A 113997-nucleotide genomic window follows, 5' to 3' on the forward strand; every position below is an offset into this window, starting at 1 on the left:
AACATATCATTACCATTGAAGACCCGATTGAATTTGTTCACAGAAGTAAAAAGTCTTTGATCAAACAACGGGAAGTGGGAATGCATACCCGAAAATTTGATAACGCATTAAAAGCAGCTTTGCGGGAAGACCCAGATTTGATTCTGGTGGGTGAAATGCGGGATAAAGAAACAGTGAACACAGCTTTGAAAGCCGCACAAACAGGTCACTTGGTTATGGGAACGCTGCACACTAATAGCGCTGTGAAAACTATTGAACGTATTCTCAATCTCTACAATGGAGATGAACAAGATGCGATGCGGGTTGCACTTGCCGAGTCTTTAGTGGCAGTAATTGCTCAAGGTTTGTGCCGTACCACTGATGGTAAGCGTGCTGCCTTCCACGATGTTCTCATCAATACTGATGCTGTGAAAGACTGGGTTAAAGAAGGGAAGTATGATGCAATTACAGAGTTGATGAAGCAAGCAAGTTTTGATGGCATGGTTACCATGAACCAGTCCCTGCTTAATCTTTACTCTGAAGGTCGCATTACGGAAGAAACTGCCCTAGAAATGTCACCAACACCAAACGAAATGGCTCAATTCCTCCGTGGTAGAGTTTAAAAAAAGGGAATAGGGAGTAGGGAATAGGGAGTAGGGATTGCTGCTGTCTTCCCCCACTCCCCATTCCCCACTCACCACTCCCTTTTTCACACCCTTGACTTCAGACAAACCAACTTACCCCACCCTGTTTAAAGGTATTGCGCTGTTTACTCCGGGAGGAGATTTAATTTATTGCATCGACCCTAGCAAACAAGGTCGATGGCATTTGCATTTGTGCGCTACTTTGCAGGAAATTTTGGATTTACCAGAACCTCCGCATTTCTTAGTGCCTTGTTATACAGCGACGGTTGATCGCTGGTTAGATCCGCGCACTCAGAAAATACAAGTTTTTGCCGAAGCTTACCCAACAGTGATGCAGCATCAAGCCGTACTAAATGCTATTTTTAGTACGGGAGAACTGGCGTGGCAACCGACTCCTTGGGCAGAAGGGTTGTGCGATCGCATGGTTTTGTCAGCGTATCGTTCCACATTTCCTCAGCTTTGGGAAGATCACGACTTAGTTGTGCGCCTAGAGCTTTCCGATCCAGTCCCTTCCTACTATCAACCAGTCGTCTCCGCCGAAAAACAATCAAAGACACAAGGCTACGTCCTCCGCCTGTTTGTAGCTGGACACAGTGCAGCAACAGAGCGCATTTTGCAAAATTTACACGAACTTTTAGAACAATATCTGGGCTATCCCTACACCTTAAAAGTTATTGATGTTTTAACGAATCCAGAACAAGCAGAAGCGGATCAAGTTTCTGCAACTCCCACCCTCGTCAAAGTTTGGCCTCAGCCCATTCGCCGGATCGCTGGAGATTTGGATAATGTAGAAAAAATCTTACAAATGTTAGGCACTGTAGAAAATTTTTAGGTTCTAATTGGGAGGGGAAAAAGAGAATACTCCTCCTCGACCTAACAGGCAAGTTATAACCAATTGCCAATAAGAATAAATGGTGCGGAATCACGCACAAACCAGGCAAAGGTTGGATGGGTACGATCAAAAAGGAGGTCGTGAGCGAGTTGAGGTAATAATCCCTCATAACTGTTAAGAAAAAGAGTCAAACCAAGAGTAAGATTCAAAGTGCAAGTTATAAAACTTCAGTAATTCTCAGTCAGTCACTTAGCAAGCAGCAGAGTTTAATCAATTTGTTTTCATGTGCTCGAACTTTCCACTCTCATTAATCACACAATCATTTTAAGTACTTTTGCAATCCAGCTAGGGCATAGCTGAAGTTTGCACCTTTTAAGTTAGCACCAGTAAAATCAGCGCTTCTGAAAGCGATCGCTCTGTACATAAGGGTGAATCGTTTTTCTAAGCTTCATCATTTGTACTAGTTACCATTGCCACCAAGATTCCTAAAATTTTATCTACAGGTGGAAACAAATATATGGTAGGATCAATGGTGACTGCATTATTTGTTAGACTCAAAAAAGTCCACTGTGTTGCTGTGGTAACTACACCAAAAACTTGTTGCATATCTTTATTAAACTTATTGGCAGCCACCATTTCAGCAATACATTGAGGTAAGCCTAAAGCTAGATCTGACTTTTTGGCTTCAACTACGGTTATTACGGGTTTAACGATTGTAATACTTATCGGACTTTTTGATATTAAGAAGTCGCACACACCGTTTAAACCATTTGATTTGTCTACATTAAACGTTTCTCCTGAAAATACGTTAATAGGGGTACTGGAAATTTCTTGCAGTTCTGTTAATATGGGACTGATGACTCGTTCGCTTTTTTCTTTTTCACTTCTCAATTCTAGAACAACTCTTGTTGCGTTTCTTCTGAGAATTTCATTAAGTAAATTGCTGGGTTGTATTGGGGGAGCATCTGAAAATAACTGTGGTGTTTCTTGAATTAACTTTAGATGAAATTGATTGATTACATTGGGTAAATCGTTGAAGTCTGAGTAAGCCATAATTTTTGTTTGATTCTGAAGAGTATTTTTGGTTTACTGAACGTATATAGCATTCCTATTTCCTATTTTAATCGAACTTAGGCAAAGCCCCTTTGGACAAATATAGCGCTTTTCAATTGGGTGCAATACATAAAAAAGTTATGGAACCGCAGCCTGTAGCAGCCCGTGGCAGATAAATCTGTACTTCATTCTAGTAAGAATTACCGCCAGTTGCTTTTCCCCTGGCGTTGGTAGTAATGCTGCTACCGTGACGCAGTATTAAGTTACGCGATCGCACTCTAATATTACCCTGACCGCCTGTAGTATCGGAACTGAGAGTTGCCCCATTGTCTGAGCAACTGCCCGTAACCTTCGTAGCCCGATATCCATTGTCCCACTGGCTCTCGCTGCAAAATGCTTTCTGTATTATCCAGTAGCAATAAACACCGACGTGACCGCAGATATTGCATCAGTTTGGAGATTTGTCATGTTATCAAATAGCGCTAAAACGTAGTAAATCTTGGTCAATCGTAGTAAAACTGTATTCATAACCGTCAGAGCGGTGAATTAGTTTAATGTAGTGTCGATCTACAGCAATCCGATGATCGCTAATTAGCACTTCTACCCCTTTTTGAGTTGGAGTTTTAATTCTAGCTCGATAAATTCCCGCTTTAATGTGTTTCCGATCTTTCAGCAAATTGCAAATCACATAGTCACCAGCTGTCGCATGAGTATATTTCTGATTTTTGGCTACTAGCTTAACTTCTTTTTTACCAGTAATGGGATTCTTTTTAATGCTGGCTATGGCGGGAAAGCCTTTAGCATTCATTCTTTGTACTTGTCTTGTACCGTGTCCTTTGCAAGTAACGCAGAATAAACAGTTCTACGCTCTCGTCATGGTGAAGTCAATAAATCGAATGACTCCGATTTATTACGAATTGCTCCGTTTTGTGTACTTCTCGAGCGAGCGTGGTGCGAATGATGGGATCTTCCCCATAAAGCGGCATGAGAAACTTCAATTTCTTCCATCAATAACTAACGGTGTGTTTACTCTAACGCTGAACAATGGTGAAGTACTTAATGGGGAAGCATTGCTGATTGCAACTGGGCGCACACCGAATACTCAGGCATTAAATACTGCGGTGACAGGCGTTGAATTAGATGCACAAGGATTTGTTAAAATCGACGATTGGTTTCAAACGACTCATTCTGGAATTTATGCGATCGGAGACGTTGCCAAGCAGCCTGCTTTTACCCATGTTTCTTGGGAAGACTATCGTCGCTTGAAAGCCATTCTTTGTGGCGAACACCGGACACGCAACGATCGGGTGTTAGGCTATGCCGTTTACACTGAGCCGCAAGTGGGTCGGGTAGGGATGACGCTAGAGCAGGCTCACAAACAGGGCATTACTGCCCGCGAAGTCACTCTGCCAATGGCTCACATCGCCCGTAGCATTGAGTGGGGGCACGATTTGGGTTTCTACCGCATGGTCATCAACACACACACAAATTTGATTTTAGGAGCAACGCTGGTTGGGTACGAAACGGCTGAACTCGTGCATGTCTTTTTGTCACTTATGGAAGCTAAAACAACATGGCAGGTACTCGAACAATCGGTTCACATTCACCCAACTTACGGTGAGGCATTACCTAGTCTCGCAAGACTACTTGTTGGAGATGATATGCCAACCTGTCCTAATATGTAAGAAAGAAGTAACCCATAACTACTAACTTGAGTATGGGCGATCGTGCCGAAATATCCGCAAGGGATAGCTTTTTTCATATTGGACCATCCAAGTAGGACAAAGAACTAATCAAGTTTTGCATACTCATACGGAGGCATCGATCCGCAATTTTGGTATGGTTTGGCCGATTGGTCAGCCAAGTGGTGGTTTGCTGGATCGAGCGTTGCGATCGCGTGAAATTTGGGTAGAGGTTGCCTCGAAAGCCGGATTTCATTTGGATCGGTGCGGCTCGCTGCACTTGGCATACAGACAGGATGAAATGGATGTCCTGCAAGAGTTTGTGGAGACTCGACGGGACGACAAGTACTCAATTGCCTTGCTTACACCGAATCAGGTGGCTGAAAAAAGCAGTGCAGCGGCTGCAAGAGGAGTTTGCCACTGAACTGGCAACTTTGCGGGGACGGGTAGATGTTTTGGAAGCTCACAATGCTACCTTAGAATCACAGCAGTTTTCTACGACCACCAAGCTTAACGCTGAAGTCATCTGGTAATGTTAGCACATCAACTGATTCAGTTCAACTAGGAGCCAGTTTCCGAGTGACTCCTAAAGTGGTTGTCTCTGGTTGGTTTGACTATATGTTTGCTGATTCCGAAGTGAGTGACGATGACGCAAGAGTCTTGAATTTTGCAGCCAACGTTGTTTTCCCAGATTTGGGTAAGAAAGGTAACATAGGTGCCTTGGTTTTTGGAATTCCACCTAAAGTCGTAAGCAATAGCATTAGTGCTAATGAGGATAGAGATACATCATTTCATATCGAAGCGTTGTACCGTCACCAACTCACCAGCAATATTGCTATCACCTCTGGTGGGATTGTAATTACCAATCCCGAACACAACAGTAGCAACGATACTATTTTTGTCGGAGTTGTGCGAACTACCTTTAAGTTTTAATTAATTACTTCCTTCCCGCTCGAAGAATACCTATTTAAATGAACCGCAAAGACGCAAAGAGCGCGAAGAAAGAAAAGAAGATCGGTAATCTTATGGCGGGAAGGGAGTAGTTCGTAGACTTGATTTTAGTTAGAGTATTGAATTAAACACACAATCAAAATCTGAGGATAATCGCTCTCTTGTAAAATTGGGACAGAAGTGCTATGTTCATAAGCCTGCAAATCTAAATTCCAATCGCACAAGTAGCTGAGGTGTTGGTGACAGAGTAGCAATTAGTATCCAGCAATCCGATAACTAAGTAGATAACGAAGAAGCACCAGAAGCATGAAATCACTTTCTTTTTTTGAAAAAGCTGAAAATTTACCTAAAAATGAGCTGATCTCGGCTGAGGTAATCAAAAATTTCATAGCAGAAAAATATGAAATAACTTTTCCATTTGAATGTGTGTTAATAGGAGAAGAAGGAGAACGAGGATATAACGATCATTACCTAATAAAAGGAGAAAATTTTCGTTATGTCTTTCGAGTGTATCTGAATGGTAAGTACTATGCTCCAGAATTGGAAAATTTTCAGTTTGAATTAGATTTGTTGGAGTTTGTGTTTTCTCAAGGTGTTCCCGTATCATACCCCATTACTCAAAAGCAAGGAGGAACTATGTCGGTGATACAAACAAATGTTGGATTGAGAGCTTGTGCTCTTTTTTCTTATGCTGAAGGGAAGCCTATTGAGGAAGACACAGATCCTACACCGACTCAATGTTTTGAACTAGGTAAAGCCATAGCATCCTTTCATTTAGCGGCAGATTCATTTCAAAGTCAACACCATAGAAATCATCTTAATGAAGATTATTTAGTAAAACTGCCGCTAAGATTTATTGAAGCCAATTGGTCTGAAGAACAAAAAGCAGAATTACCAGAATTAGCTATGGTAGATGAGTTATTACAGCATTTTGTGCAACTTAAAAAAGAATCAAATAATTATGGCATCATACACGGTGATATAAATACAGGCAATTTCCATTTTACAGATGACAATCAAATCACACTTTTTGACTTTGATTACTGTGCCTATGGATGGAGATCTTACGATTTGGTTCTTGCTGAGGAACTAAATGAGGAAGTACGTAAATCACTTTTAGACGGCTATCAATCTGTACGTAGTTTGTCTGTTGATGAATTAGAAAGTATAAGCCTCTTGTACCACTTAAGGGAGATATGGGATTGGGGCGATGAGTTAGCAATTGATCTAGTAAGATAGCTTCAATTCGATTGCTACTTATGACCTAAGCAAGGAGAATCTAAAAACTTACGTTTTATGATGATAGGTGATCTAAATCAAGAGGATCGCTCTCAACATAGTCTTTCGCGGTCATGTCTTCAAGAGACACTACCAAACCTTCTACTGATTGGAAGCGTTCAGATTCAGGGAGTAATTGCAACCATTTTTCAAGAAGTTGATCCCATTTTAGTTCCCCAAATTGAACCTGTTCTTCATTACGAATAAACCAAAACATCAATTGGACTTTAGGCGCATTCCAAGAAGGTGCTGCACGTACTCTAATTTCACGTAGGGTACGAAGAGCTTCGCCTTCAGCACTTTCTTTATCATGTTTATCTTGCATCCGGGTTTGAAGCTTTTTAGCAAATCTTCCAAAATCATCAGGAAAAGCAAATCGAACTCGCTTTCGCGCCAATGCTTGTACCAGTGCTCTAATCTCTTCATCGCTTCGGCATCCCACCTTACGCTCCCATTGTGTAACAACAGCCTTTTCTACTGTCATCACCCGATCAAGATCGGCAACGAGATTAAGCTCTGCAACCCCTGGAATATAGGCGAACTGAGGTCGTCTACTTTTTTGAATCTCATACAAAAGTTGCTCATTAACCTCTACAAGAGGTACTACCTCTACGAATGGACGATCCGCACTGGAACGCACAATATCGCATGTCTGTGTAACTACAACAAAACCCTTGACTTCGGATTCTACAAGGTCAGTGTTTTCTTGTGCAACATCAGCAGAATCTGATGTTAGAGGACGTTGAGGATTAAAGCGTTGAATAAACCAATATTCCCCAAGCACGCAATCACCCTGACACCACTCCTTGAGAGTGTCATCTACTTCTCGAATCCAAACATCACGCTCATTGCCCACTACTGTTTCTTTGGCTCCTTGCTGCTCTGGCAGATCTGGATCGTCCACGTTCAAGGTGGACAGGCTCTTGAAGAGCATCAACTAAATCAGATGGATTCTGCGGCATACGTGACATACGCGCACTTTCAGACAGGGGAACTAATTGTGGTGTCTTAGATGTACTCCCAGGTCCAAGATTCTGCTTAACCTCTTCGTGTTTACCTGCTATTAGTAAATCCAAAAGAGGTCTACCATCACTACCGGGTTTCAACAAGAGACTGCGATTGAGACTTGCGCTCCCTCGATCAATGTATTGAATCGTGCCTAAAATTCGATTTAGATTTTCCTCATTAAAACGAGATAACGGTTGTCCACTTGCCCAGAAATGAAGACTTCTGCGCGAAACATTAAAGAGCTTAGCGAGTTGATCCCACGTCAATCCACTCAACTTCCTCAGATCGTTAAGAGCTTTCTGCGTTACTTCTGTAGAACTGGTTGATGGTAAAGTAATCCCACTTGTTGTCGTTGTGAAAGCAGCTAACAAATCCAGATCAACAGTCACTCTAGAAGTATTTGTACTATAACGAACCATGAAAATTCTAGGGGCGATAAATTGATGATTATTTAAATGACCCATAGCTCCGAGCGCAGAAGTGCTTAATAACTGTTCGGACTTTCTACCCAAAAGACTACTCATAATTTACCTCCGAATCGTCGCAAAAAATCATCTTCCACTGCCCATCGGAAGAAAGTATAAATTCTCTCAGCAAAATACTGTGCTTCGCTCATCAACGCTTCAATACTAAAGTCCCGATTTTTTAAAAGGGACATATCTAGATCGAGTATCCAACTGGGTTCAGCAATAGGTTCAATTGCATCTGGATCAAAAGTTACACCAGATGGCATAATTCCCCACCTTGCAATAATTTGTTCACCGCCCTCTGGAATGACAAACAAAGATTCATTAATAGTTTGATGAATATATTCTCTAAACTCAGCAGCTATAATACCAGCTATCTCAGGTTTCACAATTGATGATATATCTTTCAAATTTTGACCAACAAGTCTATCGATATATCGCAAGCCAAATCGTTCAATAATCCCAGGATTAAAACTTTCATTGAGTGCTATAAGCACACTCTTTAAACGCTCTAGAAAATCACTACGACTTGAGTAATCAGTTGTCTCAAGTGCTATAAAGTTAGGTGCTAGTGAAACTCTCCAACTATCTGTTGTGTTCACAAACCGCCAAGTCACTTGAGGTGTAGTTTGCACAACACCTTGAGAACCAAAAACTAAGCCCTGAGTTTGTTCGGGTTTAAGGATAGGATATTTTTCTCGAATTGCTTCTTGAAATGAACCCACAAAATCTTTTTTCTCAATTGAAAGAATGGGTGGAAAGCGTACCTGTGCAATCACTCGAACAAGAGGTGCATTTTCTAGTGGCACTTCTGGGGGTGGTTGTGCAATGAGTGGGTTGATATTAACCACTTTCTACATCCTTTGTGGAGCTTGAGCGCGAAATTGAGCATAGTCAGAGACGAGAGATATTGCCTATCGTTCCCTATAACTATACTAAAGCAATAATGTGAAGTACAGTGTGAAGTTTAACATGAATTTCCATTGCGAGGAATATCAATCAGTTTAGATAATAGAACCATACCTGTTATCGGCTCCATTACATAACCAAGATGTGGTGGCTGTAGCATTTCAAGAGGTTGGGCGATCGCTAACTCTTGCAAGTCGGAACTCATCTGCTGCACATGCCTCAACTGTTGTCGCTGCAATTCCCGTCGAGTGCTAGAGTGAATGTTGGGTAGCTGTCGCCCTCTATTAAGATCTAAATAGCCCTATACTTCCTTTCTTATGACTACAATCACTGCGAAACGCTTTACGATATCTGAATATGAACATCTAGCAGAACTCGGATTTTTTGGGGAAGATGACCGAGTTGAACTCATTAATGGAGAAATTATCCAAATGGTTTCTAAAGGTAAACCGCATTCTGTTTGTAGCACCCGATTATTTCGAGAGTTCTTCAAGCTTATTGGAGAAAGAGCAACATTACGAGGACAAGAACCGATTTTGGTTCCTAACTACACCCAACCTGAACCAGATTTAGTTATTGTACAAAATCAAGATGATGATTATCTTAGATCTCATCCCAATCCATGCAATGTCTTACTTTTAATTGAAATTTCTGATTCTTCCTTAAAATATGACAAAGAAGTTAAATTACCAACTTATGCTCAAGGAGGTATTTCAGATTATTGGATATTTAATCTTATAGATAATTGTTTAGAATGCTACAGTACACCTTACCAAGATTTACAAGGTAAGTTTGGCTATAGAAAAAAGCTAGTTTTTCTACCTAATGAAACTGTCAATCTTCCCTACTTTTCCGATTTAATTCTGGATTTATCTAAAGTATTTCCTGCAACACAACATTAGAATTAACTATATGGAGGTATGAAATGAGCCGTCAACCATTGCTTGATTTGACGCGTTCATATACTTTTAGGAATTATTTTGAATTAGGATTTCCTGTTGATGATTTAGTAGCCGAATTTGGTTATTCTTTTGATCGCAAGTTCCTCGCTTTACCAAAATACTCTGGAACTCTAGACCGAATATCTGATTTGAAACAACGTATTGAAGAAGTATTACCTTACGTAGATTTAGAAAATGAAGCAACTCGTCGGGAAATGCTTATCGCACCGACCATAACAGATTTAATTCATTATTCTCGCGCTAAATTGCGAATTGAATATAGTATTAAAGTTAACAATCAACTCCAAGGAAATTTAGATTATTACTTACGTTCTTCAACTAATTTAATTGTTATTGAAGCTAAACAAGCCGACTTAAATCGGGGATTTACACAATTAGCAACAGAAATGATAGCGCTTGACCAATGGATAGATTCAAATCAAACCGAAATAATTGGAGCAGTCACAACAGGCAATATTTGGCAATTTGGAATTTTATATCGGCAACAAAAACTCATTGAAGAAGGAATTAATCTTTACCGAGTCACGGAGGAATTGGAAGATGTTGTCAGAATTTTACTAGCTGCACTAATGTAACTTTTAATCAAAATTAAAGCTTTTCTACGATGATTGCTGAAAGCAGTCCTGTAGCAATCATATTAAGATTTAACTCGAAGAATATCTATATTAAATGAATCGCAAAGACTCGTTCGCGTTCGCGAAGCGTTTGCCTTGCACATAGCTTACCGACGAAGGAGGCATAGTACACGAAGAAAGAAAAGAAGAAGATCGGGAATCTTGTGGCGGGTTGCAATCCCAGTTTCCTGAGATTGCAGCACGGTTTGATGTGGAACAGAATTTGATTTTTTGGGGAATGCGAGCACTACTTACTAGAATTTAGAGAGGGATTAAAGATTTGTTTACTCTAAGAAATTTGGCAGAGGACTGACACTACCGTTACGACCAACAGCAGGAATCTCTAATAAAGTACCATCTGTGGCTTTCCCAGTGCCATCGTCAGTGACATAGGTTTCATTCCCTGGATGCCCATTTGTGACAAATAATTGTGGGTGATCGAAAGGTGCTTTCTGATAGCGGACTCGTTCATCCGTCAGTCCTTTTAAGAAAGCAACTAATGACTCTTTTTCCTCTTCAGTCAGATTGAGTGGTGGTAGATTTCCAGAATCTGTTCCCCGGAAATCTCCTCCCCGATTGTAGAAATCAATGACTTCTCGCAAAGTCCGCTGTCCACCATTGTGGAAGTAAGGAGCGGTGAGTTCTACATTGCGAAGTCCGGGAGATTTAAACGCCCCATCTGCAATAACGGAAGTGATTGCGCGATTGGGAGCTTCACCGAAAATTTGCTGAAATTTCCCTTGTTCTGCTAACCGTGCTTCTGATAGTGAATTTCCAAAGGGGTCATTAGCACCCGCACCAAGGTCTTCAAAAGGAGGTCTGACACCGATTCTAAAGAAGCCAGTATCTTCGATCCGACCATCTGGTGCTCTTGAAAGCCTTCCATTTGTTGATACGTTACTAACTGAGGCGTTAGTAAATTCCGCTCCATTGTGGCAGAAAATGCACAAACCCTTTGAGCGAAAAACCTCTAACCCTGCTTTTTGTTGAGCAGTTAATGCACTGTTGTTCCCTTGTTGAAACCGGTCATAAGGAGCATCGTCAGAGATAAGTGTAGATTCGTACATTTGTACCGCTAGTCCAAAGAGGAGCGGGAAGTTATACTCCGTTAACGTGTATTCCTGAGTCGTTAAGTTGCGATCTGGCTTTCTGACAACTGTGGGCTTACCATCAGCACCGACTTGAATCATGTCTTTTTTGGAATTCCACCACTCATCTTTAAAAGCTGCTTGAATCATCTCGGTGTAAGTTCTTGTCCGCAAGCCCGGTAGAGAGCCTCTACTTTCGTCACCTAAAACACTATCATTAGGGTCTACAAGCTGCTTTCCTAGCGGTCTTAAGGGAAGTAACCTCTTACCGAGTCTTCTAGGGAATTTACCACTTTTATCATTGATGATATGTAGCAGTCCCCGTCTGTTAAATGATCCAAGTTTGTCACCAATTTCCGCAGATGTACGACCATCAGCAGACATTTCAAAGCTGCTAATTATTGGTCCTACTGCTTGCGATGCCAAACTTGAATTCTTAAGTCTGACTGTGACTGCTTCCAAATCTTTTTTGTTGTTGACTTTGTAGACCTTAGCATCAGGGTCTCTTAAACCAAAAGGATTAACCCCATTGAAGATATCTTGAGCTCTTCCATCCCAAAAGTTTCGGAAGTTGAACACTGCATTAATAACAGTTGGTGTATTGCGTGGTTCTACCCTACGGACATTTGTATTTCCTACAGTAAATCCGTCTGGATCGGGTTTGTACTCTACTTTGTCTTCTGCACTACCGGGAACAGCATCAACAAACTTGGAGTAAAAGACACCTTGAGAAGATGTGACATCATTAGTGTCAGCCAAAACAGTGGAATCGGATTTATTTGGGTCTTGTAGCTTATGGAATGGATAGTCTTCTGGTTTTAACTGATAGTTCATTCCACCCAATTCAACCTTTGTATCTGGGTTGGGGGTTTGGAGGTCTAAGTTACTCACGCGTAACAATCCAGGACTCAGCTGGTTTTTAGACCTGCTATCTGCTCCAGCGTGAAAGTGACAACTCGCACAAGCTGTTATCCCATCGCTACCAATTTGCATATCCCAGAACAAAGTTTTCCCCAGTTTAATTGCAGCTACCTTATTCTTGACAAAGTCTCCTAGATTGTCGGGTTCTGGAACCTTCACAGTTGTGAGTGCAGGAGGTGCTGGTGGTGGTTGAAACTGTGCTGATGCAGTATGTCCAGCTAAGACTGTCGCTGTAATGATTACAGCGATGGTCATGCCTTTTTTCATTCGACGTGGTAACTTTAATGAAATTTGTCCAAGCTTGACTGTAATAGTAGTCACTAACAGAGAAAGAGCTTGTATTTTTTCCAATAAGCTCAATACTATTTGGTGAAAAAATTGAGCAGTCGCATTCCTAACTCGTTCCCATCGGAAATTTTTTTGTTCTGAAGTTTCTAATTCTGGTAAGGAACTAAATTTCTTATTCCAACCATTGTTCATCTATTCATGGTCCTTTTGGATTTAGATTGGTAAAAATGCTCAACACAATAAAGCAGATTTACTGGCTGTCCCATCAGCAATTTAATTTCACTGATGAAATCTCACTGTGACGAAGCCAATTCATCTGAATATGCAATGGTTTTCAGTACAAAAACCAAGTTGTACTTTTTCACTACAAGCTGTGACCTATCATCGTGTTACCAGCAATCAACACAATAACAAGTCGAACTCTTCCAAATTTAGGAAAAGTTCACTGCTTAGTGATTTTTCAATAGCAGATGTAATGCCTCAGGTTTACTGTTTGTTCATTTAAAAACCTCGTGGGAGTGTAGAAACCGTGTAGCTGTTTTCTCACGGAGGAAACACGACTCAAGCAGTTGAAACTGCTGTCACTCTCCAAGAACTGTAAGCACAAAACTTACAGTCACAAGACAAGTACTGTTTTAGTCTTGGATTAGGAAGTTGGTGAATCGCTAGGAATGCAAGCCCCTGAATAGAATTCGAGAGTCAGTGACACAGATGTGTAAATCTACTCGGAATTTGTGTTCAGTATGCCATAAAATTACGTATAAAGACTGAAAGTTTACAAAAACTTGTCAGAAAAAAAACAGTCAGTTTATTCTTCCTGCGCTCCTACAGCTTTTAAAATCCTTACAATACTATAATTATCGCTACCTCGTGACGCTGCCCATATTAAAGATATGATATAGATGACAGTAGAACTACAAAAATGAATCTTGAGGCAAGCATCCTGCCTACGTGATAATAGCAGCAGCCGACACTTTACCCTTCCCCAAAATAAAATCAAGGAGACACTCGCCAAATCTTAATAGTTTGATCCACTCTGCACTGGTTAAGGTTTTACCATCCGGACTAAAGGCGATAGAGGTAAAGTAACAACGTTTGAATGTCCGCTCAAAGTTTTCAGCAGACTGAAGTTATCAATGACAGAGTTTGCAGGGGGGCTATTTTCTGTTTTTTATTCCTTATCTTCGATTTCTAAAGGAACCGCGTCTAACTCAGCTTCTAACTGTTCAATAGTTGGTAAACTTCCCTGTAATTTTTCAGGTAAAACATCCCGTAATTTATAAGTTGAAACTCCAATAGGTCTATTCATATTTTGTAATGAATATTCAACCACTGTTTTATCTTTTGATTTACATAAGATAATTCCAATAGTAGGTTGGTCATCAGGGTGTCGTAATATATTGTCAACCGCCGAAACATAAAAACTCATCTTACCTGAAAATTCTGGTTTAACTTCCTTCATTTTTAGGTCAATAACTACATAACAACGCAATTTTACATGATAAAATAGTAAGTCAATATAAAAATCTTCATCACCTACTTTGAGGTGATATTGACTGCCCATAAAAGCAAATCCAACTCCTAATTCTAGGAGGAACTCTCTTATATGCTCTAATAAACCCCTTTCTAAATCTCTTTCTTGAGCATCTTTTGCTAAAGTCAAGAAATCAAAATTGTAAGGGTCTTTTAATAATTCCCGCGCTAAATCTGATTGAGGGGAAGGTAGAGTAAAATTAAAATTTGTCGTTTTTTCAGCTTCAAATTGTCGCTCATAAAGCTTTGTATCGATGTGATGCCATAAAACAGAACGACTCCAACCATGCTCAAGGGTTTTGTGAACATACCAAAACCTTGCTTTTAAATCTTTTACCTTTTCCAATAACAAAATATTGTGACCCCAAGGAATTTCTGCCACAGCTTGTGGCAGAATTATTCCATCCACACCTGGTATAACGTTTTTCGACAGTTTTTGCACTTAAATCTTCGTCTATTTACATCTAGTATTACTTCTTTATCTCCCATTGGTAAATCTTTGACTAAATATTTTTGATTTTGATGTAGACGATCTGACCTTGTACCACAATTTGGACAAACAGCACTTTTTCCCTTTTTATGTACTGATATAAATAAGGTTTGACCGTCTTGCAGGCTTGATTCTACTACTAATTCGGGTAAATTTAAGAGTTGGGTCATTATTCTTTTCAGAATTAGCTTGACTCAAAAATATTAGCAAATATATTAATATTTTAGCACGCTAAATACGCAAGAACCAATTTTGTTTAAAACTGGGGAGTACGAGCAGTCGAAAATTCTTTTTCAAGAAGCCCTAGATTATGCACAGTCAATAGATTGGAGACGTGCCATTTTCTGTACGCAAAATTGGTTAGCTGATATTGCCATCAAACAAGGGAGACTGCATGAAGCAGAACGACTCCTAATAGAAGGACTGCGGGTGGCTGAAGCTAATAGAGACAAAAGTCGCACTGCGTTTTGTCAACGCTCGTTATCTAGTTTGACAAAGGCGCAAGGAAATTTAGTTGAGGCTCGTAGTTGGGCGATCGCCGCGTTGAAGAATTTCGAGAGTTTAGGTATGTTACCTGAAGTAGAGGAAACAGAAATTTTACTCCAAGCATTAAATGCAGGAGTTTTGGATAATAGCCAACAGCCTTAATTCGGCTATACAGTCATTTTTAGTTTATTTACCTGCACCTACTTACTTCCGCCTCTATTGGTTGATTCATTTTAAATCCTTGCATGGTAATGGTTTGATCGTTTAGCGCGGTGCTTCCGGTCAGTTCCGGAATTGCCGTCTTATGTGTCATCATACATCTAATGACACAAATTGCACAAGTTGTATCATACTATTGTTAGCTCACAAAGCGTATCATGAAGTAGAGAGATGAACACGGATAACACAATGAGTGGAAGGGTCAATGTAGTACTGCCAGACGAAGTTTACGAACTTGTCAAAAGCTTGGCAACAGGTGAACGGCGTTCTCAAAGCCAAATGACAGCAATTTTGGTTGAGGAAGCACTGCAAGCCAGAAACTTGCTGCAAAAATCTTCTACGTCTACAGAAAAAAATGATAAGGGGAATGCAGCATGACTCAAAACCAGCCAGATGACGGTATAGAGCGTGTTGAGGGAAGATTTGATGCCGTCGCCGAGTCTAGGTACTGGCTACCTGCAGCGTCAGAGCAGCATTGCAAAAGAATAAGTAGAAGGAGGGGGATACGATTAGTTAAAGTTGTTAATACCAAGATAGAACCGTTGCCAATAATTTGTATTTTTGAGGGCTACCCAGATGACTGAAACAACTACCCAGATACCAGTTAGTGAATTGATTCCCATGCTGACAGCTATAAGCGATCGCAATTGGGAACGATTTAAGGAAGTTGAAAAACAATTCGTTACACAACACGGTATAGAAGCTTGGGAAGATTTTTTCGCTTTTCGACTAAAGCCAGCATTAGATCGGAAATCCGATAAATGGTTGCTTGTTCAGTGGTGCAGCAAAGGTATTGTTTCAGTTAGGGATGTGAGGGAAGATGATTAACCACAGCATTCTTCTCATAAGGGTATGTCGAATGCCCAGTTTTTAAAGAAACTGGGTTGGTATACTAATGAATTTGATATTGACAAACCACTTTTAGTTCTGTGAAACGGTATTTGTGGAAGAATCTTGCTCAATACTGTAAATTAAAAGGGAAAATTGCCCTCTATCCTGCGGATTAGCAGTAGTGACAACCAGTTTATAATTATCATTACGAGGTAATTTCACGTTAACAGTTGCTCGACGCTCTACCTTACCTTCATTGATAATATTGCCATCACTATCAACAAGTAATAAGTAGGGATCGAAGTCAAAACGATCTAACTGAATGGTAATATTCTGATTTGCCTTCCCAGAAAACACATAGCTGCGGCAAGGAGAACCATCTTTTAAGCAAGCAGGTGTGCTTTTATCTAATTTATCTTCTTGTACTAAAAGTGGGTTTGTTGCTCGTAAACGATAGGTTCCTGTTTCTTTAGAATTCAAAGCATTAGCAATCAGCTATAGGGGCGTATTGCAATACGCCCCTACAAAACGCGATAAACTGACTCAAATTGTTGGTGGATGTTCTCCCATCTTCATCCACATCCGACGTACACGCATTAATTGCGAACGATTCATCTTTAAAGCAGAAATTGTTGCTCTACCCACTGATGTGAGTCCAATTATTTCTGTTCCATCCTCATTCCAAGCAAAATGGTCTATCCATAATTGCTTCTGCGGATGAAACAACGAGACTTCTTGCTGAGTCATTGGATCGGTGGCTGTTTGGCGTGATGCTTTGTAGCGATTGCAAGACGGACAAGCCAAGCAGAGATTGTCAAAGCTAGTTTCTCCACCCGCAGACCGGGGAATGATATGCTCGAACTCAAATATAGTAACTGTTAGGGATTCAGCACTACGGCAATAAGCACAACAATTGACAAAATGGTTCCGAATGCGTCTTTGTAATTCAATAGGAATATAAATGCTCACGCCACTTCCGATGTTTTATCAAAATGCTTTAAGGTGTACTTAGCTCTGGTTTTGAGAATGTTCAGTTGATCGACCTGTGCTAACAGATGGTCTAAAGTAGCAGTTTCATCAGCTGATAGTTTATTTTCTGCATTCCGAACTAGTAAATCGTCTAATTGAACTTGAGCTTTTAAAGACAATGTACTTTCTGCTAAAGCTTGCAGTTCATCCAAACTTAAGCCAGTTAAAATTTCCGCATCTGCCGTTGATAAGTTTGTCAACTCTCGGTATGTTGGCAAATCTAACAGTACACCAACTCGCTCTCCTTGTTCATTAATAATGTATTGGATTGATTTAGACATAGGTTACTCTTGGGATATCTTTGATATTATGGTAACTTATGAACACTAATGGTACTTTGGGTCTGAAATTATAATTTCCAAGTTTTCTACTTTTTATTCCTGTGCTCCTACAGCTTTTAAAATCCGTACAACACTGTGACATCCGTTAAACTCTGCTAACATCAAAGCTGTGTAACCACCCTGATTTTTTATATTTACATCTGCTCCAGCTTGCAGCAACAATTGCACGGCGCGATCGCCACCTCGTGACGCCGCCCACATTAAAGCTGTTGCTTTGGCTGAATCTTGCAAGTTAACATCTGCTCCTTTATCTATAAGCTGCTCTATAACACCAATGCGATCGCATGGCAGCGCCGCCGTACCCGGCTTATCGCGTTCTGCTGCTTTTATCAAGGCAGTTTTGCCATCATCTGCTTTTATATTGGCATTTGCACCGTGACCGAGCAAAACTTTTACTGTTTCCGTATGTCCTTGGGTGGCTGCTAGTGTCAACGGAAACTCACCCAAATTTTTCTCATTGCTATCTGCTCCCTGTTGAAGGAGTAACTCAACAATTGGACTGTAACCCTGCAATGCTGCTATCAGCAAAGGTGTATCACCTAAGTGATTTCTGATTCGTACATTTGCACCGCGATCGAGTAAAACTTTGACTACGTCGGTATAACCTTCTACGACAGCAAGATGCAGGGCTGTTTCACCATCCTTGTCTTGAGCATTAACATCAGCTTGACAAGCAAGTATTTCTGCTGCGATCGCACTGTGTCCGGCGGCGGCGGCAGCGGACAAAGCAGTTCCACCATCCTCATTTTGTGCCTTGACATCAACCCCTGCACTTAATAATGTTTGAACGACGTGCAAATGCCCTAAATCCGCCGCTACCATCAAAGCGGTGTCTCCTTCTTCATTTTTAATATTGACATCTGCGCCATTTTCTACTAGTGCTTGTACAACTGCAGAGTGTCCTTGCTTAACTGCTAGATTAAAGGCTGTATCCTCATCCTTATCTTTGATATTCGCCAGAGCACCAGCAGCAAGTAAGACGTACACAATCTGAACATGACCTTTCAGTGCTGCTACCATGAGGGCTGTGCTGCCATCTTCATTAGTCGTATTAACATCACACCCTCTGGATACTAAAAGCTTCACGATGTCAAGCTGATTGGCGCTAGCTGCTAACATCAAAGCAGTTAAACCGTAGCGCTTCCTTTGGATGTTAATGTTTGCTCCCGCATCTAGAAGCAAGCGCACGATCTCGGTATATCCTAAACTAGCAGCAAACATTAAAGGCGTTGTGCCATCGCTGCTGCCTGTATCCACTTGCACACCAGCGTTAAGCAATGCTCGCACCCGTTTGATATCGCCATTTTTTGCAGCCAACAGCAAGGTATCGTTAGTCATTTGTTAGTTGTTAGTTGTTAGTTGTTAGTGGTTAGTTGTTGTAGCAATTATTAACTGCTGTACGGGCGCAAGGCCGCCGCGCCCCTACTGACCACTGTACGGGCGCAAGGCCGCCGCGCTCCTACTAACCACTGTACGGGCGCAAGGCCGCCGCGCCCCTACTAACTACTTACCACTCCCCCACTCCCCATTGGCTACAGCGTTATGATAACTTTTATTAAGATTTAATTATTGGGAGAACACAATGAATATGGAGCTTTCGCCGTCGGTTAAGTATTGGTCAAATTTTTTCCACCCAATAATGATGTGGGCGCTACTGCTCCTATCTTTATATGCAGCATATTTGGGGCTACAAGTTCAGCGTACCAGAAATGCTCAGGGTGAAGAAAAAAAAGAATTAATTAAAGGTAGATACAACATTAAACACCATCAAATTGGGTCTATACTCCTAGCCTTAATGGTGACAGGTGCTGTTGGTGGTATGGCTGTTACATATATCAATAACGGTAAGCTGTTTGTCGGACCTCACCTGCTAGCAGGGCTTGGGATGACCAGTTTAATTGCCTTTTCGGCTGCTCTATCTCCCTATATGCAAAAAGGAGCCAACTGGGCGCGTGCAACTCATATTTTATTGAATTTTGCACTTCTAGGTCTTTTTGCTTGGCAGGCTATTACTGGGGTGCAAATCGTTCAAAAGATTCTCACCCAAGCATAGTAACCAGTGAGCAGTGACCAGTGACCAGTGACCAGTCACTAGTTACTCGTCACTGTAAAGATTTGTGAAAATCTTCTTGAACTTTGTGAGTTAAGCGCCGGGAAACTTGGCGAACAATTTGGTTGAGAAGGCGATCGCCTGTGGATTGAATGATGGATTTGGGTAATCGCTGAATAAACTTTGGAAAGTGAATATAAACAGCTAGATGCAGATCCCATTCTACTCGCGTGATTTTACCAACGTTAGGATCGGAATCGCTGGGATCGCTTTCTAGTAACTGGAGCGACGACTTATAGTCCACATCGTAACCGGGAGCTTGGTAATTAGGAATTGGAATGGTACGAATGCGATAAATTCCTTCGTCTGGAGGCAATAATTCCAAACCAATTTTTGGCTCTACGTCATACCCAAAAGCGCCAAAGCGACCAATAGTCAGAGCATAGCCGTTGTTACCCAAAGACTCTACCTTCATAGGTTCAGCACAACGAGAAAACCATAAGGCATGGTTATCTAAATATTCAGCAACAGTCTTAGAAGGAGCAGGCATTTCCATACAATCTCTGTAACTGCCATAGAACCTCCTTGGCGTTCCGATAGTTGCTTCTAGGGTTGTTTCCTCAGACGCTTCTAAGGTTGATGGTATAGAAAATACCGCTTCATTTTTGTCAAAGGACTGATATTCCGAATTGTTTGAAATCATATAACCATTCTTTATATGCTGAACAATCTAGCTAAATTAATACTTCCCAAATTCAGTGGAATGTTTCGCACTAAATCACTATTTTTACTTAAATCTCAAGAATCTGTCATCAAGAATCCCTAGAATAGAGAACAGGATTGTAAAAGTACAAGTTTCCCAGAATACGATGAAAGCATTTGTAGCAGGGGCAACAGGTGAAACGGGTCGTCGGATAGTGCAAGAACTGATAGCGCGGAATATTCCCGTTCGTGCTTTAGTCAGAGATATTGCGAAAGCAAGAAGTATTTTACCGACAGAAGTGGAGTTGGTACAAGGTGATGTGTTACACCCAGAAAACTTGTCTACTGCTTTGGGCGATAGCACAGTGCTGTTATGCGCCACAGGGGCGTCGCCAAGTTTCGACCCCACTGGACCTTATAAGGTGGACTATGAAGGCACTAAAAATTTGGTAGAAGTGTCGAAAGCCAAGGGAATTGAGCATTTTGTTTTGGTTTCTTCGTTGTGTACTTCACAGTTTTTCCATCCACTAAATTTGTTCTGGCTGATTTTAGTTTGGAAAAAGCAAGCTGAGGAATACCTCCAAAAAAGCGGTCTGACCTATACGATTGTCCGACCCGGTGGTTTAAAGAACGAGGATAACTCTCATCGTATTGTTATGCAAAGCGCTGATACATTGTTTGACGGTAGCATTCCCCGCCAGAAAGTTGCCCAAGTTTGTGTTGAGTCGCTTTTTGAGGTAGCCGCGAAAAATAAAATTGTGGAGATTGTTGCAAGTGTTGACGCGCCTGCAAAAAGCTTCAGTGAATTATTTGCCAACGTGGCTTAACAGTGACCAGTGACCAGTGACCAGTGACCAGTGACCAGTGACCAGTGACCAGTGACCAGTGACCAGTGACCAGTGACCAGTTAACGATGACAGGCGAGACGCCTGTCCCACGCTACTAACAACTAACCACTAACAACTAACCACTAACCACTAACTAGTTAACGAACTTTTACTGAAACACCACGTCTGATATTGTTGTTATATTTTGATTGACAATAGCAGGCAAGTTGAAGGAGTTTGACTCTGAAAAGTCTAGAACAACAGAAAGGCGGCGTTGAACAACTCATAGGACCGATAGTCGCTCTTCTTGGCTTTATATGTTTGATACAGTGGTATGTGTTTGGCAGCTTGCGATCGCAGCCCGATCCAGTATTTAGCCAAAGGCAGCCGATCTTAGTCATGAAAGGGGGCGATCCCTATATTCGCGCCCTCATGCGAACTATTTCAGCAAGTGAAGCGAGTGGCAATCGTCCTTATTCGCTTTTGTATGGAGGACAACAAGTTAACAATCTCAGCCGCCATCCTGAGATATGTGTCACTATCGTGACAGGTCCAAACAAAGGCAACTGTTCTACAGCTGCTGGTAGATATCAAGTTATAAATACAACCTGGAATAGAATTGCATCTCGCTATCACCCAAACCCCAATCGGTTGATGTTTTGGTCTCCTTATAGTTTTGAAGCAGAATATCAAGATATTGTCGTTTATCGTTGGCTTAGTGATTCCCGCGTTTGGGGAACTGACATATCTCAACAACTTCGTCAAGGAAGGCTAAAAGACGTTTTGCGTCGATTATCTCCTACTTGGACTAGCTTGGGTTATGGTATTGAAACAAACTCTGTGAGTCGGTCTTTGCCAAGAATTTATCAAAAAATGTTGCAAGAAGAATTGACGATTCAGTGATCAGTGACCAGTGACCAGTGACCAGTCAGCTACCATGCGTCCTATTAATAAGGATGAAGCATTGGAGTAGCCTAGATAGAGTTTTAGATGCAGCAGCTTCCATTGCGGAATTTTAAGCAGGTAGGCTTAAAGTGCAATAGGAATTAAAAAGTTAATTACATAAGGGGAGGAAATAATGTTGACAGGAACAGAACTGTTAGCTCTCTGGGGGGTGCAGGCTACTGTCGGGTTCCTATTTAAAGAGGTATTTGTCAAACTATCGCAAGACGCCATACAGGATGCTTTTAAAGAGTACCTTAAAGATTTTTTTAAAGGTATTTTTAAAGAAGGACTAGATTTAGCTAAAACAAGAGCTTTAATAGTGGCTTACGGGAAAGCTAATAAATTATTTGTTGAATTATGGCAAGCTGAGCTTGAAGAAACAGGAATTGGCGAGTCGGAAATTCAGCAAAATTATAGTGATGCAATAGATAAATTCATTCGCGCTCAACCAGTGAGAGCAGCCCTTGGTAAACCTTTGCAAACAGCACTAGGTATAACATTATCAGATGATACTTCTGCTCTTGATGCTGAATTAACAAACATTTGGAATGAACTCAATTTATTCGATTTACCTTCGACATTTCAATGGCAAAATGTAGCCAATAAGTATACCAGAAGAGTCAAAGCTCTAGCTGCGGATTCAGATGAATTACGTCCACTATTAAATTCAGAAACTCAAGAAGAGATTAAGGAGAGAATTCAGCAAAATGCTCCTATCGCACCTGATTTTAAATTTAGTCGTTATCAGCAGGGTTTAAGAGACGCTTTTAGTAATCTAAAACTGGATTACCTACATACTAGCGGTTATAAATACACCTTGCAATTATGGAATATATTTCAGCCAACAAATGTGCAGGAACAGAATGTTTCACAACCAACTATATGCTCAATTTTGGATATACTAAACAAGCAGCAAATTTATAAATATACAGTTATCTTAGGTAATCCAGGATCTGGTAAGTCTACTTTAGTGCAGTATAAAGCTTTGGAATGGGCAAGAACTTTAGGAAGCAATCTGTCAATCCAAGAATTGCCATTATTGATTGAATTACGCAATTACGTTGAGAATCGAGAAAAGAATTCTTGTAAAGATTTTTTGGATTATTTCCATAGCGCAACTGGGGTCGTTGGTGGAAATCTTAATCAAGGAGAACTCCATGAATGGCTGAGTAACAATCAAACCATCGTTATGTTTGATGGTTTGGATGAGGTGCTGGATAATAGGGAACGAGAAAATATCATAATTGACGTTATTAACTTTACTAAAACATATCCGTGATCGCGTGTTATAGTCACCTCTCGCGTCATTGGTTATGAACCGCAAGGTTATCGATTTCGCCATGCTAATTTTCGGGAGTTCATGCTGCAAGATTTAGATACAGAGCAAATTTGTGCATTTGTCCAGCAATGGCATAAATTAGCTTTTGAGGATCGAATTGAAGGAGAGAAAAAACGTCAGCGCCTACAAAATTCGCTTAGCTCCCGCGCTTTTCAAGAACTGGCTGGGAATCCCTTGCTACTTACCATGATGGCAATTCTGAATCGACATCAAGAACTACCAAGGGATAAATCCACTCTGTATGAACAAGCCTCAGAAGTGCTATTACATCGTTGGGACTATGAAAGAAACTTACCAGCATCCAGCGAATTAGATTCTGGAGTCAATAAGTATATTGATTATCAAGATAAACGAGAAATGTTGCGTCTGGTAGCTCACCCGATGCAAGCATCTAGCAACACTCTGGCTAATAAAATCGGTAAGGAAGATTTGGAAGCGACTTTAGTTGAGTATCTGCAAGATAAATTTCCTCCTGACAAAGCTAGAATGGCAGCCAGAGATTTGCGGAAAATTCTCACAACTCGCAGCTTTATTTTATGCTTTTTTGGGGGCAGATGGATTGGATGAAATCTTTGAACCCACTAAACGCGAAGAGGTTGTTATAGATATTATTAATTTTACTAAAACCTATCCTGACGTGCGAGTTATGGTAACGTCTCGTGTCATTGGCTATAAACCGCAACTCTTGCGCGAGGCTAAGTTTCGTCATTTCATGCTACAAGATTTGGAGTTGGAACAAATTGAGGATTTTCTCAAAAGATGGCATGATTTAGCTTTTGGTAACAGCCATGATAAAGAACGAAAAAGGGAGCGCTTGCGTGCAGCGATTGACGCATATGCTCCTATTAGGGAACTGGCTGGTAATCCCTTGCTTCTAACAATGATGGCAATTCTCAATCGCAATCAAGAATTGCCAAGATACCGTGCTGAACTTTACAAAAAAGCTTCACGAGTCCTTCTAGAACAATGGGATGTCGAAAGATCGTTAGTCGATAAGACTGTTTCTGTTGATTATAAAGATAAACAGGCGATGTTGCGTCAGGTTGCTTACTATATGCAAACCAATAAAAAAGGGGCGGCTGGTAACTTGATTAACGCAGAAAATTTAGAAAGTATTCTCACTAGTTATTTGCAAAAGAGAAAGGTAAATGATTCCACTAATGTTGCAAATTTAATTATTCAACAACTCCGGGAACGCAACTTTATTTTATGCTTCCTGGGTGCAGAGTACTATGCTTTTGTGCATCGAACTTTTTTAGAATATTTCTGTGCGACGGAGTATGTTTGGCAATTTGAGGAAGAACGAAGTATTACGCTCAAGGAACTAAAGACAGACATTTTTAGCAAATACTGGCAAGATGAATCTTGGCATGAAGTTCTTCGCCTCATTGCGGGAATGCTGAGTGCCAAATTTATAGGTGAGATTATTGACGAGCTCATAGAAAAAAATGGTGAAGCACAAAAATTCAGTAACTTATTTCTAGCTGCTCAGTGTTTTGCAGAAGTCAAAGATAGCGAAAGCATCTCGTCAACTGCTACTCGATTACTTGAGCAGATCAAAAAATTAACCAAGTACGATCTCCATTACTATTACGGACAATTCGATTTTGAAGAGACAAGCCTAGTCTCTAAAATTCGCACCCAAGCCGTTGCAACTGTTGCAACAACTTGGAAAGATCATCCAGAGACATTCTTCTGGCTCAAAACTCGCGCCACAAGTGATGAAGATTCCGATGTGCGAACAGCCGCAGTGCAACAGTTAGCCACAGCATTCAAAGATGACCCTGAGACATTATCCTGGCTCAAAACTCGCGCCACAAGTGATGAAGATTCCGATGTGCGAACAGCCGCAGTGCAACAGTTAGCCACAGCATTCAAAGATGACCCTGAGACATTATCCTGGCTCAAAACTCGCGCCACAAGTGATGAAGATTCCGATGTGCGAACAGCCGCAGTGCAACAGTTAGCCACAGCATTCAAAGATGACCCTGAGACATTATCCTGGCTCAAAACTCGCGCCATAAGTGATGAAGATTCCGATGTGCGAACAGCCGCAGTGCAACAATTAGCAAAAGCATTCAAAGATGACCCTGAGACATTAACCATTCTCAAAACTCGCGCCACAAGTGATGAACATTACAGTGTGCGAAGAGCCGCAGTGCAACAGTTAGCCAGAACAAAAGCATTCAAAGATGACCCTGAGACATTAACCATTCTCAAAACTCGCGCCACAAGTGATGAACATTACAGTGTGCGAACAGCCGCAGTGCAACAGTTAGCCACAGCATTCAAAGATGACCCTGAGACATTAACCATTCTCAAAACTTGCGCCACAAGTGATGAAGATTCCGATGTGCGAACAGCCGCAGTGCAACAGTTAGCCAGAGCATTCAAAGATGACCCTGAGACATTAACCATTCTCAAAACTCGCGCCACAAGTGATGAAGATTACAGTGTGCGAAGAGCCGCAGTGCAACAGTTAGCCAGAACATTCAAAGATGACCCTGAGACATTAACCATTCTCAAAACTCGCGCCACAAGTGATAAATATTACAGTGTGCGAACAGCCGCAGTGGAACAGTTAGCCAGAGCATTCAAAGATGACCCTGAGACATTAACCATTCTCAAAACTCGCGCCACAAGTGATAAATATTACAGTGTGCGAACAGCCGCACTGCAACAGTTAGCGCACGGATTCAAAGATGACCCTGAGACATTAACCATTCTCAAAACTCGCGCCACAAGTGATAAATATTACAGTGTGCGAACAGCCGCACTACAACAGTTAGCGCACGGATGGAAAGATGAACTAGGAATGTTTGGATTTTTGTGCAATATTGCTGTCAATGACCCCTTTAAGCGTAACAACGACTTTGAAGACAACCCCCGGCAAATAGCACTTATGGCAATTATCCAACAACATCCCGATCGCTCCCGGATTATGCCAGTGTTAAAGAATAGGGCAAAAAAAGATCGAGATCCGAAAGTGCGAGACTTTGCCAAAAAAGAATTGAGGAAACGGGGAGTAAAAATCAGATGGTACGAGTCTTTATTGTACTTTTTCCGTAATCTGAACTTCTCTCGGTTCATCCGTGACAGGTTAAAGTAAAGTCAAATTTGTCAGCCTTCTAGTGGGCTGTCGCTTCTAGAAAAAATTTATTAACACTTTCAACAAAAGCCAAAGTATTTTCAAAATGAATATTATGTCCTACGTTATCAATTATTTCTAATTGACATGATTTACAAATCTCAGTCATTTTTGTATTGATATCTACAAATTTTTCATCATATTCACCGACTAGTAAAAGCAAAGGAACTGTATTGTATTGCAGTTGTTCCCATAACGAAGGTTGTTGTCCAGTCCCCATGAAACGTAATGACTTAGCCAATTCAATTGGATTATTTTGCAATCGGCTTTCTATCAAAATTTCAAAATGAGGATGCTTTTTAATCAAGCCAAAAATCCCTTGATTGTACCAGTTTGAAAGGTAAGTGACAAAGTCATTTCTGTCAACGCTTCTTTCTAATTTTCTGGCAATTTGTTCATCACGCTTTATTCTCTCTTCTCGTTCAGCAATTGTTGCTAAACTAGGAGAAGCTGACTCCAAAACAACTTTTGAAAAACGCTGTGGAAAATGGAGGGTGAGATATAAAGATAGCCTTCCACCCATTGAATAACCCACTAAAAAGCATTGAGAAATTTTGAGTTCGTCTAGTAAATGGATCAAAGCCATGGCAGTGTTTGCCATTGTATAGCGATCGCTGTCACCAAATACCCGTGTTTTCCCATGTCCGGGAAGATCGACTGTGAGACAGTAAAATTCGGTCGATAGTAATGTTATTGCTTCGTCAAATTCATGACTGTTACCCATGAATCCGTGTAAAAACAAAATTACTGGTTTATTGGAAGAACCAGTAAAGGTGTAGTGAAATTGATAATTTTGTGGATTCATGGGTAGAGCAGGAATGGAGCAGATCTTAATTTTAGGATTTAGCTCAGGCGATTGGAAATCGCGGCTAGACAGACAAAACCCGCCTGCGCGGGTTGTGGAGATGATCGCGGCGTGAGCAAAATTCCACCGAATCTATGGGATTTTTTCGCCCAGGCGATTGGAAATCGCGGCTAGACAGACAAAACCCGCCTGCGCGGGTTGTGGAGATGATCGCGGCGTGAGCAAAATTCCACCGAGCTATGGGATTTTTTCGCCAAGGCGATTGGAAATCGCGGCTAGACAGACAAAACCCGCCTGCGCGGGTTGCGGAGATGATCGAGGAGTGAGCAAAATTCCATCGAGCTATGGGATTTTTTCGCCAAGGCGATTGGAAATCGCGGCTATACGGACAAAACCCGCCTGCGCGGGTTGCGGAGATGATCGGGGAGTGAGCAAAATTCCACCGAGCTATTGAATCTTATACTAAATCTGGAATTAAATACCTCCTTAGTGTTTAGTCCGCGTAGGCGGACTTCGTTTGTGTAACCGCGATTTCCAATCGCCAAGGCTAAAAAAGGGCTATAACAACTCCCAATCAGAAATTATTGATTTTTGCTGATGATGAAGAGGCTGATTTCTAATATAGTTAGCTACGTTATCTACACCATTATGACTAACAGTAAATACTCCATAACCACCTTGCCACTTAAAAAATTCACCTGGTTTGATGTCATGAGTTACAAAATGAGATGAGCTACCTTTAATTTGTTTTATTAATTGAGCTATATTTAGAGTAGTAGGAAACCCTACTAGTAAGTGAATATGATCTTCAATACCTCCAATGGCAATTACCGTGCATTCTAGTTGAGTGCATTCCTTAATAATTACTGCATAAATTTGTTTCTGAATATCCGGTGTAATTAGGGGCAATCTATCCCAGGTTGACCAGACGCAATGTAAATATAACTGGGTAAAATTTGAACGCATTTCTTTGACAAGATTTTTTTCCAAACTTATTTGATAGATGCCTGAAAATAAAAAATCGTATCTACACAAACAAAATATCTGATAATCTCCTTTATTAAGGAGAATGTATAGATTTTATAAATTAGCATTGAAGCTATTCTATTGTGATTAATTTTAGATGTTATGAAACCCGTATATACGCGGAAATAAAAAACTATTTATTACTTAAGAAATAATCTGTGCCAATAGAATTATATTCAGCGAAGTTTTACAATACTAAATCCGTTTTTATAACCCGACAAAGATGGTCGTCAACAACCCGCGCAGGCGGGTTTCGCCTGTATAGCAGCGATTTCCAATCGCCCGGTATTCAACCCAACCCGACAAAGATGGTCGTCAACAACCCGCGCAGGCGGGTTTCGCCTGTATAGCAGCGATTTCCAATCGCCCGGTATTCAACCCAACCCGACAAAGATGGTCGTCAACAACCCGCGCAGGCGGGTTTTGCCTGTATAGCCGCGATTTCCAATCGCCCGGTATTCAACCCAACCCCACAAATGATAGTCTTCAAGGCAAAAACCGATCTAAGGCCGCCTTAAGTTGTTCAAGTTCATCTTCAATATTGCCCTCTTTTGCCGCTCTAGCAATACAATCTGTTAAATGTTCATCTAAAACAATTCTCGCTACCCGATCCAACGCTCCTCTGACAGCAGCAATTTGCAATAATACATCAGGACAAGGGCTACTTTGCTGCACCATTGTCTTAATGCCCCGAATGTGTCCTTCTATACGCGATAGCCGATTGACAATTCGCCGTAAAGACTCTTCACTATGAACGTGTGAATGAACCGAATCTTCGTGCTTGTGATGGTGTTGCGTATTCTCGCGATCGCTATTGTCACAAAGTAAATCCTCTTCCTGTTGGGAAACTGGTGAGGATTTTTTGGGTAATCGAGTCGATCCGTTCATGGTTTTGCTTAAGAGAGTGCAGCCAGTCAATTAAATCCTAACCCAGACAAAAGAAATGGGGATGAGGGGTATGAGGGGAAGTGGGGGAAACTTGGAGCGGAAAACAACCGTCAATGGACAGTGATTGTTATCAAACTGTAAAAATAGGTGTTAGAGACTATTTTCTCATCTAGCAACAATTTAGGCTAAAACTTTAGGTTGTGGTTATGCGATTTTCCCACTTTCCCCGGTCAATACGTCAACTCACTACTCACGTGTTAGCAATTGTTTTGGGAGTTGTGTTAACTGTTAGCTCTTTGCGCGTGTTACCCTCCCAAGCAGAACCAGCACCCATTTCTCCAACCGCCGCTCCACCACAACTCATCGCTCAACGCGAGTCACCAGCAACGGCTGCTATTAGTAGCAGTAGCTTTGTGACAGCAGCAGTGAATCGTGTCGGAACAGCCGTTGTGAGAATTGATACCGAACGTACTATTTCTCGTCGCGTTCCCGATCCCTTCTTTGACGATCCCTTTTTCCGCCGATTTTTTGGTGACTCTTTTCCACGACAAATGCCCCCCGAACAAATGCGCGGTTTGGGTTCGGGTTTTATCATCGATAAAAGTGGACTAGTTGTCACTAATGCCCATGTGGTAGATAAGGCTGATAAGGTAACAGTCCGCCTCAAAGATGGTCGCACTTTTGAAGGTAAGGTACAAGGTGCTGATGAAGTTACCGATTTGGCAGTTGTTAAAATCAATGCTGGTGGAGATTTACCAGTTGCTCCTTTAGGTTCTTCATCTAATGTACAAGTGGGAGACTGGGCGATCGCGTTAGGAAATCCCTTAGGATTAGATAACACTGTGACTTTAGGGATTATCAGTACCCTCAGACGTTCTAGCGCTCAAGTTGGAATTGGTAACAAGCGCTTGGATTTTATTCAAACTGATGCAGCCATTAACCCCGGTAATTCTGGGGGACCACTGCTCAATGGTCAAGGTGAAGTTATTGGTATCAATACAGCCATCCGTGGCGATGCTATGGGTATTGGATTTGCTATTCCCATTGATAAAGCCAAAGCGATCGCTGCCAAACTGCAACGAGGGGAAAAGGTCGATCACCCATTCATCGGCATACAAATGGAGGATTTAACTCCTGAAGTGGCAAGGCGAATCAACTCCGATCCTAATTCTCCCATTCAAATTCCAGAAATTAATGGTATTTTTGTCGCTCGTGTTGTACCAAACTCTCCTGCTGCTGCTGCAGGTATTCGTCCGGGAGACGTAATTATTGAAGTTGATAAACAGCGAGTGAGTAAGGGGGAACAGTTGCTCGATATCGTAGAAACTAGTCGGGTTGGTCAGACATTACAGTTAAAAGTACAAAGAGGTAACCAAACACAGCAAGTCTCAGTACGCACGGCTCAATTGAGAGATGCTTCGTAGGTTGGGTTGAGGCACGAAACCCAACATCCATCAGCATATGTTGGGTTGCTTGAAGGCAAGGTGCGGCATAGCCCACCCTACGCCTTCCCTACCCCCTACCCCCTCGCTAAAAACTGACGCAAACTCAACAAACTCAAAGTTTGGCCCAAAGAAAGCGGTAAGATTGTCACTCCTTCTATGCGAGATTGAACCCAGCCTTCTCCCCAGTACCATTCGTGAAACCCGTCTATTCCCTGACTTAGTAGCAATCGCAGGCAATTAGAACCCGCCACATCCACACGATGGTGAATCGCAATCAGTCCGGTACGAGTAACAAACTCAAACCCAGATTTTAGCTCTTCTGGCATTCCAGAGGAAAAACCACCATGAGGTAGCCATTTTTCTAGTTCTGTTGGTCGCAATATACTGTTACGAATTGCGATCGCTGGTGCTTCTATTTCTATCCGTAGTTGACTTTTCTGAAAATTACCTAACATTTTTTAGAAATTCATAATTTACAATTTGCAATTCAGTCATTCACAAGAACACTCCCTACTCCCCAATCTTAGAGGATGTTTAAGTTAAGTTTTGTTATACTAGGGTAACGATCTCGCCCGTGCATAACAATGGCCGGGTGTGTCAGTCAAACATTATTGGTAAGGATTTTCATGGCCGATCAATTAATTCGCGCTACAGCAGCTGATGGCGGCATTCGTGCAGTAGGCGCTATTACCACACGTTTGACAGAAGAAGCAAGAGCGAAACACAAACTTTCCTATGTAGCAACAGCTGCCCTAGGTCGGACTATGGCTGCCGGTCTTTTAATGGCTTCTAGTATGAAGCGTTCTGGCTCAAGAGTCAATGTCCGAGTCAAAGGTGATGGACCCTTGGGTGGTATATTGATAGATGCAGGGCTAGATGGAACGGTACGCGGTTATGTAGACAACCCAGATGTGGAACTGCCTCCAAACAGCAAAGGTAAGTTGGATGTTGGTGGCGCAGTTGGTAAGGGGTTTCTTTATGTTGTGCGCGATGTTGGGTATGGATATCCTTACTCAAGCACGGTGGAACTTGTTTCTGGTGAAATTGGCGACGATGTGGCTCATTATTTGATGACTTCCGAACAAACACCTTCAGCTGTTGTGTTGGGTGTTTTTGTAGAAGCTAGTGGAGTGACTGCGGCGGGCGGTTTACTGGTACAAGTATTGCCCAAAGCAGCTAGAGATGAAGCGCTTGTGGAAAAGTTAGAGTCACGGGTTGCTGCTTTAAGAGGGTTTACACCTTTGCTGCAAGCTGGTAAGTCTTTGACAGAAATTTTTCAAGACTTATTGGGAGACATGGGATTAGTTGTATTTCCCGAAAGACAAATGCTGCGCTTCCACTGTGGTTGCTCTTTTGACCGAGTGCTAGGAGCACTTAAGATGTTGGGACAGGCAGAACTGGAAGACATGATGGTCAAAGATAATGGTGCTGAAGCCACTTGTCATTTTTGCGGGACAGTGTACAACGCAAGTCGAGATGATTTGGCTCAACTTATTGTAGACTTGCAAGCAGAATCTTCTGTTGGAAGATAAAGTATAAAAAAGTACTGTTTAATTGTGAAAAGTCATGGTATATGTGGATAATATGGATATAGTATAACTTTCTGATAGTGAGAAAGTTACTATGGCAACAGCAGAGGTTTGGCGCTATAACAGTCGCTATTCGTTTATTTTTGGTGTGAGCAATGACAGCAGAGCGGGATATGCCAGAAAGTTGGTTGCCGGGTCGAGCAAGAGAGCCAGATGATATGACAGAATTATCCCCGGAGAAACAATATAACAGCAATGACGCGTCTGGTGTACCAGCTACTGGTTCTAACTCCAAGTCTGTGAAACGCCCAAAAGACATTCATTCGTCAGAAAAGTCGCCTTCAGATAGTCAGCCCAACAAACCCACTCCACCCAGTGGTTATGGAAAATTGCCAAAATGGACAAAAAGTTGGGTACTGTGGACACTATTATTAGCAATGGTTCCCGGTGCCATCGCTTTCATGGCAACAGCAATGCTGTTAAAGTTGCCTTCAGCGCCCAACTGTCCCTCGATTTTCTGGCCACTGGCAAGTGCGTCAGTGCGGTTGCATTGCGCTCAGTTAGCAGCTTCCAAACAGACAGTAAAAGACCTTCTGCAAGCGATTGACCTCGTAAAGCAATTGCCACCAAATCATCCACTGCGAACCGAAATCGATCGCTACATGGAAGATTGGTCAAAGGACATCTTAGAACTAGCTGACCAGAATTTTCAGTTAGGAAGGCTAGAAAAAGCGATTGAGACGGCGCGAAAAGTGCCAAATGATGTTTCCGCTTATAAAGTGGTGGAAGAACAAATTACCAAATGGCAAACAATTTGGTCAAAAGCAGAAGGAATTTATCAGGACTCAGAAGCGCAATTGCGCGAGCAAAACTGGCATCAATCATTTATGCTGGCTGCTAAGTTGCTGCGAGTGGATAATAAGTATTGGTCAACGACTAAGTATGATGAACTCAATCGTCTGATTGTCAGTGCGCGAGAAGATGGTGATAAGTTAGCAAAAGCCAAGGGTCTAGCAGACACTAGATCGGTAGAGAATATACTCAAAGCGATTAAGCTGACAGAATCTATTGAGAAAGACAGTTACGTTTATCAGAAAGCTCAAGCAACCCTTAGGGAATTTGGACGCAAAATACTAGCGATCGCACAAACAAAATTAGATCGGCGCGATGCAGATGCAGCAATTGAACTCGTACAGAAAGTTCCGGTTGTGACAGGGTTAAAGTTAGAGGTCGAGGACTTTATCGCGATCGCAGAAGCGCAAAAAAGTGCTTGGACGGGGACTGTTTTTGGTTTGGAAGCAGCGATTTCCCAAGCCCAGCAAATAGACATTTCCCGACCAGTGTATGAAAAAGCACAAAAATTTATTGCTCTTTGGCAGTTAGAGATTGAAGATGTTGCCCGTTTGGAAAAAGCAAGAACGCTAGCAACCCAAGGAAGTGTGAGCGATTTATCAGCAGCTATTGCTGAAGCACAGCTGATTCCAGCCAGCAATCCCCGCGCCCAGGAAGCAAGACAAGATATTGGTCGTTGGGTTGCCCAAGTACAAATCATAGAAGACAGACCATACTTGGATCGTGCCGATCAAATCTCCTTGTTTGATGATGTGAATTCATTACAGGCTGCGATCGCCGAAGCAAGTCAAGTTCGTAGAGGACGTGCGCTTTACCGAGAAGCAAGAAGAAAAATTGCCACATGGACGGAGAAAATTCAACGGACTGAAGATCAGCCCTACTTAGACAGAGCCAGAGCACTTGCTAGTAGCGGCGATTTACCCTCAGCCATTGAAACAGCAAGACAAATTAGCCAAGGGCGAGCGCTTTCACAAGAAGCACAAGCATCCATAGATGAATGGCGAGGTCAACTCCGCGCCAGAGAAAACTGGAAAAGAGCAAGAGAAACAGCACTTGTTGGCACTCCAGAAGCATTAGCAGAAGCAATTCGGGTAGCCAATAGAGTGCCAGAGGGAAGCTCATTATGGAGCGATGTCAGTATAGCTGTTGACCAATGGAGTCAGCAATTGTTAGATATAGCTCGCGCTCAAGGAGAATCTGACATGGCTAAGGGTATTGAAACAGCTCGATTAATTCCACGAGGGACTTCTGCCTATAGTGCAGCACGAGACCAAATTAGAGCTTGGGAAGAATTTCTCAATCCTCCCGCGCCACAAATTGAACCACAGGTAACACCAGAAGCAACTCCTACAGAGGAACCGACTAGTGAGCAACCGACAACGGTCGAAGGTCAGTAGTATACTTAATAGGGGAGTAGGGAGTAGGGAGTGGGGAGTAGGGAAGAGGGGTTTTCTTGCGCTCAGCTAACTTGAGAGCCTCGTTATGCATGAAAGAAACTTTCTTTCCCCCACTCCCTACTCACCACTCCCCACTCCCCTGTTTCTTGAAAGTAATTCTTTAAGATGTCAATGAAACGTGTTGGTATAATCGGTGGCGGGCAATTGGCATGGATGATGGGAAGTGCCACAAGAACGTTAGGAGTGGAATTACTGATTCAAACTCCTGGCACAAACGATCCTGCAGTATCTGTAGCTAAAGATATTATTTTTGCTCCAATCGATGACGCTAACGCTACGGCAAAGCTCGCTCAAAAGTGTGATGTCATTACTTTTGAGAATGAGTTTGTTAACATAGATGCTTTATCAAAGCTAGCAGAGCAAGGAGTTTGTTTTCGTCCCAGATTGGAGGCTTTAAGCCCTCTTTTGGATAAATATCACCAACGGTGCTATCTACGAGACTTGGGTTTACCCGTTCCGAAGTTTGTTGATATTCCTGAAGAAGAGAGGGAGAGGAGAGGAGAGGGAGAGGGGGGGAGAAGTGCAGCCTTAGTCTCCAATGCCCAGCTAAGTTTTCCAGTTGTTTTGAAAGCTCGCCGTCACGGTTATGATGGTCAGGGGACATTTATCATAAAAGAACAATCTGATTTAGATCGGAAACTAGATTCAGATTCAAAAAATATCTCAGGTTTTTTATTAGAAGAATACGTTCCTTTTGAACGAGAACTAGCAATCATCGCCGCACGTTCTACGAATGGTGAGATAATGACTTACCCGGTTGTGGAAACCCAACAGGAAGAACAGGTTTGTCGTCGAGTCATTGCACCAGCCGATATTCCAGAACAAGTCGCTTTGGAAATCGAGGATATTGCTCGTATTTTACTCAACAGCTTGCAAACTGTGGGAGTTTTTGGAATTGAGTTATTTCTTAGGGCGGATGGCAAAGTACTAGTTAATGAATTGGCACCCCGTACCCACAATTCCGGGCATTTTTCTCTGGATGCTTGTAAAACTTCGCAATTTGAGCAGCATTTAAGAGCAGTTTGTGGTTTACCTCTGGGCAACACAGCGATGGTTTGCCCCAGTGCTGTGATGATTAATCTTCTGGGATATGAAAATGCTCAGAGCGACTATCTGGACAAACGCCAGCAAATAGAGCAAATTCCCCAATCACACGTCCACTGGTACGGAAAGAATGAATCTCGTCCGGGTCGCAAGCTCGGACACGTTACCGTTTTGCTGGATTCGCAAAACCGCGATCGCACAATGGCGATCGCCCGTAATATAGAATCCATCTGGTATTCCAAGTAAGCCTGCAAGAAATTTTCAACGGAAGAATACACAATATTTTTTTAAAAGCTATAATGAATTTGTTGCACTGTGACGTTGGTGACTGCCATAAAGTTTTTTGATCTATGCCTTAAAAATAAGGGAATCAAGGAATTCTCGTGGCAGTAGACCGGGCAAAGCACCCGGAAACTTTAAACGAGAGAACTCGGTACCCACCTGGTTTATCCAGGTCATAAACTTAGGTAAAACGGCGTCGTGGTGACACAAAATTACAAGCTCCCAAGGTCAAATGAGACTTGGGAGCTTTTAATTGTGTGTTAGTGGTTAGTGGTTAGTAGTTAGTAGAGGTGCAAGGTATTGCGTCCGCACATAATAACTGATTTGCAGTAAAATATTTTACTTGCCAACAACCAACAACTAACAACTAATTGTTAAAATCGCAAGAACTGGGTTAAATTAAGGTAAAAGCTGTAAGAAATTGTTAAAACTCATAGATACCGTGTTTTCAGCTTCGGTTTTGAAACTAGAAAATAGTTTAACTTTGATTCATCAAGAAATTCCTACTACCCCTGTAGTAGTGGCAGATATTTGGGTACGTGCTGGTGCTAACGTTGAGCCAGAACCATTATTTGGTATGGCTCACTTTTTGGAACACATGATCTTTAAAGGAACCGCAACGCTACCTCCAGGGGTATTCGACCAGAAGATTGAAAATCAAGGTGGGGTGACTAATGCGGCGACAAGTCATGACTACGCTCATTACTCGCTGACTACAGCTTCTTCGTACCTCAAACAGACCCTACCCTATTTAGGAGAGTTGCTGCTGAATGCAGCAATACCAGAGGATGAATTTGTTCGCGAACGGGATGTTGTTTTTGAGGAAATTCGGCAATCCTACGACGATCCCGACTGGATAGGGTTTCAGTCTCTGATTTCAAGTATTTACCAACAACATCCCTACGGACGTTCGGTGTTGGGTGGCGAGGAAGAATTGATGCAAACCTCTCCAGAGATTGTGCGCTGTTTTCACCGCAATCACTACCAACCAGAAAATATGACGGTGGTGATCGTGGGAGGGATAGCCCAAGAACAAGCCATAGAAATAGTCAACGACACTTTTGTTGATTTTGCCGATCGCTGTTGCGACTGTCCGGAAAGCCCAAAAGAAGTTGTAGAACCAATCATAGCTGGAATTCGCCGTGAAGAGTTGCATCTGCCGCGATTAGAGCAAGCACGCTTATTAATGGGGTGGACGGGACCTGGAGTAGATAAACTCCGAACCTCCTATGGTTTAGATTTACTCTCAGTACTTTTAGCAGAAGGTAGAACTTCTCGACTGGTTCGCGACTTGCGAGAAGAGCAGCAGTTGGTACAAGGTATTTGCAGTCATTTTTCGTTACAACGGGATGCGAGTTTATTTACCATTACAGCTTGGTTAGAGCCAGAAAATTTAGAACGGGTGGAATCTTTAATTCGCTTGCACTTAAACGATCTTCAAACAAACGGGATAAGCGAGCAAGAACTCATCCGAGGTCAGAGGTTGTTGTGTAACGACTATGCTTTTTCTACGGAATCCCCCAATCAACTAGCAGGGCTTTATGGTTACTACAACACCATCGCCCAAGCTGAATTAGCTGTGACTTATCCCCAGCAAATAAAATCTTATAGCACTCAAGAACTGCAAAAATTAGCACGAGAATACCTTTCTCCAAACCATTACGCAGTTACTGTATTGAAACCTTGTGACCAGTGACCAGTGACCAGTGACCAGTGACCAATCTACTCACAACTAACCATTAACCATAATGAAAAAAACGTCTATCCATCGCACTGTGTTAAACAATGGCATTGTGGTTTTGGTGGCAGAAAATCCAGTCGCAGATATTATAGCAGCACGGATTTTTATTCGTGCTGGTAGTTGTTACGAAACAAAAGAGCAAGCAGGCTTGACGCATTTGCTTTCTTCTGTTCTGACTAAAGGATGTGATGGACTCTCAAGTTTGGCGATCGCAGAAAAAGTAGAATCTGTAGGAGCAAGCTTGAGTGCAGATACTACGGCTGATTACTTCCTGTTGTCTTTAAAAACAGTTACATCAGATTTTGCAGAGATCCTGACATTAGCAGGGCAAATTCTGCGCCAACCGACATTTCCAGAAATGGAAGTGGAACTAGAACAGCGTATTGCTTTACAGGATATTCGTTCGCAGCAAGAGCAGCCATTTACAATTGCTTTTGACCAGTTGAGAAATGCGATGTACGCAGAGCATCCCTATGCAAGATCGGCATTGGGAGATGAAACAACTATGAGCCGCTTGACTCGTGGGGATTTAGAGCAGTACTATCAAACCCATTTTCGTCCAGATAATATCGTTATTAGCATTGCTGGGCATATTAGTGTAAGTGATACAGTGGCTCTTGTAGAGAAAGTGTTTGGGGATTGGCAAGTTCCAACTCACCACCAGCTACCAGTGCTTTATGTACCAGATCTGGACGTGAAACCCCAGATGACAATTACACCCCAGCAAACACAACAATCAATTGTGATGCTAGGTTACTTAGGATCGTCAGTGAGTTCAGTTGACTATGCAGTATTGAAATTGCTATCCACTTATTTAGGAAATGGTCTTTCCAGTCGCTTATTTGTTGAACTGAGAGAAAAGCGAGGTTTAGCTTACGAGGTATCAGCATTTTACCCAACTAGGATTTTTCCAGCATCATTTGTTGTATATATGGGAACGGCACCAGAAAACACTAAAATAGCCCTTACTGGTTTGCAAAAAGAAGTTGATTTACTATCTGCAAACCAGTTAGAGGAAGAAGCACTTCAGTCAGCTAAGAACAAGATATTGGGACAGTACGCTTTGGGTAAACAAACCAATGCCCAAATTGCTCAAATTTATGGTTGGTATGAAATTTTAGGGCTTGGAGTTGATTTCGACTGGGAATTTCAACAAGCAATTGCATCTGTCAGTGCTTTAAATGCGATGGAAACGGCTCATCAATATTTACGGGAACCTTTTGTGTCTCTTGTCGGTCAACAAGAAGCGGTTTATGGTGCAATTGCGTAAGCTCATCTTATCTCCAATCTAAAATCCAGGCATCCAAAATCCAAAATGGTATAAAATTGCTTAACCAGTTGCATTCTACAGTAGTGACCGATAAGTGTATTACCAATGAGATATCCCAGGGGCAACGTTCATGACAAACATCATCAAGGTAAGTATCTTAACAGACTTAGGTTTCCCTAGTCTTCCCGTAAATGCTTGTAGAATCCAGCAAAAGCAAAGGTCAAAATCCAGATGGGGGATAGAAATACTCCTGTGTCTTTCTGCACCTCTACTCCTTGGTTTTTCTTCGACAGTATCATTTGCAGCACCAACACAAACAATTGCTCAAGCATCACCAAGAGTGGGAGTGAACCGTCCCAATCTCAAAGTTGGTAGCCAAGGAGACCCTGTCTCAGAACTGCAAGCCGCTTTAAAACTTTTGGGTTTTTACACTGGTACAGTAGATGGAGTTTATAGTGAAAGGACTGCGATCGCTGTTTCTCGATTCCAGGAAGCTGCAGGCTTAAGTCCAAATGGTGTTGTTGATACCAACACTTGGCAAAGACTTTTTCCAAGTGAAGCGATCGCATCCTCCCCTGCAACTTCAAGTTCCGAAAGCTTCCCAATTCCATCCCAAGCTTCAAGAGATAATAACAGCACAGTTGTTATTCCCAGTACCGAGCCAAGAACAATACCCATCACGAATCGCAGTGATAATTTAAACCCCGAACCAAGACCAACAACCACCAATAGAGCTAGTAATTTAAAACCTGAACCAAAACCAACAACACGAGTAGCAACGAGTAGTTCCGACAAACCCGCAGCCAGAAAAACACCATCGACTCGTTCTAACCCATCCACCACTTCTCGACAAGCAACTCGAAGCCAACAATCCACCCGTACTGGATCGTCTGCTCGACAAACAACTCGAACTCAACAAACCACTAGTTCTGGATCATCTAGAAAAACTCAGCAAACGGCTTCTCTTCAGTATACCTCAGAAGGGCTGCCAATTTTACGGCCGGGGATGCGCGGTTCTGAAGTCACTCGGTTACAACGACGACTGCAAAGACTTGGCTACCTAGAAGAAGGTTCTATTGATGGCGACTTTGGTCCCGCAACAGAGGCAGCTGTTGTATCTTTACAAAAACGCTATGGTTTAGAAGCTGATGGTATTGTTGGAGGAGGAACTTGGGACATTCTCAATCGACGACGGAGACAATAAGAGCATTAGGCATTGGGCATTGACTTCTTCCCTACTCCCTACTCCCTACTCCCTACTCCCTACTCCCTACTTTAAGTGCCTATGGAGCCTGCTTACACCCAAGACTATCGACATTTTGAACAGCACGTCGCCAAACTTCTCCATAAAGCAGGTTGGGTAGTGGAAACTGCCAAAAAAAACCAACCTGTTTATGATTTAGTTGTCAAGAAAAGAAATTTAGTTGTTGCTGTACAAGTAAAATGGTTGAGAAATAACGTAGCAGCACCACAGTTATTAAAATTTTCGGAATTCCTTGACTCTAACGAAGGCAAAAAGTTTAATTTTGGTTTGTTTATAACCACAAAAGGTTATAGTGGACCTGCAATGGCATTAATTAGATCCTGGGGCAAGGATAGTAAAATCCGTTGTGGAGTTGCACAGGAAACTAGAATTGTTGGAATTGATGGAATTGTACCAGAAAAGAAAGATAATGACGGCGAAGGCGATCTTAAACAGAATAAAGTTTACTTTGGGATCTTTACTTGTAAGGGTGGGGTTGGTAAGACAACTATAGCAGGACATTTGGCAGGAGCCTTTGCTCTACAAGGGTTTAATGTTGCACTAGTTGATTTAGATCCAGAACAAAATTTGCAAAAATTAGTGGGGGATGGGGTTTTTGTTCCCAATCCTAGAGGCGTTGGTACAACAATTGAAGTCTTTGATGGCAGAGATTGGCATGAAGACGCTGCTCGTGATAGCAGAATAGTCATTTGTGATTGCTCTCCTGCATTGGAAAGGAATCCCAAGGAGTTAGTTGAAAAGTTTCACTATTGCATTATCCCAACAACTTTAAATCCACTTGGCTTAAATAAGCATGGGAAAGTTATTCGAGATACTGTTATAGAAATACGTCAAATCAATAAAAAAAGTCATTTATTTGTACTAGTAAATAACTTTAGAAAACCAACATCCAAGCAACTTAATCTCTTAAAAGAGGTATATTTCAATACTTATAATGAAATTAGTCAAACAGATGATAAGTTTCACTGTATAGATCCAGAAGATGCTTGTATCCGCGCTAGCGACCAACTCTACTACTGGGGAATACATATTCTGGAAAATCCGGATAGTCCTTCAAGCCGATTAGCATTTGATTTAATCGGAGGAAAATCTTATCCGCGTGATGATTTTATTAACTTAGCAGATTACATTGAAAGAAAAGCTGGGATTGGATTTCTTCGGAATGATGCTAGATGAAATTTTTATACAAAATTTTAAGCAGTCGGTAGGGCGATGTCCACCAAATCCGACTTTTGTATGGCATAGCCCTATCTATGTATATCTCAAAAATCTCATCAAATTCCTATTTACGGATTCACTGTTAAACAGTAAACTTTACTCTACAGGTGTTCGAGTCAATATTTGACTGGAGTCTGTTAGGTCTCAATCTCAAATTGCAAGATACAGGCATTAGTATCAAGCTTGCATTTTTGCCATACGTCTTCGATTACTTCGGCCAAGGTGATGGTAGTATCACAACAACAACCTTTGGGGGTATGAGGCTGGAACTGGCGATCGTATGCCACATAATTGAAATGCTTGGGGAAACTATCAAAGCTGAAAGCTTAGGAGAGGTACAGGAAGCAACTTTTACTGTGACACTTCCTCGTTATGCTGACTCCAACTTTAATAAATCGGGAGGGGGCGTTTATGCAAGACGTACTGGCTTTGCAAGGTATCCAAGTGCTTGTCGTGGATGATGACACAGACAATTTGGAGTTGATTACCTTTATTCTGGAACAATCTGGTGCTGTTGTGACTTCTGTGTCTTCTGCAGAAGAAGCGTTGCAGTTTCTCTATCAAACCAAGCCCGATATCCTAATTGCTGATGTTGGAATGCCTCGAATGGATGGATATACTTTATTGCGTCAGGTGAGAGCATTGCCACCAGAACAAGGAGGACAAGTTCCAGCGATCGCACTGACTGCTTACGCAGGGGAGATCGATCGGCAGAAAGCATTGGCGGCGGGATTTCAGTTGCATATTCCCAAACCAATTGAGCCAGAAACCTTAGTGGATGCGATCGCTCAAATCATCAGTGACCAGTGACCAGTGACCAGTGACCAGCGCTCGACGAGCGGTTATGTATACTGTAGAAGCTCCTAAGTTTATTAGTGGAAAAATAGAAATTAATTTATTTAAGTATGAAAATTTACTGGTCACTGGTCACTGGTTACTGTTAAAGTGCAATGTGGTTTGCGAGTGTGTCAAATGAGCGTTCGGTCGCTAAGATCGTATCTGACCGAATCGCTAAACGCTTGCTATATAAAAATGTCAGGAGAATAATAATGACACAAGCAAAATATGGTGATACTGTAGTGGTTCACTACGAGGGCAAATTATCCGACGGTACAGTCTTTGATACCTCTACCAATAGTGACCCTTTGCAGTTCACAATCGGTGACGGGGAAATCATTCCCGGATTTGAAGAAGCGGTTGTTGGCATGAATGTAGGCGAAACAAGAACTACAGAAATTCCTTCCGACCAAGCTTACGGTCCGCATCAACCAGAATTGGTAGTCAAGGTCGATCGCAATCAGTTACCTCCAGACTTCGATCTAGAAGTTGGTCAGCAGTTGCAAATTCAGCAAGCCCCCGGACAATTTATTCCTGCTACTGTCACCGATCTTTCAAACGACAACGTGACATTAGACGCCAATCATCCATTAGCTGGAAAAGACTTAGTCTTTGATATTCAGCTTGTAGGCATTGCTGCATAACAAGATTAAGTCTAGATCCCCAACTTCTCAAAGAAGTGGGGGATCTTGCAGCTCTACTCCCTGCTTCCTATCTATGAGATGCACAAGCGCCAAAAGGTGCAATTGTTGCCTTGAAAAAAAGCAGATACACCCCGAATATAGATTCTGCTAAGGTCATGCTTATACTTCCCAAAAATGTCCTAAAACTAACATTTCAGTCAGTGACCAGTGACCAGTGACCAATGACAAACCTCACTGGTTAATTTATGACGACTTACTGAGATAGAGTATTGTTTTCATCTGTCTTCAGCTGCGATCGCTACAATTACCATTTCTGTCGCAAGCAGGGTTAATCTCTGGTGGTGGATTTATTAAATAGTGTAAAGAAGGCGATCCTAAATCACCTTGAAAACACCGAAAAGAACTCATTTAGTAGAGCAATTGGAGATTACTATGACTTTCACCGCCGATGCAAAAACCAAGCAGCTTGTAGAGCAGTTTCGCAGCTTTGACGCAGATACTCAGCTAGCTCTCCTGTGGTTTGGCTACTTAGATATCAAAGATAAATTAACACCAGCAAACCAGACTTCTGCACAAGATACGGCGGCTGCTTTCTACGATACCATCTGTGCGCTGCCCAAAGAACAGCAACTTCAAGCACAGCGAGATATCGTTACTGGTGCTAACAGCGATATCAGCCGTGCTTACAAAGCTTTAAGCTCTAGCGCTAAGTTAGATTTGTGGCTCAGATTGGGAAGAGCTATGGAAAAAGGTACTGTGATTCAAGTACCTTCCGATTATAAACTGCCCTCCAACACTCAAGATTTCACAAACAACATCCAAGGTTTGGATTTTGAACAGCGCATTGATTTTACTCGCAGCGCTGTATTTGAGTTTGGTGCTAAGCAGTAATTAGACTAGCAGTATAACTACTAGTTATGAAAAATCCGGTTTTTTGGAAAAACCGGGTTTTTCACGTTGATTTACTGACTTTGTAGAGCCTCCCATTCCGGGCGCAAAATACCAAAATGAAATTCCCACTTTCGTGAGGTACAGAATAATGAATTAACCGCAGATGAACGCGGATGGACGCTGATAAATTTGTACTTCAACAGACTAAGAAACACTTTAACTGACTTAGGCGTTTTAAAATCTGCAGAACATCGTATAATTCATTGTCAGGATTTCGGAGTTCAAAAACTTTAGAGGTAGCATACTGTAGAGTGTCCCCTACTTTTAGGATAAATCATTATGTTAGAAACTGATACAATAATTCGTCCTATTTATTATCAAATTATTGAGCGAACGTACAGAAATTACCAGCCAGACCGACATAGAAAACGCTGAGGATATTCTCCGGTGCAAAAAGTCTCCAAGGAATTCCTTGAGTCAATTGATAGGCAATCCAAAAAAGACTGGCGATCGCAAACACTTTCAACATCACTCCAATTGTTTCCTGAGTCCCGCTCACTCGTTCATTCAGCACAATGTAAGCTGCAAAAAAGACTGCCGTGCTCAATCCCACTAGAATTCCAAACCAGTCTACAAGTTCAATGCTTGCAAGTAAATTAGAAACAAGCATTATGCCAAGAATTGAGAGACTCAGCGCTACCAGAACAGGGCGAGAAGGCAAACGTCGAGAAGTTAGCGCAGTCCATAGAACCACTAGAATAGGAGCAGTAAACAGTAATACAATTGCAACAGCTACGGGTAAGCGTTGAATCGCCAAGTAATCAGAACCGACTAAGCCAACTAGAATCAGTCCCAAGGCAAATTGTTGACGATTGATAGGTTGAGCGTGAGAGCGACCAAATAAGCTATCTAGAATGGCAAGTCCAAAGGTGGCGACTATTGCGCTTGCTCCCGCCAATTCAAACGGCTGCACGCCTGCAAGGAATAAGTGGTTAGCAACATTTGCTGCGATCGCCCAAGCAAAAACAGTCAAGAGCATTGCCAAAAGCCCGATGAGATGAGGCGAAGACGGGCTGATTCTAAAACGAGATTTCCAGAGTGTATAAGGCAGTTGTATTCCCATCATTTCAGCCTCAAACCTTGAAAGATATCAATACGATCGCGATCGGCACTTGTGAAATCGGGATCGACATAAATATGCATCCGTCGAATCAATACCCCGTCAAATTCAAACACATTGCAGAAGAGCCCCTGAGATACAATGCCATCAGGCAAAGCCACACCGCTTCGCGTCATGTCCTAGCGATCGCAGGGGAACTTTTGCTGTGTTAACGAAAGCGGGCGCAGCAATGCAAGAGAAAATGTGGGCTGTATACTCAGAGGGAATCGCAGAATATTTTGGCGTTCGACTGAGTGATGAAGAAGTCAAAGTCATGCAGCAAGCACTAAAAAAAATTCTTGGAGAAATCTCCACTCACGAGTAACCTTTAAACCATGTCCCTATCAGGGACCAAAATAGGCGAGACCTGTCAAGGTGGATAAAAACTTCAAGAAATCAATAGCTCTCTTACCTCTGCCTACTCTGTGCCTCTGCGGTTAAAGAAATTACTTTTAAAACCGCAGAGGCACAGAGAACACAGAGACAAAAGATGAGGAATTGCTTGTGCAATCTTGCCCAATACGACTCGGATAAGCAGAAATTAGAACCCCGGTAAATAAGTGCGATCGGTATTGCTGTTGTATCGTTAAATTGTTTGGGAGAATTGGAAAATGTCTAATATCGGTCTGATTTTACTAGCGGCGGGTGCGTCCACCCGTATGGGTACACCAAAGCAATTGCTACAATACCAACAACACAGCTTGCTTCGCCACATGGTTGAGGTGGCGCTTGCCTCAGTCTGCAACCCCGTTATCGTTGTCCTGGGAGCATATGCTGACCGTATTCGACCAGAAGTGGAGTTACCTAATGTACGAATTGTTGAAAACGATCGCTGGTCTGAAGGTATGAGTACTTCAATTCGGTCTGGGATAGAAGCCCTCAATGATGATGTAGAAGCTGTTGTGTTGATGCTGTGCGATCAGCCATTCGTTTCTACCCAAATCATCAATCAACTGGTTCACGTCTTCCGGGCTACAGATGGACAAATTGTTGCTTCAGAGTATGGAGGAGTCCAAGGTGTACCAGCGTTATTCAAACGCACTTTGTTTGCAGAATTACTCACACTAAGCGGTGCTGCGGGTGCAAGACAGGTTATTAAACAAAATGCAGGGGAAGTTTTTAGTCTTTCTTTTCCAGAAGGTATATTCGATCTCGATACACGCAATGATTACGAGCGGTTTCAAAAGCTCATCGCTGTTTCATTCCTTAAAAGGTGCTGATTTCCAAGCGGTTTAATTTATCCGAAAGCCTAGAATCATTACATCAACACTTTTGCGATCGCCTCTTTTTTAACGCTCTTTCATCACTTTCGTCAAAGAAAATTTGAAACTCTGTTTTTACGTTAGTCCGCGTAGGCGGACTTTGTTTGTAGAGCAGCGAATTCTATTCGCCTCAATTATTCTCCCTCCCATACTGTTTTGATAGAATGTGACAGGCATAGCAATGCGATTTATTTAGGGCTTGCTGAAAAAGTCAGAAAACAGCAAGATAAGAATTGATTAGTTACTCAACAAGGGTCTAATATAAGCAGATGCTATCTATGATTTAAGGACTGATTATTTTCAATAATAGTAAATGGGGAAAAAGGTGTAGTTTTAAAAAATAGACATAAAAAAGCATAAAATAGCCGCGAGAGCTGAGTAGAAAGATTCATCACTAAAAAAGTAATAGCAATTGCAGTTTCAGAAGTATGAGCAAGTTTCGTCATCACGCGATTGAGGCTAAATCTTCTTTTCCCCTGTCCAAATTTTCCCTCAATACAATTACGAATTCTCTCAGATTCTAAATCTTGTTTCTTTTTTTCTTTACTAACATTAGCTGGGGGTCTTCCTAAAGGAGGTCCGCTCATTATAATACCTCTTTCTTTACACCAAGCTCGGTTCTCTCTTGTGCGATAAATTTTATCAACATGAACAGATTCTGGATAGTACCCTGTGTAATTTTTAAAGGCTTCTACTTGAGCTTTTAAGTCTCCTGATTCATTAAAATTATCCCAACTTATATGGTCTAAAAATATATATCCTTCAAAGCAACTAGCAGACAATTTTGCCCCAAATTCTACCGATTTACCAGCTTTCCCTCGGACAATTGGACGGATATGTGGTTGGGTTAAACTGACAATGCGGTCGTCAATACTCTGTTTTTTATTTTCATACAACCAGAGTTGTTGACGGTAGACTTCTGCAACTACAAGCAACATCTTATATTGTCTGTGACTTAAATCTTCCAGAGAGGCTCCTGAAATAATTAGCTGTTCAATATGAGATAAGTTTCTTTTGATATATTGAAGTTGTTTTCTAATTGCTTTTCTCCTGTCTTTTTGGGAAACGCGACGTTTTTTAGCGACTGCTAGATAATCCTTTCTAGCCCTCTCTCTATAGGTTCTTGGTTTTTTCTCTAATTGACCCAAAGTCTGTTCGTAAAGTAAGTCTATAATTTTCTCTGTCTGTTTTCTTGCTTGATTGAGTAGCTCTAAATCTGTCGGATAGCTGATATCACCCGGAGCACAAGTTGCATCTATTATTAATTTTCCCCGATTTTTGGGTGTCTCACCTTCTTCTTCTGGTGATTCTGTTTTTTTTTCAGATAGTTTAGAAGATGTTGCTTCTAGCATCTTCTTCACCATTTCTTGATTCACTTTGTTAACAAGCTCCACACTAATTCTTTCCCGAAAATGTACCAACATTGATGCATCAAATGGAGCTTCATTACTATAATATGACATTCCTATAAAGTACTGTAGATAAGGATTTTCTTTAATTTGCTCTACTGTTTCTCTATCGCTTATCCCCAACTTTTCTTTGATTATTAATGCCCCTAATGCCATCCGAAAAGATTTGGCAGGTGCTCCCATCTCTACTGAGAAAAATGAAGAATATTCTTCTTCAAATTCTGTCCAAGGAATGAAAGCAGCCATCATTACCCAACGATTATCTTCTGATAACTTGCCCTCGAACGGGAGTTCAAAGTTTTCAGTTGGGATTGAAGTTTGTCCCTGTTTTCGGTACATGGTTACTAACAGCATACTTGATGCTGCCGATCGCAGTGATGCAAGCATTTTTGGCTATTCTACCCTCCTCTCTTGCACCTGAATATACTTCTATAGTCTGAGAATTTAGAGACTGTCTCCTTTTTTTCTTTTTCAGCAAGCCCTATTTAGAGAAGGCACAAAAATGTTGGTAATGTTCTGCTCTTGTGGTAAACTTCTCTCACTCAAAACCAGGAAAGCCGCTATTTAAAACCTATGCATCGTCTTGCAACTACACCAGGAGGTTGGAACCCTTCTATAGAAGGCGTGATGTCGATCGCACAGCAACCCGCACCTATTGTCCTAATTACAGCTGCGGATACTGATATTCAAACCCTAGCTGTTGCTATTACTCAATTACCCTTGGCATTTCCACAGTTACGGGTTGTCAATTTGCTACAACTCCAGCAACAACTGACAATTGACACTTATGCTGAAGATGTATTAAGTGCAGCAGAAGTTATTATTTTACGGTTACTTGGCGGTCGTGCTTATTGGAGTTACGGATTAGAAGTCGTCGAACAAACGGTTCAGCAGACAGGGGCTAAATTAATTGTCCTACCAGGAGATGAACGACCCGATCCAAATTTAATCAGTCACTCTAATGTTTCTCTCATAGAAGCTAATCAGATATGGCAGTATTTCAATGAAGGTGGTACGGAAAATTATCTCAATAGTCTTAAATTTATCACTACAACTTTCCTTGGTTGCACCTACACCTTTAATCCACCCCAAGCAGTCCCTCGTGTAGGAATATATTCACCACGCGATCGCATCATTTGCACGCAAGTAGAGAATAATTTTACATCCCCACCCAAACAAGATAACCAAATTGGTGTTATTGGCATTATCTTTTATCGATCTCATTATTTAGCTGGAAACAATGCAGCAATTGATGCACTTTGTCAAGCTTTAGCACGAAGAAATCTCACAGCAGTTCCTATTTTTGTCTCTTCCCTAAGAGAGCCAGATGTCCAAGCGGAGTTGTTAAAATATTGCAGTCAGAATATAGATCTTTTATTAAACACGACGAGTTTTTCTCTGGCAAAGTTAGAAGCAGAAACGCCACAAGTAGAACTTTGGGAACAATTAGATGTACCAGTATTACAAGTCATTCTCAGTGGTAGTAGTCGCGAACAGTGGGAATCTGGATCTTCTGGACTCACACCAAGGGATATAGCGATGAATGTTGCTTTACCGGAAGTCGATGGCAGAATTATTACAAGAGCAGTCTCTTTCAAAGCGGTAAAAACTCAGAGCCAACTACTACAAACTGATATTGTCACCTATGAACCTGTTGCTTCTCGTATTGAATTTGTAGCAGACTTGGCTGCTAGTTGGGTAAAATTACGACACACTCCCCCACAAAATCGCAAGATTGCTTTGATATTAGCTAATTATCCCAATCGTGATGGACGTTTAGCAAATGGTGTGGGATTGGATACACCAGCAAGTTGCATTGAGATTCTGAAAGCTTTACAGTTAGGCGGATATTATGCAGACAATATTCCCAACACGGGAGCGGAATTAATTCAATTATTAACAACTGGTGTTACTAACGACTTAGAGGGATACCCATTCCGACAGGTGCGACAATCTTTGTCTTTGCAGAAGTATCTAGAGCATTTTCATAGTTTACCTGAAGCAGTACAAGAAGGAATAAACAACCGTTGGGGGTTCCCAGAGGAAACTGATTCATTCCCCATTCCTGGTATAAAGTTTGGGAATATATTTGTGGGAATACAACCATCACGGGGTTACGATCGCGATCCATCTTTGAATTATCATGCACCCGATTTGGAGCCACCCCACAGCTATGTGGCTTTTTATCATTGGATTGTCAAGGATTTTGGTGCAGATGCGATCGTTCATGTTGGCAAACATGGTAATTTGGAATGGTTACCGGGCAAAAGTGTAGCACTATCTGAAAATTGCTATCCAGAAGCAGTCTTGGGAGCAATTCCCCATTTATACCCTTTTATTGTCAACGATCCGGGTGAAGGTTCACAAGCCAAAAGACGTTCTCAAGCGGTAATTATCGACCATTTAACTCCACCCATGACTCGTGCGGAATTATATGGCAGTTTACACTCCTTAGAAGGATTAATTGATGAGTATTATGAAGCTCAAAGTTTAGAGCCATCACGATTACCAGCAATTAGTGATCGCATAACTCAATTAATCGAGCAAGAAAATCTCCATCAAGATTTGGGAATTGATATTTCTCGTTTTGATCGCTCTACTCTTTCCTCGTTTCTGAACACTGCAGATGGTTATCTTTGTGAATTAAAAGAAGCTCAAATTCGGGATGGCTTGCATATTTTTGGTCAATGTCCATCAGGAGAACAATTACGAGATTTAATTGTTGCCATTGCCAGAAATCCTAGTGTTGGTAGATTGGGATTAACGAGGGCGATTGCGAAGGATTTGCAATTAGACTTTGACCCTTTAACTGTAGATTTTAGTCAAAGATTTGAGATGCAAAATTATAGCAATATTAATAACCCATACTGTTTGGCTCAGCCGGAACAGAAACCCGGTTTCTTGGAGAAACCGGGTTTCTCACAGTGCGAACAACTCCTAACCGAGCCGTATTATCTTAACAAGATAAATAAATGCCGAATCGTAGGTGATGTTATTCAAGTCATTGAAGATTATGCATCAGAGTTAGTGACTTATATCATTGAAACTGAAGAAATACCTCAAAGCGGTAAGACAACAACGAAAGAATTAAAATGGATTCAAAATTATCTTTTACAAGCACTCAAGCAAACAGAAAAAGAGATTATTAATTTATTAAGAGGATTAGATGGTAAATATGTCGCGAGTGGTGCATCTGGTGCGCCAACCAGGGGAAGACCAGAGGTGTTACCCACTGGACGTAATTTTTACTCAGTAGATATTCGTGCTATTCCTACAGAGACTGCTTGGGATGTAGGTCGTCAAGCTGCAGAAACATTAATTGAAAGATATACTCAAGAACATGGAGAATACCCTCAAACATTAGGTTTATCCGTTTGGGGAACTTCTACCATGCGAACAGGAGGAGATGATATTGCTGAAGCTTTGGCACTATTAGGAGTTAAACCCGTTTGGGATGGTATATCCAGAAGAGTTGTAGATTTTGAAATTTTACCTCCTTCAATTTTAGGTCGTCCGCGTGTGGATGTGACTTTAAGAATTTCCGGTTTTTTCCGCGATGCATTCCCTAATTTAATGGATTTATTTGATAGTGCTGTCACTGCTGTTGCTAATTTAGATGAGCCTGAAGATATAAATCCTTTGGCTGCTAAAGTGAAAACAGAAACAGAGTTTTGGCAAACCCAAGGATTAACAGCAGAACAAGCAAAATCGCGATCGCTTTATCGAATTTTTGGTTCAAAACCTAGTGCTTATGGTGCTGGGCTACAAGGTTTAATTGAATCACAAAACTGGACAAATGAAGATGATCTAGCTCGTGCTTATATTAATTGGAGTGCTTATGCTTACAGCCGTAAAGCTGAGGGGAAATTTGCACCATTCGCTTTTACCCAACGGTTGCATAATATGCAAATTGTCTTGCAAAATCAAGATAATCGAGAGCACGATCTATTAGACTCTGATGATTACTATCAATTTCAAGGCGGTTTAACTGTTGCTGTCAAATCAGTTTCCAGAAAAGCTCCCGTTACTTATTTTGGTGACAATTCTTGTACTCAACAGCCAAAAGTCCGCAAGCTTACAGAAGAAATAACTCGCGTTTACCGTTCCAGAGTTGTGAATCCAAAATGGATTGCTGGAGTTATGCGACATGGTTATAAAGGAGCCTTTGAAATGGCAGCAACCCTAGATTATTTATTTGCTTTTGATGCTACGACTAACTGTGTTGCTGATTTCATGTATCAAGGAATAGCTGAGGCTTATTTATTTGATGAAAAAGTACAACAATTTATTCAACAAAATAATCCTTGGGTATTACGGGATATGGCAGAAAGATTATTAGAGGCTCACCAACGAGGTTTGTGGGAAAATGTATCAGGAGAAACTATTGAAAAATTACGTTGTTTAGTCAATGAAGCTGAAGGAGTGATTGAAAGCCAGTATTAAAAGCTCTTGTTAATTCAATAGCAGTCTCTTGAGCTATATCATTGCACGAAATTACAAACATCTCGGTTCCATGCCAATATTTGGTGAAAACAATTGTAACTTTAGTAAAAAATTTATATGGGAAGAAAAAATAAAAACCAAATTAATCACAGTGTTTTCAATCAAATGGATAGAAAAGCGTTGCTTGAATGCAGCCAAATTCTAGGCGTTGAAACTACAAGGTTGATAAAAGGCGGTATCATCAGTGAGTTATCGAATAAACAACTTCGGTCAGGAATCAATCGATGTTTATCTCAAGGGACGTTTCCAAATAGAATAGAAAGACTGGCATTTTTTTTAGAAGAATGGATACCTACTGAACTAGATGCACCTGACTGGGATGAGATAGACCCAACAGAGAAAGTAATGGAATTAATTGAGGAAGTCAGGAGTAGCTTTGAACGTTTATCCGATTTGCAACAGTTAGAGGTGTTGACAGCTTGGATTGAAAATCCTCAAAGCAGTTGTTGTTGTGAAGAATTAGATTTAACTGCAGAAACACTTGGATTCAGTTATGAAGAAATTGATGACGAGTATATTTTAGTACTGCCTTCGCCCGACCTGGTTGCAACAAAAATTATCTCAATGTCTGATGCAGGATTTTATCATTCTGTTATTGCTTTAGCAGCTCTTTCATTGCCAACAGAAAAATATTCTAAACCTCCTAGTATTTTTTGTGCTGGCTATAATTTTCTTAAAGAGTTAGCTGAATATTTCGCCTTTATTGCTGACTAAAGCCATACTGATAATATCATTAAAGCTTCGCTCGCATATCTGTAAACCAATTTGATTGGACAAATGAGCAATAATCAAATCTGGTTTATCTTTAATACGTTTTATCTCATATAAATACTGTAACTCTAATCTAACAATTTCCGAAATATAAACTTCATTTTCATTAATTAAAGTTTTAGCAATGTCAGTTAACTTATCTGTCAAACCAGAATATAGCCATGCTACTACATGAGTATCAAGATAAATCAATCTTAACCTCCTGCTCCCAACTGATATTAACTAAATCATCTGGATTTCCTTGAATAACATCAGGTTTAAAAGTTAGATTTTTAAGTTTATCTTTTCTTTCTGTAGAAATAATTTTTAATGACTTTCCATTTTTGATAATTTCTAGCGGAATACCCGTTTCTATGACTTCATCCAGTAGACGGTCGATGTCATTGCTCAATTCCGCAATCGTAACCTTTTTCATGAGAGTAGTTTTGTTAACTGAGTAGATTGCTTGCTTGACTTTTTATTTACTATATTTTCAATATTTTACTACATACAGTAGATGGCAACAAGCGTGAGGTACAGATTATTATAAGGTCACGGCGGTCTTACGCCCCTACTGATGTACTTCATTTCCCTGAAAAATGCTGTATCTTCGAAGAAAAGCAGAAGGCGCGTTAAACTGAGATTACTTTCTTTGCCACCAGAAAATTACCTATAACCGTAGAGTGGGCGTTGCCCACCTCACAGGATAAGTGGAATTTTAGAGCGGCAAGAGAAGACTAAGATTGTTCATTTAAAATAAGCTAGTGATGAAGCCAACTTTTCCTGGAATGAATCCATACCTTGAAAATCCTGAGTTATGGTCAGAAGTACACTCCTGGATGATTGTTTTGTTGGCGCGATCGCTTAATCCACTATTAACACCAAAGTATAGAGCAGCTGTTGAAAAACGAGTGTATTCAGACTCGCTGCTTGTTGGCATTCCAGATGTCTCTGTTTTTCAAACGAAACTTCCCGCATCTCAACCTATGACAACAGCCAAAACACTCTCGCAACCTCTAAAGGTTAACGTACCAATAATAGAGGAAGTAAGAGAGAGCTACCTCGAAATCCGACAAGTTGGAACAGGAAAAGTGGTAACAGTGATTGAAGTTTTGTCTCCCAAAAATAAGCGTGTTGGAGAAGGACGAGACAAATATAACACTAAGCGTATGTCGGTTTTAGATAGTCGAAGCCACTTGGTAGAAATTGATTTACTAAGAACTGGAAATCCTCAACCAATTTTAGGTCTTGTCCGCTCGGATTACCGGATTCTTGTGAGCCGTTCTGACAATCGCCCAGAAGCAGAACTGTATCCCTTCAATTTGCGCGATCCTATTCCAGTGTTTCAACTACTCCTGCAACCACAAGATGAAGAACCGATTGTCAATCTGTATGAAATATTGCAGGAGGTTTATGAGGAGGCTGCATTGGATCTGGTTATTGACTACTCCCAACAACCCATTCCTCCTGTCACGGAGGAAACCTTTCGGTGGATACAAACACTATTACCTACTAACCAATAACTACATTTCTGACCCTGAAACACACCATAATTCGATGAAATGTTGGGTTTCGTTCCTCAACCCAACCTACACTTGACATTTCTGACCCTGAAACACACTATATTTCGATGAAATGTTGGGTTTCGTTCCTCAACCCAACCTACTTTATAAATCATCTCTTATGTACTCAATCCTGGTATGACTATGTTAACTAACTCATCAACAAATCAGCGGTTCGAGTCGAGGACTGGGAAAAGCGATCGCTCAAGGATTTGCTGAACGTGGCGCAAAGGTAATTATTTCATCAATGGAAAATCCGAGGCTGTTTTTCAAGGAAGAGTGATTTTTGCCTTGGAACAGAAGAACGGGCTTTCACGGTTAAAGCACCACCACACTCTTCAAAAATGGCGAAGGTATTGTCATGTATAATAAGTTGGGTGTTAAGGTATTAGGGGAGGACAAAAATCTACTTTTTGAATTTTTCTGGTTAATTATGAATAATCAAGTTAGTTTAAAAGTATATAGAATAAACAAGTCATTTACAAAGCTAACGCACTCATATGCTTACACTAGAACGAGAAGTTACTCAGATCATCTCAAAACTCCCACAAAAAATAAAACTCGAATTCTATTCAGAGTTTGGGCTAGATAACCGAGATCTCGATGACCAGCGCGTCTATCTTGGGGAACAGCTACCGAAGATAAGTGATGCAATTAGACAGCTCGCAGAAAAAATTGAAAACAACTTGAGTAAATATACACAACCAGAAGAACTGGAAAATTCTCGTTATGCGTCAGATGTGATTAAAGAAATAATCAAAGACATTGAAAAACAACTTTTGAAAAAATCTGATATCCAAGCTAAGCAAGGCGAGAGATACATATTCCTTGAACAAGGATTAAGCAGTTTCAAGCAAGCCTTGGAAAAATTGAGCGATGTATTAGACGACACTATTGAGTTTGTGGAGATCGCTTCCGAGATAGAAGAGTTACGTTCTAAGCCTTTAGATGCAAGCAAAATTCAAGAAGCAGAGGAGATACTATCTCTTCTCTAAGAGTACGAAAAATCACTTAGAGTTATTGACTGAACAAATGAGGTTAAGATAGCATGAAGGCTTATTTACAAGCAGTTAAGAGTTTTTATTTGTGAAAAGCCAGATGTCAGAAAAAATAAAAGCTGTAATTGACACATCTGTTTACATCGCAGCATTTGGCAGTAGAAGCAAAACTAGTGCCCCCGCGAAAGTAATAGACAACTTACGCTCTGGCTATTTCATAGCAGTAATTAGTCCTCAAATTCTTGCAGAACTCATTGAAGTGTGTGAACGACGCGGAAAGTCAAAAGAAGATGTCATAACATTCTTAAAAAGTATAAGTGATAATGTATTTAAAATATTAGGAGATTATAGCGTAAGCACTTTAGACTTTATAGACCCAAAAGATAATATGCTTCTGGCGGCTGCACTTGAGGCAAAAGCAGACTATTTAGTCAGCTTGGATAAGCAACACGTACAACCATTAAAACACTATATGGGTACGCAAATAGTAGATCCAAACCAGTTTATACATGAGATAGACCTTTATAAAAAAGGAGAGAGAAAAGAAATAAAAACTATGTTTTTTTAATAAATTATTATATTAAGTTTACGCTGATTACACAAAGTGTCGTTGGCAGCCTTTCATGCAGGAGTTTGCTTATTGGGCTATCCAACCAGAAGGTGAGATTCAGGTAACTGACATTTTTTTGTCATACTTTTCTGCCAGAATAGTCAACTAAGCACAGAACCTTTGTTGACTCTGTTTGTGGTGCTGTGTCTTACATATCGCGCTTGGGATTATTCGCGATCGCTTTTCTTATCGGTGGTAAGTCTAAGAGTTTTATGACCAAAACCTAGATAACATGAAAACCCTTTCAAATGTAATCTTTTATAAAATTCTTCCCCACTCAACTTGTAACTTTGGTTATTTTCCGGCTTCATACCACCTTATATTGGCTCGGAAATTGAAGAGCCTTTCGGACACGATCCAAATGACCTCCCTTTAAATGCTATTTGTAACACAATGCTTCGCAATATTGAAGAGTTAATCGAACTGGCTCCTAGCAATAATCGTGACTGGCAAGTATAAAGGTACATAAATATAGAATTGACCCCCCTGATAAAAGCTAAGGTGTACACGTTATATATACCCCCCTTAATCCCCCTTTCCAAGGGGGGAAACAGAAAATCTAGTTCCCTCCCCTTTCACTCGTGGAGGGTTAGGGTGGGGTAAAACTTGTGTCTGTGAGCCATTTCAGACTATCGCCAAAGTTGAAAATTCCAAACTAAACGCTTTCAACAGTTATATTTATAACTGTTTCTACTGTTGTATTAGGCTCAGCCTGTAGTAAAGACTCGCCTGTGTTTAGAGAATTCCGGGGGGCGCTCCAAGGTTCTAAACAGTAAAAATCTTTACCTTTGACAGTCCAAAACACTAGAGTTGAATAATTATCGTCGTAGCTAACAGTTAGTTTAAGATTACGACTTTGGTCAGTGACTACAGCAGATTGTTTGGATAGATTAATGAAAGCAAAATCGATTTCATCCTGTTCAAAATCAAACTTTCCTGCAAATTTTTGAACAGTCTTGTCACTCTTAACTTGATATTGATTGGACGGTAAATCGAAAACTAATTGGCTTTTATCAGGTGCAGAAAAGTAAGGATGAATACCCGTTGCAAAAGGCATAGGTTCTTGAGACAGATTGGTGTGGCGGTATCGCAATTCTAAGTTATTGCCTCGGAGTGTATAAATAAAATTTAGCTCAAAGTCGAAAGGATAAACTGCACGGGTTTCTTCATTACTTTTAAGATTGACAGTTAGGCTAGCGCCGTTGGAATCTGATTGTTCGCTAACTTCCCAAGCAAGATTGCGAGCAAAGCCATGCTGTTTGAGTTGATATGTTTTTCCGTTGAGGGTATAAGTGTCATCAACTAAGTTACCACAGATGGGGAAAAGGAGTGGAATGCCACCTCGCACAGATAGAGTGGGATCGGCAAACCGCTCGGTATCCATGTAAAAAATGTCTTGTTCCTCAATCTGCCAGGTAGTAATAATACCTCCCCGTTCTGGAACAACGGTGACTTTGCTCCTAGTACTTTCATCTGAGAGAATGTAAGTTTTGTATTGCTGCTGTTCCAAGAAGATCGCGCACATAAATTGTTTACCAAAAACGCCTGATATCAAGGTCTCACAAAACGGTCTCAAAGTTTTGTGCTTCTTAAACAACTCATGCTGGCGCTCAAAGGGTTGCGAGCGCCTTAAGAGCTTGGAAATAGAAATTAGAGTACGCTACCCATTGTTTCGGGTGCGGAGTGCGGTAGTGAAAGAATTCCCTGGTTGAAGACCGTACTGTTACTTTCTTGTTACTTTTATTTGGTAATCTGAACATAAGTCTGAGTTACACATCAGATTGGAGGTCTTAACAAATGAATTTCGATCCTACACCCAGCATCGTCCTAACTGCTTTAGTTGCGTTGCTAATTCCTTTTGAGGTAGGAGCACAAAAAGCGCACTATGACGACAATGAGTTCAATGCCTTTAGTATTACTCATGCCAACGGTGAAACTATTCAAATTCATGACGCTTAGAGACTGCCAAAAAATAAACTACTCTAAGTAAGTTTCGAACACTATCGGACAAAAAATTGAGATAACGAAAAAATTTTGCTTATCAGGGTGTTTCATAAAACCAATGTCTAGTCCTTCTACAAGCATAGAAGGAGTAAATACGGTGAATATTTTATGAAATACAGTCAATTAAAAGTCATCAAAACTCTAGAACAACCCGCAAGAATAGTAGGGATTGTAGGGATTTTAGGGATTTTAGGGTTCATGGTTGGACAAATATGTCTCCTAACAGGAGCCACTGAAAGAATCGCTATTGAAATGGAAAAAACGCTAAAACCCCATGAACGTTTACTTAGAAAAGCTATCGGAGTTGGCGGAGTTTCAATAGTGTCAGGAATAATTTTTATTGGAAATTCTCGAAAACCTCGTCAGGAAAAGGCAGAGTCAGAAATATATAGCTCTTCAGTTTTTACGAATGCGATCGCAACTCCAAGAGCTTGTGAAGGATGTAAGCACTACCATGGTACTGTCTATAATGGCGTACCTTTTGTTTGTGCCATGTATCCTTATGGTGTAGAAAAGGATGTATGTCCAGATTGGGAAAAAAACAACAGTTAAAAAAAATTTATTAGTTCAATAGAAAAATTTAGCTCTGGACTCCGCGCATCATATCATACTAGTGCCGCTTCGCGTTCGTTAAAAGTCAAAAGTCAAAATCCAGTCCTTCACGTACCCGTGAAGTTGCATCATAACTGGCAGTATCGAAGTAAACATGAGCATGAAAACCAATGATTTTGCTAGAATCTTCTGTCATTATCTTATTCTCAACTAATGCTCTACTTTTAATCCTGAAAACCAAGTTGTCGAAATAAAGATTGGCGCATTACATCTACAGGAACAGATTCAGGCTGTAACCAGATTTTTAATGCAGCTGCACCTTGTTGGACTAACATCTCTAATCCATCAATGGTTGTGATACCTGCTTGTTGCGCTTGTTGCAGAAATTTGGTCGGTTTGGGCTTGTATATTAAATCGTATGCGATCGCATCCTCTGGTAGATGCATCATTTCTTCTGTATCAAGTGGCGATTCTTCTGCCTTAGGATACATTCCAATAGGGGTTGTATTCACCAGTAAGTTTGCTTGTGGAAGAAGCTTCGATAAGGAACTCCATTCACTGACTTGTAGATTTACAGCAATTGGAGAATTGCTCCAACTGTTACGGAATTCATTTAACTTCTGAGCATTGCGACCAACCACATAAATTTCAGCACAACCTAGTTTGGCACAACCTGCGACCACTGCTCTTGCTGCACCACCATTGCCTAAAACAACTGCTACTGTCTGATGCCAATCTCGGTTATATGTTGTTTCTAAAGGAGCAAGAAACCCTTCTACATCAGTGTTGGTTCCTATCCATTTGTGATCTTTACGACTTACAGTGTTAACTGCTCCCACTGCTTCGGCAATTGATGAAATTTCTGATAGCAGAGGTAATATAGTCTCTTTATGTGGAATAGTCGCGTTAAAGCCAACAACTCCAATGGAAGCAAAGGCTTGAAGAGCTACTTTTAAATTGTGCGGTTCTACCGGAAAGGGTATGTAGACATAATCTAATTCCATATGGGCAATAGCTGCATTTTGCATTACCGGAGATAGTGAATGCTCTATGGGATGCCCAATTATTCCAAGTAGCTTGGTTTTGCCTGTAATCATTGGGTTGGTTAGTGGTTAGTGGTCATTAGTCATTATTCTCTGATAAGGACTAATGACAAAGCACAAACAACCTAAAAGATTCTATTAAAATTAATAAAGTTACATAAAATAACATTTTTCTCATTATGCAGGTAACAACAGCCCCCTCTTCCACTCCAATACCCGGACAATTTTGGCGATGGAGAGGACACAACATTTACTACGTAAAAGCAGGAGAAAAGCACCCTCAACGTCCTGCTATACTCCTGGTACATGGATTTGGTGCGTCTACAGACCATTGGCGTAAAAACATAACGGGGCTGTGTGACGATTTTGAAGTTTTTGCAATAGACCTTTTAGGGTTTGGACGTTCAGCTAAACCTAAACTGGTGTATAGTGGCAATCTCTGGCGCGACCAACTCCATGACTTTATAACTGAAATCATTGGTCAAAAAGCAGTGTTGGCGGGAAATTCCCTTGGTGGTTACGCAAGTTTGTGTGTAGCAGCTCAGTGTCCCGATGCAGCAGCAGGTTTGGTATTACTCAATAGTGCTGGTCCATTTAGCGAAAATCAACCTTCACCGGAACCAGAAGCGTTACAAACTCAAATTGAACCTCCTAAAGTCAACGAACAATTGCAAAAACTGCTAGGTGAAGTTGTTAAGTGGTTCTTTCAACAACCTTTAGCTCAGTTTTTTTTGTTCCAGTACATCAAACAAAAATGGGTTATTCGTCAGATCTTGGAGAAAGTTTATCTTGATAAAACTGCAATTACAGACCAATTAGTCGAAGAAATTTATCGTCCTGCTTGCGATACAGGTGCTTTTGATGTGTTTTTATCTGTATTCAGTACCCCTCAAGGAGAAAAAGTTGATGTGCTGTTAAAACAGTTAACTTGTCCTCTCTTAATGCTATGGGGAGAAGCAGATCCTTGGGTTCATGCAAGAGAACGTTCTAAAAAGTTTCGACAATATTACCCCGAACTGACAGAACATTTTCTAAATGCCGGTCATTGTCCTCATGACGAAGTACCAAGTCAAGTCAATTCCTTGTTGCGTGATTGGGTTTTGTGTAATCCTGTAGCTACATAAAAACGCGATAACCTGGTCAAAGGGACCAGGTTTCTAAAACTTGCAACTAATCAAATTGTTTTTTTAGATATTCAACAACTAGGGTGGACAGAACGTTCAACAAACTCAGCATTTCTTCGTTTTTCCGCTTTGGGATTTGGCGTCGCCTGTTGCTTTTGGCGGTTGCCACTTAGCATCATCAGTATGCTGATAATTTGCTTGGGCTTATGACCGGAGACACCTTGTCAATTGCCCGCTTCATTTATGTTTCCTTTTGGTGTCTTATCTATTAAGATATCACCCTATTTTGACTCCGCAAGCATTTGTTAAGCGAAGTTTACAAGTTGTTGAATTTCGCAAAATTACCAGTCCCACATAACTGGATTTTTATCCAAAGGATCGGTCACAATACGTCCTATGGTATCAATTTCTTGCAATTCTTGAGCACTATCTGTCGCAAACATTTTTTGATTTGGTATTACTTAAATTTTAGATATATTTTATACTAAATTACAGTAAAATAACCGTAATTTAGCGTTCAACGGTCACAGGTGTTCCAACTTTCACCAACTTGAATAATTCCTCAACATCTTGGTTGTACATCCGAATACAACCATGTGAAGCCGCAGTACCCACGGACTCAGGATTTGGAGTTCCGTGAAAGCCGACCCAATCTTTACCGTTTGTCCAAAATCCAATCCAGTAGTTACCGAGAGGATTTTTTGCATCTCCTCCTGGAATAGCTTTACCCGTCTTAGGATGAATCCAAGTTGGATTAACCAACATATCACGAACTCGGAAACTACCAACAGGAGTTTCCCAACCTCGCCGCCCTACAGCAATTGGGTAACTTTTCATTAAATTTTTTCCTTGATAAATTGAGACTTGACGTTGGCGAAGACTTATTTTTAAGTGAAGAGGCAAAGTTATTAAATTATTGATTTGAGTATCAATTGGTTTAGTGACCGAGTTTTGTAATGAATCTTGACTCTCATCCTCAGCAGCTAGTGCAACTTGAGAACTTGAGTATACACAAACTACACAAAGTAAGAAAAATATATTGAATAATTGCTTGAACATTTGAGCAAAGAAAAAAGGATCAAGGATAAAGGATGAAAAATTTTATCGTTTATTCTTCACAAGATTCCCAACTTCTTTAAGAAGTCGGGAATCTAACTAACTTAGGGTGAGATAGGTTGTTCAATACCTAAAGAAATTACCAAAGTGCTCTTACACCACCATTAGTATTTTGTCCTTCTGTTGAATTACTGTTATCGATATTTTGCTGTGTTCCAGAGGGAGTGTTGTATTGAGAGTTTTGTCTATCAGTATTGCTACCGCCTTGATAGCGTTGGTCTTGGTTAATGGTGTTATTGCGATATTCCGATGTTCCAGTATCGCTACCGCCTTGATAGCGTTGGTCTTGATTAGTGGTGTTATTGCGATATTCTGATGTTCCAGTATCGCTACCGCTTTGAGGACGTTGGTTTTGGTTAGTAGTGTTATTGCGATACTCTGATGTTCCAGTATCGCTACCGCTTTGAGGGCGTTGGTTGTTAATGTTTCTGTTGTTTAAATTTTCACCTTGTCGCATCCGCTCCATTGTATTACCACCTGTAGGTTCAGGTACTTGGCTTTGACTATATAATGTATCTACAGGAGCTTCACTCACTTTGACGCTACGAGAGCTAGAATTAGATATTGCAAAAGCTGGTAGACTCAGTAAAAAGCTAGCACCAATAATGCCTACAGTACTAGTTAATACTTGGAAGAATTTTTTTTCGTTGTTTTCGTTCATTGGAGTCTCCTTACATACATAAAAAACTTTCAGCAAATCTTTGGTACTGAATCTGAAACAAATTCTCGGAATACATTAAACTGAAGTTTTTAGAAACTTCAGTGAAAAGTTTTGCATTGAGATATTGATATTTACTTTTATAAGTTAACTCTGTGACTTAACAAACTCGTCTATCTAAAGCATGGTCTAATGTTCTACTAAAATATGAGACTGAATAAAAAACTTTCTATGAATTTGAGTAAAATACTTCTAACTAATTGCAGATGCTATTTCATCAGGTTATGCTTTATCTATGCATTAAATTCAGCGTTAAATGTAGTTGTATATGCAAGACTTGACTCTCACTTATAATGCACTTAAAGAATGGGCTATTGCTATCAATGCCTTGGAAAGCGGTAAAACAATTATGCTTCTACGGAAAGGGGGTATCCACGAACAAGGTGGGCGTTTTCAAGTAACCCACGAGCAAATTTTGCTCTACCCCACTTACGAGCATCAACAGTCTTTCTTATTAAAACCGGACTATGCCAATTTGGTTGTTCCTGTTACATCAGGTTGGCATCCAGAAACAGTACGTATTGGCAGTTGGGCTGAAATTACCGATATCTTTCAAGTCAGTGATGAATCAATTGTAAAAGCTTTAGAAGCATTCCATATTTGGAGCGAGTCTTTTATTAGCGATCGCCTCAAATGGAAACACCATCAGCCGTTGTATGTTCTCCTCTTAAGGACTTACAAACTACCCCAAGAGCGGGAAATTCCATACCGCAAGGAATATGGGGGTTGTAAATCATGGATCGATTTGGTGGAAGCCATATCGCGACAAGGAGCAGAACCCGTTTTATCTGACCTTAACTATAACGAGATCGTGGGGAAAATTAGGAATATTACCAGTAACAAATTTTATACATCACAAGGGAGTTAGGAAATTTCTTGTGGTGCGGGCGTCCCCTTCAGCACTTATACAGGACGGGCGGGGACGCCCGTCCCACATTCCAGGGGTAATTTATTTCCTAAAAAACCTGATCAAGTGTCTAGTCAAGGTAATCAGCATGCACCCAACCGCGACTACCAACAAGCTTGACCCAGTCCCCAGAAGAATAGCTCACCCTAACATACTGTCCATGACGTATGCTGCCGATTCTTTCATAATTAGACCCCGGACCAGAACGGATAACTACTCCAACAGGTGCATTCACCCGTACCGTGTAAACACGATCGCGACGACCGCCAATGCTAAGGTAGTCAGAATGAACCCAACCGGGACCACCAACAAGCTTTGTCCAGCTCCCAGAGGAATAGCTAACTCTGATGTAATGTCCGTGAGGAACACTACCGATTCTTTCATAATCAGAACCCGGACCGGAACGGATAACCACTCCAATAGGTGCAGTCACCTGCACTGTGCGAACAGGAGCACGACGGCCACCAGTACCTCTAGAATGGTGGCTAGGATAGCCATCGTTATATTCATGACCCGCTTGAGCTGGAGCCATACCAGCTGCAAATGCTGAGCTTAATGTTGTTACAAACAGTATGCCAACGACTGCTGCACTTTTTTTAAGAGAAGATACGCCAAATTTAAAATTTTGGTTACGAGTTTCCATTGTGATTTGTCTCCTTTATTGTGAGTTTGAGAATAATGATGAGAATAGTGATTTGTTTTTGTTGAATAGCTGTATTTGCATCAACTATCCTGTCGTTTTAATCTCGGTTTCTACTATCGATTACTTATGGAGGATACAAAGTAAGTCGGTAAAATTCCGGAAAAGTTTCTTGATTTTTTTTCTACTGGTAGGTAATACCAATTTCTTAAACTTTTCAGCAGATTTAACTCCTACCTTTTGAAAAAGGTAAGTTAAGGAATCATTTGTAGCCCCGTCTGATATTTGGTACTATTCTCTCAAGCACAGAAAGTAGCCTTAATGTATCATCAAGATTGTTTACTTTGGGACGGTGAAATAGAGTTTATGGTTCCGCAATCATAAAGCCTTTATAGGTGGGCAAACAGGATGCCACCATCAATACCGCCTGTATCAGTTCCAGTCTAAGATGATATGAACCGGGCAAGTTTGGACTCTGAGGACTCGACGTTGAACAAGCGATATTTTACGACTGTAAATTCAGTATCATCTTCAAGCGCGTCTCCTACCGCATTGACTGAAATTGCTGGTCAATGCTACGATAGCTTTATTCAAATGCTGACTCAACATCGCCTTCCTGATGTGGCACAAGAGATTCAAAATCGATTATCACTTTTGCCAAATATGACCCTTGCAGATAAATTTCAGCAGGTGAATCGACTCAAAGCTTGGTTGGATAGCTTTCGTCCACTCCCGACAACAGTGGTTGCAGAACTCAAGAAACTCTACGATGTGCGCTTCACCTATAACTCAAACGCAATTGAAGGCAACACTTTGACGCAAAGTGAAACGGCTTTGGTGCTAGAAACCGGAATCACAATTGGTGGGAAAACACTACGCGAACATTTAGAAGTCATTGGGCATAAAGATGCGATCGACTATATAGAACAACTTGCCCAAAACTCAACTCTTATTGGAGAATGGCAAATCAAACAGATTCATAACTTGATTCTGCGAGCAATTTCTCCTGAAGAAGCGGGGCGCTATCGTCAACTTGATGTCAAAGCGGCTGGAACTGAGTATGTTTATCCACCAAACTATTTACTCAGTGATTTAATGAGTGAGTTTGTCACTTGGTTGAATTCGTCAGAAACTACAGATCGGCACCCAATAGAATTTGCAGCAGAAGCTCATTTGCGATTTGTTTCGATTCATCCATTTCGGGATGGGAATGGACGCACGGGAAGATTATTGATGAATTTGCTGTTATTAAGAGCTGGCTATCCAATCGTGGTAATTTCCAATCAAGTGCGTAAAGCTTATATTGATGCGGTTGTGGAGAGTCAACAACAGAACAACCCTTCCCCGTTCTTGGCATTGCTTCTGGATGCGGCTCAACAATCGTTGATTGAAATGCTGCACATCTTATCAACTGCTCGGGAAAGCCGGGGACGAGGCTTACCATTTTACGAAGAGATGTTAGCGTTTTTAAGCGAACGTCGCGAAATTACATCTACCCACTCATCGCCCGATCCTTAAATTACAGCAGTTTTCAAATAAATGAACCACACTATGCTCTTGTGGTACGGGCGTCCCCGCCCGCATTCAAGAAATTTCCTGACTTTTTCATACCTTTACGTAAACCCACTAGCCCAGTAGGTAGGTAACAATGATGAACATAAATTATTCTTAAAAATAACGGAGAGAAAGTTTTATGTCTATCTGGCTATTAGTAGCACTGGTTTCTTACCTTGCGGGAGTCTGGATTCACTGGACTGCACTCAAGCAGCAGTTTCAGGAACTCGACGAATACACTAATTTTCCCATAGTATGGGTTGCAAAAGCCGTCTTAACAACTGGTTGTTTTTTGGAAGCTTTAGCTTGGCCTTTCACTCTAGTCACATGACAGTCACAGCCACTAAGGTGTTGAAAGAACCCGCATTCACTGCAGTATCTACTATGTCTGCCATATCGGAACTAAACTCCATAGGTAACTTCATTAAGTAGTGTAAACGAAATTGGTTATTATTTGATCTTAATGTTGCTGCTTTTATGTCTTCTTTTTTAAGGGATGTTCAAGAAATAAATTATCCGGTGATTGTGGTAATGGCGTCCTCGCCTGTTCTATATCAATGGCGGGTTGTGAGCACCGCACCACAAGAGAAAGTTGAATATTTTTTGATTTGGAAATCCCTAAAGAGATAACATGAATCTGGTGTAGCGATCGCTTCGGCGCAAGCCGAAAGAGCGCTTATCGCAAACGTACTGTTCCCACATAGCATCTTCATCTTCCCAATCATCAGCAATATTGGGGATTTTCTGATGTCTTGCGATAAGCCGGGTACGGCTTGCGCTTCGCGATCGGATATAATTTAAGGAGCTTGCAAATGGAAGTGATTGCAGCCAGTGATAGAAAATACTCATAGGATTTCTTTATCAAACGTGTAAGGGTTACAAATAATGAAAGTTCTAAAAAGAGCCATCAAGCCAGAAACCTATATATCATTCCTCTACATCTACCCAACGACTTGGGGGACTGCTGGTGATATCTGTTTAATTCGTGAATCTGTAGCTAATTCAAGTACATCGAAGTTTGTAGGTCACAAAATCCAACTAGCACTTCCATTCGGGATGGAGCGCCATCGCTTGGCTGGCTTTCCGGTGATCAAAGTTGCAGGTCATGTCGGCGACGGACATCCTAAAGATCGCCAGTCAGAATGGGAGGCTTATGAAGGTGTAGATAAAGAAACAGTGATTGCGGCTTTGAAACCTTGGGACTTCAAGTTAATTGAGTCTGATGTGGCAATCTGATCGAAAACTCCACCCACGGATCGGAGTTTCCCGCCGACTTTCTACTGTCCGTTCGCTCCTGCACGATCTAAGTGTTCAAATTCATGAGGACAGAATTGGTGTTTCAGACTTGAACAAAATTGCGATCGCGCCGAAAACTAAGGCAACGTCTAATAAGACAGCAATCTTGCATTTAGCGCTTTATAAATGCGATCGCAAGTTTCCTCTAAATGAGCCAAGGTGTAAATATCAAGCTTTTCACCTTGTTGCTTTAAACCAGCGTCAACAGCTTTTTGCAGTTGACGCAATTTATACCAAGCGATTGTACGACCATCTTCAGGGACATCAGCAGTTCGCAATACCATTGCCAGCAATACATTGAGATGTTCTCGTTGTAAGGAACGGCGAATGCTAGAAATGGGTTTCGCTTCCCGTTCATTTAACACTTCTGTCCAAATGCTATTTTGCAGAATATCGAACAGTTCCGGTATAGTCAACACTTGCCCAGGCGGAGTTTTCAATTCGATATCCCGTAACCGATTCAGACGTTCGCCATCTAAGAGCGATCGCAAGACTCCACTTTGAAAATGCAAAATCCTTTCGTGAATTGGATAATCAAGACGCGAGACAGGGATGGGGTGTCCCCAGTGTTGCCACCGTGATGGCGCAAGCTGATTGAGGAGTTGCGGTGAGAAGTTGAAAGCATCCCCTGCAAATACATATTTTTGTAATTTTGTCAATACTTGACGCTGTTTTTCCAAAGTAACTGGTACAAACGTCCATTGAATATTATTATCACTTGCATGGTGACGCCTAAAAGATTGTCCACCAATGTATTGAGTTAGCAAAGTAGCATTTCGGAAATAGTACTTGAGTACCTTATTAAACAATACGCGCAAGTCACTGTAACTCTCTCCTTGTAACGGGTAACGCCGATCCAAACGCTGCAACATCACACGAGCATTATCCATTTGCCATTGAGAATAAAGCAATACATCATTACTCATGTCCCAGACATTTGCCAGAGGATTGATATCCCAAATATCTTCATCAGTTGCATAAGATAATTCTGGTTGAGGCGACGCCACAGCAATTTGCTCCAAAAAAGCTTTTTCAGCAAAAGGAGTGATTGCTTCAGAAGTGAAATCTAGGTATTTTTTGTAACCATATTCAATTGCCCATTCATCATAAGGACCAATAACTGCCGGAAAATAATCACCTTGTTCTGTTCCTTGAGGTGCTATGTTTACGGGCAGGTAATCCATCACCGAACCAACCAAACCTTTAGTATGAGTCACTTCAGTGTTATTTAATTCTTGAGGAGATAACATTGTGCTGCCGTGAAAGTTGTGGCGCAAACCAAGAGTGTGACCAACCTCATGAGCAATGAGCGAACGTACATATTGATGCACGTAGTTTTGCATTTGGTCGTTACTCGGAACTGTATTTTGTACAAGTGACAGTGCTAGCGCCCCCATAGATGCTTGAAAAGAAGACTCCATTCCGTAGCAGAAGTCATCCAAACCTTTAGTAATGTTGTGTTGAGAAGGGTGTTGCATCTTTGCGAAATGATTTTGGCGCGGTTTGTGGCAAGCAAAATCTTCAGGTTGAGAAATATAACCATCAACAAGCGATGAATTTGCTGCCATCAAGGCACGATATTCTTGCTGAATTGAACGTACCATACTTGCATCGACAATGATATCTGCGTCCAATATTTCGCCAGTAAATGGATTAACGCGCGCTGGTCCTCTAGCAAAACCTGCATCTAAGGAATTAAACCAGCGAATGGTGTTGTAGCGTACATCAGCAGGATGCCACTCAGCATCATCCGGCATTTGCCGTACTTCAAGAGCATCTTGGAATCCAGCTTTTGAAAAAGCTTTGTTCCACATTAAAATGCCTTCGGCGATAGAATCGCGATACTCCAAAGGCACTGCATTTTCAATCCAAAACACAATTGGCTTTTTCGGTGGCGAGATTTGAGCGCTACTGTCGGATGGCTCAAGATACCAACGGTTGATGTAACGTACAAACGGCTCTTTCCCTTGATTTTTAGAGAAATCTTGGAAAGCCGTGATAAAGTACCCAACTCTATCATCAGCGAGTCTGGGAACATAGCCATTATTTTCAGGTAATTGCGAAAAACTATAATGCACTTTCAAAGTCAGTGCTCTACTATCAGGTACGGTAACTAAATATGCTCCTTCTGGCGATGAAAAACCATAAATAGAATCAATCTCTACGTTCTCAGGAAAGCTATTAATATTGCCAAAATAAGACCTGTTTTCTTCCAAATGGTAATCTGCTTGCAAAGAATATTTCAGTAAAGAAGTTAAGCCAGGAAAATCCTGCATGAGGAGGTCATTTAGACTAACAAGAATATTTTTACTGTATGGGTCGATACAAACTATTTGAAGCGCGGAAAGAACTGAATCGCTAAAAGAACGAGCAAGCGATCGCAGTTCTGGTTTATTTGATTGTGTACGGAATTTAACATTCCGAATAACAAAATGTAAATTGTTGTTTATGTGACGGAAGTAAAAGAGAAAATCCTGTAAAGGCAACCCACTGTAAATACCACTTTCTCCAATGCCTGATTCCAGTGTGACTATACCTAAGAAGTTTTTATCTAGCTGTTCCGCTTTAATTTCCAAGTATGTTCGATTGGACTCTAGATGGCGATACAGCGTAAAGAGACCCTCTATCTTTTCTGCGTTCTTAATTATCTCGCGATATTGTCGAAAATCTTCCCTTTTGACCTCTTTCAACGTATTGTCAGTATTAGCAAAGTTCTCAAAACTTGGTATTGTATTCAATTGCTGTACATAAACACCAGAAAGTTGGTTAGCCCCTGCATAGTTCCCCCCTAACAATAGGCTGCATAATAACAAGATACAGATTCCCGTTCTTTTGATCCAGTCTCTCATCCTTTCGCTTCCCCTAACACAGCAGCCTTCGTGTCTTGCAGCTGCTTAAATATTATATAGAGTAGCTGTTTTTATTGATTTCAGGTAGTCGTAATTTTACTAGAATTGCTAATTGCTAATGGTTAATGGAGTTTGAACAATTAGCAATTAGCAATTAGCAATTAGCAATTAGCCCTGTTACTTCGTACCAAATAACCTATCTCCCGCATCTCCCAAGCCCGGTATGATGTACCCGTGCTCATCCAGATATTCATCTACAGCTACAGTATAAATAGGTACATCTGGATGAAACGCAGTAAAATGTTCCAGACCTTCCGGTGCAGCAAGTATGCAAATAAACTTAATAGACAATGGATTAGTTGATTTCAGGCGTTCAACAGCTGCCACTGCTGTATTGCCAGTAGCAAGCATCGGATCGACGATCAACACATCTCGCTTATCCACATCTTGAGGAACCTTGAAATAGTACTCAATAGGAACTAAGGTCTTGGGGTCACGATACAACCCGATATGCCCCACTCTTGCAGTAGGCATCAGTTCTAACATTCCATCTAAAATTCCCTGACCTGCCCGTTGGATAGAAACAATCACCAGTTTTTTTTCCGGCGCAAGGACTGGTGCATTCATTGGTCCTAGAGGTGTTTTAATGAATTCGTCCTTTAACGGAAAATCGCGAGTGACTTCATAAGCTAACAACAGGCTAATTTCTTTCAGAAGGGATCGAAATTTTGCCGTACTCGTTTCAGCTTTACGCATTAACGTAAGTTTGTGCTGGATTAATGGATGATTAATTATTGTGACTTGATTGTGCATATTAGGGAGTGGGGAGTGGGGAATGGGGAATGGGCATTGGTCACTGGTCACTGGTCACTGGTCACTGGTCACTGGTCACTGTTAAAATACCGTGCCATCACTTTCTATTTGGATAGGAGGAGTAGCACCCTTCCGGAGTTCGGCAGCGATTCTTCGCCCTGCTGTCCAAGTTCCACCTTGCAAAATTTTCACTAATGGCAATTCTTCAGCATTCATGCCCAACTTTTCGCGAATCGTGGCAGCAATGCAGTCTAAAAGTATCACAGTCAGAGCACGCCATTCTACGATCGCTTCCGAAGAAACTGGGTAAGGTTTGAGCAAAATATCTTGGTTTTTAACGTTTATCAGCCCTAAGTCAAGGAATAAACCTCCATTGCGATATTCTGCTAATCCAGTGAGGGCATCTAAGCCAGTTATTTCTAAACCCAGTTCCTCTAAAGGTTCTAACAAGGAATAGGTTAACCATTGGGACAGTTTGTGAAATGGCACTAAACCATCATCAACGACATCTGGGTGAAACCAGACATCCCCCAAATTGATTCCAGCAACTTCTATTCGTCCAGACCAAATATCACTCAATCCTTCCAGAACTGCACCCAATACTGTTGCCGCTTCTAACTGATTATTACAAGATTTTGTCATTAAATATCTTACCAGATTACCCGGACGGGGACTTTGTTCTCCAAAAATATTGGGTGAAGAGACAAGGGAACGACCTAATTTTTGCAATAACTTCAAACGCCCAGTAATTCCCACTAGGGGATTTTCTGCACTAACACCAAACCCTTGTGCTAATTCCCCTTCAGTTAATGTCTGCAACCTATCGGCATTCACTTGTAAAGGCGTTGTGTGACGACAGCGAACAAAAGTTCCCGTACAAAACATTTGAAAACTAGCAACTGCTAACCCTTCAGAACGCTGAAAACGCAGTTGAGTTTCCGGCTCATTATAATACCAACTTTCTCCGGCTCCTGCATCCAGTAAAACACTGATAATAACCAAATCAAACTTAGCAATAGCTTTGTCTAAAGGCGTTAGCCCTGCTAACCTCTCATCCAAAATTGACAGACGAGGTACGCCCCCAGTTTCAAAATGTCGCCAACGGCTGTGAAAAGGAATTCCTAAATCCGGATATTCCTCCCGCATGACCCCAATCGTATAATCAGCCACCCGTTCCAATTGAGACAAATCGCAATTGAAGTAACGCGAATTACCTTCAATAGCCAGTTTGTATAACTGTCCGCAACGTTCTCGAATAGCAGTAGGCGATCGCAAATAAGCAGCCAACGCCCTCTCATCTTTCCTCTGTGACCTCAGCGTCTCTGCGGTTCTTTTCTCCATTTTTCCCTTCCTACCCGATACACCCTAAATGATGGGGAGTGGGGAGTAGGGAGTGGGGAGTGGGGAATTCTTAATCCCTACTCTCTACTCCCTATTCCCTAGTCCCTAGCTTTCCAAAGAACGCCCTTGAACAGATGCCAAAGTATCTGCATCCAATACCTCAGATGTGGTATAGTATCCAGCCGCTTTTTTAGCTTCTATTTCTACTCGCGCATCTTGAGGAATCAGTTCTTCTGGAATTGGAACTCTTTCCACCACCTCAATTCCTGACTGAGTGATAGCGTCGTATTTCATATTACTCATTGACACCAAGCGGTCAATACGAGTCACACCCAACCAGTGCAAAACATCCGTCATCAGTTCTTGAAACCGCATATCCTGAACACCTGCCACACATTCAGTCCGGCTAAAGTAGGCATCAGCGCGATCGCCTCCTTCTTGACGCTTGCGAGCATTATATACCAAGAATTTCGTCACTTCTCCCAAAGCACGTCCTTCCTTGCGACAGTAAACAATAATACCAGCACCACCTTCTTGCGCTGTTTGTATGCAGACTTCTATTCCGTGTACCAAATAAGGACGACAGGTACAAATATCTGAACCAAACACATCAGAACCATTGCATTCGTCATGTACTCTAACTGATAAGGGTTTACTGGGGTCATTGATAGCTGCTACATCCCCTACAATATATACAGTAACACCTCCAATCGGTGGTAAAAAGACCTCAAGATCGGAACGCGTCACCAATTCTGGGAACATACCCCCAGTTTGTTCAAACAAAGCGCGTCGCAATTCTCCCTCTGAAATGTGGAAGCGCTTGGCAATTCCCGGTAAATACCAAACTGGCTCAATTGCTGCTTTAGTCACAACTAAATCGCCATTGGATTTCATAATCTTGCCATCGGCTTGCAAGCGCCCATTAACCACTGCTTCTTGTAGTTCAGGTATGTTGATGTGAGCTTTAGTGATAGCAATTGTTGGACGTATATCATATCCCTGTTCGTAGTATGATGCAAAAGCATCACCAACATTTGCCCCAAATGGGTCAAGAGACACAATCTTATCTGGATTAAACCAGCTTGGATGCGGTCCAATGTGCTCCACAGGAGATGTGTTAGTGAGATCTGCCCTGTGATCTGATTGAAGAGCTCCGCTTGCCACTGCTAATGCCCTGTACACCGCATAACTACCAGAATGGGTACCAATGACGTTACGGCGTGCTTGCTGAGTTAGCGTAGCTACCACCGGACCCCGTTGCATGGGATCGACTTCTCCCCACTTGATAGGAATTGGTTTGGGACCAAAGCGACTGGGATGCGAAGTGAGAACAATATGCCTGTAGATGCTGTTTTGCTTTGGCATAGTCGTTAGTTTTCGTGTTTTTGCAATCGATTCTTAGACATCAACGATTGATCGACAACTAGCAACACATTCTCATTAGGAAAATGTGAGATACTATTGACCAATCGCTAATAACTCTAAAGATGGAGTCCGCCATTATATCGTATTGGAGACTACAGAAAAGCATGAAGGATAAAAGATAAAGGGGGAAAAACGGCTATTCTCTGTATAATTTCGTAGAATCATACGAATTTCTTGAGAGAAATATTATTTTACACTTTATCCTTCACGTGACTTCAAGGGTGACTAATTAGATAATAATGTGCGAAATTTGATCCAAAACTACTATCACTGACCGCGAATTCATGGATTCTTTATTTATCAATTACCTACTTGAAGACTTAAAAAATTCCGATGAGACAGTCCGCGACGAGGCTACCAAAAAACTGTGGCGGATTTGGTTTCAGCAAAAGGGAATTCACGGGCTAGAAGTCATCGAACGCAGCCAACAGTTAGTGGATGCAGGAGAAATGACTCAAGCTGAAGCAATTCTTACAGAACTCATTCACGACCAACCAGATTTTGCAGAAGCTTGGAATCGCCGTGGTTTTCTTTACTATATCAACGGTCAGTACCAAAAATCTCTAGCAGACTGTCAGATGGTTGTTCATCTCAACCCCGTGCATTTTGGCGCACTTCATGGTATGGGCTTGTGTTACGCGGCATTGGGACAGTATTCTGAAGCTATTAGAGCATTTCGCCTTGCTTTGGAAATCCAGCCCTATTCCCAAGTCAATCAAAAATTGATTTTAGAATGTACGCTTCGATTGAGCTAGTGAATTAGGGCATAGGGCATATAATTTATGCCCGTTGCTCATTTATTATAATCGTTTAAAGTTAGTTGGCCACACTTGCCGTGCGCCAAACAGTTTAATAGACCACATGGAGTGGGGTGGGCGTCAAGGCCCGCCCTCTCCAGAACAAACGGGCGAGGACGCCCGTCCCACAAGAGCTAGGTCTCACAAGAGCTAGGTCCCACAAGAGCTAGGTCTCACAAGAGCTAGGTCTCACAAGAGCTAGGTCCCACAAGAGCTAGGTCTCACAAGAGCTAGATCCCACAAGAGCTAGGTCTCACAAGAGCTAGGTTTATTAAGGTTGTGCAAGTTAAATAATTATTAGCTGACTCTATTGAATAAGAGAAATCAGCGTTTCTACGAGGACTTGATTTTGCTCATCAGTACCAATAGTGATACGTAATTTATCATCCAATCTTGGCTGTTTGAAATAACGCACCAAAATCTCGCGTTCCTTTAACCTTTGAGACAGTTCCTCTGCATTTCCTTCTCTTGGTTGTACTAGTAAGAAATTTGTTTGAGAATTCCAAACACGAAAGCCCAATTGTTTCAACTCAATTGCTAGCTTTTTTCGTGATGCTTTAATCTTTTCTATACAAGCATTTTTATAAGCTTGGTCATTCATTGCCGCCGCTCCAACTGCTATTGCGATCGCATCAACGTTATAGCTATCCTTCACCTTATACAATGCACTGAGCAACTTAGGGTGTGCGATCGCAAATCCCAACCGCACACCTGCCAATGAGTAACCCTTGGAAAGCGTTCGGAGTGAGATAACATTCTCAAATTCTTGAGTCAAATCTAATGCATTTCCTTCAGCAAAATCTACATAGGCTTCATCAATCGCTAAAATCCCTGATAGATGAGTTGCAAGCTTCCGGAGATCTTCTATAGGAACCATATGCCCTGAAGGGCTATTAGGAGATGCAATAAATGTTACCGAACCATTTACGGCAATCAGTTCCTCCAGGGGTAAACGGTAGTCTTCACTGTAGGGAATTTCAACACTTTCTGCAGCTTGCATTTGGGTCAGTGTACTGTATAGCACATACGTTGGTACTGGATAGACTACCTTCCTTCCCGGTTCTGCACAAGCTCGCATCACAACGCTCAACAGTTCATCACTTCCATTTCCAGTAATAATCCAATCAACTGGAACTCCTAAAGCTTGACTTGCTGCTTGTCGAAACTCTTGTGCAAATGCATTTGGATATCGTCGCAATGACTCCCCATCAAAGTTCCGCAGTACTTCCATAACTGTAGGAGAGGGAGGATACGGGTTCTCATTGCTGTTGAGTTTAATAATCTTGGCACTGGGTTGGATCTGCTCGCTAGGCGTATAAGCAGGCATTAGGTCGATATTAGAACGGAAATAGTTCGCCATTTCCCAGCTTTGTAGTAGTTGTTAGGAGAATATTCTTAATCTTAAATCCTTCATGTGTTAATCTAGCACAAGAAAACACAAGCGTGTCAAGGGGGTGATTAATGAGACAGAAAAATACATAATGGGGTATCATGGCACACAAAAACACAAATGTCCGGAGATACCCAAAAAAAACTACGAATCAACTTGTATTTCAATAAGCAGCCTTGACCGCCAAGAATTTCGCCACGAGATTCGGCAGATTTGGCAGTACTTGCGCGACAGGAATGGTGGCAGTAGTCCACCTCAGTAATGATTGCTCCTCAGTAGCATCGAGGTGTATAGTATCTCTTTACAACGAGGCTTGCACAGATAGCCTAGAGAAAATTTTTTCTAAGGTTTTCAAGCAAAAAAAGGGTTTTGGGAAAGAGAGGATGATGCCAACTGATGCAAGTGCATCAAAAATACTCGATTTGTTACCTTTCCAGACCGTAGGGTAAGAAACGGTGAAAGACTCTGTCCCTAGCACAGCATTTGGTTGAGAAAATGACGGAACAACTTTACACCTTCTGGCTCCTCATAGTTTTGTGGCAAGAGGGCGATTAATGCATGCTCCAATGCTTCTAAAGCTGTGCTCACTTCCTCTCGTGTTGGTCGGTTTGATTGGGGAAAGCACAAAGGTTCGCCGAATCTTATAGTTAACTCTTTTCCCAAATAGAGGTTTTTTGTTCCAATCAGCCCAACTGGTGCTATTGGCACTCCTGCTTTCAATGCATAAATGACAGCCCCTTGTCTTAGCGGCAAGTCCAATTTCCCCTCATTTTTTCCCAATCGTCCTTCAGCAAACAAGAGGATACCATTATTCTGAGCAAAAATTGTCTGAATCGTAGTGTTAATTTGTCGCAGTACTTGAATCGAATTCCCAGTCGGAACATCTTGTTCGATCGCTTGAGCTAGATCGTGCAAATCTTCCCTTCCTGCTTTAGCGCCTTCGAGCACTGCCATCTCTTCTTTCCACCGACGTTCCACAGGAATGACACCACCTGCAAAATTTAAAATTTTGCGCTTCCACCATTTATTGTAGAGTGTCCGTGCGTCACCAAAAATGTAATAGTAAGGTGATGGTGGAATTTGAGACAACAATAGAAAAGGGTCGATGTGATTGAGGTGATTGGAAGCAAGCACTGCAGCACCATGAGGAAGGTGTTCCAAATTTTCAACGTTAACTTTAAAAAGCGTTTGAATGAAAGCCCGCAAGACAAAACGACGAGTAGCGCCACTTGCTCTAGATTCAGATACGCCTTCACTAAGAGCTGTCATTCGCTGAAGCGCTTCTTGAATCGCATCACGAACCGCCCGATCGCGAGACATTGCAAGTCCTTCTCTGGCTCTTTGGATTGTTTCAAACATCAGGGGCGGCAAGTCGTTAATAATACCCAATATTTAAAGATGTTATTCAGTTTGTTCTAACCATTTTGTAGTAAGCGTTTAATAGGTTTCAGACTATCTGAGCGTTGCTAACCCGCACTGGTTAAAGGTACTTTTATTCTATATCAATACATCTCAAAAGTCTAGAAAGGTTCTGTCTCTTGCTAGAGGGAACAACACTTGTCTAAGGCTTAACTTGTCTAAGTAAGTGAGTTTATGTCAGTTCAGCCAGGAGGTAAAAATGTCTCAGGAGCCACGTAAGCCCATCAATTTATCAGTCCATGAAAGCTCTGACCCAAGTGTAATCGATCCTTCAGTGGATAAAAAAGAGTCAGCAAATATCAATGACTTGAATGATTCCGTGCATGATGACGAAAACGTAGATGTTCCCATTCCAGGACTATCTGAGGACACCAGTAACTCCAATCCAGTAGATCGTCAACTTGGGATTATCAGTCGAACTCCAGGCTAAACCAATGAATAGTTATCAGTGACCAGTACTGATTTAAACATTAAATTAAGTAAGTGTAATAACTGCTAATTGATAACTACCAGCCACTAACTATGTAAGGGTGCAAAGTCTTGCGCCTTTGCCGTATTTTTATGCCAAAATATCAACTGAGTGTGTCAAGCCTTGAATCTAAAATATACTACCAAGGGCAATGATGAGACAACTTAAAGCGCCAATATATTTTTATTGTGACCCAAGAGAAGGAGTTCCAGAAGGCAACAAGTTACAGCATTGTCTGATTTGCTATAGCCCTGTCCCGACGGTGATCGCTTTTCTAAAAACAATTGGCTATCGAGATTTGGAAATAGGAGTACCACAAGCTATGAATAAGGCATTTTGAGATTGCTCTACTGATGCTCTAGGAATTATTTAAGTCTACTTTCAGTGTTTGGCTTCCAACCGTCACTTCATCACCCGATACTAATTGTCGTCCCCGTCGGGTTTCAACTGAACCATTTACTTTGACATCACCCGCCTGAACCATGAGTTTGGCTTGCCCTCCAGTGGATGCTATACCCATCAACTTTAAAAACTGGTCTAGTTTAATTGTACCGTCACTTTTATCCATAATGCATTGGGCGGGTTTAAGACGCAAAAAATACTCTTTGTGTCAAGAGTATTTCTTAAGATTATACATGATTAACAGACGAGTCAAAAAAGCAGTAACCGAATACAGGCAAAGTGTCATAGAACTCTAGAGTTATTTCTCTGAAGATTCCTCCAGTATCGGCTAGAATCATCTAACAGGTCATCTCACAGTACGCTGGAGTTGGGCAAATGAAACACGCACGTCTAATTATGAATCCGGTGTCTGGGACCGATGAACCTAATCCCCTGAAACTACCAGATATTTTTGCCGCACTAGAAGCAGAAGGCATTCGGGCTGACTTAGCATTTACCAAACCTGATGAATCTCCGGCGGTAATTGCCCAACGAGTTGTTGAAGAAGGTTACTACGATATGGTCATCGTAGGGGGCGGTGATGGTACAGTCAGCGAAGTTGCAAAAGGATTGCTTCATGCCCCAATTCCACTGGGAATTTTACCAATTGGTACTTATAATAATATTGCTCGAACCCTGAATTTACCAATGGATATTTTCCAAGCCTGTCAAGTTTTGGGTCGGGGGCAAATTAAGAGCATTGATGTTGGAAAAGCCAATGACGAGCACTTCTTTTTAGAAGCAGCTGGAGTAGGGCTAGATGCAACTTTATTTCCGCTTGGCGAAGAAATTAAAGGGGGAAGATGGGGACGAATGCTTCAAGCTTTTCGCTTAGCTATGGGTTATCAACCGCAATCTTTAAAGATTGAGTTAGATCGTCCCATTGCCCAAGCTAGAACTCACCCATTGCCAAGTCCAAGATTTTTAAGACGAAAAATAGCAAGTCGCAACGAATTTCAGACTAAAGCTTTATTGGTTGTGATTGCAAATACACCTTATTATGGTGCTGCATTTATGGTCGCACCAAATGCGATCGTCGATGACGGTTTGCTAACAGTCACCATTTACCGTCAATTTAGTAAGTGGGAACTAGTGCGCCATTTTTGGTCAATCAGTCGGGGACAGTACAACTACAACCCCAAAATTGAAACTTACCAAGTTGCATCGGTTCGTCTCTCCTCAAACGCCAAATTACCCGTTCATACCGATGGACATCAAATTGGTGAAGTCCCAGTGACCTTGAAAGTACTCAAGCAAGCATTAAAAGTGGTTCTTCCAGACGTTGACACGCCAACTTATCAATCTCAAGATGATGCTAATCCGCCTATCGTGCTTCCTGTTGAGTCAGAGAAAGAGGTGGATGATTAGATTTTGGATTTTAGATTTTGGATTTTGGATTTTGGATAGGAAAACATTAGGGTGGAATTTTATTTTTCCACCCCTCTGTTATTAATTATTGCTGGTCACTGGTCACCGGTCACTGGTCACTGATTAAAGCATGACTCCAGCAAACTTCAACAAGTCACCAATCTCGCGAATTTCTTTACCATTTGGTAGCTTGACGCCTTGAGATGGGTTCCAATCTTGGCTAAGGTAGGAAGAATCATCGTTTCTCATCAAACCAATGAAGGTTTCAGCAACAATGCGGCTACCAACTTCACCCAAGGAGTCGCCATTGGCCCGAATTTCAGACTCTTTAAGAATGTAATACCATGCTGGAGTCTTTTCTAGGAAAGGTGCAAGGGCTTGATTCATTTGTGTTGAATTACGGCGCTGAAGTTCTTCAGCTGTCAATCTTTTGACACCTAATTTATCAGCTAGACTCTGTCCTGTGGGAATACTGAGGAAGTATCCACGCAGTAGGTTTCTCTTGGCAAGGTGCTGGAGAAGTTTGTTAATGGCCTCGGTCTTACTTGGGTCGATTTCATTTTCCATATTTGACAAAAACTTTGTCAAACGCGTGTCAATCCTGCGTGCTGAATTTCTGCCTCTTATAGAAGCTCTTCCTTTGTCTGCAAAACGGTTCCACTCGATAATCCAGTTAAAGGGGAGAGTGGGATTACCTCCTAAACCTCCTTTACCTGTAAAGAGAAAGAGTAAATCGAATGTTGAATTAGTAACTGGTGGAGGAGTTAATTGTCTGTCAGTAAAATTACGGTTATGGTCATATGCACCGCGTATCAAACTATGTCCAAAGCGATAAGCTGCAACGGAGAATTCAAGGGGCATATAGAGTTCACCATTCCGGAGTTTGTAAAATTTCAGACCCCCGCTTAGGATACTATCTACTGTTCCCTTTACAGTCAATGTTTTGAGAAAATCATTGATAACCAGCCACTGGTAGTGCCAGCGAACTAACTGTTGCGCCCGATTGAACAGACTTACATTGTCTCCAGAATTTTCAGGTTCGTTAGCCCGTACCCAATCTACAACTGCATTATGGAACCGCAGGAAGGCAACATGGAGTTGTGCCACAATTAGATTCTCGTCGTTGCGACTGTCACCAATGATAGCTCTCTTGTTCTCATCGCGTGGCAGATCGCGTGTCAAATCGCCTTCAGGTGGAATTTTAACTCCAGGTATACCTGGAGCGTCAGTCGCTTTACCCACTTTCAGTTTGACGGGGTCGTTTTCTTGATAGAAACCCTTTGCTTCCGTAGGAGAACTGGGATCTAGAGTTGGCCCGTCACCATAAACACTGTCAAGATCGAATGTGGGTCGGCGCAAATTTTTGAGTTTCTCAATGACAGTGCTGGGTGGTAGAGGTTTGAAATCCTCCTTGGTAATGTCAGTTTTTAGATCTTCAGCAGTGCGATCTGTGTTGGCAGTAATATCATGGTCGATAAATTGTCCCAAATAAGTAAAAACTGGAGGTATTGTTGAGCTAATTGGTGCTTGTGGTGGAATTTGGGCAGAATCAGTGTTGTCAATCATTGCATCGCCCAAAGCTTTGAGTTTTGCAATTATATCTTTGGTATTTGTAGCTGGGAGTAGGCTGTTTGGATCTTTAGCAAGTTCTGGAAAAAGGTAATCAAAATCCGTCTCCACGTCGATCGCTCGCGTACCAGTTCCTTCAACAGACCTTTCTACAGCCTGTTCCTTGATATAACCACCGTGGCTAAATTGAAATGGGATGCTTTGCATTGTCTTCTCCTCGTTTATGTTTTCTTCTTTAGAAGGCTTTGCAGCTCAAAGTCGTGAATATTGCTTGAGATTCCAAAACTCCCGTCTTTTTTTAATAGGTGTTAGTGAAATCAACTTATGCACTATGAGCACTCACACTACGTTGACTACCTTTTTTCTAAGGTGTCAGACGAATCCCTTTTCTGGTATTACCTTTAAGGGTACTTTTAACAATCTGTCATTGCGCTTAGTGCTTAGCGATCGCGAAGCGTGCCGGAGGCAATCGCTCCCGTACAAAAGGTAATGATGATACAGTTTGATTGAGTCCGAAAAAAAGCTCTGTAAAATTTAATAATTGCGATTACAGGGGTTAAGGACTAGAATTGATAGCACAAGTTTCTTTTATAATACTATTTTTTAACAATACGCAATATTGCCACTACGCTGCGCTCCACATCAGCATCAGTTGTTGCCCAAGATGATACACCTGGATAACACGGGAGGCAGGTAGCCCCGAAGTAGCACAGTGACTCAGGAACTGTGCGACGTCATTTATGTCGGGGTGGAATGCCGACACGGCCCGTTTTAACGGGCGTGATATTTTCGTATTAGCTGCTCAATATATTCGCTACGACTTAAACCATTTAAAGCTGCTTGTTGCTCTACTAGTTCCCATATTTCTGTTGTTAGCCATAGTCCTTTTTGTTTTTTCAAAGAACTATAAAGGACAGGTTGATTTTTTATCCTTTTTTTGCCTTTTCCTGTTGACATACCTAGAACCATGCATTAAACTAAATAAATTTTAGCATAACTAAGGAGCGTATCTAAAGGTGGCTCGGAAAAAGACTCCATCTTTCATCACAGAAATTCCATTGATAGTAGACAGCGCTCAAGAAAAAGAGTTGCTGTCTCGATTTGAAGCATCTAGACAACTATACAATGCTTGTTTGAATGAAGCGATGGTTAGGATGGAGTTAGTACGTAATTCCGAGGCATTTAAGGCAGCTAAAAAAATTCCCAAATCCAAGAAAAAAGAACGAACTGATGCTTTTAGTGCAGCACGTTCTACTTACAGGTATTCCGATTATGACCTTCAAGCTTATGCAACGATTGTCGCTAATTCATCAAAATGGATAGCTGACAAAATCGATTCCAATACTCAACAGACAATTGCTAAAAGAGCATTCAAGGCATCTGAACGAGTCATATTTGTCCGAGCGAAAAAAGTTCGTTTCAAAGTGTCAAGTCGTTTCCGTTCTGTTGAAGGCAAGACCAACAAGCAAGGATTACGGTGGTTACACAATCAATTGGTTTGGGGTAGCCTTAAACTACGTCCAATTATTGATGAGTCAAATCCAGTTATCATACATGGGCTACAATCTCCTGTTAAATATGTTCGTATATTGTGGAGGGAGTTAAACGGTAAACGTCGTTGGTACGCACAACTTATCAATGAAGGGTTACCTTACCAAAAAGAAAAGAACTACGTTAGCAATGGATTAATTGGTTTGGATTTAAACATTTCCAACATTGCCTTTGTTGGAGACGAGAAAGCTGGTTTGTTACCTTTTGCGGAAAAAGTACCCACTTACGAAAAAGAGATTACTGTATTTCAAAGAAAAATGCAACGCTCGCAACGGGTAAACAATCCAGACAATTATGAGCCTGACTTTGAAATTAACAAAGGGCATCGTACTGTCAGGAAAAAAGGTAAGGTCAGAAAGGGTAAACGTGAATGGAAGCGTTCAAATAATTATAAAAAAGCGGCTCAAAAGAAACGAGAATTGCAACGCAAAAAAGCAGCATATGCCAAAAGCCAAAACCGCAAGATAGTTAATGAAATTCTGCGGCATGGTAACCTAATTAAGACTGAAAAAGTATCTGTAAGGAGTTGGCAGAAACGTTACGGTAAAGCCCTAGCTGCTAAATCTCCAGGTTTTGTAAAATCTGAATTGCAACGCAAAGTTGAAAAAACTGGTGGTCAATTCATTACCTTTTCTACTCAAAAAACAGCACTATCTCAAACTCATTTGGATGGTAGTCGTGTTAAAAAATCTCTGTCCCAACGAGTTCATTACGATGCAACTGGTATTAAAATGCATCGCGATCTCATGAGTGCTTACTTGAGTAGATTCGTTAATCAAGACGATAAACTGTCATTGCAAGATGCCCGTGATGGGTATCGTGGGGCGGAGTCGCTCCTGACGGAGGCGTGGCAGGAGTCTTTAAGCCGCGAACAAGTAAGCTTGTCCGAAAGTGGGTTGATTGCCCCAGAGCGTTTCTCCGACAAGCTAGGAAAAATTGACCAGATAGCTGTCTCTGGTGGAGTCCGGGCGAAAAGTTAATTCAAATTCCTAGCCAGAATCCACGAGCTAGAAGCTCGTGGTGTGGCTCAATAATTCGCATTGCTGTTTGTCCCTGCCAAACAGTACTGCTACACCAACAAGTGCCATCTGCTTGAATCTCTGCGATCGCACGAAGAGTTGTTTCTGCATCTCCAAAAGATACCAAGACTTGGTTCAAAACTACATCGTTGAGAATTTGATATCCAGCTGCTTGAATCTCTCTGGCAAAATGTCTTGCCCGATCTAATCTGGGAAATCTTAGACTTACAAATACCACCAACCTCAGGCAGAACTAATCCGAGGGTAATCAAGAAAACTCGTTCTAAATTTAAAACTAAAAAACGATGTCATAGAAATAATTATACTCCCCGGCAACAACTATCTTTTACAATTTTTACAACCGCTAGTTGACATCATCTAGTAGTAGAAGATAGTTGAACTAGATAGAAAATTAAAAGGGACAAGGTTTAGAGATTTTTTCAATTAAATATAAACATTCTTGAGAGATACTTGCTCATCTCTTGTGGGTTCATTTATACAAATTTCTCTCATTTTTGTTCTCGTAAATAAAACGAGAACAGTTTCTTCGGAATTTTAGGCTTCACTTTCCCTTAACCGAGCAGTATTGCTATCATAAGGCACATTCAACCACTTATGAGCATCCGTTGCCCAAGAGTCTGCTTGTTCCACACCATCTGTCAGATAAGCTAAAGATGGAGATGCTGCAGCCCAAAGTCCGAACGCACCATCAACGTGTACCCACACTCCTGATGTCCGTGTACGTTCGCAAATGTCGCCCACGGGATCGCATGCACCAGTGTTGACGTTTCCGACTTGGGTACAAACGAGCGCAGGACTTGTCACAAACGGGATTGCCTCCGGACGCATCCGCCCTTGAGAGTCTAGTGGTACTTTTACCACTCGATTGCGACCCAATCCCAATAATCCCAGTGCTTTGAGCAAACTCGGATGTACTTCTTCTCCAACCACGACTGTAATGGGTGGTGCGCCAAACAACCCATCAGCCTCTACATTCATTTCAGATGTGATTCCCTTAAACGGTTAATTTTATTTGCCTGACGCCTTGACGCAACTCACGCTGTCGCTTGAGCCAAGACTGTCGAACAGGGTTGCTAATTAAAGGAGCAAATTGACTCGCCCCCCATCTTAAGAATGCGCTGTTACCCAATCGTTCGGCAAGAGAGGCTTCCTCAGCTTGAAGTTGCTGTGCTCGAATAATCTCTGGTTCTCGCTCGGCTTGAATTTGTGGTAGCGCGGCATCAATTGCTGCATATCTAGCTTCCGAAAGCAACAGGGTAACGAGATGATTGGCTGTAACAATAACATCTCGTAATGCCATATTAATACCTTGAGCGCGGATAGGTGACATGGGGTGAGCGGCGTCTCCTAAAAGTAGTAATCCTGGTGTGTACCAGCGCGGACAGCGCCCAACGACAACAGATAACAACACGGGTCGCTCAATAGTTTGAGCATTGTGCTGGAAATGCTCTGCCAACCATGGGGGTGATGCGGAAGCAAGCATAACAGGCCAATCGACGTGTTTCCAGTCTAGGGAGTCGCGTTCGCGAAGCGCCCAGCCTACTTGGAGATTGCCTTCTGAGGAACGGAACAACCCAAATGCACGATCGCCGTGAAGAATTGAATAAAAGATATTCTCAGTTTCAAAGCGCGGGCTATCTGCTAATTTAAACCACAGAATATCAAAGCTTTGAGATTGTTGCTCTAAATGCAAGTTGGCACAGCTACGAACAATGGAATTACGACCATCTGCTCCAATGACTAAATCGGCAAAAAACGAGCGATCGTCACCTAATTTTACACCAGAAACCCGTTTGTCGCTCCAGTGTAAATCCCTGACGGTTGTACCCTGGACGAACTCAAAATTGGGATAGGTGCTGGCAAGATTAATTAATTTTTCGAGGAGGGCGGGCTGTGAAACGAGGGTGCAAGGCTTACCACCCGGTTCGATTGGTTCATTCACTCGAAATAGCGTTCGGTTGTTGATGGAGAATTCCCAAGCATCTAGGGGGCGATTTGGAATGGACTCTAGTACGGATAGTAACTCCATCTGTTCTAGGGCATCTAGCCCACTGGGCATCAGTCCCTCACCGCGAAATACTCTTTGGAAGTTACGGGATGCTTCAATGAGTTTGACTGATATGCCTCGTTTGACTAGGAGGAGTGCTAGTGTTGCACCAGTTGGTCCTGCTCCAACAATGACAACTTGATTCATATGTGTTATCGAATTTTAGCTTGTACTATTTTAATGGAACCGCAGATGAACGCGGATGCACGCTGATGAATATCTACTTCTTTGGGATGAGAGGCAATAGAAAAGAGAAAGTAAAATTAATTTACGGATTTGTTCATGAAGTTAGATCGCGATGCTTTCAGTTTTTGTACGTCGTTTTTTGCTTTCGTTGTTAGCAGTGGTGCTGCTAGGGTCTGTGTTGTTGCCACTTCAAGCACGGGAATCTTTTGTCACTACAGCACAGATTAACACGACACTGTTAAACAGTGTTGATGTCTCAGCCGCTCAAGGTAATGTTGGAATTGGGGTTTTAGACTTGAGCACTGGTAAAAGTTGGTTTCGCAATGGCAAGCAGCGCTTTCCTATGCAAAGCGTATACAAACTTCCGATCGCGATCGCCACTTTAAAGCGGGTGGATGAGGGTAAGTTTGCACTTAACCAACCTATAACTGTTACTCGTCAGGAACTTGCGCCGGAATGGAGTCCAATTACTAAAGAGTTTAAGGGTAACAGTCAACAATTTACGGTTCAAAATCTTCTCGAACGTTCTGTTGGTATTAGTGATAATACAGCAGCTGATGTTTTAGTACGATTGGTGGGTGGAACTGGTCAAGTTAATGCGATTTTAGGTAGGCTGAAAATTCGTGATGTCCGTGTGGATAGATTAGAGCGACAATTACAGTCTGATTGTGTGGGACTGACAAAATTTCGCCCAGAATTAGCTGATGAAAAAAAATGGTCTGAAGCTGTACAAAAGATACCGGATAGTGTTAAAAAATCGGCTGTAGAAAGGTATCTGGTAGATCCGCGAGACACTGCTACTCCTGAAGGTATAGTTGACCTTTTAGTCAAGTTGCAATCCAATCAGTTATTGTCTCAAAAATCTACTGCTTTATTACTCAAAATAATGACTGATTCGCCAACTGGTGCAAAGCGGCTGAAAGCAGGTCTACCGAATAATTGGTCTATTGCACATAAGACGGGTAGCGGTCCGGATGTTCTGGGAATTGGTACTGCTACAAATGATGTTGGTATAGTGAGTTCACCAAATGGGAAGCGGGTTGCGATCGCTGTTTTTATAGCTGGTTCAAAAGCTCCTGTTGAAGCCCGTGAAAAAGTGATGTCTAATGTTGCCTCGGCAGTCGTAAAAGCTGTGGAGATCGATTAGAATATTGCTTATTTGCCTAACTTTTCAGTAATTGCTCGATAGAAACTGCGAGATCGGGAAACGCCAACGGGTTAATATAACCTTGGATTAAAGTTTCTTTTGATTGATAACCTTTATCTGTAGGTACGCGAAACATAATGAGTTCCATAGTACGCAAATTAATCACCCAGTACTCTGGAATTCCTACAGATGAATAAATTTTGTTTTTATCTTCTAAGTCTTTATTTAAACTAGAGTCTGAGTACTCAATCAGCCAAAATATATTTTCTGGATAAGGATGATGCTGTCGGTAATCTCGTCCCAAACGTTGAACCACAGCAATATCGGGTTCTGGTTCGGAGTTACTTTGTAGCAATGTGATAGGCTTAGCTTGTCGAACTTTTGCCCTCTCACCCAACAAATACATTAGGTACTCTCCAGCCTCGTCGCTAGAGTAAGCGTGAGATTCTCCTTCAGGAGCCATTTCTACAATCTCTCCATTCAGCAACTCGACGTGACGTTTTTCCAAAATTCCGGCTGCAATCATTCGATGATAGTCTTCAATTGTCCACTTTGCAGTTGTTAAAGTCACAGTGAATACCTCTAGGCTTAGTGAACGCTTTTCAGCTTCCACTTTTATCCTAATCTGCTTTTTACTTAAAATCCCCTGAACCAATGTCATTCATTCTTCGCTGCGTTCTAATTCCATTCGCTCCTTAAATTCTCTCTTTGCTTGAACATGGTCTGAAATTAAGGTACATTCTTCCAATAAAGATATGTTTAGTTCTGGCAAGAACTCACTCGACATAATTTGTTCATACCCATGAGTTTCTAAAAATTCTGATGGTACTTCCTCTCGTAAATGATAAAGTTTGAGCCGATTGATTTCCCAAAACCAAACTTCAGAAACTCCTAAGCGTTGGTAAGTCTTAAGTTTGTCGATGCTACCACTCGTGATAATTACCTCTATAGCTAGGTCTGGAATATCTTTTTCCGTCCCGATGCTATAGCATTCATCTGGTTCTGCCCCAGCTTTTTTAAGTTGTTTTTTTACAGTAGGGCTGCCCATAGGAGTGTATTGAAATCCTTTCTCGTCAAGATAAGTTTCTACTGTTTTTCTCCGCGATCGCGTAAATATTATTCCATGAATGCCATTTTTTCGTATTTTATTCTTTCTCCTTAGGGACTTCCAAATAAAAAAATATCCCAAAATTTCTTGTGGTGCGGGCGTCCCCGCCCGCCACTAGCATAGGACGGGCGAGGACGCCCATCCCACAAGATGGATAATTTATTTCTTGGAAGTCCCTTAACTCTTGTGAACTTTCTACACCCTGTGATCCCAAATCTGGGTTTAATATCCCTTTTATAATTTAGTCCGCGTAGGCAGACTTCGTTTGTTTAGCCAAGACTTCAGTCGTTTGGACTTAAAGAGGTTATCAAAAAAGTTAGATCCCCGACTTCTTAAAGAAGTCGGGGATCTGGACATCGTAAATTCTCATAAATCAAATAGAATTGCTAGATTTTTTAATAAAACTTTATTTTATTTAAATAACGAATAATTTAGTATTAACGGATACATGAATTTTTATGAAGAGTGATTTATGAAAAAACGAAATCCACGCCGCAAAGGAAAAGGATATCTGTTAGCAATAATCATGGCTTTAGGAATAAGTTCCCTAGCATTATACATTATTTTCTTGACTCATATTGTTAGAGCTAGAATTATAAATAATAATAATTTAGTTAAAGCTTTTGAAGCTCAAAGAGAACAACAATTGTACGAGCCAAATTTTGTCCCTAAAGTTGTCATACAAAGAGGTCGTGAATCTGAGAAAGGATTTGATTTGAAATGTCTAACTTGGTCTACAGATAAAGGAGTCAGTGGTTGGACGAGAGACAAGAGAGATAGCGATTTTTTTATAGATTATTATGTACCTCCCAATAAAGATGCCATTATTTGCGTATCTCCAGCTTTTGCAACTGCAATAACTGCCGCAACCGGGAAACCTTTTGTCTATGAAGCTTACCCAACTGATTATGGCTTGCGTATTCGTATCATCATTGGTGCTTCTGAAGTCAGAGGAATGTGTCAGAGTTTGACAGGTGATGCCAATTGTGCAAATTTTTTCCTGTCACAAGAAGCAGTTGTGCGGTATGAGCCGTAGATCCCCTCTTATGGTAGTTTAAAGTTAACTTCATATTTTGCAACATCTAACTTTAACCTTTATGACTGGAGAGAACAACCTTGGGCATAGAACTACGGAGTTTCGTATTTCTCGACAGCCTGCAGCCTCAACATGCGGCATATATGGGAGCAGTCGCTCAAGGGTTCTTGCCATTACCGGGAGACACATCGCTGTGGATTGAAATATCTCCTGGGATCGAAATTAATCGAATCACGGATGTAGCGCTCAAAGCTGCCTCTGTCCGCCCAGGAGTACAGGTCGTTGAACGATTATACGGTCTGCTAGAAGTTCATTCTCCCTCTCAAGGCGAAACTCGAGCTGCCGGTCAAGCGATTTTGGCGGCGCTGGGCCTCCGAAAGGACGAATGTCTCAAACCACGTGTTGTTTCCAGCCAAATTATCCGCAATATTGATGCTTATCAAACACAACTTATCAACCGCACGCGAAAGGGGCAGCTTTTACTGGCAGGACAAACACTGTATGTACTAGAGGTAGAGCCTGCTGCTTATGCTGCTCTGGCTGCAAATGAAGCAGAGAAAGCCGCATCGATTAATATCCTGGAGATTCAAGCTGTAGGTAGCTTTGGGCGATTGTACTTAGGTGGACAAGAACGGGATATTCTGGCGGGGGCGGCGGGGGCGTTAACGGCGATAGAAAATGTAGCAGGTCGGATAAATCCTAAGGGCGGGCGTCAGGAGTAGTAGGAAAATGGCAAATCAAAGGCATCTGGATCTACTGAAAGCAGGCGCAGTGACATGGATGGAATGGCGAGAAAAATATCCTCAGGTTGAACCAGATCTGAGTGGTGCTGACCTCCAAGGGCTTGACTTAAGCAGAATCGATCTCAGCCATGCTTCTCTTGTACAAGTAAATCTGTGTGGTTCAGACCTCAGTGGTGCTATATTTTACAAAGCAAACCTTAGGGAAGCTAAGTTAAGGGAAGCTAAATTCAGTGTTGCTAATTTGAGTGGGGCTAAATTAATACAGGCAGATCTCAGCTATGCCAATCTGATTGGCTCTGACTTAAGTGAGGCAAATCTCAAAGAAGCTGCGATCGCAGACGCTAACCTGATTGGTACTGACTTAAGAGGTGCTAACCTGAGAGGTACTGATTTGGGTACTGCAAAGCTCATCCGAACCAACCTCAGTTTTGCAAACTTAACCGCAGCCAATTTAACTGGTGCAGATCTCAGTCATGCCAACTTGTATGAAGCAGAAGTGATGGGGGCTTACCTTTACAAAACTGACCTTTATAAAAGTAATCTCAGCAACGCTCACTTAAGTAGTGCGTATTTAGTTAGGGCTAATTTGAGTGAGGCTGACTTAAATAAAGCTGACTTGAGATGGGCTAATCTTAAAGGAGCAAACTTAACCGGAGCTAACCTTAGAGGAGCTTACCTGAGTGGAGCGAATTTTCAGGGAACAATTCTACCTGATATACTAAAAACGGTTTAGAATCTGATTTTCCAACAATTGTCAAGTATTCGTAGGGGCGCAAGGCATTGCGCCCCTACAAATGCTGTGAAACACTCCGAAAAAGAAAAGTTTTTAGCCGTTCACAGTATACAAAGCAATAATCTGTTTCTGGGATATCTCTTAGAGGATATTTGAAAAGTCTCAATTAATACAGCCTTGGCGATTGGAAATCGCGGCTATACAAGCAAAACCCACCTACGTGGGTTTTAACCCCCATTCCGCACCCCCCACTGTCACAATCGGTTTTCTCGTATTTTTACTAACGGTAAAAGCTTTATTTTATACAAATATGGGGAAATTATCGATGGCGATCGCCAACACCAAATCCTCAAACCTCCAAAATTCGTAGTGTGACACTTTAGGGTGCGGAAGGTGGGTTTAATATCCTGATTTCCCGTTAGTCCTTGCCTTGCGGACTTAGTTTGTATAGTAGCGAATTCTATTCGCCCAAAACTTTTCAAACATCCTCTTAAGCGAAAATTAGAACCCCGGTAACTTTTGCGAAACCGGGGTTCTGACACCTCAACTATCCTTAACCGAGTAGTATCGACACGAACTTTGCGATCGCGGTCACTGCTAGTAAGTGATAAATATCACTCAATAGCAGTACCAGTAACACTACCAGTGGTATTTATATATTGCATCCTAGTATTAGAGAAATTACTCAGTTATTACTAAAGTCTCAGTACGCAATTCTGTATACTATGCACTAAGTAAGATTAAGGGTAATTTTATTTAAGTTAATGTACTCTTAATAACGATTAAAAAAAATATTATGAATAAGTTACTACAAATACAATTAAAGTTAAATACTTTCGGCTTCCTAAAGTTCAGCTTGATAACCCTTGCAATATTGCTTTCCTTTGGAGCTTATTCTCGCGCAAATGCTGAATCAGAGTCAGCAGAAGTAGAAGTTATATCCGTACCGTCACAAGAAGCGTATTATATAGACGATAAGACCCAAAACAATCCTAGTGGCGATCGCTCTAACTTAAAAAATAAAAATACTTCAGGTAATGGTAATTTATACGTGCCTGAAATTTTGGAAAATAATCAAAATGCCAATACAGCAAATTCTGCACCAAGCACTCTCAATTCTCCCGATAAGAGAGAGACAAGTAAAACGTAGTTTGTACCACAGACATTCTTGAACAAATTCGTTTACCAACTACCACCTCCGCCTCCTCCATCACTCATTCCACCCCCAAAATCGCTACCGCTACTATAGTTTCCTCCAGAGTCACTACCCCAACTGCTGCTAGACTCGCTACCACCATAGTTTCCTCCAGACTCGCTACTCCAACTTCCATCAGAATCATCGGCAATATTCTGATTCTACTGCCGAATCAGATGATTTCCTTTTGGAAACCGGACTGCTTGTGTAAGTACGAATGTGTATCGTTTTTTCAGTCATTTCTGAGTAGCAGGTAGCACAGTACCAACCAATTCGTTCTGTTTTGGCAGATTGCGATTGTACTAAGTCATTTAATATCAAGAAAGGTCTCAGTTTTTCGCCTCTAATTGCTTTCATCGGATTGCGACATTTAGCACAGTGAACGGGATAATGTTTGTTTTCTGCATGACCATGCGATCGCCCTTGAGGCAAAATGAGAAGCGCATTCTTAGAGGATGTTTGAAAAGTTTTGGGCGAATAGAATTCGCTACTATACAAACTAAGTCCGCAAGGCAAGGACTAACGGGAAATCAGGATATTAAAACCCACGTAGGTGGGTTTTGCTTGTATAGCCGCGATTTCCAATCGCCAAGGCTGTATTAATTGAGACTTTTCAAACATCCTCTTAGGGAGTTCCAGTGGAGGAATAGTTTCCTGCGTATCGTCAGTGTAACCGCAACAATGGCAGTTTTGTCGGAATCCCGCTCCAAAGAATTTGCTTAACGAATTTAACTAACAATTTTTTAACTCATCTCTTGCAACTACTTTAGCTACTAGAGAATACAAATCTAACTAGAAGATTTACTGAAATTTTTGGGAAATGAAAAGAGAGCGCAAGATCCCCCACTTCTCCAAGAAGTCGGGGATCTAACTACTAAGGGATAATTTCTTGATTGACCTCAAACAGATTTGGGTTACGTGGGTTAACTGTCAAGCGCAGCCAATGAACGTTGGGAGAACCAAACGTCTCAATTCGAGTAAAATTAGTGATAATGGTGCCATCAGATTTAGTCAGAGGTTTATCAATTCGGAAGTAATGGCTATCTCCATGAACGAGTATCACTTGCTTGCTATAGTTTCGCAATTCTGTTTGTAAGGCATTAATAAATTCATTAAAGCCAGTTCGTTCTGCATTAGTTGGTGCTAAATCAAAGTTTGGATTGGCATGGATAACGATCGCCAAACCCAAGTTATCATTCGCTTTAGCAAGAGCAAAGGCTTCCTCTAACCAAACAAGGTTAGCCGCATTACGTTCTGCATATTCTGCATCATTTTCTGCATTCCGCCCAAGGTTATTATTGCTACCAACAACGTGTATTCCCACAAACAGCACATTTCCTGATACCCAACGGATATTTTCACGGAACTTGCTGTATTTTGAATTCTCACTTTGTCGGGTTAGCGGAATTGTTGATTGTCCAAAACTGCGATCGCCCTGTGTAGCAAGTTCGCGTAATTTTGCTAGACGTTCAATGGGATCGTATTCACCAGCCGCCGGACGATGGCAATCTGTCCATTCATTATCTCCAGGAGTATAAATGAGAGGCTGTTTGAATTTCTGGAAGTCTTGCAGTCGCTCTGTGAAAAGCTCATCGGAGCAAAGACTAGAACCACTTTTAAAGTCGCCATCATGAATGACGAATTGAACTGATGATTGATTGATGTCCTGAATTAACTCTTGAAATTTTGCTTCTTGTCTGGTATCGTAGGGCAAATCGCCAATCAGAGCCACCTCGAAACGTTTTGTACTCCATGGTGCTTGTGCGATCGCTGAAGGAATGAAACTTATAATCAGACCAAGCAAACAGAGAGGAATTAGTACTTTTACAAGTTTTTTGAATTGCATATTTTAGGTCTTTGTTGGTAACAAAGTGTTACGAAAGTTGGAAGTTTACAGATTCAATAACTAGAAAAGTTTAAGATTAAGGGATTAAGAGTAAATTAAGAATACATCTAGAAAAGAATAAATTTGTAATTTTTACATAGAGCAAGAATAATAAAAATCACAAAGATAATTGAGGTGTCAGAACCCCGGTTTCGCAAAAGTTACCGGGGTTCTAAGAGGATGTTTGAAAAGTCACAATTAATACAGCCTTGGCGATTGGAAATCGCGGCTATACAAGCGAAACCCACCTACGTGGGTTTCAAAACCTTAATTTCTCGTTAGTCCGCGCAGGCGGACTTTGTTTGTATAGTAGCGAATTTTATTCGCCCAAATCTTTTCAAACATCCTCTAAGGCTCAGTAATTGTTCAAAAATCAAATAGGAGTCCTATAGAAGCTTCCAAATGTCGAATTTGCCTTGTTGTTAACTATTCCAAAGAAAAGGCTTGTCCCACGTTTTTTGATCGTCAGGAAGATTTGAATAAGTCAAAGTTTTCAAATTTGAATACTTCGTTAGATGAAATTATTTTCAAAAATTTAGGGGCTTGCCAGTTCTTAAAGAGGTTGTAAAAATACTAATTAGACACTCGCTGGCTGTGGTATATTTTTAACAGTGCTGTCTGCTCACACCATCTCCTCAACATCGACACTATGAAAATTGACCGATTGCAGGAACTTAAGCAAAAACTGACGAATGAAACAGACTTGTCCCATGTATGGTCATTTTATATGGATCATTTTGCGGATGATCCAAAATTTACTCAACTGGGTGAGCCAGCGTCTAATGAATACCTAGATGCTGTCCTTCACAAAACTTGTCAGTATATGTTTGGCAGGACAATAAAGATTACGAACTTTTTCCTGATATACATTGCAAAGTATCAGTTATTTCATGGACCTTTCCAAGTTAAAGGACGTATTGGGGGTGTGATTTATTTCGAGGATATCAAAATTGGGTTACTTGCAGTGTCGGCAGATGCTCCCCCTACCGATGTGGTGAAGTATTCACGTTTTTCTGAGATAATTCAACTGTCGGGACCTAATCGTAACGATCTCAATTGAGAGAATTTATGGAGTACAACTTTAAAGAGTTAGCCGAACTTTATAAAAATGCTTTCTTCAACGATGTACTCCCATTTTGGGAAAAATATTCGATTGACCGAGAGTACGGTGGTTATTTTACCTGCATCGATCGCGAAGGTAAGGTTTACGACACCGATAAGTTTATCTGGCTGCAAAACCGTCAGGTATGGACTTATTCCAAATTTTACAACCAGATAGAAAAACGGGAATCCTGGCTGAAAATTGCTAGCAATGGTGCTCGTTTTCTTGCTCAACACGGTCGCGATGATGAAGGTAACTGGTACTTTGCGCTGACTCGTGAAGGGAAACCGTTGGTTCAACCCTACAATATCTTTTCTGATTGCTTTGCAGCAATGGCTTTTAGCCAATATGCCCTTGCCTGTGGTGAAGATTGGGCAAAAGATGTGGCTGTGCAGGCTTATAATAATGTTCTACGCCGTAAGGACAACCCCAAGGGGAAGTATAACAAGACATATCCGGGTACGCGATCGCTAAAATCATTGGCAGTACCCATGATATTGGCTAATCTAACTTTAGAAATGGAATGGTTGCTGCCCAACGAGACTCTAGAGAACGTTCTTAACTCCACTGTTCGGGAAGTGATGACCGATTTTCTAGACCGAGAACGGGGACTCATGTATGAAAATGTTGCTTCTGACGGTTCCCATGTTGATTCTTTTGAAGGTCGTCTCATTAACCCCGGTCATGGGATAGAAGCGATGTGGTTCATTATCGATATTGCCCATCGTCGTAACGATATGACAACGATTAACCAAGCTATTGATGTGGTGCTAAACATCCTCAACTTTGCTTGGGACCCTGAATACAATGGATTGTATTATTTTATGGATGCAACTGGTCATCCCCCACAACAGCTGGAATGGGATCAAAAACTGTGGTGGGTACATTTGGAATCGTTGGTTGCGCTGGCAATGAGTTATCGTCTGACGGGACGTGAGGCGTGTTGGGAGTGGTACCAAAAAATGCACGATTATACTTGGTCGCATTTTGCCGATCCAGAATATGGTGAGTGGTTTGGCTACCTCAACCGCCGTGGTGAAGTTTTATTAAACCTCAAAGGTGGCAAATGGAAAGGCTGCTTCCACGTACCTCGTGCTTTATACCTTTGCTGGCAGCAGTTTGAGGCTTTGCTCTAACGACTCTAACAGTAGGGTTGGCATTGCCCACCCTACTTATCATGAGTATTTTTTATAGCGCTGTTTTCCAAAACTAATTATAAAAAATGATTCTGACAGTAGCAATTTCCTCAATAAAGTTGTATATTTTGTAAATTATTCGTATAAAGGATAATGAGTACAAATCTATACGCTCGCAAGTTGGAGGTATAAGCGCTAAAGTATTTAACAATACTTAAAGATAAATCATTCTAAAAAATGACCATTAATTCAAATTTTAGGTTAAAGTTAACCTAATGTTAACCTTTTAGCTAGACCTAGCTGTTGGGTAAATGGCCAAAACTAAAAGTAGTCGCAAGAGATTAAGTCTCGGTTTGCAAAAATCAGAAGACTTAGTCTCTTATCATCTGAAGGGCGATGAAGTGAATAAAGAGACAAAACAAGTTGTTGCACAGTCAACAGGGCAACCTTTTGGCGAGTTGCACATTATCTATGCAACATCAGGGCGCGTCCGAGTCCGTGCTATTGACGGGGGTAATAACACAAAACTTGATACTATCTGCCAAAGTTTACATCGGCGAACTGGTATCAATGAAGTTTATGTCAACGAGCAAACGGGCAGTTTGGTCATTCATTATGATGAGCAAAGGCTGTCTTTGTCCCAAATGGTGGAGTTACTCCAGTCATTTGGTGTAGAGAAGCAGTCATCGCCTCACAATGCAAGCAAGACAGATCCTTTTGCTGCTTGGAAATCTCCAGATTTTTGGAAAGAACAGGGAATTTCGTTTATTCCCTTATTTGCCGGATTAGCGGTAACCAAAAGGTTGGGGATCGTGGGTTTAGCTGCATTTCCTGTATACTTCATTACAGCTAATGCAACTCGTCGTGTTATAAGTTATCTAGAATCACAATTTTCAGCAGCAGAAAAAAACTCATCAAATGATGGAGATGATGATTCGGCTGTAAAACTCAATAAACCTGACAAATCGCTGTTATCAAAAGTGGAGCAAACATCTATCGGCACAGCAGCCCAGTCTGCAAAAATTACTTACAATGTCGTTCACGCCATTCCGGGACGCATCAGATTTAATGTACCCCGCGTTGCACGCGATCGCGCCTATGCTAAGCGACTTGAGAGGTTGCTTAAGACAGATTCTCACGTGACAACTGTAAGAGTGAGTTGCGATGCAGCCTCAGTTGCCATTAGCTATGGAACCAGTCAAATACCAGTTTCTTACTGGGCGAATTTGATGCAGTTAGCTGATGAGTCAATCCCGCAAACACCAACAGTAAAGACTCCAATTGAGCAACAACTTCCAGAACCAGAGCAAAATCAGTCTATCCAATCGATACTATCCATAAGGACGAACGAGGAAAGAGTTTTGGAAGACGATAGTTTATGGTCTGATTACAAAACGCCGGCTCTATCTGCAGCACTATCCTTCATGGCTAACTTTCCATTAGATATGGTTTCATAAGAGTTTTGAAACAAGTCATATCAATGTCTAGTGAGTTAGATCGGTGGCTAGCAAGAACCCAATTTTGAGAGCCAGTGGAACGAAGCGAAAATTTTGCTAAAATCCCATACTTACGGTACTTGAAGGGTTGGATATTTCTTCACCCTATGAGTATCCCGTTGAGTAGGCTCTAGAAAATCAAACAGTTGAACAGTCTTTATTTTTTATGCGAGCAAAGAAATGGCAGAACTTAGTGTGCAAATACCAACCTCCAGATTTCATCTTGCCGAAGTAGCGCTACCCGAAAGAAATGGGAAGGCTGCTTTAGGAGATAAAAATGGACACGCACCAACTCAGATTTCCAAAGTCCAGCACAGCCTTGTCCATGTAGTTCCAGGACGGTTGAGGTTGCGAGTACCTCGCCTGCGTCATGATAAGGATTATGCACAGCGCCTTCAGGTTTTGTTAGAGGCTGACGTTCTGGTTTCAAGTGTACGTATTAAGCCTGCAGCGTCTTCACTGGCAGTGACCTATAAAGTCAGTAAAGCAACGGAAGCCAAAATTCGATCGCATTTGAGTTATTTGATTCAAGCAGCAAGTGACGTTATTGTTCTCAAGCCTTCTACTTTAAAAAAAGCTGCTGATAGCGAAACAGAAAAACCTTGGCCCGGTTTACAACTTTCAGCTGTGACTGCGGTTTTAGCCGTGCTGGCTGGACCTTTTGGGCTACCGATTCCGCCCCTGATGATAGCAACGACTATAGCTGTCACAACATTGCCTGTAGTCCAAAGAGCTTGGGAAGGAATTACGGTAGAGAAGAAATTCAACATTGACTTTCTAGATTTTATGGCGATCGCCATCACAACGCTTCAGGGTCAATTTCTCACACCCGCACTCATGCTGGGGTTAATTGAAATTGGCGAGAATATACGCGATCGCACGGCTCGATCTTCCGCCCAACAAACGCTAGATTTGTTAAGTTCCCTCGGACAGTTCGTCTGGATTGAACGTGATGGAGAGAAGGTGCAAATCCCCATCCAAGATGTGCAAAAAGGGGATACAGTTATTGTTTATCCCGGCGAACAAGTGCCAGTTGACGGTACTATCCTGCGAGGAAAAGCATTACTAGATGAGCAAAAACTGACTGGAGAATCCATGCCAGTCTTGAAAAAGAAAGGACAAACCGTCTATGCTTCAACTCTAGTGAGAGAGGGACGGATTTATATCTTGACAGAACGGGTAGGTAACGACACTTGTGCTGGACAGAGCATTCAATTAATGCAACAAGCACCCGTTCACGATACCCGGATGGAAAACTACGCTGCAAAAATTGCCCAGAAAGCTGTTTTACCAACTCTATTATTGGGTGGGATCGTGTTCGCTACAACTCGCAATCCAGCACGAGCAGCTAGCGTTTTAACCCTTGACTTTGCAACAGGTATTAGGGTATCAGTCCCAACAACTGTGTTAGCAGCATTAAGCTATGCAGCACGGCGAGGCGTTCTGATTCGTAGCGGACGGGCATTGGAAAAACTAGCAGAGATAGATACAGTTGTTTTTGATAAGACAGGCACTCTGACCAGAGGGGAAGCCGCTGTGGTGAGTGTAGAAAGTTTTAATCCAGACACTTCACCAACACGAGTGCTGCAACTAGCGGCTGCAGCCGAACAACGTCTAACACACCCAGTTGCAGAGGCAATCGTGCGGTATGCAGAAGAACAGAAAATAGAAATTCCCACCCGTGGAAAGTGGGATTATCAACTTGGTCTGGGGGTACAGGCAGAGATTGACGGCGAAACTGTTTATGTTGGTAGCGAGCGCCTTCTAGAACAAGTTGGCATTGCAATGGAACAGCTTGACGGTAACGAAAAGAAAGCGACTTCAACGATTTATGTAGCGAGCAACGGTCAACTACAAGGTATAATAAAATATAGTGACATACTCCGTTCAGAAAGTCGGGAAGTGATTGCAAAACTGTTAACAGTTGAAGGTGTGGAAGTCCACATGCTAACTGGTGATAACAAGCAGACTGCTAGCGCCGTTGCTGCTGAACTTGGTATTTCCCCGACCTATACCCATGCAGAAGCTTTTCCCGAGCAAAAAGCAACGGTTGTCCGCGAACTGCACGAACAAGGTAAAACAGTTGCATTTGTTGGCGATGGGATTAATGATTCGCCAGCTTTAGCATACGCTGATGTTTCTGTTTCCTTTGCCAATGGCTCTGACATTGCTCGTGAAACAGCAGATATAGTGCTTATGCAGAATGACCTGCATGGTTTATTAGAGGGAATTGAGATTGCTCGTAAAGCCAAGCAGCTAATTCAGCAAAATACGGCTCTGATTGCTGTTCCCAATTTAGCCGCATTAGTAGTGGCAGTTTTGTTTGGTCTTAACCCCCTAGCAGCGACTATGGTGAACAATGGTTCGACAGTTGTTGCAGGAGTCAACGGTTTGCGCCCAATTCTTAGAAGTCGCGATAAGCGAGCGATTACGGCTAAAGCCGTATCGCAAAACTCTCCCCGCAGCTAGATGAGATGGTTTTGGAAACAAGAGTATTTTAGTAAGTTTAATTAGTTTCAGGAGGAAATTATCATGGCACCAAAAATTACTGATTTTGTTGAAGACGCAGGCGCACCTGGAATCATCGCCGGTATTAGTGCAGTCCTTCTTGCACCTGTTGTTATTCCTGTTGTTGCTGGAATTGGTAAGCCCATAGCCAAGTCTATTATCAAGAGTGGACTTGTTCTGTTTGAAAAGAGCAGAGGTGCTGTTGCAGAACTCGGCGAAAGTTGGGAAGACATGGTTGCTGAAGCCAGAGCAGAACTAGCAGAAGGTAGACAATTACCAGCCGTTGATGTTGCAGGAACCTCAGTTGACAACTCTGATAACGGTATGTAAATGCCCTCATCCCCAACCCTTCTCCCTCAGGGAGAAGGGAGTCAGACCCCTACCCCTGTTAAGGTAAGACCTAATACTGAGAATTTCTTCGCGCTCTTCGCGTCTTTGCGGTTAAAAATTAGTTTTGAACCACGAAGGCACGAAGAGCGCGAGGGTAAGACGTAGAAAATTAGGTATAATTTTTTTAATTTTTGAGTTACCTTGACATGACTTGGCGGACTTTAGCCCTGCTTACGCTACTTTGAGAGAGATTAAAACAGCACCTCAAGTTACTACGGGAAAAGAAAGAAATTGATAAACAACGGTTACACTCATCTCACTGAAATGCCAAAAACAATACAAGAAGAATGTAGGAAACAATCTACATATAAACCTATATCCACAAAAGTTGTTAGTTCTACTCCAGGGCGACTGCGTTTAAGAGTTGCGTCCCACCACCGTCAATCGGGTGATATGGAACGCATTGCAAACGCTCTACAGGCTCAGCCAAATATTAATCAAGTCAGAACTAATGTTCAAAACGGCAGTCTTGTTATACAGCACAGTACTCAAGATGACAGCCTTGAAAATGTTTTCGCAACTCTACGAGATTTAGGTATTATCTTTGGTGAAATAACATTAGGAAAATCTGAGGCTGCAGCAGGGGTATCTAATGCTGTAGTGGATTTGAATAAGCGCGTGAAAAACGCCACCAATAACTCTGTTGATTTGCGCTTCCTTTTTCCTTTAGGGTTGGGTATTCTTTCCATTCGGAAATTACTTGCACAGGGATTACAGTTCGAGATTATTCCCTGGTATGTGTTAGCTTGGTACGCCTTTGATAGCTTTATTAAGCTCCATGGAATGACTCAACAGCACTCAGAAAATGATTTGGAAAGTTAAGAGAATTATTCAAGAAAAATAGGCGGATAAAAAGCTTGTGTACTAGCTACCAGTGGAACAATAGAATCGCTCTCCTAATTTCCAAAGCTTCAAAGCAATTATAAGAAAAAGAATGCCTGCTATTGGCGAAACGTAACAAAACCACAAAGGCACTAAAAAATCTCTTTCTTTTTCAAGTACCGCCAGCAACGGAAAATAGTTGACACAAGCAAGGGGTATTAAGAAAGTAAAGAATCGCTGAAACCACTTGCTATAAATTGAGAGAGGGTACTGAGCAGTTTCAACTCCTCCATAAGTGAGGATATTCATGATTTCGAGAGACTCAAGAGTCCAAAATGTCAGTGTTGCTTGTATAATGACAATGCCAACAAAAAGTGCAACTCCGCCAATAAATGAAGTGCTTAAAAGCCACAATTTTTGAATGGTAAAAGGAATGTGGAGAGTGGAAAGTGACCAACCCATGACCGCAAGCCCTTGCGAAAATCGTCCTATTCGTTTCAATGTAAATTCTATGCCTAAAAGTTGAAGAACTGTTGTACGTGGACGAAGAAGTAAACGGTCAAAATCGCCGTTTTTAATGATTTTTGAGAACGAATCAAATCCTCGCCCAAGTGCATCAGCACAAGCAAACGAAATATTAATCATGCCATAAAACAGAGCAACTTCGGAAAGAGTCCACGTACCAATACTATTAAAACGAGTAAAAAGCGCCCAAATTCCGAAAAATTCAATCACAGTTCCTAAAAGTTGACCTAATATTTGCAGCCAGAAGGAAATTTTGTACTGCATTTGCGCTCTGATAGATACAGAGATATATCGAAGGTAGAGTAAAAAAGCATTCATCCTCGCTTCATTCCTTTGATTCTAAATTAATGATGGCAATTCTCACATTCGTAAGGTACAAGAAGAAATAATTAACCGCAGATGAACGCAGATGGACGCAGATAAATTTGTACTTCAGCACATTATACGCGAGACGAGAAGCTTCTCGATTTCTTTAAGAAGTTGGGGATCTGAGTTTATCCACCTTGAATGACGAGCTTTTTTACCCCATACTTCACTAAAAAACGCCCAAGGATAATAATGACAAATATCCAGAAAATTTGATGAAGTAAGATATTAAATAATTCGTTTGGTGGAAGATTTCCAGTAAAAAGACGAAAAGGTTTATCTAGAAGTCCTGAGAAGGGAAGAAAATTTAAGCAGGGCTGGAGCCATTCAGGAAAAAGTGGCAGAGGAATAATCATTCCAGAGAAGATAGTAATGAGATTGGGAAGTACGCTATTTATTCCCTCGCCAGAAAGTGTCCACATCATTGATACGGTAAGAAGCATTGTTATTGTAGAGGAAAGCAGAATTCCACCAATAAAGGACATGAGAAAAGCAATTCCGGAAGCAAAGGAGGGTGGCAAAGACAGCGATCGCTCAGATAGCCCTACAATAGGAAAAAGAAACATTGTGATACCAAGAAGCGGAAGACCGCGAAGTATCAGGGGTGCTGTGCGAAGTGCTAAAGCGCGAGTGAACCAAAAATTGTAAAGGTCAGTGGGTCGAAGAAGATCGTATCCTACCGAACCAGAGCGTATGAGTTCTTGAATTTCTTTATCACCTCCCCAAGGAACAAGCGCTATCAAAAATGCTTGTCCCAGCCATACGTATCCTGTAGCTTCGCGGAAAGTCATAGGTTGAGCAGAGGTTGCATGAGTAAAAAATGCCTCAAGAACCATGACCTTCACAAAACCCCAAAACAGTTGAGTTGCAACTCCTGCTAATGCAGCAGTACGATATTGCAACAGAAGTGCAAATCTTGCAACAAAGAGTGACCAATATGCTTTCATATTATGTCTGGTTGAACATTTGTGAAAACCTGAGTTCGGTGTCAGAAAAAGTCTGAAAAATCTCAGATTCCCTAAAATTGTGACATACTCCTATCCCGCTTAAAGATTATATAATTATATGAACCGCAAAGACGCAAAGTACGCAAAGTAAGAGGAGAAGAAGATCGGTATATATAGTATTGGCGGACATATCAGGAGGAACAGGATGAGCAAGAGATTGAGAACTCATGATGAGGTAGTGATAGAGCAGCTAAGGAACCCAGACATGGCTAAGGCTTACCTCAAGATCGCCCTTGAGGAGTACGAGCAAGATGGGGATTTGCCATTTTTTTTGGAAGCGCTGTGGAACGTGGCGGAAGCACAGAGCGGTAAGTACACTACCCAGGTGGTGTAAAAATCTTTTCCGAGTTTGCATACAGTTCAGCAACTATTTCCTCAATGGGTGGATTTTCAACGAAAAGATCCTCTACTTCGTATTTTGATGTAATCTGGCTAATGAGGGACGCTGCAGAAAGCTTTGTGGGATCGAAGGCAAGAGTTACGGTGCGTCCTTCTTTGGAGAGAATACTGACTCCTTCTTGCTCAAAACAAAAATCATCCTTGATTAGGTCGATTCTTAAGTACCGACGAGAAGAAACTTGAGAACGTAGAGTTGCGAGAGAACCATCACAAAGAATCTCTCCTCCTCCTATAATAATGACGCGATCGCACAACGCCTCAATATCATCCATATCATGAGTGGTCAGGATGGTGGTGACTTTATGAGTTTTATTCAGCGCTTTGATAAATTTTCTTACAGCAAGCTTTGAAACTGCATCAAGCCCGATGGTGGGTTCATCCAGAAAAAGAATCTCAGGTCTGTGAAGCATTGCGGCTGCAAAGTCACAGCGCATCCTTTGACCGAGGCTTAACTGTCTCACTGGGGTTGAGAGAAAGCTGGAAAGATCGAGTAAATCAATCATTTCTGTCCGCGTCTTGAGATACTCTGAATGGGGAACGCTATAGATATCTCGAAGCAAGTCGAAAGACTCAATCGCTGGTAGATCCCACCATAGTTGCGTTCGCTGACCAAAGACAACTCCAATACGACCAACATGCTGGATTCTATCTACCCAGGGAGTGCGATCGCCGATTATACATTTTCCACTGGAAGGGACTAGAATACCACTTAAAATCTTAATGGTCGTCGATTTACCTGCTCCATTTGGACCAATATATCCTACAAGTTCTCCCTGTTCCAACGAGAACGAAACACCTTTCAATGCATGGACTTCTCTGGTTTTTCGCTGTACAAGTCCTCGTATTGAACCGAAAAGCCCAGAGGAGCGTTCAGAAATAAAGAAAGTCTTCTTCAGATCTTCGACAAGAATGTGAGACATAAAAAATAGGGAGTAGGGAGTAGGGAGTAGGGAGTAGGGGAAGAAATTTTCCACTTAGAGGTCTTTAAAATCACAACTACTCCTTTCCTGTTATGAGATTATCAATATCCTTTATTCTTTTCCTCTTTCTTTGCGCTCTTTGCGTCTTTGCGGTTCATTTCACTGTTCTGATTTTGCCTAATTTTTTCTACACCAGCAACAATAAAGAGAAATATAATACATATTATTAGGTCGAGCAACCGTTCAGCAAAAAGCTTACCAGGCTACTCGACCAAGTTTTATGTTTGGATGCTCAAAGAACATCACTGGAACAGGATCTGAACTCTTCTGTTGTACGCCCAATAGATTCACACCTATAAGTTCCGACAGGTGAAGAGCACTCGCCCCGGAAAGCACCACCCGAAACCCGGTGTTGTCGTTCCTGTTGTCCGGATGATCGTCGTTGCGATACGCCGAACGGCAATTCCTCGGATTGTTGATCCAGGAACCGCCACGAAGCATCCGAAAGTGCCTATCCCATCTTTTACTATCTCACAAAACGCTTTTTTGTAAACACAATTGATGTAAATATTTGTTTACGTAATTGCCAAGTGTCCCCATGTTTTAAATGAGCTATCCAACTTTTAATTGAGCAAGATATGTCTTGGATTTTAATCTTACCTTCAGCATAGTCTTTTTGCATTTTTCGCAATCGCCGCCGCCCTCTCCGCAAATTTTCAGTTCTTAGGCGAATTCGATCTGGCAAAATCCGAAATCCTAAAAAATTTGCCCCATGTCGAGTTTCAAAGAGTTGGCTTTTCGTTGGATGAATTTTTAGCCGGAGTTTGACTAAATATTCTATAATCGCTTGTTGGGCTTCTGCTAAAAAACTGCGATCGTCTGAGAATAGGGCAAAGTCATCCACATAACGCAAATATTTTTTTACTTTGAGTTCTTCTTTGATAAAATGGTCTAAACCATTAAGATAGATATTGGCAAAAAACTGACTGGTGAGGTTTCCAATAGGTAAACCCTTTTTTCTTTCCAAAGGGGATAGTAAGTCGTCTCCTGGAAAATAGTCTGTGACAGGAGGTTGGGGATTGCTATTATCAACGATCGCATCTAACAGCCAGAGTGTATCTTTACATTTCAGTTTGCGACGCAGGAGCGTTTTGAGGATAGCATGGTCAATGCTGGGAAAGTACTTTTTGATATCGCATTGCAAAATATATTGACTGGAACGTGCAAAAGTGGTGAAGCGTCGCAATGCTCGGTGAGTTCCATATCCACAACGATTGGCATAAGAATCTTCAATGAAGGTTCTCTCGAAAATGGGTCCTATAATGTTACATACAGCATGATGGACGACGCGATCGCGGTAAGGTGCGGCGGAAATGATGCGCGGTCTGGGTTCAAAAATTTGAAATGTTTTGTAATTCCCTGGCTGATAAGTTTTTGATTCTAATTGATTCTTAATATTTGCTAGTTCTATTTCCAGGTTGTAGTTAAACTCTAAAACATTTGGTCGAAATCGCTTTCCTTTTTGTGCGCTTTGTGCGGCTAAAAGGATGTTGTCAAAGTTTGTAATATGAGGATAAACATTACCAGATCTTTTCATTGATTGTCATTGGTCATTTGTAAGCGTTTTAGCGTGTTTACATACGGATTTTAGAAACCCAGAAACCCTAGAAACCTAGAAACCCAGAAACCCGGTTTCTTTAAGAAACCGGGTTTCTAGTTGAGGTTATTCTTCCCTTTTGCTGCGCTGCTGTCTAATCCAACCACCGAGTTCATTACCAATAACATTGATAAAACCTCCAATCTGTTCGTATTTTTGGTTGTCAAACTGGTTAAAATCGAACAGCAACCGGGTTTGATGACGCAGGACATCAAGCTTAGCGTTTAACAGTTCTAATTGTGCTAATTTTTCTGGGAGATACCTTGCGTGGATCAATCCTTCTAATATGTCGTAAAGTCCGTCGATCATCCTAGTTCCTAAAGTAAATTTGTGGTTTCTAGGTAAGCGATCCAAGACGGGGATGTACCATAGGATGAGGTCGTAAGTGTGTTGGATGATGGGTGGTGTTGGCATTTTTCTAGAAAGAGTTGTCGTTGGAGGTTCGAGGTAAGACCGCTTGCCGCCTAACCCCTCACCGAAAATCGGTAAGGGGTTGGAGGTGGAAAGTGGTTATTGTAGGTAATTGACGAATTCGGTATGAATTCTTTGGGACGAGCAAGATGCTTTTCCCACATTCGACTAATCATCTCATATAACTTGCAAAATTTAAAAACAGAAAAACAAATTTTTGCTATAATTATTGGCATCAACACCACAGAAACCCGGTTTTTTCAAGAAACCGGGTTTCTCAACAGCCTACTTGACAAAACTAGTCTCTTTCCTGCATACTATAACTAGTCGTACCATACTTGAAAAAAAATCGATCCGCCTTCGGCGGAAAAGGGTAAGAAAAAAGAATAGAGAAAAGGGTAAGAGGGAAGAGTGTAAAGAATTATTAAGTTCTCGCCCCGGAAAGCACCACCCGAAACCCGGTGAAGTCGATCCTGTAGTCCGGAAGAGCATCGTTGCGATACGCGGAACGGCAATTCCTCGGATTGTTGACCCAGGAACCGCCACGAAGCAACCGATTATCATTATCAATGTTTGACGAATTAGCATTGTCTAGAGGAGTATTTTCGTATTTTTCATGCCAATTGTCGGCACACCACTCCCAAACATTTCCATGCATATCAAACAAACCAAAGGCATTTGCTACTTTAAAGCTGCCTACAGGTGTTGTTCGTTCGCGATCTTCTCCCTTAGAACCAGAGCCATAAGTAAAGTTGCCGTCATAGTTCGCTAACTCAGGCGTAATAGTTTCACCAAAGTGGAACGGTGTCGTCGTACCTGCACGGCAAGCATACTCCCACTCTGCCTCACTGGGCAGTCGGTAGTTACGTTTACTATATATAGATAGTCTATCACAAAACTCAACTGCTTCATACCAACTTACACTTTCTACTGGTCGATCGCTTCCTTTAAATTCAGAAGGATCGGGATCTAGTTCGCGATTGACTTGTGGTAACGCTGCGATCGCCCGCCATTGTGCTTGAGTAATGGGATATTTCCCCATAAAAAACGGTTGAAGAGTGACCTCGTGTTGGGGGCTTTCACGTTCCATGTGTCCTTCTTCCGTTTCGGGTGAACCCATGAGAAAAGTACCTTCAGGAATGTAAACCATTTCTAAAGTCACGCTGTTACCAAGGTCTTCTTTAAAATAATCAGCTTTGCAAGATTCTTGTTGGACAATCTCTCCTACAGCATTTACAGTCACAACATCAAAGGAGAACCTTTTAGCGGGGATGGGTGGTGGCGGAATACTGATGCTAACTCCAGCAATGGTTGGGGAACTTCCGAGTTGATGGCGCAGCTCATCAAATTGCTTTTCGGCTCCGAACAAATCGCCACGAGCTGATTGTTCCATACCCTGAGCTAAAGCTAACAACGGTTGAAAACCTTCGGTTTTCAGTGGTTCTGTTAAGGTTTCGACTAAGAATGTCATCTGCAGCCAATCGGATTGATTGTACTGCTGTAGCATTTTTGTTAATTTTAGGGTGATTTGTTTGGCGGCTTCTGTGGTGTTGACGTAAGCTAAGGCTGTCCAAGTTTGAGCTTGAATAATACCGCTATCTAAGTGATTCATCTGTCGTGCGACATACTCTAGTAAAAATTCTGAGAGCTTGTTGAGACGTTCTTGACCATAGCGTTGAGTCAGATGCTTCAACAGAACTTGTCTGACTGTAATATTCATCTCATACAGTTCCTGTCCGACTTCGTTGCAAAGAGACGTAGCTAGTAACGGTTTCATGGAACAAGTCGGAATTAGTGTTAATTTTAAGATATCTAATACTATTTCTGAGTTTATGCCTTATATCAGTCCTAAAGACGCCGCAGAACTAACAGGCTTTCATCCAAAAACTCTAGCTAAGTGGGCAGACGCCGGGAAAATTGACTTTATCAAAGCTGAGAGTGGTTATCGCCGATACGATGTGACCTCCCTCAGAAAGATGATTGGGGAGGACGACCGAGCAGTCATCATATATGGACGAGTCTCAACGCATTCTCAAAAGGATGATTTGCAACGGCAGTTAGATTTTTTACGCTCGCGCTACCCTAAAGGAGAGATGATTTACGAAGTAGGTTCGGGGTTGAACTTTAAGCGGAAAAAGCTTTTATCGATATTAGAAAGAGTGATTAATCGCGAAGTAAAAGAAATAGTAGTAGCTTATTCAGATCGGTTGGTCAGGTTCGGTTTTGACCTTGTAGTTTGGCTTTGTGCTCAATTTGATTGTAAAGTTATTGTGTTGAATCAAGTCGTGCTTTCTCCTCAACAAGAGTTAGTGCAAGATCTGCTAGCAATCATGCATTGTTTTTCTGCAAGGCTTTACGGCTTGCGAAAGTATGAAAAACCGATCAGAAAAACTTTAGAAGTAGAAAAATTAGATGAAGATTCCATGAAGAATGATGTCTAAATCGGAAATGTCGGGGACATTTTTGTATACTAAAACAGTCAAGCGAAGGAGGTGATACAACGTGGGGCGAGTCAAAGGACATATTGAAGTTCAAAAGACAGTGATATTAAGAGCTAAAAGTGAAACTGCTTACAGGGAAGAAATAGTTAAACATATTATTACTACCAAACAATTGTACGCAGATACAACTGAGTTTTATGTTTTGGTATTTCTGGAGAATTTAGAGCTACTCAATTTAAAATCTGATGACTTGTATAGCGTTGTAGAGAAATTAACATTAATTACCAAACAAAGACCCTCCCCGGAAATTCCCTTGCAGATCAACACAGTTCAAGACATGCGTCGTTCTTGCATTAAAACCGCTTTTGGTATAGCAAAGTCTTGGGACTCGAACTATAAAAAATGGGAGTTACGTAGAGATAAGCATGAAGAAAAACAAGCCAAGAAATTAGCCATTTCTGAAGCTAAGGGCCAGAAATACACTCCGAAAAAGTTCACAGATAAACCACCGCTACCACCTCGTAATTATACAAACATTCATCCTACTTTCTATCGTGGGATGTACAAGGAGTTTGACGGTTCATCAATCATATTAAAACTGTGGACAGGCAACAGATGGGTTTTTATGAAGCAGCCTATCAACCTAGAAGGTAGAGAACTTCCTTATGGTTATGAATGGGGAAGTCCCACGCTGGTTTTAAAAGATAGGTTACATCTTCATGTTCCTGTGATTAAACAAGTCAAATCCAACGGGAAACTGGCTCAACAAGCATTGAACCCTGATGGATTAACAACTTGCAACGTAGATCTAAATCTTGATGGTGATATAGCTGTAGCAACAATTCTACACTCCGACGTTACGGGTAGCGTTACCGAGATTGCCACTCTCTTTGTTAAGGGTAATGATACTATCCAACATCGTAGGAAGCGTGAGTTAGGTTTAATTGCAGTAGCTAGTTCCAAGACAAATAAAGGTTTTGGAGTTAAAAAGATTGGTGATAATTCTCAACGCTTTGAGAAAATTAAGAATAGAGATAATTACGAATCTCATCGAATCTCTAAACGTATAGCTGACTTTGCTCATCAGTATGGAGCGACAGTAATTGTATTTGAGTGTTTAACTAATCTTCGACCCGATAGAGCGAAATTTAGCCGTCGTTCTAATCAAAAAAGAGCTTATTGGCTCTCGTCGAAAATTCGGAAACGAACCAAATACAAAGCTTTTCAGTCTTATGGAATTATCACGGCTCAAGTCTCACCAAAAGATACAAGCAGGCATTGTGCATTATGTAATGGCAACGAAGAAGAAGATTCGTTAGTTTCCAGAATAGAAGCTCAATTTAGTACTGATGTCGCCAGACTTTTTCAAATAATCATGAATAAATCATTGGAGAAAGTTGATTACAGTACGGGAGCGCCAAATTATATTTGTTCCGACACCGTTGAACATAGAGGCAATGCCGATCTGAACGCCGCCCGAAATATAGGTCTACGTTTTTTTGCGAGATATTACCAAAAGCCCAGGTTGAAAGTTGAAAAACAGGGTTTACTTGCTACCCAAGCAGCCAGAAAGGCATTTGGCATGGTAGCTGTGTAAGGGTTAGTGGTTCTACCCATGCGTTCTCGACGTGTTTGGATTACCCGTGCATATATAGTAGCAGCAAGCCTGCAAAGCTATTGACGAGGCATACCCATCGGGAGCGAGAAAAGGAGAGAGAAGTACTAAAAATTCCGATAACTTCCATCTCTCAGGATCACCAGAAAGTAAAAGGTCAGATACAGCAATCCAAGGAATTTGCAGATCAAGCTCAATTAAATAGTCCCGCAAACGATAGAGAAAATCTGGAGTTAAAGTCAAAGGAAAAGCTGCATGATATGCTAGGTCGAGATGTGCTTGAGTAAAGCGCCTAGCAAATGAGTGGATTCTTTTAAGAGCGTATTCAATGTCGGGGTCGGTTTCTAGTTCTGCTTTTAATTCGTCCTTCTCTTCTGTTGTTGCTTCTTCAGCCACTTGGTAAACTTGTAATTGTGAAATGCCTTGCAACACTTTCATCGCTTTTTGAAATCCGACGCGATCGCAAGAAAACATGGGTACAATTTTTGCCTCTGCGATCGCTTGAGCGGTTGTTCTCTTCCAAGAGGCTTGAGGTACGGGATTTAACCAAGCTATAGCTTTAGAATAATGTTGTAGCTTTTCCAAAAACTCAAGAGTTCTTTCAACCCGCCTCAAGACAAAGTTACCACGAGCAGCTCCTGCATCACTCAATATAAGGATAACTGTTTTTTCTGGATGCCAACGAGCTATAACTTCTTCCACAGGTGATTCAGTTTGAAACTGGGAGTCACCGTAAAGCATGAATCTGGGGTAGTTATTGAAGTAATAACAATCCGTTTTTTCCAAACAACTCGTTTGGTAAGCCGTTTCTACCAACAGACGCGATAAAACATGAAACGGCTGCATTGAACCTTTTTGGTCAATTAGTAAAACTAGATGACTGGACTTAACCTGACGGGGTTTTTGGATGGGTTGAAAAAACATCCCCCGTTGCTTAATTTGGTCAATTGTTGCGGGAACATCAAGTTCCAGTCGCAGCCCTTTTCTGATTGGACGGCGCAAAGTATACCAACCTTGCTCCATCTGTCGTGCTGTTACAGGAAAATAGTCCTTGGGTAAACCGGAAGGTTTAAAAGCTGTCCATTCTCTTGGTTTACCTACCCTGACTGCTTTTGCTACTTCGGTTTCTTGAGTTGTGGTTTCTATGGAGTGACTGGGAGCAGGTGCAAAGAAAAAATGTGGCTTTTTCGACCTAGATTTTTTGGTAGTCGTGCTTTTTTGTGGCGCTTCTTCAGGAGTTGCGATCACACTCGCAGTTTGTTCTTCCTTGGGAGGATGAATTGTTGGGGAATGCGATCGTTCCACTTTTTCCCCAAACATTTCCTCAAAAATTGCCTCAAATTGACGCTGCTGGCTAACTGATTTTACCCACAACGTTTGACATAACTGCTTGAGAGCAGAAGGTGAGTCAAGTTTCAGAATTTCTGATTCTAAAGTACCATAATCAGCGAGCAAAACCTCTAACAATAGATTGTAGTCACCCACACCGAGAAGAAATTTTGCTTCTCGGAGACGGGTAAATAACTCATAGAGTGGTAAATCACCTTCACTCACTGTCAGAATCCTCTTGTTCTCTCAACTCAGCAATTTCGAGGTCATCTTGACTTTTTAACAAAACACTAGGACAGGGTAATGTCTTTTCTGAGAGAACCCGTTCAATTTTTGCTGTTGTCTTATATTCTAGGCGGAGAGCTTTTACCCAGTCAATCAATTCACTCGTACTTACTTTTTTCCCAAGATATCCTTTCTCGCTCTCCAAGATTTTACGGATAGCAATAAAACGATCTACAATTTTATCTATTAATTCTTCTGATAACTTTTTGCCCCTAAAATGTGCTTGAACAATTTTCATTAACTCCTCTTTTGTGGAAATTTAATGTAGTGATAAAGACATCGACGCAGAAAAGCATCTGGTAATTTTCGTTGACCGTTGCTAGTGATAAAAATAATGGGTGCGAAATCTGGTTCTGCTCTAATTTCTCTTCCAGTTTCTTTAATAAAAAATCGTTTTTCTTCAAGTTCTAAAAGTAAATCATTAGGAAAATCCGTATCAGCTTTATCTATTTCATCAATCAGCACAATCATCCGTTGTCCTTTTTGGGATGCTTGAAACGCTTTACCAAGTGCTCCCCATTGGATATAAGCTTCATGTTTTGGGTCTTCTAATCTTTGCCGAATATTGTTTTTTTCTAATGGATTTCCTAAACTTGTATCTTGAGGTAATTGTTCTTTATCTGGTAATTGATTATTGTTTAACTGATGTTCCACTGTAAATAGTTGAACGTCAAACAAACGCCTAACTGCATCATAAATATATAATCCATCTCTTGCTTGGTCACTAGACTTAATATTCCAATCTGCATAAGGCCATTTTTCTACATTATATTGCTCGCCGTAACATTTACTAAACTCATAAGCTACTGCACGAGCTAATCGCGTTTTGCCACATCCCGGTTCTCCTTCTAGTAATAAAGGTCTGTTAAGATTAATTGACAAATTTACAGCTTTAACTAATCCTTCACTAACAGGTATATAAGGATAAAGGATTTCTCCAGTGTCCTTATCCTTTTCACGGGGCTTGGGTTGATATTGTTCTTCACCCGTGTATGTCAAATTTTTGTTTAAAAATCTAGCCATCTACTTTCGTAATTCTCCCATTTAAGGTTACACAACTTGTAAAGTACTTGAAGTACCAATTCTGGTTTTCCTTTTTGGCTTTCATTCCAAATTTTCTTAAATGTTTCACTAAGGTTTTCTTTTTTGACTAAATTATAATCAAATATGGTGGAGCAGAGCGTCCATCTTGTCCTTCCAGCCAGTTCTTCAATTCCTTTTGTGTAAATTTAGAGGTTACGCAAATATTAAGTAGAGTTTCAGCATTTTTTAGTCTACTATCATCTGGATCGTCTGGAAATATATAGCTTTCTCGCCAATTAGCACTTTTTTTATTATAATCTATCCAAAACATTAACAAATAATTATTATTTTTCTTGTTAGTTTTAATTTTTGTTATTAAAGGAATCCAAAAATCTTTAAGAATTTTCTCCATTACAGATTTATTTTGTGAATCTACACCATAAAATAACAAAATAATATGTTGTTGTTCTTGCAGTATTTTATAATATATTTTACGAATGATATCTTCTACCGTTGAGTTGTGATGGTATTCAGGTAGCTTTAACCCTTCAGCTATTCCTTTTAAAATTAGTTGAAAATTTCCATTACTGTATGTATGACTATCTAATAGCAATCGAGCACAAATAACTTCTTCAGTTTCCAAACTTTTTATCAAAGATTTTAACAACCAAACAAGAGAAAAGCTATCTTTTGATGTTTGTATCCGAACTCCAATCAAATTATTACATATGTTAGACACGTGTTGAAAGCTAGTATATTGATTGCTGTGATTTAACTTGCATAAAGCATTTTCTAAATTTTTGTCTGGTAATTTTTCTTTTGTATTACGTTTGTAACTGTTAGAACTATCTTCAAGTTCCTGAATTTGCTGCTTGATTTCTTTAATTTCTTTTTTGAGTTGAAACTTGCGACCTTGATCGGCGGTAATGATATATTCTCTTTTAAAATCATCTAATTTCTCCTGTAAAAGTTGAAGATTTTCATCGCTGTTATTTAA

General features: G+C 41.3%; 121 protein-coding genes, 1 other RNA gene and 4 pseudogenes (2 of these 126 cut by a window edge). 67 read left to right on the forward strand and 59 right to left on the reverse strand.

What is annotated here, in order from left to right:
- Together WA1_RS42270 and WA1_RS42275 are read left to right on the forward strand one after the other, a co-directional pair.
- Positions 1 to 602, forward strand: the end of a protein-coding gene (locus WA1_RS42270) for a type IV pilus twitching motility protein PilT (RefSeq protein WP_017748497.1). Its footprint begins 721 nt before the window's first position; only the last 602 of its 1323 coding nucleotides appear in the window; its start codon lies off the left edge, out of view; the stop codon is at positions 600 to 602.
- A 94-nt stretch (positions 603 to 696) separates the two neighbouring features.
- Entirely contained in the window at positions 697 to 1455 is a 759-nt protein-coding gene (locus WA1_RS42275; RefSeq protein ID WP_026135215.1) for a circadian clock KaiB family protein, read from the forward strand.
- A gap of 319 nt (positions 1456 to 1774) precedes the next feature.
- Here the strand turns inward: WA1_RS42275 and WA1_RS62000 are convergent, their stop codons facing one another.
- From WA1_RS62000 to WA1_RS42285, 3 genes are all read right to left on the reverse strand, one after another.
- On the reverse strand, positions 1775 to 1879 hold the full coding sequence (locus tag WA1_RS62000; protein WP_017748495.1) for a pentapeptide repeat-containing protein: 105 nt from the start codon (positions 1877 to 1879) through the stop codon (positions 1775 to 1777).
- Positions 1880 to 1896: 17 nt separating this feature from the next.
- Complete coding sequence (locus WA1_RS42280) at positions 1897 to 2508, reverse strand: hypothetical protein (RefSeq protein WP_017748494.1); 612 nt, start codon at positions 2506 to 2508, stop codon at positions 1897 to 1899.
- A gap of 472 nt (positions 2509 to 2980) precedes the next feature.
- Complete coding sequence (locus tag WA1_RS42285) at positions 2981 to 3316, reverse strand: hypothetical protein (protein WP_017748493.1); 336 nt, start codon at positions 3314 to 3316, stop codon at positions 2981 to 2983.
- A gap of 88 nt (positions 3317 to 3404) precedes the next feature.
- On the opposite strand from WA1_RS42285, the gene WA1_RS42290 reads away from it, so the two are divergent.
- The 5 genes and pseudogenes from WA1_RS42290 to WA1_RS42305 all read left to right on the forward strand — a co-directional run bounded on the left by WA1_RS42290 (position 3405) and on the right by WA1_RS42305 (position 6380).
- On the forward strand, positions 3405 to 4193 hold the full coding sequence (locus WA1_RS42290; protein WP_017748492.1) for an FAD-dependent oxidoreductase: 789 nt from the start codon (positions 3405 to 3407) through the stop codon (positions 4191 to 4193).
- A gap of 154 nt (positions 4194 to 4347) precedes the next feature.
- The gene (locus WA1_RS42295; protein ID WP_017748491.1) at positions 4348 to 4614 is read left to right on the forward strand and encodes a hypothetical protein; all 267 of its coding nucleotides are present in this window, start codon (positions 4348 to 4350) and stop codon (positions 4612 to 4614) included.
- Positions 4583 to 4717 (forward strand): annotated as a pseudogene (locus WA1_RS57715) (carbohydrate porin); the annotation flags it as partial. The gene WA1_RS42295 and the pseudogene WA1_RS57715, both read left to right, overlap by 32 nt.
- The gene (locus WA1_RS42300) at positions 4707 to 5123 is read left to right on the forward strand and encodes an iron uptake porin (protein WP_081403047.1); all 417 of its coding nucleotides are present in this window, start codon (positions 4707 to 4709) and stop codon (positions 5121 to 5123) included. The pseudogene WA1_RS57715 and the gene WA1_RS42300, both read left to right, overlap by 11 nt.
- A 324-nt stretch (positions 5124 to 5447) precedes the next feature.
- Positions 5448 to 6380 (forward strand): phosphotransferase enzyme family protein, encoded by a 933-nt coding sequence (locus tag WA1_RS42305; protein ID WP_017748489.1) that lies wholly within the window; start codon positions 5448 to 5450, stop codon positions 6378 to 6380.
- A gap of 55 nt (positions 6381 to 6435) precedes the next feature.
- Here WA1_RS42305 and WA1_RS42310 read toward each other — a convergent pair whose 3' ends face one another.
- From WA1_RS42310 to WA1_RS57720, 4 genes are all read right to left on the reverse strand, one after another.
- Positions 6436 to 7323, reverse strand: a complete 888-nt coding sequence (locus WA1_RS42310; RefSeq protein WP_419183633.1) for a hypothetical protein — start codon at positions 7321 to 7323, stop codon at positions 6436 to 6438.
- Positions 7265 to 7951, reverse strand: a complete 687-nt coding sequence (locus WA1_RS42315; protein ID WP_017748487.1) for a hypothetical protein — start codon at positions 7949 to 7951, stop codon at positions 7265 to 7267. The genes WA1_RS42310 and WA1_RS42315 overlap by 59 nt, the downstream gene beginning before the upstream one ends.
- Positions 7948 to 8745, reverse strand: coding sequence for a TIGR04255 family protein (locus tag WA1_RS42320; protein WP_017748486.1), 798 nt, complete (start codon positions 8743 to 8745; stop codon positions 7948 to 7950). Before WA1_RS42320 ends, WA1_RS42315 begins: the two co-directional genes overlap by 4 nt.
- 116 nt (positions 8746 to 8861) lie before the next feature.
- Positions 8862 to 9008, reverse strand: coding sequence for a hypothetical protein (locus WA1_RS57720; protein ID WP_158516770.1), 147 nt, complete (start codon positions 9006 to 9008; stop codon positions 8862 to 8864).
- A 112-nt stretch (positions 9009 to 9120) separates the two neighbouring features.
- On the opposite strand from WA1_RS57720, the gene WA1_RS42325 reads away from it, so the two are divergent.
- Both WA1_RS42325 and WA1_RS42330 read left to right on the forward strand, forming a co-directional pair.
- Entirely contained in the window at positions 9121 to 9705 is a 585-nt protein-coding gene (locus tag WA1_RS42325) for a Uma2 family endonuclease (RefSeq protein WP_017748485.1), read from the forward strand.
- 23 nt (positions 9706 to 9728) lie between these two features.
- Positions 9729 to 10340 carry a hypothetical protein gene (locus tag WA1_RS42330; RefSeq protein WP_017748484.1) on the forward strand — a complete coding sequence of 204 codons (612 nt, stop codon included), beginning with the start codon at positions 9729 to 9731 and terminating at the stop codon, positions 10338 to 10340.
- A 323-nt stretch (positions 10341 to 10663) separates the two neighbouring features.
- On the opposite strand, the gene WA1_RS42335 is transcribed toward WA1_RS42330, so the two are convergent.
- From WA1_RS42335 to WA1_RS54080, 3 genes and pseudogenes are all read right to left on the reverse strand, one after another.
- Positions 10664 to 12868 (reverse strand): cytochrome-c peroxidase, encoded by a 2205-nt coding sequence (locus WA1_RS42335; RefSeq protein WP_017748483.1) that lies wholly within the window; start codon positions 12866 to 12868, stop codon positions 10664 to 10666.
- 979 nt (positions 12869 to 13847) lie between these two features.
- Entirely contained in the window at positions 13848 to 14651 is an 804-nt protein-coding gene (locus WA1_RS42340) for a PDDEXK nuclease domain-containing protein (RefSeq protein WP_148662883.1), read from the reverse strand.
- Positions 14630 to 14881, reverse strand: a pseudogene (locus tag WA1_RS54080) (transposase family protein); the annotation flags it as partial. The gene WA1_RS42340 and the pseudogene WA1_RS54080, both read right to left, overlap by 22 nt.
- A gap of 70 nt (positions 14882 to 14951) precedes the next feature.
- Here WA1_RS54080 and WA1_RS42345 point away from each other — a divergent pair.
- From WA1_RS42345 to WA1_RS42360, 4 genes are all read left to right on the forward strand, one after another.
- Positions 14952 to 15347 (forward strand): tetratricopeptide repeat protein, encoded by a 396-nt coding sequence (locus WA1_RS42345; protein WP_017748480.1) that lies wholly within the window; start codon positions 14952 to 14954, stop codon positions 15345 to 15347.
- 246 nt (positions 15348 to 15593) lie between these two features.
- Entirely contained in the window at positions 15594 to 15782 is a 189-nt protein-coding gene (locus tag WA1_RS42350) for a ribbon-helix-helix domain-containing protein (RefSeq protein WP_017748479.1), read from the forward strand.
- Positions 15779 to 15988, forward strand: coding sequence for a hypothetical protein (locus WA1_RS42355; RefSeq protein ID WP_017748478.1), 210 nt, complete (start codon positions 15779 to 15781; stop codon positions 15986 to 15988). Before WA1_RS42350 ends, WA1_RS42355 begins: the two co-directional genes overlap by 4 nt.
- On the forward strand, positions 15981 to 16232 hold the full coding sequence (locus tag WA1_RS42360; protein ID WP_017748477.1) for a hypothetical protein: 252 nt from the start codon (positions 15981 to 15983) through the stop codon (positions 16230 to 16232). The genes WA1_RS42355 and WA1_RS42360 overlap by 8 nt, the downstream gene beginning before the upstream one ends.
- A gap of 93 nt (positions 16233 to 16325) precedes the next feature.
- On the opposite strand, the gene WA1_RS42365 is transcribed toward WA1_RS42360, so the two are convergent.
- The 4 genes from WA1_RS42365 to WA1_RS42380 all read right to left on the reverse strand — a co-directional run bounded on the left by WA1_RS42365 (position 16326) and on the right by WA1_RS42380 (position 18943).
- A complete protein-coding gene (locus WA1_RS42365) occupies positions 16326 to 16715 on the reverse strand; it encodes a hypothetical protein (protein WP_017748476.1) in 390 nt (129 codons plus the stop codon).
- 63 nt (positions 16716 to 16778) lie between these two features.
- Positions 16779 to 17204 (reverse strand): HNH endonuclease, encoded by a 426-nt coding sequence (locus WA1_RS42370; protein WP_017748475.1) that lies wholly within the window; start codon positions 17202 to 17204, stop codon positions 16779 to 16781.
- Positions 17201 to 17545, reverse strand: a complete 345-nt coding sequence (locus tag WA1_RS42375; RefSeq protein WP_017748474.1) for a hypothetical protein — start codon at positions 17543 to 17545, stop codon at positions 17201 to 17203. The genes WA1_RS42370 and WA1_RS42375 overlap by 4 nt, the downstream gene beginning before the upstream one ends.
- Positions 17546 to 17638: 93 nt before the next feature.
- The gene (locus WA1_RS42380) at positions 17639 to 18943 is read right to left on the reverse strand and encodes an ankyrin repeat domain-containing protein (protein ID WP_017748473.1); all 1305 of its coding nucleotides are present in this window, start codon (positions 18941 to 18943) and stop codon (positions 17639 to 17641) included.
- 244 nt (positions 18944 to 19187) lie between these two features.
- On the opposite strand from WA1_RS42380, the gene WA1_RS42385 reads away from it, so the two are divergent.
- Positions 19188 to 19658, forward strand: a complete 471-nt coding sequence (locus WA1_RS42385; protein WP_081403050.1) for a DUF4079 domain-containing protein — start codon at positions 19188 to 19190, stop codon at positions 19656 to 19658.
- Between the two features lie 49 nt (positions 19659 to 19707).
- On the opposite strand, the gene WA1_RS42390 is transcribed toward WA1_RS42385, so the two are convergent.
- Entirely contained in the window at positions 19708 to 20358 is a 651-nt protein-coding gene (locus WA1_RS42390; RefSeq protein WP_017748471.1) for a DUF1997 domain-containing protein, read from the reverse strand.
- 166 nt (positions 20359 to 20524) lie between these two features.
- On the opposite strand from WA1_RS42390, the gene WA1_RS42395 reads away from it, so the two are divergent.
- The 5 genes from WA1_RS42395 (at position 20525) to WA1_RS42415 (ending at position 26577) form a co-directional block, all read left to right on the forward strand.
- Positions 20525 to 21184 (forward strand): NAD(P)H-binding protein, encoded by a 660-nt coding sequence (locus WA1_RS42395; RefSeq protein WP_017748470.1) that lies wholly within the window; start codon positions 20525 to 20527, stop codon positions 21182 to 21184.
- A gap of 237 nt (positions 21185 to 21421) precedes the next feature.
- Positions 21422 to 22087: a glycoside hydrolase family 24 protein gene (locus tag WA1_RS42400; RefSeq protein ID WP_017748468.1), complete on the forward strand. Its 666-nt coding sequence runs from the start codon at positions 21422 to 21424 to the stop codon at positions 22085 to 22087.
- 175 nt (positions 22088 to 22262) lie between these two features.
- Positions 22263 to 23408, forward strand: coding sequence for an NACHT domain-containing protein (locus WA1_RS42405; RefSeq protein WP_017748467.1), 1146 nt, complete (start codon positions 22263 to 22265; stop codon positions 23406 to 23408).
- An 81-nt stretch (positions 23409 to 23489) separates the two neighbouring features.
- On the forward strand, positions 23490 to 24035 hold the full coding sequence (locus WA1_RS60870) for an NACHT domain-containing protein (protein WP_017748466.1): 546 nt from the start codon (positions 23490 to 23492) through the stop codon (positions 24033 to 24035).
- Positions 24028 to 26577, forward strand: a complete 2550-nt coding sequence (locus WA1_RS42415; protein WP_066613223.1) for a HEAT repeat domain-containing protein — start codon at positions 24028 to 24030, stop codon at positions 26575 to 26577. The genes WA1_RS60870 and WA1_RS42415 overlap by 8 nt, the downstream gene beginning before the upstream one ends.
- Before the next feature lie 19 nt (positions 26578 to 26596).
- Here the strand turns inward: WA1_RS42415 and menH are convergent, their stop codons facing one another.
- The 3 genes from menH to WA1_RS42430 all read right to left on the reverse strand — a co-directional run bounded on the left by menH (position 26597) and on the right by WA1_RS42430 (position 29335).
- Positions 26597 to 27421, reverse strand: a complete 825-nt coding sequence (menH, locus tag WA1_RS42420) for a 2-succinyl-6-hydroxy-2,4-cyclohexadiene-1-carboxylate synthase (RefSeq protein ID WP_017748464.1) — start codon at positions 27419 to 27421, stop codon at positions 26597 to 26599.
- Positions 27422 to 27979: 558 nt separating this feature from the next.
- Positions 27980 to 28387 carry an IS200/IS605 family transposase gene (tnpA, locus tag WA1_RS42425; protein ID WP_026135214.1) on the reverse strand — a complete coding sequence of 136 codons (408 nt, stop codon included), beginning with the start codon at positions 28385 to 28387 and terminating at the stop codon, positions 27980 to 27982.
- 546 nt (positions 28388 to 28933) lie between these two features.
- Positions 28934 to 29335: a metal-sensing transcriptional repressor gene (locus WA1_RS42430; RefSeq protein ID WP_017748461.1), complete on the reverse strand. Its 402-nt coding sequence runs from the start codon at positions 29333 to 29335 to the stop codon at positions 28934 to 28936.
- 206 nt (positions 29336 to 29541) lie between these two features.
- Here WA1_RS42430 and WA1_RS42435 point away from each other — a divergent pair, with 206 nt between their 5' ends.
- Positions 29542 to 30759 (forward strand): HhoA/HhoB/HtrA family serine endopeptidase, encoded by a 1218-nt coding sequence (locus tag WA1_RS42435; RefSeq protein WP_017748460.1) that lies wholly within the window; start codon positions 29542 to 29544, stop codon positions 30757 to 30759.
- A gap of 95 nt (positions 30760 to 30854) precedes the next feature.
- Here WA1_RS42435 and WA1_RS42440 read toward each other — a convergent pair whose 3' ends face one another.
- Positions 30855 to 31235, reverse strand: coding sequence for a hypothetical protein (locus tag WA1_RS42440; RefSeq protein WP_017748459.1), 381 nt, complete (start codon positions 31233 to 31235; stop codon positions 30855 to 30857).
- A gap of 171 nt (positions 31236 to 31406) precedes the next feature.
- On the opposite strand from WA1_RS42440, the gene hslO reads away from it, so the two are divergent.
- The 12 genes from hslO (at position 31407) to WA1_RS42495 (ending at position 42918) form a co-directional block, all read left to right on the forward strand.
- Positions 31407 to 32312, forward strand: a complete 906-nt coding sequence (gene hslO, locus WA1_RS42445) for an Hsp33 family molecular chaperone HslO (RefSeq protein WP_017748458.1) — start codon at positions 31407 to 31409, stop codon at positions 32310 to 32312.
- 152 nt (positions 32313 to 32464) lie between these two features.
- Positions 32465 to 34558 carry a chromosome segregation ATPase gene (locus WA1_RS42450; RefSeq protein ID WP_033336587.1) on the forward strand — a complete coding sequence of 698 codons (2094 nt, stop codon included), beginning with the start codon at positions 32465 to 32467 and terminating at the stop codon, positions 34556 to 34558.
- Between the two features lie 171 nt (positions 34559 to 34729).
- Positions 34730 to 35908 carry a 5-(carboxyamino)imidazole ribonucleotide synthase gene (locus tag WA1_RS42455; RefSeq protein ID WP_017748456.1) on the forward strand — a complete coding sequence of 393 codons (1179 nt, stop codon included), beginning with the start codon at positions 34730 to 34732 and terminating at the stop codon, positions 35906 to 35908.
- A 61-nt stretch (positions 35909 to 35969) separates the two neighbouring features.
- Positions 35970 to 36153: non-coding RNA, 6S RNA (gene ssrS / locus WA1_RS42460), on the forward strand.
- Positions 36154 to 36386: 233 nt separating this feature from the next.
- The gene (locus WA1_RS42465; RefSeq protein ID WP_017748455.1) at positions 36387 to 37640 is read left to right on the forward strand and encodes a M16 family metallopeptidase; all 1254 of its coding nucleotides are present in this window, start codon (positions 36387 to 36389) and stop codon (positions 37638 to 37640) included.
- Positions 37641 to 37692: 52 nt separating this feature from the next.
- A complete protein-coding gene (locus WA1_RS42470; RefSeq protein ID WP_017748454.1) occupies positions 37693 to 38955 on the forward strand; it encodes a M16 family metallopeptidase in 1263 nt (420 codons plus the stop codon).
- A gap of 130 nt (positions 38956 to 39085) precedes the next feature.
- On the forward strand, positions 39086 to 40159 hold the full coding sequence (locus WA1_RS42475) for a peptidoglycan-binding domain-containing protein (protein ID WP_017748453.1): 1074 nt from the start codon (positions 39086 to 39088) through the stop codon (positions 40157 to 40159).
- Between the two features lie 81 nt (positions 40160 to 40240).
- Positions 40241 to 41395 (forward strand): nucleotide-binding protein, encoded by a 1155-nt coding sequence (locus WA1_RS42480; protein WP_017748452.1) that lies wholly within the window; start codon positions 40241 to 40243, stop codon positions 41393 to 41395.
- Positions 41396 to 41544: 149 nt separating this feature from the next.
- Positions 41545 to 41898 (forward strand): ATP-binding protein, encoded by a 354-nt coding sequence (locus tag WA1_RS60875; protein WP_066613227.1) that lies wholly within the window; start codon positions 41545 to 41547, stop codon positions 41896 to 41898.
- Positions 41849 to 42247: a response regulator gene (locus tag WA1_RS60880; RefSeq protein ID WP_051077130.1), complete on the forward strand. Its 399-nt coding sequence runs from the start codon at positions 41849 to 41851 to the stop codon at positions 42245 to 42247. Before WA1_RS60875 ends, WA1_RS60880 begins: the two co-directional genes overlap by 50 nt.
- Before the next feature lie 10 nt (positions 42248 to 42257).
- Positions 42258 to 42413: a hypothetical protein gene (locus tag WA1_RS57725; protein WP_158516771.1), complete on the forward strand. Its 156-nt coding sequence runs from the start codon at positions 42258 to 42260 to the stop codon at positions 42411 to 42413.
- A gap of 73 nt (positions 42414 to 42486) precedes the next feature.
- Positions 42487 to 42918, forward strand: a complete 432-nt coding sequence (locus WA1_RS42495) for an FKBP-type peptidyl-prolyl cis-trans isomerase (protein ID WP_017748451.1) — start codon at positions 42487 to 42489, stop codon at positions 42916 to 42918.
- Positions 42919 to 43203: 285 nt separating this feature from the next.
- Here WA1_RS42495 and WA1_RS60885 read toward each other — a convergent pair whose 3' ends face one another.
- Complete coding sequence (locus tag WA1_RS60885; RefSeq protein WP_272819346.1) at positions 43204 to 43326, reverse strand: hypothetical protein; 123 nt, start codon at positions 43324 to 43326, stop codon at positions 43204 to 43206.
- 24 nt (positions 43327 to 43350) lie between these two features.
- On the opposite strand from WA1_RS60885, the gene WA1_RS42500 reads away from it, so the two are divergent.
- Positions 43351 to 43809, forward strand: coding sequence for an orange carotenoid protein N-terminal domain-containing protein (locus tag WA1_RS42500; RefSeq protein WP_017748450.1), 459 nt, complete (start codon positions 43351 to 43353; stop codon positions 43807 to 43809).
- A 382-nt stretch (positions 43810 to 44191) separates the two neighbouring features.
- Here WA1_RS42500 and WA1_RS42505 read toward each other — a convergent pair whose 3' ends face one another.
- Both WA1_RS42505 and WA1_RS57730 read right to left on the reverse strand, forming a co-directional pair.
- Positions 44192 to 44935, reverse strand: a complete 744-nt coding sequence (locus tag WA1_RS42505; protein WP_081403053.1) for an EamA family transporter — start codon at positions 44933 to 44935, stop codon at positions 44192 to 44194.
- A complete protein-coding gene (locus tag WA1_RS57730) occupies positions 44932 to 45105 on the reverse strand; it encodes a hypothetical protein (RefSeq protein WP_017748448.1) in 174 nt (57 codons plus the stop codon). The genes WA1_RS42505 and WA1_RS57730 overlap by 4 nt, the downstream gene beginning before the upstream one ends.
- Positions 45106 to 45134: 29 nt before the next feature.
- Here WA1_RS57730 and WA1_RS57735 point away from each other — a divergent pair, with 29 nt between their 5' ends.
- Positions 45135 to 45293, forward strand: coding sequence for a hypothetical protein (locus WA1_RS57735; RefSeq protein WP_017748447.1), 159 nt, complete (start codon positions 45135 to 45137; stop codon positions 45291 to 45293).
- 286 nt (positions 45294 to 45579) lie between these two features.
- Entirely contained in the window at positions 45580 to 46188 is a 609-nt protein-coding gene (locus WA1_RS42510) for a nucleotidyltransferase family protein (protein ID WP_017748446.1), read from the forward strand.
- Between the two features lie 314 nt (positions 46189 to 46502).
- Here WA1_RS42510 and WA1_RS42515 read toward each other — a convergent pair whose 3' ends face one another.
- On the reverse strand, positions 46503 to 47978 hold the full coding sequence (locus tag WA1_RS42515; RefSeq protein WP_026135401.1) for an IS5 family transposase: 1476 nt from the start codon (positions 47976 to 47978) through the stop codon (positions 46503 to 46505).
- A gap of 234 nt (positions 47979 to 48212) precedes the next feature.
- Here WA1_RS42515 and cobN point away from each other — a divergent pair, with 234 nt between their 5' ends.
- Positions 48213 to 52082, forward strand: a complete 3870-nt coding sequence (cobN, locus tag WA1_RS42520) for a cobaltochelatase subunit CobN (protein ID WP_017749712.1) — start codon at positions 48213 to 48215, stop codon at positions 52080 to 52082.
- A gap of 117 nt (positions 52083 to 52199) precedes the next feature.
- Entirely contained in the window at positions 52200 to 52856 is a 657-nt protein-coding gene (locus WA1_RS42525; protein WP_017749711.1) for a hypothetical protein, read from the forward strand.
- Here WA1_RS42525 and WA1_RS42530 read toward each other — a convergent pair.
- The gene (locus WA1_RS42530) at positions 52824 to 53105 is read right to left on the reverse strand and encodes a PIN domain-containing protein (protein WP_017749710.1); all 282 of its coding nucleotides are present in this window, start codon (positions 53103 to 53105) and stop codon (positions 52824 to 52826) included. The two genes, WA1_RS42525 and WA1_RS42530, sit on opposite strands and share 33 nt — an antisense overlap.
- Complete coding sequence (locus WA1_RS42535) at positions 53092 to 53328, reverse strand: type II toxin-antitoxin system Phd/YefM family antitoxin (protein WP_017749709.1); 237 nt, start codon at positions 53326 to 53328, stop codon at positions 53092 to 53094. Before WA1_RS42535 ends, WA1_RS42530 begins: the two co-directional genes overlap by 14 nt.
- 331 nt (positions 53329 to 53659) lie before the next feature.
- Between WA1_RS42535 and WA1_RS42540 the strand changes: the two genes are divergently transcribed.
- From WA1_RS42540 to WA1_RS56105, 4 genes and pseudogenes are all read left to right on the forward strand, one after another.
- Positions 53660 to 54415, forward strand: a complete 756-nt coding sequence (locus WA1_RS42540) for a DUF4058 family protein (RefSeq protein WP_017749708.1) — start codon at positions 53660 to 53662, stop codon at positions 54413 to 54415.
- Between the two features lie 539 nt (positions 54416 to 54954).
- On the forward strand, positions 54955 to 55449 hold the full coding sequence (locus WA1_RS42545; RefSeq protein WP_017749707.1) for a hypothetical protein: 495 nt from the start codon (positions 54955 to 54957) through the stop codon (positions 55447 to 55449).
- A 103-nt stretch (positions 55450 to 55552) separates the two neighbouring features.
- Positions 55553 to 56020 (forward strand): putative toxin-antitoxin system toxin component, PIN family, encoded by a 468-nt coding sequence (locus WA1_RS42550; protein ID WP_017749706.1) that lies wholly within the window; start codon positions 55553 to 55555, stop codon positions 56018 to 56020.
- 363 nt (positions 56021 to 56383) lie between these two features.
- Positions 56384 to 56521: pseudogene (locus WA1_RS56105) on the forward strand (hypothetical protein); the annotation flags it as partial.
- A gap of 196 nt (positions 56522 to 56717) precedes the next feature.
- Here WA1_RS56105 and WA1_RS42555 read toward each other — a convergent pair.
- Entirely contained in the window at positions 56718 to 57587 is an 870-nt protein-coding gene (locus WA1_RS42555; protein WP_017749705.1) for an aldose epimerase family protein, read from the reverse strand.
- A 272-nt stretch (positions 57588 to 57859) separates the two neighbouring features.
- Between WA1_RS42555 and WA1_RS57740 the strand changes: the two genes are divergently transcribed.
- Together WA1_RS57740 and WA1_RS42560 are read left to right on the forward strand one after the other, a co-directional pair.
- The gene (locus WA1_RS57740; protein WP_017749704.1) at positions 57860 to 58021 is read left to right on the forward strand and encodes a hypothetical protein; all 162 of its coding nucleotides are present in this window, start codon (positions 57860 to 57862) and stop codon (positions 58019 to 58021) included.
- 153 nt (positions 58022 to 58174) lie between these two features.
- Positions 58175 to 58618, forward strand: a complete 444-nt coding sequence (locus WA1_RS42560) for a hypothetical protein (RefSeq protein WP_017749703.1) — start codon at positions 58175 to 58177, stop codon at positions 58616 to 58618.
- A gap of 224 nt (positions 58619 to 58842) precedes the next feature.
- Here the strand turns inward: WA1_RS42560 and WA1_RS42565 are convergent, their stop codons facing one another.
- Positions 58843 to 59715: a shikimate dehydrogenase gene (locus WA1_RS42565; RefSeq protein ID WP_017749701.1), complete on the reverse strand. Its 873-nt coding sequence runs from the start codon at positions 59713 to 59715 to the stop codon at positions 58843 to 58845.
- 125 nt (positions 59716 to 59840) lie between these two features.
- Here WA1_RS42565 and WA1_RS42570 point away from each other — a divergent pair, with 125 nt between their 5' ends.
- Entirely contained in the window at positions 59841 to 60785 is a 945-nt protein-coding gene (locus tag WA1_RS42570; protein WP_017749700.1) for an alpha/beta fold hydrolase, read from the forward strand.
- A gap of 510 nt (positions 60786 to 61295) precedes the next feature.
- Here WA1_RS42570 and WA1_RS42575 read toward each other — a convergent pair.
- Complete coding sequence (locus WA1_RS42575; RefSeq protein WP_017749698.1) at positions 61296 to 61844, reverse strand: L,D-transpeptidase; 549 nt, start codon at positions 61842 to 61844, stop codon at positions 61296 to 61298.
- Between the two features lie 136 nt (positions 61845 to 61980).
- A complete protein-coding gene (locus WA1_RS42580) occupies positions 61981 to 62562 on the reverse strand; it encodes a hypothetical protein (RefSeq protein ID WP_017749697.1) in 582 nt (193 codons plus the stop codon).
- 325 nt (positions 62563 to 62887) lie between these two features.
- On the opposite strand from WA1_RS42580, the gene WA1_RS42585 reads away from it, so the two are divergent.
- Positions 62888 to 63487: a DUF1802 family protein gene (locus WA1_RS42585; protein ID WP_017749696.1), complete on the forward strand. Its 600-nt coding sequence runs from the start codon at positions 62888 to 62890 to the stop codon at positions 63485 to 63487.
- A 109-nt stretch (positions 63488 to 63596) separates the two neighbouring features.
- Here WA1_RS42585 and WA1_RS60890 read toward each other — a convergent pair whose 3' ends face one another.
- The gene (locus tag WA1_RS60890) at positions 63597 to 64169 is read right to left on the reverse strand and encodes an SH3 domain-containing protein (RefSeq protein ID WP_017749695.1); all 573 of its coding nucleotides are present in this window, start codon (positions 64167 to 64169) and stop codon (positions 63597 to 63599) included.
- 486 nt (positions 64170 to 64655) lie between these two features.
- On the opposite strand from WA1_RS60890, the gene WA1_RS42595 reads away from it, so the two are divergent.
- The gene (locus tag WA1_RS42595) at positions 64656 to 65684 is read left to right on the forward strand and encodes a Fic family protein (protein ID WP_272819347.1); all 1029 of its coding nucleotides are present in this window, start codon (positions 64656 to 64658) and stop codon (positions 65682 to 65684) included.
- Between the two features lie 175 nt (positions 65685 to 65859).
- A complete protein-coding gene (locus tag WA1_RS42600; RefSeq protein WP_017749693.1) occupies positions 65860 to 66051 on the forward strand; it encodes a hypothetical protein in 192 nt (63 codons plus the stop codon).
- A gap of 287 nt (positions 66052 to 66338) precedes the next feature.
- Here WA1_RS42600 and WA1_RS42605 read toward each other — a convergent pair whose 3' ends face one another.
- The gene (locus WA1_RS42605) at positions 66339 to 66569 is read right to left on the reverse strand and encodes a hypothetical protein (RefSeq protein ID WP_017749692.1); all 231 of its coding nucleotides are present in this window, start codon (positions 66567 to 66569) and stop codon (positions 66339 to 66341) included.
- A 36-nt stretch (positions 66570 to 66605) separates the two neighbouring features.
- Between WA1_RS42605 and WA1_RS42610 the strand changes: the two genes are divergently transcribed.
- On the forward strand, positions 66606 to 66956 hold the full coding sequence (locus tag WA1_RS42610; RefSeq protein ID WP_017749691.1) for a hypothetical protein: 351 nt from the start codon (positions 66606 to 66608) through the stop codon (positions 66954 to 66956).
- A 149-nt stretch (positions 66957 to 67105) separates the two neighbouring features.
- Here WA1_RS42610 and WA1_RS42615 read toward each other — a convergent pair whose 3' ends face one another.
- The 4 genes from WA1_RS42615 to WA1_RS42630 form a co-directional block, all read right to left on the reverse strand.
- The gene (locus tag WA1_RS42615; protein WP_017749690.1) at positions 67106 to 69865 is read right to left on the reverse strand and encodes a zinc-dependent metalloprotease; all 2760 of its coding nucleotides are present in this window, start codon (positions 69863 to 69865) and stop codon (positions 67106 to 67108) included.
- A 177-nt stretch (positions 69866 to 70042) separates the two neighbouring features.
- Positions 70043 to 70678, reverse strand: coding sequence for a uracil phosphoribosyltransferase (gene upp, locus WA1_RS42620; protein WP_026135342.1), 636 nt, complete (start codon positions 70676 to 70678; stop codon positions 70043 to 70045).
- 81 nt (positions 70679 to 70759) lie between these two features.
- The gene (locus WA1_RS42625) at positions 70760 to 72019 is read right to left on the reverse strand and encodes a URC4/urg3 family protein (protein WP_017749688.1); all 1260 of its coding nucleotides are present in this window, start codon (positions 72017 to 72019) and stop codon (positions 70760 to 70762) included.
- Between the two features lie 105 nt (positions 72020 to 72124).
- A complete protein-coding gene (locus WA1_RS42630; RefSeq protein WP_017749687.1) occupies positions 72125 to 73384 on the reverse strand; it encodes a GTP cyclohydrolase II in 1260 nt (419 codons plus the stop codon).
- Positions 73385 to 73728: 344 nt separating this feature from the next.
- On the opposite strand from WA1_RS42630, the gene WA1_RS42635 reads away from it, so the two are divergent.
- Positions 73729 to 74199, forward strand: coding sequence for a tetratricopeptide repeat protein (locus tag WA1_RS42635; RefSeq protein ID WP_017749686.1), 471 nt, complete (start codon positions 73729 to 73731; stop codon positions 74197 to 74199).
- 349 nt (positions 74200 to 74548) lie between these two features.
- Here the strand turns inward: WA1_RS42635 and hisC are convergent, their stop codons facing one another.
- The gene (hisC, locus tag WA1_RS42640) at positions 74549 to 75601 is read right to left on the reverse strand and encodes a histidinol-phosphate transaminase (RefSeq protein WP_026135341.1); all 1053 of its coding nucleotides are present in this window, start codon (positions 75599 to 75601) and stop codon (positions 74549 to 74551) included.
- A gap of 501 nt (positions 75602 to 76102) precedes the next feature.
- On the reverse strand, positions 76103 to 76990 hold the full coding sequence (locus tag WA1_RS42650; RefSeq protein ID WP_017749683.1) for a lysophospholipid acyltransferase family protein: 888 nt from the start codon (positions 76988 to 76990) through the stop codon (positions 76103 to 76105).
- A 259-nt stretch (positions 76991 to 77249) separates the two neighbouring features.
- On the opposite strand from WA1_RS42650, the gene WA1_RS42655 reads away from it, so the two are divergent.
- Both WA1_RS42655 and WA1_RS56125 read left to right on the forward strand, forming a co-directional pair.
- Entirely contained in the window at positions 77250 to 77480 is a 231-nt protein-coding gene (locus tag WA1_RS42655; RefSeq protein WP_017749682.1) for a hypothetical protein, read from the forward strand.
- A gap of 190 nt (positions 77481 to 77670) precedes the next feature.
- Positions 77671 to 77859 (forward strand): hypothetical protein, encoded by a 189-nt coding sequence (locus WA1_RS56125; protein ID WP_148662884.1) that lies wholly within the window; start codon positions 77671 to 77673, stop codon positions 77857 to 77859.
- An 18-nt stretch (positions 77860 to 77877) separates the two neighbouring features.
- On the opposite strand, the gene WA1_RS42660 is transcribed toward WA1_RS56125, so the two are convergent.
- On the reverse strand, positions 77878 to 78087 hold the full coding sequence (locus WA1_RS42660) for an RNA-binding S4 domain-containing protein (RefSeq protein WP_017749681.1): 210 nt from the start codon (positions 78085 to 78087) through the stop codon (positions 77878 to 77880).
- A gap of 209 nt (positions 78088 to 78296) precedes the next feature.
- Between WA1_RS42660 and WA1_RS42665 the strand changes: the two genes are divergently transcribed.
- On the forward strand, positions 78297 to 79328 hold the full coding sequence (locus WA1_RS42665; protein WP_272819348.1) for a diacylglycerol/lipid kinase family protein: 1032 nt from the start codon (positions 78297 to 78299) through the stop codon (positions 79326 to 79328).
- 123 nt (positions 79329 to 79451) lie between these two features.
- Here the strand turns inward: WA1_RS42665 and WA1_RS42670 are convergent, their stop codons facing one another.
- Positions 79452 to 81104 (reverse strand): peroxidase family protein, encoded by a 1653-nt coding sequence (locus tag WA1_RS42670; RefSeq protein WP_017749679.1) that lies wholly within the window; start codon positions 81102 to 81104, stop codon positions 79452 to 79454.
- 564 nt (positions 81105 to 81668) lie between these two features.
- Complete coding sequence (locus WA1_RS42675; RefSeq protein WP_026135339.1) at positions 81669 to 81854, reverse strand: ribbon-helix-helix protein, CopG family; 186 nt, start codon at positions 81852 to 81854, stop codon at positions 81669 to 81671.
- A gap of 59 nt (positions 81855 to 81913) precedes the next feature.
- Here WA1_RS42675 and WA1_RS42680 point away from each other — a divergent pair, with 59 nt between their 5' ends.
- Entirely contained in the window at positions 81914 to 83428 is a 1515-nt protein-coding gene (locus tag WA1_RS42680; protein ID WP_017749677.1) for a hypothetical protein, read from the forward strand.
- 1 nt (position 83429) lies between these two features.
- Here the strand turns inward: WA1_RS42680 and WA1_RS42685 are convergent, their stop codons facing one another.
- The 3 genes from WA1_RS42685 to WA1_RS42695 all read right to left on the reverse strand — a co-directional run bounded on the left by WA1_RS42685 (position 83430) and on the right by WA1_RS42695 (position 85682).
- Positions 83430 to 83705, reverse strand: a complete 276-nt coding sequence (locus tag WA1_RS42685) for a hypothetical protein (RefSeq protein WP_017749676.1) — start codon at positions 83703 to 83705, stop codon at positions 83430 to 83432.
- Positions 83706 to 84022: 317 nt separating this feature from the next.
- Entirely contained in the window at positions 84023 to 84466 is a 444-nt protein-coding gene (locus WA1_RS42690; protein WP_017749675.1) for an aminotransferase class V-fold PLP-dependent enzyme, read from the reverse strand.
- A gap of 16 nt (positions 84467 to 84482) precedes the next feature.
- Positions 84483 to 85682 carry an FAD-dependent monooxygenase gene (locus WA1_RS42695; protein ID WP_017749674.1) on the reverse strand — a complete coding sequence of 400 codons (1200 nt, stop codon included), beginning with the start codon at positions 85680 to 85682 and terminating at the stop codon, positions 84483 to 84485.
- A gap of 151 nt (positions 85683 to 85833) precedes the next feature.
- On the opposite strand from WA1_RS42695, the gene bla reads away from it, so the two are divergent.
- Positions 85834 to 86868 (forward strand): class A beta-lactamase, encoded by a 1035-nt coding sequence (gene bla / locus WA1_RS42700; protein WP_017749673.1) that lies wholly within the window; start codon positions 85834 to 85836, stop codon positions 86866 to 86868.
- Positions 86869 to 86884: 16 nt separating this feature from the next.
- On the opposite strand, the gene WA1_RS42705 is transcribed toward bla, so the two are convergent.
- Together WA1_RS42705 and WA1_RS42710 are read right to left on the reverse strand one after the other, a co-directional pair.
- A complete protein-coding gene (locus tag WA1_RS42705; RefSeq protein ID WP_026135338.1) occupies positions 86885 to 87439 on the reverse strand; it encodes a Uma2 family endonuclease in 555 nt (184 codons plus the stop codon).
- Between the two features lie 90 nt (positions 87440 to 87529).
- On the reverse strand, positions 87530 to 88057 hold the full coding sequence (locus WA1_RS42710) for a Uma2 family endonuclease (protein ID WP_272819349.1): 528 nt from the start codon (positions 88055 to 88057) through the stop codon (positions 87530 to 87532).
- Between the two features lie 391 nt (positions 88058 to 88448).
- Here WA1_RS42710 and WA1_RS42715 point away from each other — a divergent pair, with 391 nt between their 5' ends.
- From WA1_RS42715 to WA1_RS42730, 4 genes are all read left to right on the forward strand, one after another.
- Positions 88449 to 89012, forward strand: a complete 564-nt coding sequence (locus WA1_RS42715; protein WP_017749670.1) for a hypothetical protein — start codon at positions 88449 to 88451, stop codon at positions 89010 to 89012.
- A gap of 80 nt (positions 89013 to 89092) precedes the next feature.
- Entirely contained in the window at positions 89093 to 89734 is a 642-nt protein-coding gene (locus WA1_RS42720) for a beta-carboxysome protein CcmP (protein ID WP_026135337.1), read from the forward strand.
- A 7-nt stretch (positions 89735 to 89741) separates the two neighbouring features.
- Entirely contained in the window at positions 89742 to 90488 is a 747-nt protein-coding gene (locus WA1_RS42725) for a pentapeptide repeat-containing protein (protein WP_017749668.1), read from the forward strand.
- A 796-nt stretch (positions 90489 to 91284) separates the two neighbouring features.
- Positions 91285 to 91638 (forward strand): hypothetical protein, encoded by a 354-nt coding sequence (locus tag WA1_RS42730; protein ID WP_017749667.1) that lies wholly within the window; start codon positions 91285 to 91287, stop codon positions 91636 to 91638.
- A gap of 64 nt (positions 91639 to 91702) precedes the next feature.
- Here the strand turns inward: WA1_RS42730 and WA1_RS60895 are convergent, their stop codons facing one another.
- The 3 genes from WA1_RS60895 to WA1_RS42740 form a co-directional block, all read right to left on the reverse strand.
- Positions 91703 to 91828, reverse strand: coding sequence for a hypothetical protein (locus tag WA1_RS60895; protein WP_017749666.1), 126 nt, complete (start codon positions 91826 to 91828; stop codon positions 91703 to 91705).
- A complete protein-coding gene (locus WA1_RS56135; protein WP_148662885.1) occupies positions 91825 to 92181 on the reverse strand; it encodes a hypothetical protein in 357 nt (118 codons plus the stop codon). The genes WA1_RS60895 and WA1_RS56135 overlap by 4 nt, the downstream gene beginning before the upstream one ends.
- A gap of 376 nt (positions 92182 to 92557) precedes the next feature.
- The gene (locus WA1_RS42740; protein ID WP_017749663.1) at positions 92558 to 93529 is read right to left on the reverse strand and encodes a metallophosphoesterase; all 972 of its coding nucleotides are present in this window, start codon (positions 93527 to 93529) and stop codon (positions 92558 to 92560) included.
- Between the two features lie 688 nt (positions 93530 to 94217).
- Between WA1_RS42740 and WA1_RS42745 the strand changes: the two genes are divergently transcribed.
- From WA1_RS42745 to WA1_RS42770, 6 genes are all read left to right on the forward strand, one after another.
- Positions 94218 to 94628, forward strand: coding sequence for a hypothetical protein (locus tag WA1_RS42745; RefSeq protein WP_017749662.1), 411 nt, complete (start codon positions 94218 to 94220; stop codon positions 94626 to 94628).
- A gap of 8 nt (positions 94629 to 94636) precedes the next feature.
- Positions 94637 to 95806 (forward strand): n-acyl-d-glucosamine 2-epimerase, encoded by a 1170-nt coding sequence (locus WA1_RS42750; protein WP_017749661.1) that lies wholly within the window; start codon positions 94637 to 94639, stop codon positions 95804 to 95806.
- Between the two features lie 311 nt (positions 95807 to 96117).
- Positions 96118 to 97263 (forward strand): hypothetical protein, encoded by a 1146-nt coding sequence (locus tag WA1_RS42755; RefSeq protein WP_017749660.1) that lies wholly within the window; start codon positions 96118 to 96120, stop codon positions 97261 to 97263.
- 219 nt (positions 97264 to 97482) lie between these two features.
- The gene (locus tag WA1_RS42760) at positions 97483 to 99771 is read left to right on the forward strand and encodes a heavy metal translocating P-type ATPase (RefSeq protein ID WP_017749659.1); all 2289 of its coding nucleotides are present in this window, start codon (positions 97483 to 97485) and stop codon (positions 99769 to 99771) included.
- 63 nt (positions 99772 to 99834) lie between these two features.
- A complete protein-coding gene (locus WA1_RS42765; protein WP_017749658.1) occupies positions 99835 to 100140 on the forward strand; it encodes a DUF5132 domain-containing protein in 306 nt (101 codons plus the stop codon).
- A 291-nt stretch (positions 100141 to 100431) separates the two neighbouring features.
- Entirely contained in the window at positions 100432 to 101022 is a 591-nt protein-coding gene (locus WA1_RS42770) for an HMA2 domain-containing protein (protein ID WP_081403055.1), read from the forward strand.
- 42 nt (positions 101023 to 101064) lie between these two features.
- Here the strand turns inward: WA1_RS42770 and WA1_RS42775 are convergent, their stop codons facing one another.
- Positions 101065 to 101811, reverse strand: a complete 747-nt coding sequence (locus WA1_RS42775; RefSeq protein ID WP_272819350.1) for an ABC transporter permease — start codon at positions 101809 to 101811, stop codon at positions 101065 to 101067.
- Positions 101812 to 102041: 230 nt separating this feature from the next.
- Positions 102042 to 102860 carry an ABC transporter permease gene (locus WA1_RS42780; protein ID WP_017749655.1) on the reverse strand — a complete coding sequence of 273 codons (819 nt, stop codon included), beginning with the start codon at positions 102858 to 102860 and terminating at the stop codon, positions 102042 to 102044.
- A gap of 205 nt (positions 102861 to 103065) precedes the next feature.
- Between WA1_RS42780 and WA1_RS42785 the strand changes: the two genes are divergently transcribed.
- Entirely contained in the window at positions 103066 to 103254 is a 189-nt protein-coding gene (locus tag WA1_RS42785) for a helix-turn-helix domain-containing transcriptional regulator (protein WP_017749654.1), read from the forward strand.
- On the opposite strand, the gene WA1_RS42790 is transcribed toward WA1_RS42785, so the two are convergent.
- The 5 genes and pseudogenes from WA1_RS42790 to WA1_RS54095 form a co-directional block, all read right to left on the reverse strand.
- Entirely contained in the window at positions 103238 to 104239 is a 1002-nt protein-coding gene (locus tag WA1_RS42790; RefSeq protein WP_033336761.1) for an ABC transporter ATP-binding protein, read from the reverse strand. The two genes, WA1_RS42785 and WA1_RS42790, sit on opposite strands and share 17 nt — an antisense overlap.
- Positions 104240 to 104494: 255 nt before the next feature.
- Positions 104495 to 104749, reverse strand: a pseudogene (locus WA1_RS62005) (formylglycine-generating enzyme family protein); the annotation flags it as partial.
- Positions 104750 to 104765: 16 nt separating this feature from the next.
- Positions 104766 to 105836 (reverse strand): RNA-directed DNA polymerase, encoded by a 1071-nt coding sequence (locus tag WA1_RS42795; RefSeq protein ID WP_017749651.1) that lies wholly within the window; start codon positions 105834 to 105836, stop codon positions 104766 to 104768.
- A gap of 126 nt (positions 105837 to 105962) precedes the next feature.
- Positions 105963 to 106310 (reverse strand): diversity-generating retroelement protein Avd, encoded by a 348-nt coding sequence (avd, locus tag WA1_RS42800; protein WP_017749650.1) that lies wholly within the window; start codon positions 106308 to 106310, stop codon positions 105963 to 105965.
- 421 nt (positions 106311 to 106731) lie between these two features.
- Positions 106732 to 108084 (reverse strand): formylglycine-generating enzyme family protein, encoded by a 1353-nt coding sequence (locus tag WA1_RS54095; RefSeq protein ID WP_081403056.1) that lies wholly within the window; start codon positions 108082 to 108084, stop codon positions 106732 to 106734.
- Here WA1_RS54095 and WA1_RS42815 point away from each other — a divergent pair.
- The gene (locus tag WA1_RS42815) at positions 108083 to 108748 is read left to right on the forward strand and encodes an IS607 family transposase (RefSeq protein ID WP_272819170.1); all 666 of its coding nucleotides are present in this window, start codon (positions 108083 to 108085) and stop codon (positions 108746 to 108748) included. The two genes, WA1_RS54095 and WA1_RS42815, sit on opposite strands and share 2 nt — an antisense overlap.
- 61 nt (positions 108749 to 108809) lie before the next feature.
- Positions 108810 to 110345 (forward strand): IS200/IS605 family accessory protein TnpB-related protein, encoded by a 1536-nt coding sequence (locus tag WA1_RS42820; protein ID WP_017750186.1) that lies wholly within the window; start codon positions 108810 to 108812, stop codon positions 110343 to 110345.
- A gap of 12 nt (positions 110346 to 110357) precedes the next feature.
- Here the strand turns inward: WA1_RS42820 and WA1_RS42825 are convergent, their stop codons facing one another.
- The 4 genes from WA1_RS42825 to WA1_RS42835 form a co-directional block, all read right to left on the reverse strand.
- Positions 110358 to 111917 carry a hypothetical protein gene (locus WA1_RS42825; RefSeq protein WP_066613246.1) on the reverse strand — a complete coding sequence of 520 codons (1560 nt, stop codon included), beginning with the start codon at positions 111915 to 111917 and terminating at the stop codon, positions 110358 to 110360.
- A complete protein-coding gene (locus WA1_RS60900) occupies positions 111910 to 112215 on the reverse strand; it encodes a hypothetical protein (RefSeq protein ID WP_051077159.1) in 306 nt (101 codons plus the stop codon). The genes WA1_RS42825 and WA1_RS60900 overlap by 8 nt, the downstream gene beginning before the upstream one ends.
- Positions 112215 to 113000: an AAA family ATPase gene (locus WA1_RS42830; protein ID WP_051077160.1), complete on the reverse strand. Its 786-nt coding sequence runs from the start codon at positions 112998 to 113000 to the stop codon at positions 112215 to 112217. The genes WA1_RS60900 and WA1_RS42830 overlap by 1 nt, the downstream gene beginning before the upstream one ends.
- A 127-nt stretch (positions 113001 to 113127) precedes the next feature.
- Positions 113128 to 113997, reverse strand: partial view of a hypothetical protein gene (locus WA1_RS42835; RefSeq protein WP_017750128.1) — the 3' portion only. Its footprint extends 3 nt past the window's final position; the window shows 870 of its 873 coding nt (coding positions 4–873); its start codon lies beyond the right edge, outside the window — the gene reads right to left on this strand; the stop codon is at positions 113128 to 113130.

The sequence above is a fragment of the Scytonema hofmannii PCC 7110 genome (assembly GCF_000346485.2).
GTDB lineage: Bacteria > Cyanobacteriota > Cyanobacteriia > Cyanobacteriales > Nostocaceae > Scytonema > Scytonema hofmannii.

Bases quoted from the DNA above. Each gene is read 5' to 3' on its own strand.
- WA1_RS62000 (WP_017748495.1), bottom strand. From the start codon at position 1,879: ATGTACAGAGCGATCGCTTTCAGAAGCGCTGATTTTACTGGTGCTAAC.
- WA1_RS42280 (WP_017748494.1), bottom strand. From the start codon at position 2,508: ATGGCTTACTCAGACTTCAACGATTTACCCAATGTAATCAATCAATTT.
- WA1_RS42285 (WP_017748493.1), bottom strand. From the start codon at position 3,316: ATGAATGCTAAAGGCTTTCCCGCCATAGCCAGCATTAAAAAGAATCCC.
- WA1_RS42290 (WP_017748492.1), top strand. From the start codon at position 3,405: ATGACTCCGATTTATTACGAATTGCTCCGTTTTGTGTACTTCTCGAGC.
- WA1_RS42295 (WP_017748491.1), top strand. From the start codon at position 4,348: ATGGTTTGGCCGATTGGTCAGCCAAGTGGTGGTTTGCTGGATCGAGCG.
- WA1_RS42305 (WP_017748489.1), top strand. From the start codon at position 5,448: ATGAAATCACTTTCTTTTTTTGAAAAAGCTGAAAATTTACCTAAAAAT.
- WA1_RS42315 (WP_017748487.1), bottom strand. From the start codon at position 7,951: ATGAGTAGTCTTTTGGGTAGAAAGTCCGAACAGTTATTAAGCACTTCT.
- WA1_RS57720 (WP_158516770.1), bottom strand. From the start codon at position 9,008: ATGAGTTCCGACTTGCAAGAGTTAGCGATCGCCCAACCTCTTGAAATG.
- WA1_RS42325 (WP_017748485.1), top strand. From the start codon at position 9,121: ATGACTACAATCACTGCGAAACGCTTTACGATATCTGAATATGAACAT.
- WA1_RS42330 (WP_017748484.1), top strand. From the start codon at position 9,729: ATGAGCCGTCAACCATTGCTTGATTTGACGCGTTCATATACTTTTAGG.
- WA1_RS42335 (WP_017748483.1), bottom strand. From the start codon at position 12,868: ATGAACAATGGTTGGAATAAGAAATTTAGTTCCTTACCAGAATTAGAA.
- WA1_RS42350 (WP_017748479.1), top strand. From the start codon at position 15,594: ATGAGTGGAAGGGTCAATGTAGTACTGCCAGACGAAGTTTACGAACTT.
- WA1_RS42355 (WP_017748478.1), top strand. From the start codon at position 15,779: ATGACTCAAAACCAGCCAGATGACGGTATAGAGCGTGTTGAGGGAAGA.
- WA1_RS42360 (WP_017748477.1), top strand. From the start codon at position 15,981: ATGACTGAAACAACTACCCAGATACCAGTTAGTGAATTGATTCCCATG.
- WA1_RS42375 (WP_017748474.1), bottom strand. From the start codon at position 17,545: ATGTCTAAATCAATCCAATACATTATTAATGAACAAGGAGAGCGAGTT.
- WA1_RS42380 (WP_017748473.1), bottom strand. From the start codon at position 18,943: ATGACTAACGATACCTTGCTGTTGGCTGCAAAAAATGGCGATATCAAA.
- WA1_RS42385 (WP_081403050.1), top strand. From the start codon at position 19,188: ATGAATATGGAGCTTTCGCCGTCGGTTAAGTATTGGTCAAATTTTTTC.
- WA1_RS42390 (WP_017748471.1), bottom strand. From the start codon at position 20,358: ATGATTTCAAACAATTCGGAATATCAGTCCTTTGACAAAAATGAAGCG.
- WA1_RS42395 (WP_017748470.1), top strand. From the start codon at position 20,525: ATGAAAGCATTTGTAGCAGGGGCAACAGGTGAAACGGGTCGTCGGATA.
- WA1_RS42405 (WP_017748467.1), top strand. From the start codon at position 22,263: ATGTTGACAGGAACAGAACTGTTAGCTCTCTGGGGGGTGCAGGCTACT.
- WA1_RS60870 (WP_017748466.1), top strand. From the start codon at position 23,490: ATGCTGCAAGATTTAGATACAGAGCAAATTTGTGCATTTGTCCAGCAA.
- menH (WP_017748464.1), bottom strand. From the start codon at position 27,421: ATGAATCCACAAAATTATCAATTTCACTACACCTTTACTGGTTCTTCC.
- tnpA (WP_026135214.1), bottom strand. From the start codon at position 28,387: ATGCGTTCAAATTTTACCCAGTTATATTTACATTGCGTCTGGTCAACC.
- WA1_RS42430 (WP_017748461.1), bottom strand. From the start codon at position 29,335: ATGAACGGATCGACTCGATTACCCAAAAAATCCTCACCAGTTTCCCAA.
- WA1_RS42435 (WP_017748460.1), top strand. From the start codon at position 29,542: ATGCGATTTTCCCACTTTCCCCGGTCAATACGTCAACTCACTACTCAC.
- WA1_RS42440 (WP_017748459.1), bottom strand. From the start codon at position 31,235: ATGTTAGGTAATTTTCAGAAAAGTCAACTACGGATAGAAATAGAAGCA.
- hslO (WP_017748458.1), top strand. From the start codon at position 31,407: ATGGCCGATCAATTAATTCGCGCTACAGCAGCTGATGGCGGCATTCGT.
- WA1_RS42450 (WP_033336587.1), top strand. From the start codon at position 32,465: ATGACAGCAGAGCGGGATATGCCAGAAAGTTGGTTGCCGGGTCGAGCA.
- WA1_RS42455 (WP_017748456.1), top strand. From the start codon at position 34,730: ATGAAACGTGTTGGTATAATCGGTGGCGGGCAATTGGCATGGATGATG.
- WA1_RS42470 (WP_017748454.1), top strand. From the start codon at position 37,693: ATGAAAAAAACGTCTATCCATCGCACTGTGTTAAACAATGGCATTGTG.
- WA1_RS42475 (WP_017748453.1), top strand. From the start codon at position 39,086: ATGACAAACATCATCAAGGTAAGTATCTTAACAGACTTAGGTTTCCCT.
- WA1_RS42480 (WP_017748452.1), top strand. From the start codon at position 40,241: ATGGAGCCTGCTTACACCCAAGACTATCGACATTTTGAACAGCACGTC.
- WA1_RS60880 (WP_051077130.1), top strand. From the start codon at position 41,849: ATGCAAGACGTACTGGCTTTGCAAGGTATCCAAGTGCTTGTCGTGGAT.
- WA1_RS42495 (WP_017748451.1), top strand. From the start codon at position 42,487: ATGACACAAGCAAAATATGGTGATACTGTAGTGGTTCACTACGAGGGC.
- WA1_RS60885 (WP_272819346.1), bottom strand. From the start codon at position 43,326: ATGAGTTCTTTTCGGTGTTTTCAAGGTGATTTAGGATCGCCTTCTTTA.
- WA1_RS42500 (WP_017748450.1), top strand. From the start codon at position 43,351: ATGACTTTCACCGCCGATGCAAAAACCAAGCAGCTTGTAGAGCAGTTT.
- WA1_RS42505 (WP_081403053.1), bottom strand. From the start codon at position 44,935: ATGATGGGAATACAACTGCCTTATACACTCTGGAAATCTCGTTTTAGA.
- WA1_RS57730 (WP_017748448.1), bottom strand. From the start codon at position 45,105: ATGACGCGAAGCGGTGTGGCTTTGCCTGATGGCATTGTATCTCAGGGG.
- WA1_RS42510 (WP_017748446.1), top strand. From the start codon at position 45,580: ATGTCTAATATCGGTCTGATTTTACTAGCGGCGGGTGCGTCCACCCGT.
- WA1_RS42515 (WP_026135401.1), bottom strand. From the start codon at position 47,978: ATGTACCGAAAACAGGGACAAACTTCAATCCCAACTGAAAACTTTGAA.
- cobN (WP_017749712.1), top strand. From the start codon at position 48,213: ATGCATCGTCTTGCAACTACACCAGGAGGTTGGAACCCTTCTATAGAA.
- WA1_RS42525 (WP_017749711.1), top strand. From the start codon at position 52,200: ATGGGAAGAAAAAATAAAAACCAAATTAATCACAGTGTTTTCAATCAA.
- WA1_RS42535 (WP_017749709.1), bottom strand. From the start codon at position 53,328: ATGAAAAAGGTTACGATTGCGGAATTGAGCAATGACATCGACCGTCTA.
- WA1_RS42540 (WP_017749708.1), top strand. From the start codon at position 53,660: ATGAAGCCAACTTTTCCTGGAATGAATCCATACCTTGAAAATCCTGAG.
- WA1_RS42545 (WP_017749707.1), top strand. From the start codon at position 54,955: ATGCTTACACTAGAACGAGAAGTTACTCAGATCATCTCAAAACTCCCA.
- WA1_RS42550 (WP_017749706.1), top strand. From the start codon at position 55,553: ATGTCAGAAAAAATAAAAGCTGTAATTGACACATCTGTTTACATCGCA.
- WA1_RS42555 (WP_017749705.1), bottom strand. From the start codon at position 57,587: ATGTGCGCGATCTTCTTGGAACAGCAGCAATACAAAACTTACATTCTC.
- WA1_RS57740 (WP_017749704.1), top strand. From the start codon at position 57,860: ATGAATTTCGATCCTACACCCAGCATCGTCCTAACTGCTTTAGTTGCG.
- WA1_RS42560 (WP_017749703.1), top strand. From the start codon at position 58,175: ATGAAATACAGTCAATTAAAAGTCATCAAAACTCTAGAACAACCCGCA.
- WA1_RS42565 (WP_017749701.1), bottom strand. From the start codon at position 59,715: ATGATTACAGGCAAAACCAAGCTACTTGGAATAATTGGGCATCCCATA.
- WA1_RS42570 (WP_017749700.1), top strand. From the start codon at position 59,841: ATGCAGGTAACAACAGCCCCCTCTTCCACTCCAATACCCGGACAATTT.
- WA1_RS42575 (WP_017749698.1), bottom strand. From the start codon at position 61,844: ATGTTCAAGCAATTATTCAATATATTTTTCTTACTTTGTGTAGTTTGT.
- WA1_RS42580 (WP_017749697.1), bottom strand. From the start codon at position 62,562: ATGAACGAAAACAACGAAAAAAAATTCTTCCAAGTATTAACTAGTACT.
- WA1_RS42585 (WP_017749696.1), top strand. From the start codon at position 62,888: ATGCAAGACTTGACTCTCACTTATAATGCACTTAAAGAATGGGCTATT.
- WA1_RS60890 (WP_017749695.1), bottom strand. From the start codon at position 64,169: ATGGAAACTCGTAACCAAAATTTTAAATTTGGCGTATCTTCTCTTAAA.
- WA1_RS42600 (WP_017749693.1), top strand. From the start codon at position 65,860: ATGTCTATCTGGCTATTAGTAGCACTGGTTTCTTACCTTGCGGGAGTC.
- WA1_RS42605 (WP_017749692.1), bottom strand. From the start codon at position 66,569: ATGAGTATTTTCTATCACTGGCTGCAATCACTTCCATTTGCAAGCTCC.
- WA1_RS42610 (WP_017749691.1), top strand. From the start codon at position 66,606: ATGAAAGTTCTAAAAAGAGCCATCAAGCCAGAAACCTATATATCATTC.
- WA1_RS42615 (WP_017749690.1), bottom strand. From the start codon at position 69,865: ATGAGAGACTGGATCAAAAGAACGGGAATCTGTATCTTGTTATTATGC.
- upp (WP_026135342.1), bottom strand. From the start codon at position 70,678: ATGCACAATCAAGTCACAATAATTAATCATCCATTAATCCAGCACAAA.
- WA1_RS42625 (WP_017749688.1), bottom strand. From the start codon at position 72,019: ATGGAGAAAAGAACCGCAGAGACGCTGAGGTCACAGAGGAAAGATGAG.
- WA1_RS42630 (WP_017749687.1), bottom strand. From the start codon at position 73,384: ATGCCAAAGCAAAACAGCATCTACAGGCATATTGTTCTCACTTCGCAT.
- WA1_RS42635 (WP_017749686.1), top strand. From the start codon at position 73,729: ATGGATTCTTTATTTATCAATTACCTACTTGAAGACTTAAAAAATTCC.
- hisC (WP_026135341.1), bottom strand. From the start codon at position 75,601: ATGGCGAACTATTTCCGTTCTAATATCGACCTAATGCCTGCTTATACG.
- WA1_RS42650 (WP_017749683.1), bottom strand. From the start codon at position 76,990: ATGTTTGAAACAATCCAAAGAGCCAGAGAAGGACTTGCAATGTCTCGC.
- WA1_RS42655 (WP_017749682.1), top strand. From the start codon at position 77,250: ATGTCTCAGGAGCCACGTAAGCCCATCAATTTATCAGTCCATGAAAGC.
- WA1_RS56125 (WP_148662884.1), top strand. From the start codon at position 77,671: ATGATGAGACAACTTAAAGCGCCAATATATTTTTATTGTGACCCAAGA.
- WA1_RS42660 (WP_017749681.1), bottom strand. From the start codon at position 78,087: ATGGATAAAAGTGACGGTACAATTAAACTAGACCAGTTTTTAAAGTTG.
- WA1_RS42665 (WP_272819348.1), top strand. From the start codon at position 78,297: ATGAAACACGCACGTCTAATTATGAATCCGGTGTCTGGGACCGATGAA.
- WA1_RS42670 (WP_017749679.1), bottom strand. From the start codon at position 81,104: ATGCAAAGCATCCCATTTCAATTTAGCCACGGTGGTTATATCAAGGAA.
- WA1_RS42675 (WP_026135339.1), bottom strand. From the start codon at position 81,854: ATGTCAACAGGAAAAGGCAAAAAAAGGATAAAAAATCAACCTGTCCTT.
- WA1_RS42690 (WP_017749675.1), bottom strand. From the start codon at position 84,466: ATGAATGTAGAGGCTGATGGGTTGTTTGGCGCACCACCCATTACAGTC.
- WA1_RS42695 (WP_017749674.1), bottom strand. From the start codon at position 85,682: ATGAATCAAGTTGTCATTGTTGGAGCAGGACCAACTGGTGCAACACTA.
- bla (WP_017749673.1), top strand. From the start codon at position 85,834: ATGCTTTCAGTTTTTGTACGTCGTTTTTTGCTTTCGTTGTTAGCAGTG.
- WA1_RS42715 (WP_017749670.1), top strand. From the start codon at position 88,449: ATGAAAAAACGAAATCCACGCCGCAAAGGAAAAGGATATCTGTTAGCA.
- WA1_RS42725 (WP_017749668.1), top strand. From the start codon at position 89,742: ATGGCAAATCAAAGGCATCTGGATCTACTGAAAGCAGGCGCAGTGACA.
- WA1_RS42730 (WP_017749667.1), top strand. From the start codon at position 91,285: ATGAATAAGTTACTACAAATACAATTAAAGTTAAATACTTTCGGCTTC.
- WA1_RS60895 (WP_017749666.1), bottom strand. From the start codon at position 91,828: ATGATTCTGATGGAAGTTGGAGTAGCGAGTCTGGAGGAAACTATGGTG.
- WA1_RS42740 (WP_017749663.1), bottom strand. From the start codon at position 93,529: ATGCAATTCAAAAAACTTGTAAAAGTACTAATTCCTCTCTGTTTGCTT.
- WA1_RS42745 (WP_017749662.1), top strand. From the start codon at position 94,218: ATGAAAATTGACCGATTGCAGGAACTTAAGCAAAAACTGACGAATGAA.
- WA1_RS42750 (WP_017749661.1), top strand. From the start codon at position 94,637: ATGGAGTACAACTTTAAAGAGTTAGCCGAACTTTATAAAAATGCTTTC.
- WA1_RS42755 (WP_017749660.1), top strand. From the start codon at position 96,118: ATGGCCAAAACTAAAAGTAGTCGCAAGAGATTAAGTCTCGGTTTGCAA.
- WA1_RS42760 (WP_017749659.1), top strand. From the start codon at position 97,483: ATGGCAGAACTTAGTGTGCAAATACCAACCTCCAGATTTCATCTTGCC.
- WA1_RS42765 (WP_017749658.1), top strand. From the start codon at position 99,835: ATGGCACCAAAAATTACTGATTTTGTTGAAGACGCAGGCGCACCTGGA.
- WA1_RS42775 (WP_272819350.1), bottom strand. From the start codon at position 101,811: ATGCAGTACAAAATTTCCTTCTGGCTGCAAATATTAGGTCAACTTTTA.
- WA1_RS42780 (WP_017749655.1), bottom strand. From the start codon at position 102,860: ATGAAAGCATATTGGTCACTCTTTGTTGCAAGATTTGCACTTCTGTTG.
- WA1_RS42785 (WP_017749654.1), top strand. From the start codon at position 103,066: ATGAGCAAGAGATTGAGAACTCATGATGAGGTAGTGATAGAGCAGCTA.
- WA1_RS42790 (WP_033336761.1), bottom strand. From the start codon at position 104,239: ATGTCTCACATTCTTGTCGAAGATCTGAAGAAGACTTTCTTTATTTCT.
- WA1_RS42795 (WP_017749651.1), bottom strand. From the start codon at position 105,836: ATGAAAAGATCTGGTAATGTTTATCCTCATATTACAAACTTTGACAAC.
- avd (WP_017749650.1), bottom strand. From the start codon at position 106,310: ATGCCAACACCACCCATCATCCAACACACTTACGACCTCATCCTATGG.
- WA1_RS42815 (WP_272819170.1), top strand. From the start codon at position 108,083: ATGGAACAAGTCGGAATTAGTGTTAATTTTAAGATATCTAATACTATT.
- WA1_RS54095 (WP_081403056.1), bottom strand. From the start codon at position 108,084: ATGAAACCGTTACTAGCTACGTCTCTTTGCAACGAAGTCGGACAGGAA.
- WA1_RS60900 (WP_051077159.1), bottom strand. From the start codon at position 112,215: ATGAAAATTGTTCAAGCACATTTTAGGGGCAAAAAGTTATCAGAAGAA.
- WA1_RS42830 (WP_051077160.1), bottom strand. From the start codon at position 113,000: ATGGCTAGATTTTTAAACAAAAATTTGACATACACGGGTGAAGAACAA.